At 63.8% G+C, this 90558-nt stretch carries 77 protein-coding genes and 1 tRNA gene; 49 read left to right on the forward strand and 29 right to left on the reverse strand.

Features of this window, described 5'->3' with window-relative positions; translation table 11 throughout:
- Positions 1–310: 310 nt before the first annotated feature.
- Positions 311–520, reverse strand: coding sequence for a cold-shock protein (locus DZC52_RS12960; RefSeq protein WP_116651579.1), 210 nt, complete (start codon positions 518–520; stop codon positions 311–313).
- 437 nt (positions 521–957) lie between these two features.
- Between DZC52_RS12960 and DZC52_RS12965 the strand changes: the two genes are divergently transcribed.
- The 6 genes from DZC52_RS12965 to mddA all read left to right on the forward strand — a co-directional run bounded on the left by DZC52_RS12965 (position 958) and on the right by mddA (position 6147).
- Positions 958–1221: an RNA recognition motif domain-containing protein gene (locus DZC52_RS12965; protein WP_116651580.1), complete on the forward strand. Its 264-nt coding sequence runs from the start codon at positions 958–960 to the stop codon at positions 1219–1221.
- 57 nt (positions 1222–1278) lie between these two features.
- Positions 1279–1824, forward strand: a complete 546-nt coding sequence (locus tag DZC52_RS12970; RefSeq protein ID WP_116651581.1) for an ECF-type sigma factor — start codon at positions 1279–1281, stop codon at positions 1822–1824.
- A complete protein-coding gene (locus DZC52_RS12975; protein ID WP_116651582.1) occupies positions 1821–4277 on the forward strand; it encodes a serine/threonine-protein kinase in 2457 nt (818 codons plus the stop codon). Before DZC52_RS12970 ends, DZC52_RS12975 begins: the two co-directional genes overlap by 4 nt.
- 71 nt (positions 4278–4348) lie before the next feature.
- Positions 4349–4813, forward strand: coding sequence for a cupin domain-containing protein (locus DZC52_RS12980; RefSeq protein ID WP_245960826.1), 465 nt, complete (start codon positions 4349–4351; stop codon positions 4811–4813).
- Positions 4810–5262, forward strand: a complete 453-nt coding sequence (locus DZC52_RS12985; RefSeq protein WP_220338381.1) for a GFA family protein — start codon at positions 4810–4812, stop codon at positions 5260–5262. The genes DZC52_RS12980 and DZC52_RS12985 overlap by 4 nt, the downstream gene beginning before the upstream one ends.
- A gap of 69 nt (positions 5263–5331) precedes the next feature.
- Complete coding sequence (mddA, locus tag DZC52_RS12990) at positions 5332–6147, forward strand: methanethiol S-methyltransferase (protein WP_116651585.1); 816 nt, start codon at positions 5332–5334, stop codon at positions 6145–6147.
- Here mddA and cysK read toward each other — a convergent pair.
- A complete protein-coding gene (cysK, locus tag DZC52_RS12995; RefSeq protein WP_116651645.1) occupies positions 6144–7100 on the reverse strand; it encodes a cysteine synthase A in 957 nt (318 codons plus the stop codon). The genes mddA and cysK overlap by 4 nt on opposite strands.
- Positions 7101–7238: 138 nt before the next feature.
- Between cysK and DZC52_RS13000 the strand changes: the two genes are divergently transcribed.
- The 6 genes from DZC52_RS13000 to DZC52_RS13025 all read left to right on the forward strand — a co-directional run bounded on the left by DZC52_RS13000 (position 7239) and on the right by DZC52_RS13025 (position 13142).
- On the forward strand, positions 7239–7841 hold the full coding sequence (locus DZC52_RS13000; protein WP_116651586.1) for an ABC transporter ATP-binding protein: 603 nt from the start codon (positions 7239–7241) through the stop codon (positions 7839–7841).
- Positions 7842–7846: 5 nt separating this feature from the next.
- The gene (locus tag DZC52_RS13005; RefSeq protein ID WP_116651646.1) at positions 7847–8638 is read left to right on the forward strand and encodes an ABC transporter permease; all 792 of its coding nucleotides are present in this window, start codon (positions 7847–7849) and stop codon (positions 8636–8638) included.
- Positions 8639–8757: 119 nt separating this feature from the next.
- Complete coding sequence (locus DZC52_RS13010; protein ID WP_181918951.1) at positions 8758–10566, forward strand: sensor domain-containing diguanylate cyclase; 1809 nt, start codon at positions 8758–8760, stop codon at positions 10564–10566.
- Complete coding sequence (locus DZC52_RS13015) at positions 10563–12077, forward strand: flavin monoamine oxidase family protein (protein WP_116651588.1); 1515 nt, start codon at positions 10563–10565, stop codon at positions 12075–12077. Before DZC52_RS13010 ends, DZC52_RS13015 begins: the two co-directional genes overlap by 4 nt.
- Before the next feature lie 46 nt (positions 12078–12123).
- Positions 12124–12327, forward strand: coding sequence for a hypothetical protein (locus DZC52_RS13020; RefSeq protein WP_116651589.1), 204 nt, complete (start codon positions 12124–12126; stop codon positions 12325–12327).
- A 2-nt stretch (positions 12328–12329) separates the two neighbouring features.
- Entirely contained in the window at positions 12330–13142 is an 813-nt protein-coding gene (locus tag DZC52_RS13025; protein WP_220338383.1) for an SAM-dependent methyltransferase, read from the forward strand.
- A gap of 9 nt (positions 13143–13151) precedes the next feature.
- On the opposite strand, the gene DZC52_RS13030 is transcribed toward DZC52_RS13025, so the two are convergent.
- A complete protein-coding gene (locus DZC52_RS13030) occupies positions 13152–14720 on the reverse strand; it encodes a phospholipase D family protein (protein WP_220338384.1) in 1569 nt (522 codons plus the stop codon).
- A gap of 36 nt (positions 14721–14756) precedes the next feature.
- A complete protein-coding gene (locus tag DZC52_RS13035; protein ID WP_116651591.1) occupies positions 14757–15275 on the reverse strand; it encodes a winged helix-turn-helix transcriptional regulator in 519 nt (172 codons plus the stop codon).
- A gap of 294 nt (positions 15276–15569) precedes the next feature.
- On the opposite strand from DZC52_RS13035, the gene DZC52_RS13040 reads away from it, so the two are divergent.
- Positions 15570–15863: a sll1863 family stress response protein gene (locus DZC52_RS13040; protein ID WP_116651592.1), complete on the forward strand. Its 294-nt coding sequence runs from the start codon at positions 15570–15572 to the stop codon at positions 15861–15863.
- Between the two features lie 19 nt (positions 15864–15882).
- Complete coding sequence (locus tag DZC52_RS13045; RefSeq protein WP_116651593.1) at positions 15883–17250, forward strand: M24 family metallopeptidase; 1368 nt, start codon at positions 15883–15885, stop codon at positions 17248–17250.
- Here the strand turns inward: DZC52_RS13045 and DZC52_RS13050 are convergent.
- Positions 17247–18392: an esterase/lipase family protein gene (locus tag DZC52_RS13050; RefSeq protein ID WP_220338385.1), complete on the reverse strand. Its 1146-nt coding sequence runs from the start codon at positions 18390–18392 to the stop codon at positions 17247–17249. The genes DZC52_RS13045 and DZC52_RS13050 overlap by 4 nt on opposite strands.
- 120 nt (positions 18393–18512) lie before the next feature.
- Here DZC52_RS13050 and DZC52_RS13055 point away from each other — a divergent pair.
- Positions 18513–18588, forward strand: a tRNA-Ala gene (locus DZC52_RS13055).
- 21 nt (positions 18589–18609) lie between these two features.
- Here the strand turns inward: DZC52_RS13055 and DZC52_RS13060 are convergent.
- The 5 genes from DZC52_RS13060 to DZC52_RS13080 all read right to left on the reverse strand — a co-directional run bounded on the left by DZC52_RS13060 (position 18610) and on the right by DZC52_RS13080 (position 24447).
- Positions 18610–19947, reverse strand: coding sequence for an EAL domain-containing protein (locus DZC52_RS13060; protein WP_116651595.1), 1338 nt, complete (start codon positions 19945–19947; stop codon positions 18610–18612).
- Positions 19931–21040 carry a PilT/PilU family type 4a pilus ATPase gene (locus DZC52_RS13065; protein WP_116651596.1) on the reverse strand — a complete coding sequence of 370 codons (1110 nt, stop codon included), beginning with the start codon at positions 21038–21040 and terminating at the stop codon, positions 19931–19933. The genes DZC52_RS13060 and DZC52_RS13065 overlap by 17 nt, the downstream gene beginning before the upstream one ends.
- Before the next feature lie 75 nt (positions 21041–21115).
- Positions 21116–21868 (reverse strand): LytR/AlgR family response regulator transcription factor, encoded by a 753-nt coding sequence (locus tag DZC52_RS13070; protein WP_116651597.1) that lies wholly within the window; start codon positions 21866–21868, stop codon positions 21116–21118.
- Positions 21865–23028 carry a sensor histidine kinase gene (locus tag DZC52_RS13075; RefSeq protein WP_116651598.1) on the reverse strand — a complete coding sequence of 388 codons (1164 nt, stop codon included), beginning with the start codon at positions 23026–23028 and terminating at the stop codon, positions 21865–21867. Before DZC52_RS13075 ends, DZC52_RS13070 begins: the two co-directional genes overlap by 4 nt.
- 36 nt (positions 23029–23064) lie before the next feature.
- On the reverse strand, positions 23065–24447 hold the full coding sequence (locus DZC52_RS13080; RefSeq protein WP_116651599.1) for a serine hydrolase: 1383 nt from the start codon (positions 24445–24447) through the stop codon (positions 23065–23067).
- A gap of 159 nt (positions 24448–24606) precedes the next feature.
- Here DZC52_RS13080 and DZC52_RS13085 point away from each other — a divergent pair, with 159 nt between their 5' ends.
- The 4 genes from DZC52_RS13085 to DZC52_RS13100 all read left to right on the forward strand — a co-directional run bounded on the left by DZC52_RS13085 (position 24607) and on the right by DZC52_RS13100 (position 30555).
- On the forward strand, positions 24607–25374 hold the full coding sequence (locus tag DZC52_RS13085; protein WP_116651600.1) for an SDR family oxidoreductase: 768 nt from the start codon (positions 24607–24609) through the stop codon (positions 25372–25374).
- Between the two features lie 365 nt (positions 25375–25739).
- Positions 25740–27353, forward strand: a complete 1614-nt coding sequence (locus DZC52_RS13090) for an FAD-binding oxidoreductase (protein WP_116651601.1) — start codon at positions 25740–25742, stop codon at positions 27351–27353.
- A complete protein-coding gene (locus tag DZC52_RS13095) occupies positions 27350–28987 on the forward strand; it encodes a glycerol-3-phosphate dehydrogenase/oxidase (RefSeq protein WP_220338386.1) in 1638 nt (545 codons plus the stop codon). The genes DZC52_RS13090 and DZC52_RS13095 overlap by 4 nt, the downstream gene beginning before the upstream one ends.
- Complete coding sequence (locus DZC52_RS13100) at positions 28984–30555, forward strand: FGGY-family carbohydrate kinase (protein ID WP_116651602.1); 1572 nt, start codon at positions 28984–28986, stop codon at positions 30553–30555. The genes DZC52_RS13095 and DZC52_RS13100 overlap by 4 nt, the downstream gene beginning before the upstream one ends.
- Here DZC52_RS13100 and DZC52_RS13105 read toward each other — a convergent pair.
- Positions 30536–32023 (reverse strand): tRNA sulfurtransferase, encoded by a 1488-nt coding sequence (locus DZC52_RS13105; RefSeq protein ID WP_116651603.1) that lies wholly within the window; start codon positions 32021–32023, stop codon positions 30536–30538. The genes DZC52_RS13100 and DZC52_RS13105 overlap by 20 nt on opposite strands.
- Before the next feature lie 173 nt (positions 32024–32196).
- Between DZC52_RS13105 and DZC52_RS13110 the strand changes: the two genes are divergently transcribed.
- Positions 32197–32622 (forward strand): DUF2784 domain-containing protein, encoded by a 426-nt coding sequence (locus tag DZC52_RS13110; protein WP_116651649.1) that lies wholly within the window; start codon positions 32197–32199, stop codon positions 32620–32622.
- 145 nt (positions 32623–32767) lie between these two features.
- Here the strand turns inward: DZC52_RS13110 and DZC52_RS13115 are convergent, their stop codons facing one another.
- Entirely contained in the window at positions 32768–35248 is a 2481-nt protein-coding gene (locus tag DZC52_RS13115) for a DUF305 domain-containing protein (RefSeq protein ID WP_116651604.1), read from the reverse strand.
- 109 nt (positions 35249–35357) lie between these two features.
- The gene (locus DZC52_RS13120) at positions 35358–35993 is read right to left on the reverse strand and encodes an outer membrane beta-barrel protein (protein ID WP_116651605.1); all 636 of its coding nucleotides are present in this window, start codon (positions 35991–35993) and stop codon (positions 35358–35360) included.
- Positions 35994–36235: 242 nt separating this feature from the next.
- Between DZC52_RS13120 and DZC52_RS13125 the strand changes: the two genes are divergently transcribed.
- On the forward strand, positions 36236–36463 hold the full coding sequence (locus tag DZC52_RS13125; protein ID WP_116651606.1) for an AbrB/MazE/SpoVT family DNA-binding domain-containing protein: 228 nt from the start codon (positions 36236–36238) through the stop codon (positions 36461–36463).
- 3 nt (positions 36464–36466) lie between these two features.
- Positions 36467–36886, forward strand: coding sequence for a type II toxin-antitoxin system death-on-curing family toxin (locus DZC52_RS13130; RefSeq protein ID WP_116651607.1), 420 nt, complete (start codon positions 36467–36469; stop codon positions 36884–36886).
- Positions 36887–37028: 142 nt separating this feature from the next.
- Here DZC52_RS13130 and DZC52_RS13135 read toward each other — a convergent pair whose 3' ends face one another.
- The 6 genes from DZC52_RS13135 to DZC52_RS13160 form a co-directional block, all read right to left on the reverse strand.
- Positions 37029–39110, reverse strand: coding sequence for a S9 family peptidase (locus DZC52_RS13135; protein ID WP_116651608.1), 2082 nt, complete (start codon positions 39108–39110; stop codon positions 37029–37031).
- 74 nt (positions 39111–39184) lie between these two features.
- Complete coding sequence (locus tag DZC52_RS13140; RefSeq protein ID WP_147307707.1) at positions 39185–41353, reverse strand: putative bifunctional diguanylate cyclase/phosphodiesterase; 2169 nt, start codon at positions 41351–41353, stop codon at positions 39185–39187.
- A complete protein-coding gene (locus DZC52_RS13145) occupies positions 41350–42267 on the reverse strand; it encodes a phosphate/phosphite/phosphonate ABC transporter substrate-binding protein (protein ID WP_116651610.1) in 918 nt (305 codons plus the stop codon). The genes DZC52_RS13140 and DZC52_RS13145 overlap by 4 nt, the downstream gene beginning before the upstream one ends.
- 125 nt (positions 42268–42392) lie before the next feature.
- A complete protein-coding gene (locus tag DZC52_RS13150; protein WP_116651611.1) occupies positions 42393–43091 on the reverse strand; it encodes an SDR family oxidoreductase in 699 nt (232 codons plus the stop codon).
- 57 nt (positions 43092–43148) lie between these two features.
- Complete coding sequence (locus DZC52_RS13155) at positions 43149–43646, reverse strand: hypothetical protein (protein ID WP_116651612.1); 498 nt, start codon at positions 43644–43646, stop codon at positions 43149–43151.
- Entirely contained in the window at positions 43643–44215 is a 573-nt protein-coding gene (locus tag DZC52_RS13160) for an RNA polymerase sigma factor (protein ID WP_116651613.1), read from the reverse strand. The genes DZC52_RS13155 and DZC52_RS13160 overlap by 4 nt, the downstream gene beginning before the upstream one ends.
- 567 nt (positions 44216–44782) lie before the next feature.
- On the opposite strand from DZC52_RS13160, the gene DZC52_RS13165 reads away from it, so the two are divergent.
- The 4 genes from DZC52_RS13165 (at position 44783) to DZC52_RS13180 (ending at position 48637) form a co-directional block, all read left to right on the forward strand.
- Positions 44783–46945, forward strand: a complete 2163-nt coding sequence (locus tag DZC52_RS13165; RefSeq protein ID WP_116651614.1) for a S46 family peptidase — start codon at positions 44783–44785, stop codon at positions 46943–46945.
- Between the two features lie 195 nt (positions 46946–47140).
- On the forward strand, positions 47141–47662 hold the full coding sequence (locus DZC52_RS13170) for a helix-turn-helix domain-containing protein (RefSeq protein ID WP_245960828.1): 522 nt from the start codon (positions 47141–47143) through the stop codon (positions 47660–47662).
- 2 nt (positions 47663–47664) lie between these two features.
- Positions 47665–48231, forward strand: coding sequence for a PIN domain-containing protein (locus DZC52_RS13175; RefSeq protein ID WP_181918952.1), 567 nt, complete (start codon positions 47665–47667; stop codon positions 48229–48231).
- Positions 48232–48250: 19 nt separating this feature from the next.
- Positions 48251–48637: a nucleotide pyrophosphohydrolase gene (locus DZC52_RS13180; RefSeq protein ID WP_116651616.1), complete on the forward strand. Its 387-nt coding sequence runs from the start codon at positions 48251–48253 to the stop codon at positions 48635–48637.
- An 84-nt stretch (positions 48638–48721) separates the two neighbouring features.
- On the opposite strand, the gene DZC52_RS13185 is transcribed toward DZC52_RS13180, so the two are convergent.
- From DZC52_RS13185 to DZC52_RS13195, 3 genes are read right to left on the reverse strand one after another with little or no spacing between them, the layout of a single operon-like run.
- Complete coding sequence (locus DZC52_RS13185) at positions 48722–49648, reverse strand: alpha/beta hydrolase (protein WP_116651651.1); 927 nt, start codon at positions 49646–49648, stop codon at positions 48722–48724.
- A 27-nt stretch (positions 49649–49675) separates the two neighbouring features.
- Complete coding sequence (locus tag DZC52_RS13190) at positions 49676–50080, reverse strand: hypothetical protein (RefSeq protein WP_116651617.1); 405 nt, start codon at positions 50078–50080, stop codon at positions 49676–49678.
- Positions 50064–50768 carry a nucleotidyltransferase domain-containing protein gene (locus DZC52_RS13195; protein ID WP_245960829.1) on the reverse strand — a complete coding sequence of 235 codons (705 nt, stop codon included), beginning with the start codon at positions 50766–50768 and terminating at the stop codon, positions 50064–50066. Before DZC52_RS13195 ends, DZC52_RS13190 begins: the two co-directional genes overlap by 17 nt.
- Before the next feature lie 78 nt (positions 50769–50846).
- Here DZC52_RS13195 and DZC52_RS13200 point away from each other — a divergent pair, with 78 nt between their 5' ends.
- Together DZC52_RS13200 and DZC52_RS13205 are read left to right on the forward strand one after the other, a co-directional pair.
- Positions 50847–51239, forward strand: coding sequence for an HIT family protein (locus tag DZC52_RS13200; protein ID WP_116651619.1), 393 nt, complete (start codon positions 50847–50849; stop codon positions 51237–51239).
- The gene (locus DZC52_RS13205) at positions 51236–52318 is read left to right on the forward strand and encodes an HNH endonuclease (RefSeq protein WP_116651620.1); all 1083 of its coding nucleotides are present in this window, start codon (positions 51236–51238) and stop codon (positions 52316–52318) included. Before DZC52_RS13200 ends, DZC52_RS13205 begins: the two co-directional genes overlap by 4 nt.
- Before the next feature lie 80 nt (positions 52319–52398).
- Here DZC52_RS13205 and DZC52_RS13210 read toward each other — a convergent pair whose 3' ends face one another.
- The gene (locus DZC52_RS13210; RefSeq protein ID WP_116651621.1) at positions 52399–53415 is read right to left on the reverse strand and encodes a hypothetical protein; all 1017 of its coding nucleotides are present in this window, start codon (positions 53413–53415) and stop codon (positions 52399–52401) included.
- Between the two features lie 802 nt (positions 53416–54217).
- Between DZC52_RS13210 and DZC52_RS13215 the strand changes: the two genes are divergently transcribed.
- The 10 genes from DZC52_RS13215 to DZC52_RS13260 all read left to right on the forward strand — a co-directional run bounded on the left by DZC52_RS13215 (position 54218) and on the right by DZC52_RS13260 (position 74778).
- A complete protein-coding gene (locus tag DZC52_RS13215) occupies positions 54218–55087 on the forward strand; it encodes an HNH endonuclease (RefSeq protein WP_116651622.1) in 870 nt (289 codons plus the stop codon).
- A 5-nt stretch (positions 55088–55092) separates the two neighbouring features.
- Positions 55093–58146 (forward strand): BPTD_3080 family restriction endonuclease, encoded by a 3054-nt coding sequence (locus DZC52_RS13220; RefSeq protein ID WP_116651623.1) that lies wholly within the window; start codon positions 55093–55095, stop codon positions 58144–58146.
- A 172-nt stretch (positions 58147–58318) separates the two neighbouring features.
- Positions 58319–59116, forward strand: coding sequence for an NYN domain-containing protein (locus DZC52_RS13225; protein ID WP_116651624.1), 798 nt, complete (start codon positions 58319–58321; stop codon positions 59114–59116).
- A gap of 27 nt (positions 59117–59143) precedes the next feature.
- The gene (locus DZC52_RS13230; RefSeq protein ID WP_116651625.1) at positions 59144–62014 is read left to right on the forward strand and encodes a site-specific DNA-methyltransferase; all 2871 of its coding nucleotides are present in this window, start codon (positions 59144–59146) and stop codon (positions 62012–62014) included.
- Positions 62015–62035: 21 nt separating this feature from the next.
- A complete protein-coding gene (locus DZC52_RS13235; protein WP_116651626.1) occupies positions 62036–63034 on the forward strand; it encodes an AAA family ATPase in 999 nt (332 codons plus the stop codon).
- Positions 63035–63061: 27 nt separating this feature from the next.
- The gene (locus tag DZC52_RS13240; RefSeq protein WP_116651627.1) at positions 63062–65569 is read left to right on the forward strand and encodes a S8 family peptidase; all 2508 of its coding nucleotides are present in this window, start codon (positions 63062–63064) and stop codon (positions 65567–65569) included.
- Positions 65569–67644, forward strand: coding sequence for a 3'-5' exonuclease (locus tag DZC52_RS13245; RefSeq protein ID WP_116651628.1), 2076 nt, complete (start codon positions 65569–65571; stop codon positions 67642–67644). Before DZC52_RS13240 ends, DZC52_RS13245 begins: the two co-directional genes overlap by 1 nt.
- A gap of 77 nt (positions 67645–67721) precedes the next feature.
- Complete coding sequence (locus tag DZC52_RS13250; RefSeq protein WP_116651629.1) at positions 67722–68939, forward strand: hypothetical protein; 1218 nt, start codon at positions 67722–67724, stop codon at positions 68937–68939.
- Between the two features lie 2 nt (positions 68940–68941).
- Positions 68942–70963, forward strand: a complete 2022-nt coding sequence (locus DZC52_RS13255; protein WP_116651630.1) for a phospholipase D family protein — start codon at positions 68942–68944, stop codon at positions 70961–70963.
- Positions 70960–74778, forward strand: a complete 3819-nt coding sequence (locus DZC52_RS13260; protein ID WP_116651631.1) for a DEAD/DEAH box helicase family protein — start codon at positions 70960–70962, stop codon at positions 74776–74778. Before DZC52_RS13255 ends, DZC52_RS13260 begins: the two co-directional genes overlap by 4 nt.
- 258 nt (positions 74779–75036) lie before the next feature.
- Here the strand turns inward: DZC52_RS13260 and DZC52_RS13265 are convergent, their stop codons facing one another.
- From DZC52_RS13265 to DZC52_RS13275, 3 genes are read right to left on the reverse strand one after another with little or no spacing between them, the layout of a single operon-like run.
- The gene (locus DZC52_RS13265) at positions 75037–75747 is read right to left on the reverse strand and encodes a hypothetical protein (RefSeq protein ID WP_116651632.1); all 711 of its coding nucleotides are present in this window, start codon (positions 75745–75747) and stop codon (positions 75037–75039) included.
- 60 nt (positions 75748–75807) lie between these two features.
- Entirely contained in the window at positions 75808–77295 is a 1488-nt protein-coding gene (locus DZC52_RS13270) for a DUF2779 domain-containing protein (protein ID WP_116651633.1), read from the reverse strand.
- Positions 77292–78287 (reverse strand): helix-turn-helix transcriptional regulator, encoded by a 996-nt coding sequence (locus DZC52_RS13275; protein ID WP_116651634.1) that lies wholly within the window; start codon positions 78285–78287, stop codon positions 77292–77294. The genes DZC52_RS13270 and DZC52_RS13275 overlap by 4 nt, the downstream gene beginning before the upstream one ends.
- A gap of 155 nt (positions 78288–78442) precedes the next feature.
- Between DZC52_RS13275 and DZC52_RS13280 the strand changes: the two genes are divergently transcribed.
- Entirely contained in the window at positions 78443–80521 is a 2079-nt protein-coding gene (locus DZC52_RS13280) for an AAA family ATPase (protein ID WP_116651635.1), read from the forward strand.
- 108 nt (positions 80522–80629) lie between these two features.
- Here the strand turns inward: DZC52_RS13280 and DZC52_RS13285 are convergent, their stop codons facing one another.
- Positions 80630–81175, reverse strand: a complete 546-nt coding sequence (locus DZC52_RS13285) for a hypothetical protein (protein ID WP_116651636.1) — start codon at positions 81173–81175, stop codon at positions 80630–80632.
- Between the two features lie 512 nt (positions 81176–81687).
- Between DZC52_RS13285 and DZC52_RS13290 the strand changes: the two genes are divergently transcribed.
- From DZC52_RS13290 to DZC52_RS13300, 3 genes are all read left to right on the forward strand, one after another.
- Complete coding sequence (locus DZC52_RS13290; protein ID WP_181918953.1) at positions 81688–82398, forward strand: nuclease-related domain-containing protein; 711 nt, start codon at positions 81688–81690, stop codon at positions 82396–82398.
- A gap of 175 nt (positions 82399–82573) precedes the next feature.
- On the forward strand, positions 82574–83602 hold the full coding sequence (locus DZC52_RS13295) for a type IV toxin-antitoxin system AbiEi family antitoxin (RefSeq protein ID WP_181918954.1): 1029 nt from the start codon (positions 82574–82576) through the stop codon (positions 83600–83602).
- Positions 83580–84425 carry a nucleotidyl transferase AbiEii/AbiGii toxin family protein gene (locus DZC52_RS13300; RefSeq protein ID WP_116651638.1) on the forward strand — a complete coding sequence of 282 codons (846 nt, stop codon included), beginning with the start codon at positions 83580–83582 and terminating at the stop codon, positions 84423–84425. Before DZC52_RS13295 ends, DZC52_RS13300 begins: the two co-directional genes overlap by 23 nt.
- 72 nt (positions 84426–84497) lie before the next feature.
- Here DZC52_RS13300 and DZC52_RS15645 read toward each other — a convergent pair whose 3' ends face one another.
- A complete protein-coding gene (locus DZC52_RS15645) occupies positions 84498–84662 on the reverse strand; it encodes a DUF2269 family protein (RefSeq protein ID WP_220338387.1) in 165 nt (54 codons plus the stop codon).
- Between the two features lie 117 nt (positions 84663–84779).
- On the opposite strand from DZC52_RS15645, the gene DZC52_RS13310 reads away from it, so the two are divergent.
- Both DZC52_RS13310 and DZC52_RS13315 read left to right on the forward strand, forming a co-directional pair.
- The gene (locus DZC52_RS13310) at positions 84780–85112 is read left to right on the forward strand and encodes a helix-turn-helix transcriptional regulator (RefSeq protein WP_116651639.1); all 333 of its coding nucleotides are present in this window, start codon (positions 84780–84782) and stop codon (positions 85110–85112) included.
- Complete coding sequence (locus tag DZC52_RS13315; RefSeq protein WP_181918955.1) at positions 85102–86436, forward strand: type II toxin-antitoxin system HipA family toxin; 1335 nt, start codon at positions 85102–85104, stop codon at positions 86434–86436. The genes DZC52_RS13310 and DZC52_RS13315 overlap by 11 nt, the downstream gene beginning before the upstream one ends.
- A gap of 117 nt (positions 86437–86553) precedes the next feature.
- Here the strand turns inward: DZC52_RS13315 and DZC52_RS13320 are convergent, their stop codons facing one another.
- Positions 86554–87699: a UPF0149 family protein gene (locus tag DZC52_RS13320; RefSeq protein ID WP_181918956.1), complete on the reverse strand. Its 1146-nt coding sequence runs from the start codon at positions 87697–87699 to the stop codon at positions 86554–86556.
- Between the two features lie 299 nt (positions 87700–87998).
- On the opposite strand from DZC52_RS13320, the gene DZC52_RS13325 reads away from it, so the two are divergent.
- The 5 genes from DZC52_RS13325 to DZC52_RS13345 all read left to right on the forward strand — a co-directional run bounded on the left by DZC52_RS13325 (position 87999) and on the right by DZC52_RS13345 (position 90466).
- A complete protein-coding gene (locus tag DZC52_RS13325; protein ID WP_147307708.1) occupies positions 87999–88748 on the forward strand; it encodes a DUF2189 domain-containing protein in 750 nt (249 codons plus the stop codon).
- Positions 88739–89248 (forward strand): RNA polymerase sigma factor, encoded by a 510-nt coding sequence (locus DZC52_RS13330; protein ID WP_220338388.1) that lies wholly within the window; start codon positions 88739–88741, stop codon positions 89246–89248. Before DZC52_RS13325 ends, DZC52_RS13330 begins: the two co-directional genes overlap by 10 nt.
- Complete coding sequence (locus DZC52_RS13335; RefSeq protein ID WP_116651642.1) at positions 89238–89816, forward strand: hypothetical protein; 579 nt, start codon at positions 89238–89240, stop codon at positions 89814–89816. Before DZC52_RS13330 ends, DZC52_RS13335 begins: the two co-directional genes overlap by 11 nt.
- An 87-nt stretch (positions 89817–89903) precedes the next feature.
- Positions 89904–90170 (forward strand): YlcI/YnfO family protein, encoded by a 267-nt coding sequence (locus tag DZC52_RS13340; RefSeq protein WP_116651643.1) that lies wholly within the window; start codon positions 89904–89906, stop codon positions 90168–90170.
- Positions 90167–90466 (forward strand): type II toxin-antitoxin system RelE/ParE family toxin, encoded by a 300-nt coding sequence (locus DZC52_RS13345; RefSeq protein WP_116651644.1) that lies wholly within the window; start codon positions 90167–90169, stop codon positions 90464–90466. Before DZC52_RS13340 ends, DZC52_RS13345 begins: the two co-directional genes overlap by 4 nt.
- The last annotated feature ends 92 nt before the right edge of the window (positions 90467–90558 follow it).

The following is a 90558-nucleotide window of genomic DNA, read 5'->3' on the forward strand; positions in this document are numbered from 1 at the left end:
GTGAGTCGCCGCAAGACCCCGCGAAGCGGGCCCGGGCGAAACAGATTTTGACTTGTCGAGACCCGCACACCGACCGGTGCCGCCAAGCTCACCCAAGCCTTTGACGTGTCGAGACCCCCACAACGCCCCGTGCCGCCAGCCCGACCCAGGCCTCCAACGCAAAACGCGCCGAAACCAACAAACCAACTAACGAACTAACGAACTAACGAACAAACCAAGAAGCGAACAAACGCCGCCCGGCACGGCCGGCGCCAAAGAAAAACCCCGCCAGTGGCGGGGTTTCTCGGCAAAGCTGCTTGAATCGAAACCCTTACAGGGTGACGACGTTCGCGGCCTGCGGGCCCTTCGGGCCGTCGGTGACGTCGAAGCTCACCTTGGCGCCTTCGGTCAGGGTCTTGAAACCCGAGCCGGTCAGGGCGCTGAAATGCACGAAGACGTCGGAGCCACCGCCGTCCTGGGAAATGAAGCCGAAGCCCTTCGCGTCGTTGAACCACTTCACGGTTCCGGTATTGCTGGACATGATGTCTTTTACCTTTTCAAATATTTCGATGTAAGGGGTACGGCCGTATGGCCGGTCCCGGTTGTGCTGTATCGGGAATCGGTCGACCACACGCGCATTCGCGCGCCGTGGAACGGCCGTTCCTTAGAACCAGATGGTGGAAAATGAGGGGGTAGACGGGAAGGAATACTTTCAGATTCGACCACTGCTGTGTTCCGCAGCACCTCGCACTATACGCGCAGTTTCGACAAATAGCTACAACTATTTCGAGAATCTTCTGCGGGCCTTGCAACCGGAGGCAGACGCACCCACCATAGGGGAACCGGATGGATGGACATCCGGACACCCAATTACCCTCGCAGACTGCACCGCTCCTTCCATCACAACCGCTGCGGCTCCCGGCCGCCCGGCGTTCGCATGCTGCGTCGATCAATACCGGCCCGGAGGCCGCCCCCGAAATGAAAACCCTCTTTGTCAGAAACATCCATCCTGAAACCCGCGAAAAGGACCTGCGCGAGTTGTTCTCCCACCACGGCACCGTCCGCGGCCTGAAGCTGCCGATGGACATCTTCACTCGCCGCTGCAAGGGTGTGGCCACGATCGACATGGAAGGCCACGAAGCTCGCGCTGCCCAGGCCGGCCTGGACGGATCGATGTTCAACGGCCAGGCCATCCAGGTGCGCGAGGAGCGCCCGCGCGGCAAGCGCGGCGGACGCCGCTAGAGACTCGAACGTCGGGGTGATACGCTGGAAGGCGGGCTCCAACCCGCGCCAGCGATCATGCCCGGCGAGCTCACGCAACTGCTGCACGCCGCCAGCGAAGGCGACCAGCCGGCTCTGAATCGGCTCGTCGCCCTGTTGTACGTCGACCTCAAGCAGCTCGCGCATCGCTGCCGCCGCGGCTCCGAGGCGGTGGACACGACCGCCCTGGTCCACGAGTGCTACCTGCGCTTTCTCAACAGCGGCGATCTCGCCGTCAACGATCGCGCGCATTTCCTTAATCTCTCGGCGCGCATCATGCGCCAGCTCTTGTGCGACTTTGCCCGCGAGCGGCTGGCCGGGAAGCGGGGCGGCGGTGCCGCCCACTTCGAGCTGCGCGACGACGACGCCGTCGAGCGGGCCGAGGCCGAACGCTTTCTGGCGGTCGACCAGGCCCTCGAACAACTGGCCGAAACCGAACCCACCCGAGCGCACGTAGTGGAGTGCCGCTTCTTCGCCGGCCTGACCGAAGAGGAAACGGCCGAGGCGACCGGGCGCTCCCTGCGATCCGTCCAGCGCGACTGGCAGCAGGCGCGCGACTGGCTCGGAAGGCGCCTGCAGTCATGAGCGGCGATGATCCGCTCCGGCCCGGTGGTGCGCTCGAGGGACGGCTCTTCCAGCGTTTCCTCACGCATCTCAGCCAGGTGCGCGAGCCGGAGCCCGGTGAGCGCATCGGCGCCTGGAAGATCCTGCGCGAACTCGGACGCGGCGGCAGCGGCGTGGTCTATCTGGCCGAGCGCGCCGACGGCGCCTACGACCAGCAAGTCGCGCTCAAATGGCTGCGCAGCGACCGGCCCGTACCCGGTGGCCGCGAAGTGCTGGCCCGCGAGCGCGAAATGCTCGCCAGCCTCGACCACCCCAACATCGCCCGCCTGATCGACGGCGGCGAAACCGACGACGGTATGCGCTGGTTCGCCATGGACTTCGCCCCGGGCGAGACCATCGACCGGGCCGTCGAGCCATTTGACCGGCGCGAACGCGTCGAACTGGTCGGCATGCTCTGCCGCGCCGTTCACCACGCCCATCGCCGCGGACTGATCCACGGCGACATCAAGCCCTCCAACGTCCTGGTCGACGAACAGCGACGGCCGCGCCTGGTCGATTTCGGCATCTCGCGCCTGCGCCGGGCCGGTCCCGGCAGCAGCTACGGCATGACGCCCGACTACGCCAGCCCGGAGCAGCGCGCGGGCGCCGATCTCACCACCGCATCGGACATCTGGCAACTCGGGCACCTGCTCGAAGACCTGCTTGAAGACTCCCCGGGGGCCGACGCCCTGCCGGCCGACCTTTCGGCGATCGTGCAGCGGGCCACGCAGGCGGCGCCGGAGGATCGCTACGCCTCGGCCTCGGCCATGGCCGCCGATATCGAGGCCTGGCTGGGAGCCCGTCCCGTGGCTGCGCGCAACGGCGGTCCGGTTTATCGCCTCTCGCGGTTCGTGCGGCGCAACCGGGCGCTGTCGGCCGTCTCCGTCCTGGCGCTGCTGGTGATCGTCGTCGGCGGCGCCTGGCTGACCTGGCAGCTCGCGCTCGAGCGCGACCGCGCGCGGATGCAGGCCGAGCGCGCCGAAGCGGCCCTGGCCGAGACCGAGTCGGCGCTGGCGCGCGCCGAAGCGCTGCGCGACTTTCTCATCGGACTGTTCCGCGCCGCCGAGCCCGACCGTCCGCGCAATCAACTGCCCTCGACCGAAAATCTGTTGGCGCTCGGCGCTCGCCGGGCGTTGCGCGAGGACAGCGCGCCGCCGGGCGAACGCGTTTCCATGTTGCTGACGCTGGCGCATGTCTACCTGACGCGCACGTTGCGTGAAGAAGCCGAGCCGCTGCTTGCCGAAGCCGTGCGCCTGGGCCGGGAGAGCGTTGATGAGCGTCCGGAAGACCTGGCGCGGGCGCTGCACCTGCAGGGGTATGCGGCCCTGTCGGCCCAGCGCTACGACCGCGCCGAACAGCGCCTGGCCGAGGCCGAGTCGGTGGCCGCCGGCCACCCGCGAGCGCGCGAGACGTGGATCGCCGCGCGTGCCCACCGAGGCTGGCTGCGCCTGATCACCGGGCGAAGTCGCGAAGCCCTGGAACTGGTCGAGCCCGTCTACGAAACCGTGGAATCCGGTTCTCCGGCCGAATCGCGCGGACGCCTGCAGCTGACCAACACGCTGGCCTTCGCCCTTTCGTCGACCGGTAGCGGGGCACGTGCGTTCGAAGTGCGTCAGCGGGCCGCCGAACTCAGCCGGCGACTCGATGGGCCGCAGAGCCGTGGCTATGCCATCCAGCTCGGGAACCTGGGTGGTCAGGCCTTGAGTCGTGGCCGGCTGAACGATGCCGAAGACGCGCTCGAGCGCGCCATCGCGCTGTATGACCGGATCTATCAGCGGCCGGTTGCCTTGCGGGCGACGGCCAGGGCGAATCTGGCAAACCTGCATCTCCACCGCGGGGAATACGACAAAGCGCTGGCGTCCATTCGCGATTCGGCCAGAGAATGGGCCGATGTGGAAGACCGGCGGTTGGAAGACTACGAGTTCTATCATCACCACCGCGGTCGATTGCTGTCCCGCATGAACCGCTGGGAAGCCGCGGAATCGGCATTGGCCCGAGCGCGCGAGCTGTTTGCCGGCAGGGACCGGCCAAAGCCTCTGGGCCGGATGATGACAGCCGTCTATCACGAACGCGCGAAATGCCGGCTCGGGCGAACCGACACCGCCCTGGACACCCTCGATGCGCTCGCTGCTCGATTGATCGAAAGCGGGCGGGATACGCCGGAGCGGCGGGGAGAACTGGCGGAATCGAAGGCGACTTGCCTGCATTTTGCGGGCCGGCACGAGCAGGCACTTGCCGAGATTCGAAAGAGCCTCGAGGCCTTCGATCCGCCGGGCTACGCCATGGTGCGCGCCCAGCGCCAGCTTCTGCGCGCCGATGTCTTGTCGTCCCTCGAAAGGGCGGCGCCGTCGCGGGCGGCTGCTGCGGAGGCTTCCCGGCTACTGCGCGAGGCCGGCCTGGGGTCCCACCCCGTGCTGTCCCGGGCCCCGGAGTGAGAAAGCTGGCGGGCGCACCGTCCGCCTTCCGTGTCCCTTGATATCGACAACCCGGAATGACGGAGAAAGCCATGTCCAGATCAAGTCTAAGGATTGCCGCAACGGTCGCTGCGCTCGCGTTTGTCGTGTCTGCATGGGCCGACGATCACGCCAAAGTCATCGGCGCCAACAGCGAAGCCATCCAGTGGGGGCCGTGCCCGGCCTTCTTTCCCGATACCTGCCGCATCGGCGTGCTGCACGGCAATCCGGCCGAACCGCGCGCCGACATCTTCTTCAAGGTGCCGGCGAACACGGACCTGGTGGCCCACACCCACACCTCGGCCGAGCGCATGGTGCTGGTCTCCGGCCGCATGCGGGTCGACTACGAAGGCCAGGACCCGGCCGTGATCGAGACCGGATCCTACGCCTACGGCCCGCCCGGCCGGGCGCACTCGGCGCGCTGCCTCGACGCCGGCGAATGCGTGCTGTTCATCGCGTTCAACGAGCCGATCGACGCCATGCCCGTCGAGGAGCAGTCCATGGACGCGCCGGAGTGAATGCCAAGGCACAGGCTCGAGCGGGCGTGCATTCCGGCCGCTGCTTCTGCGGCGCGGTCGAGATCGAGGTGCGCGGCGAGCCCGCGGCCATGGGCTATTGCCACTGCGAGTCCTGCCGACACTGGTCGGCCGGGCCGGTCAACGCCTTCACCCTGTGGCCGCCTGATGCGGTCACCGTCACGCGCGGCGGGGACCGCCTGGGCGCCTACAGCAAGACTCCGAAAAGCGTGCGCAAGTGGTGCACCGAATGCGGCGGTCACGTGCTGACCGACCATCCCGAACTGGGCCTGGTCGACGTCTATGCGGCGATCATTCCCGACTTTCCCTTCCGGCCGGGTGTGCACGTGCACTACGGCGAGAGCGTCCTGAAGATCCACGACGGCATCGAAAAGCAGCGCGACGTGCCGGCCGAAATGGGCGGCTCGGGCCAGCTCGTGCCGGAAGGCTGAATTGGCTGGCGGGGTATGGCCGGGCCCGCCGTATCCCCGGGTAGGCTTACACACCGAAGGAGGGCCGCCATGCAGAAAGGCCTGATCCTGCTGTTCGGAATCGTCACCTACCTGTTTTTCTTCGTGGCGTTCCTCTATTTCATCGCTTTCGTCGGCAACCTGCAGACCACCGCGCTGGCCGATGCCTGGCCGGCGCTGGTCGAGCTCGTGCCGTACTCGGTCAGCTTCGGGCGCGAGACAGGACCGCCGGCGCTGGCGGTGGCCATCAACCTGGGCCTGATCGCCCTGTTCGGCGCGCAGCACAGCATCATGGCGCGCTCGGGCTTCAAGTCGTGGCTGGCGAGCCACTTGCCCCGCTCGGCCGAACGCAGCGTCTACGTGCTCTTGTCGACGGCCCTGCTGGTGCTGCTGATGTGGCAGTGGCGGCCGATGGGGCCCGTGCTGTGGTCGGTGGATGCCGCCGTGGGGCAGGTCGTGCTCTGGAGTCTCGTCGCGATCGGGTTCGCGATGGTCTTCGTCTCCACCTTCCTGATCGACCACTTCGACCTGTTCGGGCTCAAGCAGGTCTGGTCGCAGTTTCGTGGTCGCGAAGTGCAGCCGCCCCGATTCGTCACACCGCTGTTCTACCGGGTCGTGCGCCACCCGCTCTACCTCGGCTTCCTGATCGCCTTCTGGGCGGCGCCGACGATGACGCTCGGCCACCTGCTGTTCGCCGCAGGCATGTCCGCCTACATCCTCGTCGGGGTCAAGCTCGAGGAGCGCGACCTGGTCCGATATCTCGGTTCGGACTACGAGCGCTATCGCGAGCAGGTGCCGCAGCTCGTCCCGGTACCCGGCCGCGCCTGGCGCGACCGGGCCGGGAGGCAATCGGCGATGGCCGACTAGCCCTGCTCGGCCAGCCAGTCGTCATCCGAGCCTTCGTGGATGTCCTCGAACAGGTAGGTCGACAGGTAGCGTTCGCCGGTGTCGGGCAGCATCGCGAGGATGCCTGATCCCTCGGGCGCCTTCTCTGCGACCTTCAGCGCGGCGGCCACGGTGCCGCCGCCGGAGATGCCGGTGAAGATGCCTTCCCTGCGCGCCAGTTCCAGCGCGGTATCGCGGGCTTCCTCGTCGGTAACCGGCACGATCTCGTCGGCGATGTCGACCTTGAGCACCTTGGGAATGAAGTCCGGCGTCCAGCCCTGGATCTTGTGTGCCTCCCAGGGCTTGCCCGCCATCAGCTGCGCCTTGTCCGGCTCGGTGGCGATGACCTTGATGCCGGGCCGGGCCAGCTTGAGCATCTCGCCGGCCCCGGTCATGGTGCCGCCCGTGCCCCAGCCGGTCACGAAGTAGTCCAGCCGCCGCCCGGCGAAGTCGCGCAGGATTTCCGGCCCCGTGGTGTTGCGGTGGTAGGCCGGATTGGCCTCGTTCTCGAACTGCCGCGCCAGGAACCAGCCGTGCTTGTCGGCGAGTTCGGCCGCCTTCTTGACCATGCCGGTGCCCTTCTCTTCCTTGGGCGTGAGAATCAGCTTGGCGCCGAGCGCGCGCATCAGCTTGCGCCGCTCGATCGAGAAGGTCTCGACCATCACCGCCACGAAGGGATAACCCTTGGCTGCGCAGACCATCGCCAGCGCGATGCCGGTGTTGCCCGAGGTCGCCTCGACCACCGTCTGGCCGGGCTTGAGATCCCCGCGCCGCTCGGCGTCCTCGATGATGCCGATCGCCAGTCGGTCCTTCACCGACGAGAGCGGGTTGAAGAACTCCGCCTTGACGTAGAAATCGACGTGCGACGGGGCCAGGCGGTTGATGCGCACCACCGGCGTGCGGCCGATGGTCTGGAGAATGTTGTCGTGAATCATGTCCATCCCTCCCGGATTCGGGTGTGGGTGCTATGACAGCGAAAAGGCGCTCGGGTTGACCGGCGCCGCCCGAACTGAACAACGCGTCTGTGAGCCCTTAGCGTACACTTCCCGAGGGTTTCGAGGAGTGAATAGCGGGTGCAGGAGCCGGCGCTGCAACTCGAAGGCGTCTCGATCGGCGCCCTGAGCGACATCGACCTGGCGATCGCGCCCGGGGAGGTCGTCTGCCTGTCCGGGCCGTCGGGTTCGGGCAAGTCGCGCCTGCTCCGGGCGGTGGCCGATCTCGAAGCCCACGGCGGGCGGATCCGGCTCGGCGATCGTGACCAGGCGGCCATGCACGCGCATGCCTGGCGCCGCGCGGTGATGCTGGTGCCGGCCGAGAGCCAGTGGTGGCACGAGCGGGTCGGCGAACACTTTGCCCGTGACATGCCGGAGACGCTGGCCGAGCTGGGCTTCGAGGCCGAGGTGGTCGAGTGGTCGATATCCCGCCTTTCCTCCGGCGAGAAACAGCGGCTGGCCCTGGTCCGCGCCCTGTCCTACGACCCCGAGGCCCTCCTGCTCGACGAGCCCACCGCCAATCTCGATGCGCAAAGTACCGCCCGCGTCGAGACGTGGTTGACCCGGCTCATTCGCGAGCGACGCCTGCCGGTGCTCTGGGTCGCCCACGACCCCAGCCAGATTGAACGTGTGGGCAGCAGGCACTTGAGGATTGCCGGTGATCGCTTGGAGTCGGCGTTGTGACCGGGGTGATCGATCTTGCATGGTGGCAGCTCGCCATCGCGGCGGCGCTGGTGCTGTCCCTGGCCGGGTGCATGCAGCTTGCCCGGGTGGGGCTGGGCGGATCGCTGCTGGTGGCCGCCGCGCGCACGGTGGTTCAGCTTTCGCTCATCGGCCTGGTGCTCGAGGCGCTCTTCGCCGTCGGCGCGCTGGGCTGGATTGTGCTGATGGCGTTCGCCATGCTGCTGCTGGCCGGCCGGGAGGTCATGGCGCGACAGAAGTATCGACTCGTCGGCGGCTGGGCGTTCGGCATCGGCACCGTGTCCATGTTCGTATCGGCCTTCAGCGTGACCGTGCTCACCCTGGTGGCGGTGATCGGGCCCGATCCCTGGTATTCGCCGCAGTACGCCATCCCGCTGCTCGGCATGTTGCTGGGCAACACCATGACGGGCGTCGCCCTGAGCCTCGATCGGCTGACGGAATCGGCCTGGCGCGAGCGGGCCGTCATCGAGCACCGGCTGATGCTGGGTCAGACCTGGCACGAGGCGATCGGCGAGATGCGCCGCAGCGCCATGCGCTCGGGCATGATCCCCATCATCAACGCCATGGCCGCTGCCGGCATCGTCAGCCTGCCGGGCATGATGACCGGCCAGATCCTGGCCGGCAGCCCGCCGGCGGTGGCCGTCGAATACCAGATCCTGATCATGTTCACCATCAGCGCCGGCACCGGTTTCGGCACGATGGTCGCGGTTTCGATGGGCAGCCGCCGCCTGTTCGATGCGCGCGAGCGGCTCCGAATCGACCGCCTGGATTCCCGATAGGTGAACGCGCGCCAAGTGGACTTGCCCGTGCTTGGCGTTTACTCTTTGCGCCAAAGGGTTCGAGGGAAACTTCTGCAGATGCTCAAAGGCGCCCGCCGCCAATGCTGGGAGGGTCGATCGTGAGCGGCCGCGCCGGGTATCGAAGGCTCGCGTGGCTTGCGGTCGCGTTCGCATTGCTTGCGGCCAGCCTGCCGCTGCAGGCCCAGTATCGAGCCGAGTTGGTCCAGCTGCCTGCCCAGGGCACCGTCGGCAACATCAAGCAGTCGGCGGCAGTGCAGTTCGATCCCGATAAGCGACTCGGGCCGGAAGCCCTGATCCGAAGCGATGCCGGATTCGAGCCGTACTCGGTTGATTTCGAACAGACGGCGCCGCCCCTGTGGCTCAAGATCAGGTTGTCGGCGCCGCGGAACTCGGATGGGCGCTATGTGCTTCGGGTTGCGCGGCGCTTGTTCGTCGACTTCGATGTCTACATTCCCGAGCGAGGAGGAGCCCTGCGCCGGGAAAGCGCGGCCTTCAGCAAAGTGGTTACTGCCGAAACGGTCGGTAGGCAGTACGCCGTCGATTTTGCAGTGCCCCCGGGCCAGACCCAGACCCTCCTTGTTTACGTCAACACGTTCCAGGCTTCTCTGCAACCGCTGGAGCTATGGATCCAGGACCGGGAGTCCTTCACGGATTCCAAGCTGAACGGCTTCGTGGTGTTCGGAATGTTGTGCGGGGTGCTGCTGGCGCTGATCTTCTACAACCTCGTGCTGTACATGAACCTCCGCCAGAGAGGTCACCTGTACTACGTCATGGCCATGCTCAGCATGGTGCTTCTGCTCGGCATCGACTCGGGCTTGCTGCAGACCTATCTGTTGCCGGATGCCCTTCAGCCTCACGTCGCCCGTCTCGTCATGCTGTTCTCCGACGCGATGCTGATCACGATCGGCTTGTTCTTCCTGGCATTCACCAATGCGCCGCGATACATCCCGAAGACAACCTGGCTGGTCCGGGCAACACTGGTGATACTGGGTGTCTTCGCTGTTGCCTTTGTCGTGGTTCCGATCGATCAATTACTGTTCGTCGCGACCCTGATCCAGCCCACGCAGCTTATCTACCAGGTGCTGCTGCTGGTGGCAGCGTTCATGGTCGGCCGCAAGGGCGCCACCGAAGGCTACATCTTCCTGGCCGCGTGGAGCCTGTTTCTGCTCAGCGGTTTCTTGCGTGTCTTCATGTCGCTCGGATTGCTTCCGCGCACGGACGTGCTCGAGTACATGATGTATTTCGGCGCCGTTGCCGAGGCGACCATTCTTGCCCTGGGGCTGACCTGGCGCGTGCGACAGCTCTACGCGCGTCACGCCCGGGCCCTGGAAGAACAACACAAGGCCGCTCGACTGGCCAACCTGGATCCCCTGACCGACGCCTACAACCGTCGTTTTCTGCAGACCTACCTCGAAAGCGTAATGCCCGGGCCGAATTCGGATTCCTTCGATCGGGCGGTGCTGATTCTCGACCTCGACAACTTCAAGGAAACCAACGACGAGTACGGTCATGCGGCCGGCGATATGGTGTTGCGGGAGTTGGTGCGCCGCTGCCAGCGCGTGCTTCGCGAGGGCGATGTCATCTGCCGCCTGGGTGGCGACGAGTTCGTGGTCGTGCTTTCCGACCAGACCGACCGCACCGGCCTTCAGGTGGCACGCCGCGTCATTGACGAGGTGGCCTCCGAGCCCTTCGTGTTCGACGGCGCGAAGATGCCGGTCACGACCAGCATCGGCGTGGTGTCGAGCATTTCACCGAAGTGTGCGGTCAGCGATATCCTGCGCATGGCCGACCAGGCGCTCTACCAGGCCAAGCAGGCGGGTCGAAACCGCGCCGTGCTGTTCGATCCCGACAAGGCCACGCCCTTCCGGCACGGTCCCTCCCGCGTTCCCAACAGGCACGAAGCATGAAGAACGAAAACATCACCATCGTCGGCGCCGGCGTCTCCGGCCTGTACTCCGCCTGGCGCCTGCTCGAGGCCGGCCATGACCCGGCCGGGCTGACCGTCCTGGAAGCCACCGACCGAATCGGCGGGCGGCTGTGGTCGCTGAAGATGCACCCCGACAGCAGTCTGCCCGCGGAGCTGGGCGGCATGTTCTTCAACGATCAGCAGCCGCTGGTCTACGGCCTGTGCAGCCGGGCCTTCGACTTGCCGAAGGAAACCGTCGAGCCGCAGCCGGATTTCGCCTGGTTGCGCGCCACGCGCTTCAAGGTTTCCCAGTTCGCCGACCCGAAGATCCAGCCCTACAACCTGGCGCCCGATGAACAGGGACTGAGCTATTACCAGCTGCTCGACCTGGCCTGCACGCGAATCGCCCCGGGCATCAAGGCGCTCTGGCCGCGCAACCCGAAGGGCTCGCGCGAGGAAACCCTCGACTATCTCAAGAAGCACGAGTTCGACGGCCGCCCGCTGTGGCGCTGGGGGTTCTGGAACCTGCTTGCGCGTGTGATCAGCAACGAGGCCTGGTTGGCGCTTCGCGGCATGATCAGCAGCTACGAGATGCTGTCGAACTGGAACGCCTTCGACGCGATGGTCTCGATCGTCGTCGAGCAAAGCGGCAAGTGGTACCGGCTGACCCACGGTTACCAGCACATGCCCGAGGCCCTGGCCGAAGCCGTCGAGAAAGCTGGCGCGTCGATCCTCAGAAACCACGTCGTTCGCCGGGTCGAATCGTCGGGAAATCGGCTGCGTCTTTCGGTCCGCGCCGAGGGTGTCGAGCGAGAATTCGAATCCGATCGCATCGTGCTCGCGATTCCCAAGGCGCCGATCACCCGTTTGATCGAAGCCAGCCCTGCACTGCAAGAAGGGGAACTGGCCGCGAGGATCGACTCGGTCGAGGGCGTGCCCGCCTGCAAGATCTTCCTGACCTTCGACAAGCCCTGGTGGCGCGACGTGCCCGATGGGCCCGGCAAGATCGCGGACGGCACCTACGGCGTCTCGCACACCGACCTGCCCATGCGCCAGTGCTACTACCTGGGCGTGGACAAGGGCTCGGGCGAGGCGCTGATGCTGGCCAGCTACGCCGACACCGATGCGGTGAGCTTCTGGCGGGCGCTGACCCCCGACAGCGGACGCGGCCTGGCGCTCGAGAGCGATCTCAGCGACGTCGCGCTCACCGAGATCCGCCGCGAACTGTCCGAAATGCACGGCGTCGACGTACCGCAGCCCACCGCCGCCTGCTTCATCGACTGGAGCGTATGGCCGTACGGCGGCGGCTGGCACAGCTGGATGCCCGGCTGGAAGAGCTGGGAGGTCACCGACGCCATGTGCGCCCCCGTGAACGGCCTGGCGCTGCATGTCTGCGGCGAGAGCTACAGCACGGCCCAGGGCTGGAGCGAGGGCGCGCTGCAGTCGGCCGAAGACATGCTCCAGCGCTGCTTCGGGCTGGACGCACCCGATTGGCTGGATCCGTCGAGCTGATTCGCTCGACGGTCAATTCTGGAAAACCACGAAAGGGAAGACAAAAATGTCCGACAACACGCACAAACTGCTATCGAGCCTGGCCGAAGATCCCGAGACGCTGGAGCGATTCAAGAAGGATCCCGAAGGCGTCATGAAGGAGTACGGCGTGCCGGAAGACCACCAGAAGCTGATTCTCTCCGGCGACAAGGAGAAGCTCGCCGACGAAGCGGGGATCGATCACAACAAGCTCCAGTTCATCATTATTTGATGGTGCCCGGCCGCCTGAGCGTTGTCGGTACCGGCATTCGCCCGGGCGGCCATCTCACCCGCGAAGCGCAGCACCTGCTGCGCGGCGCCGACCGCGTCTTCACCGTGGTCGACGGCCTCACCCTCGATCGCCTGCGTGAGCTCAACGCGCGGGTCGAATCGCTCCAGGACGCCTACGCGGTCGGCCGGCGGCGCGACGACAGCTATGCCGAGATGGTGCGGCGCATCCTTGCACCGCTCGACGAAGGCGCCCATGTCTGCGCCGCCTTCTACGGCCACCCCGGCGTTTTCGTCTGGCCGGCGCACGAAGCCATCCGGCAAGCACGCGCGGCCGGGCATCGCGCCGTCATGTATCCCGGCATCTCCGCCGAGGACTGCCTGTTCGCCGACCTGGGGCTCGACCCGGCCCTGCACGGCTGCCAGAGTTTCGAGGCCACCGATTTTCTGCTCCACGCCCGCCGCTTCGACCCCACCGCCGCGCTGATCCTCTGGCAGCCGGTCACGCTCGGCGATCTCCGCCGCGATGCATTCGAGCACGATCCGGAGTGGGTGAAGGTGCTCGCCGAGGTGCTCGCGGCCGACTACCCGGCCGACCACCCGGTGACCGTCTACGAAGCCGCGGTCTTTCCGCTCGACGAGCCCCGCAGGGAACAGGTGCCGCTGAATCGACTGCACGAGGCGCGCTTCAGCCAGGTGTCCACCCTCTACCTGCCGCCCGCCGCGCCCCCGGCCCTGAGTGCGGAAAGACTCGAGCGCCTGGGCATCAGCGAATCCGAGCTGACCTTCGGCGCCTACCAGCTGCACCGGCGAGGCTGAGCCGGGTCCCTACAAGAGCCAGACGATCGGCAGTCTTGCCAGGATCGCCACGCCCATGCGTTTCCACACGCTGGTGTGCGGTTCGTGTTCGTGGCGCAGCGTGCCCGACTCGGTGCGTTCGATCCAGTACAGTCCGCCGTGGTCGTCGAGGTGCACCGAGTAGGCGCGCTCGGGCACGTCCACTGCGAAGGTCTCTTCCAGCTCGGCGGCCAGTTCCGGGCTGTCGATCAACAGGCCCATCTCGGTGTTGAGCCGCGCCGAGCGCGGGTCGAAGTTGAACGAACCCACGAACACGCGCTCGCCGTCGACCGCGAAGGTCTTGGCGTGCAGGCTCGAACCGGAACTGCCCAACGGGCCGGTCCCGCGCATCCGTTCCTGGCCCGACAGGTGCTGCATCTCGAAGAGCTTCACGCCGGCCTTCAGCAGGCGTTTGCGGTAGCGGCTGTAGCCCGAATGCACGGCGGCGACGTCGGTGGCTTCCAGCGAGTTGGTCAGCACCACCACTTCCACGCCGCTACGGGCCAGCTCGGTGAACAGCTTCGCACCGGTGCGGGTCGGTACGAAATAGGGCGAGACCACGTACATGCGCTCTTGCGGCAGGCCGATGGTTTCCTGCAGCTGGTCGCTGAGCAGGCCCTTGGGACCGGGCTTGTCGAGAATCTTGCTCGGGTCGTCGCTGAGCAGCTCGGCCCGGCCCCAGAGCATTTCCAGTCGGCCGTCGAGGAAGCGCTCGATGAAGCGTGAGTGCTCGAAGTTGTCCAGGTAGGCGCTCGCCGCCTCGTCGTGCTCGATGCGCGCGGCCTCGCGGCGCAGCCGGGCGATGGGATCGCCCCCGCCCGGCTCGACCAGGGTCTCGACCGGCCAGGCCGATTCGCTGTTCCAGTAGCGGTCGAAGTCGTCGGACACTTCGTCCACGACCTGGCCGACGGCGAGCACGTCGACGTCGGCGAACAACAGTCCGGTGCCGGCGGCGAAATACTCGTCGGCAACGTTGCGCCCGCCCACGATGGTGGCGCGGTTGTCGGCGGTGAAGGCCTTGTTGTGCATGCGCCGGTTGATGCGGCGAAAGTCGGTGAAGTAATTCACCCAGCGCGGCCAGCGCAGGGCGAAGGGATTGAACAGTCGGATCTCGATGCGCTCGTGCCGGGCCAGGGCGAGCAGCGTCTGGTCCAGGCCCTCGACCCCGTTGTCGTCGAGCAGCAGGCGCACGCGCACGCCGCGGTCGGCCGCCTGGAGCAGGGCGTGCAGCATCAGCGTGCCGGTCAGGTCGTCGCCCCAGATGTAGTACTGCACATCCAGCGTGCGCTCGGCGGCGTGGGCCAACAGGTAACGGGCGGCGAAGGCATCCAGCGGGCCATAAAGGGGATGGATGCCGCTTTCGCCGGGGTGTTCGCTGTTCTGCTCGGCCAGCGACCGCCCCAGGCGCGTGTTGCGCGCGGCCTCGGCGGGCAGTGCCTCCGATCGCCCGGGGTTCGGACGCTCAGGCAGCCGGGGCCAGAACACCAGCGCCGCTCCCAACACGATCAGCAACAACAGCACCCGGCGCCATGGGAAGCGCTTTGGTGACGGCGCGGCCACGCTCAGGCCACCGCGCGGACGAACTGACGGCCTGGATCACGACGCCGCATGGGCCGCCTCGTGCCCGGCCTGTTCCATCGCCGCGACCAGGCGAGCCTTGAGCGCCGGGTCTGCGTCCGGGCCGGGCAGCATGGCGAGCTCGCCGGCGTCGAGCTCGCGCCCGTCGGCGCTCAGCACCTTGATGCGCTGGATCTCCTCGCCGGTGGCCCTTTCGACGTAGCGCACCGAATGCGAACAATCGCTCAGGTGCTGCTCGGACCACTGCGACAGGGCGATCAGCACCGGGAAAAGCGCGCGGCCCGATCGCGTCAGCCGGTACTCGACCACGCGCCGGTCGGTTTCCGAGGCCTTGCGCTGGAGCAGCCCGGCCTCGACCAGCTTGCGCAGGCGGTTGGTCAGGATGTTGCGCGCGATGCCCAGACGCTTCTCGAACTCGTTGAACTTGCCGCTGCCCAGGAAGGCCTCGCGGATGATCATCAGGCTCCAGCCGTCGCCCAGCAGCGCGGTCACGCGGGCGATGGGGCAGTTGCCGTGACAGGGGTTGGCTTTGCTCATGGGGTCAGTCTGCGGGATTGGGTTGCAAAATGCAACTAATCGGCGTAGCCTGTAATCGGGTTTCGTTTTGCAACTGAATTTCCCGAGGCACCCAGGAAGAGAGAAACGCCATGCTGATTCCCGAAAACCAATCCCGAATGACCGCCCGCCGACTCGTCGCCCTGATCGCCGTCTGGGGCCTGCTGGGCCTGTTCGCCTGGCTGGCCTGACGCCGATGCCGCCAGGCTGGTTCGGCGCGGGCAACTGGCGTAGACTTTTTCCACGCCTGTTGGACGCAACGCAAGGGAGCCCGTCATGAGCAGCGAAGAGCGGAAGGATTTCATCGAGCGCCTGAAATCGCGCCTGGACGAACTCGACGACAAGATCGACGAGTACGACAAGCGCGCCGAGGAAGCCGGGTCGAAGGCCCGCGAGGAGTACCACGAGAGGCTGGCCGAAATGCGCAGCCGCCGCAAGGACCTCGCCAACAAACTGGACGAGCTGCGGTCGGCCGGCGAGCTGCAGTGGTCAAAGCTCAAGCGCGAAGCCGAGTACACCTGGGACGCGCTCCAGAACTCGTTCAACTACTTCAAGTCGCACTTCAAGTAAGCCCCGACCGGGAGAAACGATGATCAGGACCACCCTCCTGCTGGCCCTGGCGCCGGCTCTGTTGCTTGCGCATCCGCAAGCCGCCGCCCAGACTTCTTCCCACGACCAGGGCCGCGTACTCGAATCGGCCGATCTCGCCGTGCTCTCGACCCGCGAGCGCATCGAGCCGGAGAACGCCATGCTCGCCGCCCGGCTCGAGAACCTGCTGCCGGGCCTGATGGAAGAGACGGGCATCGACATGTGGCTGGTCCTCAACCGCGAGTACGGCGAGGATCCGGTCTACTTCACCCTGGTGCCCCAACCCGGCTTCGCCGCCCGCCGGACCACGATGCTGGTGTTTTCCCGCAATGAAGACGGCCGGGTCGAGCGACTCACCGTCAACCGCTATCCCCTGGGCGAACCCTACGAGTCGGCCTGGGAGGGCGGCTCGCTCGAGGAACAGTGGGCGGCGCTCGGCGAGCTCATCGTCGATCGGGATCCCGCGCGCATCGGCATCAACGTTTCCGAGCACTGGCCCGAGGCCGACGGCCTCACGCACGGGCTTTACCAGAAGTTGCTGGCCGCGCTGCCGCCGGAATTCCACGATCGACTGCTGCCGGCCGAGGACCTCGTCATCCGCTGGCTGGAGACGCGCAGCCAGAGCGAGCTCAACGTCTATCCGCACATCGTCTCGCTGGCGCGCGGCGTCATCGCCGAAGCGTTCTCCGCCCGCGTCATCACGCCCGGCGTGACCACCACCGACGATGTCGCCTGGTTCATTCGCCTGCGTTTCGAATCGCTGGGCCTCGAACCCTGGTTCATGCCCTACGTCAACATCCAGCGCCCCGGAATGGAATGCGGCGAGGAGGCGCCCTTCTGCGGCGCTTCGGGCACCGTCCAGCCCGGCGACGTGCTGCATACCGACGTCGGCATCTGCTATCTGAAGCTCTGCACCGACACCCAGGAGATGGGCTACGTGCCGAAACCGGGCGAGACCGAAGTACCGCAAGGGCTCCGGGACGCCCTGGCCCAGGGCAATGACTGGCAGGACGGACTGACTGCCGCGTTCGAAACCGGCCGGACCGGCAACGAAATTCTGGCCGCCGCCCAGCAGGCCATGGCCGATGCGCCCTGGACCTTCAACATCTATACCCATCCCATCGGCTTTTTCGGCCATGCGCCCGGGCCGACCATCGGCATGTGGGACCTGCCCGCCGAAGTCGCGCACACCGGTGACTGGCCCCTGCACGCCGATACCGCCTATGCCATCGAGGGAAGCATCAAGACGCCGGTCCCCGAATGGGGCGACCAGCTGGTGAACATCAAGCTGGAACAGACCGCCGTGTTCGACGGCGAGCGCGTGATCTACCTGGCCGGCCGACAGACCGGCTGGCACGTGATTCGCTAGGCCAGCCAGCGGCGCAGTTGACGGTAGACGGCCGGGTGCTTGAGCAAACCGAGGTGGCCCACGCCCGGCACGAGCAGGCGGTTGTCTTCCGGAATCGGTAGCGCCCGTTCGGGGTCGTTGTGGCGACCCAGCGCGCTGTCGATCGGCACCAGGCCATCCCCGGCCGCGCCGTCGAGCAGGCCGCCGACCCGGGTTCGCGCCGTGGCGGCGACGGCAAACAACTCCACATCGGCGAGCGGCGCCGGCAGCGCGCCGTGGCGCAGGTCGGTAATCCCCGCGCTCCGGATTCCGCCCAGGCGCATGAAGGGCGCAAGGTAGGGGCTGAAGCCCAGCATCGTCTCGAAGCGATGGCCGAGGCGCTCCATCGGTGCGCCGTGGTGCGGCGTGCCCAGCAAGGCCATGCGCGACACCGAGTCCACCCAGGCCTGCGATTCGGCAGCCCCTGCAGCGAGCGCGCTGCGGGCCACCAGCCCGCCCATGCTGTGGCCCAGGAAAACGATTTCCTCGACCGGAACCGGCCATTGCTCGACCAGGATCTCGAGCTGGTCGGCCAGCTCGCGACCGTTGTCGGCGATGGACCGCCCGGTGTTGTAGTGGAGATGGAGCGTCGAGAAGCCGAGCGACTTGCCGAGGCGCTCGGGCATGCCGCCCGCCTCGCCCCAGTGCAAATCGTTCATGCACAGGCCGTGGACGGCAATCAGCAGGCGGCCCGAAGGCCTTGCGAACGCCTCTTCCAGTCGATCACGTTCGAGCGTCAGAATCCGGCCTCCTTCCCGAAAGCGCATGGGAATGGCCAGCGGATTGCCGCTGGCGGCAAGATGATCGCCCAGGATGCCGTTGAGCGCGGCCAGCCACTGCTCTCGGGCGGCCCAGGCGTCGCCTTCCGGCGTCGGGGTGATCACCCGGGATGCCAGGGCGTCGACGCCTGCGCCGACGAGTGCGTTGATGCCGCGAATCGAGCCGTAGACCAGGCCGGGGATTCCCCGCGTGCGTCCCTCGACGGCCTTGCCCACGGGGGCGGCGCCGGACAAGATCGTCAGGTGCAACTGCTCGACCAGGCGGCTCGTGCCGCTCACGCCGTCGCCGGCAAGTCGGGCCAGGCCGTGCAGGTCGGCCGGTGTCAGCAATCGGTTCGGGGCCAAGGGCGGGCAACCGGAAGGGGCTCACTGCTTCGACTGCCGCCGGGGCAATTGGTTGCCTCCGATCGCGCTTGGTGACTTTTGCGGGCGAATTTGGGTAAAATACGCGGCCAGCCTGATCGTGGGGCCGTAGCTCAGTTGGGAGAGCGCAGCATTCGCATTGCTGAGGTCAGGGGTTCGACTCCCCTCGGCTCCACCACTTTACCTTCCTGCTTCCTGATCACCCCGTCGCCTCCGGCGCCGTCTGCGGGTGCTCGATGTAGTCGCCCTGGATAAAGTCCACGCCGGCCTGCCAGAACTCGATGACCTGTTCCTCGCGCTCGACCTCGGGCATGATCACCGCGCGATCCGTGTGGTGGGCGCGGCTGATGAATGCCATGAATTCCCCGGCCAGGCCGGCGCGTTCGTGCAGGCCGTCGGCAAATCCCGGCGCCAGGCGCAGGAAATCCACGGGCGCCTCGTCGACCAGGCGATGACCGAGCTGCTTCTCTCCGATGCCGCTCAGGCCGATGCGGATGCCCAGGGCGGCCAGCCGCTCCATGGCGCGGCGCGTCTCGCCCGAGCGGTTCTCCAGGTCGAAGACTTCGAACTCCACGATCAGGCGCGGCCCCACCTCGGGATGGCGCTGACGGATGCGCACCAGCCATTCGAGCATGCGCTCGTCGAAGGCCTCGGGCGAGACGTTGACGAACAGGCGTACGGCCGAGGGGTTGCCGTGGGCGGTGGCCAGGTAGTGCACGCTGCGCCGCAGCGTCCAGCGCTGCAGGGCGCCGATCAGCTCGTGCCGGCGGGCGACGTCGAGGAAGTGCCGGGCGGGCACCAGTTTGCCCGAATCGGTCATCAGCCGCGCCCAGGCCTGGTAGTAACGGCCGCCCTCGGGCGAGGCCGCCAGCAGCGGCTGGAATACCATCCGCAGCCGGTTGGAATGCAGCGAGCGGCGGATCTGCCGGGCCAGCTGCTCGTCGCTGCCGAGTTCCTCGCGCGGCGCGCGTACGGGCCGGAACACGCGGTACTGGTTCTCGCCCTGCTCGGCCAGTTGTTCGGCCAGGTGCATGGCATCCAGCAGCGCCTCCTCGGCGCCCCGCACGCGGCGGTCGAACCAGCACAGGCCGATACTGAAAGTGGCCGTCAGCCAGCGCGAGCCGATCGGGTACTCGGACTCGGTGAGCTTCTCGATCATGTCGGCCGCCCACGACTCGATGTCGCGGTCGCCGCCGCCCGGCCAGAGCACCCCGACCAGGCTGCTGTCGGCCAGCCTGAGGAAGATGTCGTGGTCGGCCAGTGTGTCCAGTGTGCGCCGCTCGACGAGGCCGTTGACCGTTTCCAGCCCGCCGAAGCCGAAGTGGTCCCGGCATTCCCGCCAGTTGTTGAAATAGATGCAGGCCACCCCGTGCGGATGCTGCCTGGGATCGTTGATGAACTGCCGGTAGCGAAATTCCGCATAGCGCAGGAACTTGCGGCGCGCCCGGCGGGTGCCGGCGTGCGCGTCGATCAGTCGAGCGCTGCCGACGCGCTCGTGTCCGCGCCGGCCGTCGCCTGGCTCAGTCGAATCGGTCAATGCTCAGACCTTCGGGCGCGTCGTCGGCGCTGCGGCTTCGAGAGGTGCGAATCGCCAGGCCGAGGTCGTTGCGCGAATCGGCGTGTTCGAGCGCCTGCTCCTCGGTGATCCTGCCTTCCTTGTAGAGCTTGAGCAGGGCCTGGTCGAAGGTCTGCATACCGGCCTGCCCGCCTTCCTTCATCGCCTCCTTGATGCTGTCGATGTCGTTCTTCAGGATCAGGTCGGCGACGTAGGGGGTGCGGATCAGGACCTCCACCGCGGGCACGCGCTTGCCGTCGGTCGAGGGCACCAGGCGTTGGCTGATGATCGCGCGCAGGTGTTCGGACAGGTCGATGAAAAGCTGGTGGTGGGCCGACTCCGGGAAGAAATTGATGATGCGGTCCAGGGTCTGGTTGGCGTTGTTGGCGTGCAGCGTGGACAGGCACAGATGCCCGGTTTCGGCATAGCTGATGGCGTGCTTCATCGTCTCCCGGTCGCGGATCTCGCCGATCAGGATCACGTCGGGCGCCTCGCGCATGGCGTTCTTCAGCGCGTTGGCGTAGCTGAGCGTGTCCAGGCCCAATTCGCGCTGGTCGACGATCGACTTCTTATGTTGGTGCAGGAACTCGATCGGCTCCTCGATGGTGAGGATGTGGCCGGTCTTGTTCTCGTTGCGGTGGTCGATCATCGAGGCCAGTGTGGTCGACTTGCCCGAGCCGGTCGCGCCGACGACCAGGATCAGGCCGCGCGGCTCCATGATCAGGTCCTTGAGAATCGGCGGCAGGTTCAGCGACTCGATCGAGGGAATCTCGCTCTTGATGTAGCGGATGACCATGGCCACCGAGCCGCGCTGGCGGAACATGTTGACGCGAAAACGGCCCAGGGATTCCAGCGCGATGGCCAGGTTGAGTTCCATCTCGGCCTCGAAGCTGGCGATCTGCTTGTCGTTGAGTAGCGAGTAGGCCAGCTTGCGCACGTCCTGCGAGGACAGCTTGTCCTTGCCCAGGCGCCGGGTCTCGCCCTGGATCTTGATGCCGGCCGGCGCGCCCGCGCTGAAGAACAGGTCCGAAGCGTTGTGCTTGACCATCGTGTGCAGGTACGCCTCGATTTCCATGACCACCCTTTTCCGCGCGAGATGAAGGGGAAGCATAGGAAACCCCTTCGCAGGATGCAATCGAAGCGCCGGCGGCTACATGCCCCGGAACAGGCTGCGGCCGCTTTCACTTACTGGCAAGGTCTCTTCGTGCCCACGAAGTCGTGCGTGCCAGCGACCCAGTTCGTCGCGCTCGATCCTGTGCACGGCGTCGACGGCTACGAGCACCGAGCGATGGATGCGCCAGAAACGCTCGGGGTCGAGCCGCTCGCCCAGCTCCTTGAGCGGCGTGCGAACGATCGCCTCGTCCTCGGCGGTGACCACGCGCACGTACTTGTCGCTGGCGCGCAGGAACAGCACTTCCTCGACCGGAATCAGCCGGACCGAGTCGCCGCAGGTCGCGGTGATCCAGTTCAGGGGCGCATCGCGCTGCGGACCGAGCTGCTTTTCCAGTCGCTCGAGCAGTTCGTCGATGCGCGGCGGCGACTCGGCCAGGCGCGCCCGGAGCCGTTCGATCGCCGCGTCCAGTCGCTCGTTGGTGACTGGCTTGAGCAGGTAGTCGAGCGCACCGGCCTCGAAAGCCTTCACGGCATATTCCTCGTAGGCCGTGATCAGGACGACGTGGGCCCGTCCGCTGGCCGCCCGGGCCACGTCGATACCGCTGGCGCCGGGCATTCGGATATCCAGGAAGAGCACGTCCGGACGGGCCTCCTCGAGCGCGGCCAGTGCGGCATCCCCGTCTTCGCATTCGGCCACCAGCTCGGCCGCCGGCCAGCGACCCCGGAGAAGGCGAATCAGTTCGGCGCGCTGTGCGCGCTCGTCCTCGGCGACCAGGATGCGGGTGCTCACGATGCGGGCTCCAGGGGAATGATCATGGTTGCGCGGACCCCGCCCGCCGGACTGCTTTCGAGCCGCAGCCGGGCGCCCTCCCCGTAGCGCAGCTTCAACTGCCGCCGGATGTTGTCCAGCCCGACGCCGCTGCCGCTGTCGGGGGAGAAACCGACACCACTGTCCTCGACGCTGATCCGCAGGTGCTCGTTCTCGCGCCGGGCGGCAATGTCGATGCGCCCGCCGCCGGGCTTGGGTTCCAGTCCGTGGCGGATGGCGTTCTCGACCAGCGACAGCAGGATGAAGGGGGGAAAGCCCAACGCGCCCGCCCCGCTTTCGGCATGCACCTCGTAGTCCAGGCGTTCGCCCATGCGCTGCTTCATCACGGCCAGGTAGCGCCGGCAGATCTCGAGCTGTTCTTCCACGGTTGACAGCGACCCGGTCTCGTCGCGACGCAGCCGCGGGATGGTCGTGCGCAGGTAGTCGCAGAGCGCATCCAGGGTGGCCTCGGCGTGGTTCGGGTCGCCGCGCAGGCTCGAGCGGACGGTGGCCAGGGTGTTGAACAGGAAATGCGGCTCGATCTGCGCCTGCAGCATCGCCAGCTGCTGGTCGGCGGCCAGTTTCTCCGACTGCAGGCGCCGGACTTCTCGCTCGGCCTGGTAGTCGGCCAGGCGTCGTTCTTCGCCCAGGTAGGCACGCAAGGCCAGCCCGCCCCCGACGAAGGCGTAGATGACCAGCAGCACCAGCAGGTTGATCGCCAGCGCCCCGGCGCCCAGTTCGCGCTCGAAGCTCGTCCCGCTCAGCTCCGCCAGCAAAGCCGAGGACTGCATGTCGGCCAGGAAGGCCAGCGCCAGGCCCAGGCCAAGCGCGACCACCACCAGCGCTCGCTCGCGGCGCGCCGGCATTCGGCGGTGGCGGACGAGCGCCGCCAGCACGGGACCGGCGTTGACCATGACACCGGCGCCGAAGACGAAGGCGGCGAACACCAGGGCGGCGTCACCGGCGCTGCCGCCCCCGGCGTAGTGCATGACGCCCGACAGGCCGCCCCAGGCGACGATGAGCAGGCCGAACAGCAGCGCCCGCCGCCGCACCCAGGGCCAGGAAAACACCGGGTAAGTGCGATAGGACAGCCACCGGCGCGGGCCGCCGACCGCCACGGCGGCCGGCAGCGGTCGGTTCAATGAGGGGCGCGACTCTGGCATCGCCGTCAGTATGGCTTACAGGGGTTCGCCGCGCAGCGTCATGCCGGCCTGCTTCAGGACCAGGCCGGTGACCCGGCCGTCGGCGCCGCGCTGGAACTCGATGACCAGATCCAGCGGCGGGTGGATGAAGCGATCCACGCCGTCGGGGTCGACGCCGACTTCGGGCTGGGTCTGCCCGCCGGCGCTGCCCTGCACCACGACTTCGCCGTCCTGCGCGGTCACCTCGAGCGTGAAGTCGCCCATGAAACGAGCCTCGCCCTGGTAGATGGCGTAGCGGCCGACGTAGTCCTCGGCGTCGGCCCCCTCGGGCAGCGCCACGGCCTTGCGCGGCGACTGCAGCGGATAGCTTTCCTCGACCAGGTGGAAGGCCAGATCCGAGAGGCTGCCGCGATCGATCATCGAGGTGTCCATCAGGACCAGGCTGGCCTGGTCGGTTTCCGGATCGACCACGGCAAAGCTCGAGAACCCGCCCGTGCCGCCGTCGTGCGCCAGCACGAATCGATCGTTCAGCGGCAGGTGCAGCCAGCCGTAACCCAACTTCTGTCCGCCGGCCTCGACCAGCACCTCGCGCGAGCGCACGAGCGCGTCGGCCAGCGGGCCTTGCGGCTCGCCGCGCAAGGCGTCTAGCCAGCGACTCATGTCGGCCGCGGTCGAGCGGACCGCACCCACGCCGCCCAGGTCGGGGTGGAAGTCCCAGTTGGACACCGGCTTGCCGCGTCCGCTGTGCCCCTGCAGGGTCGGGCCCGACATCGAGGTGTCGTCCATGCCCAGCGGTTCAAGCACCTCGCGTTCGAGCAGTTCGGGCAAGGGCGTGCCCGTGCGCTCGACCAGGGCCAGGGAAAGCAGCATGGCGCCGAAGTTCGAATACGCGAACTGCTCGCCGGGCGCGCTCGCCAACTCGGTCTCGGCCAGGTCCGCCAGCAGGTCCTCGGGCGCGTAGCCGGCATAGGGGTTGGCGGGGTCGTCCACTTCGAAGCCGGCCGGCAGGCGCGGCAGGCCGGCGGTGTGCGTCAGCAGGTGCCGGACCCGGATCGGTCCGTCCTCGTGTTCGGGCACCTCGGCGCCCTCGGGCAGCAGTGCCTTGACCGGCTCGTCCAACGACAGCTCGCCGTGTTCGACCAGACGGGCCACGAGCAGGCCCTGCAGCGCCTTGGACAAGGACCCGATCTCGAAGCGCGACTGTGCGTCGACTTCACGCGCGCTCTGCGGATCGGCGCAGTAGAAGGCGGTTTCCTCCGACTCACCCAGGTGCACGGCGGCCGCGCAGACGCCGGAGCGGTCGCCGGCCAGGCGTTCTTCCAGCGTTTCCTGCAGGTTGGCCGCGGTGGCCGTCCCGGCCAGCAGCGCCGAGGCGGCGAACAGGAGTGATCGCAGGTTGTTGTAGAAAATGGCATCCATCGAGACTTTCTCCGTGTTGCTTTGGATTCATGTCACAGCTTGCCGACACGCCGCGGCGTTCGTGCGCCTCTGTGACGAACGCCGGTCCTGCGGCGACGAATGCGCGCCCGGGGCGATGAACCGGGCAGGCCCGTGGGCCCGTGCGCCATAATGCGAGGCATGAGCGACAGAACGAACGACCAGACAGCCAAGAATATCCTGATCACCGGCGCCAGTTCCGGCCTGGGCCGCGGCATGGCGCGCGAGTTCGCCGCGATGGGCTGCAATCTCGCCCTGTGTGCCCGCCGCACCGAACGCCTCGAGGAGCTGCGCGAAGAACTCACCGGCAAACACGGCATCCGCGTCGAACTGCGGGCACTCGACGTCAACGACCACGATCGCGTTTTCGAGGTCTTCAGGGACTTCGCCCGCAGCCTGGGCCGCCTCGACCGCATCGTCGTCAACGCCGGCGTCGGTGACGGCCGCCGCATCGGCACCGGCCGCTTCGAGCACAACCGCAAGGTGATGGAAACCAACCTGGTCGCCGCCCTGGCCCAGTGCGAAGCCGCCGTCGAGATCTTCCGCGAGCAGAATCACGGCCACCTCGTCCTGGTCTCGTCGATGAGTGCGGTGCGCGGCCTGCCCGGCCACATGACCACCTACGCCGCCAGCAAGGCGGGCCTGGCCCACCTGGCCGAAGGCATCCGCGCCGAGTTGATCAAGACCCCGATCGAGGTCACCACGCTCCTGCCCGGCTTCATCCGCACCGAGCTCAACGAGAAGGCCGACAAGATGCCCTTCGAGGTCGACGAGACCACCGGCAGCCGCGCCATGGTCCGCGCCATCGAACGCGCCCCGGCCACCGCCTGCGTGCCGGGCTGGCCCTGGCGGCCCATCGGGTGGGTGATGAAGAGGCTTCCGCTGAAGGTGATTGCGAAGAACGCTTAGGCGGCGGCTTCGCCGCGCGGCTTGGTTTGTTGGTTCTTTGGTGTTTTGGTTTTTTGGTGCGGCGCGTTGGGTGTTGGGGGATCGGTTGACGCTGGTTCTACCGGTCGTTGAGCGAACCTCGACAAGTCAAAGAACCGTAGGATGCGTGAAACGCATCAGGACAATCGGGCGGCTGCCCGCAGGCATTCGCTTCTACCGCGGGGTGATGAAGCGTTACGGCATGCGGTCTTTACGCATCCTACGAAGCCGGCCACCCCACCAAAACACCAAAACACCAAAGCACCAAAGAACAAAGCCCCGAAGGAGCGAAGCGACGCCGGGCCCCGTCTGCTAACGTAAAACCCTGCGAACCCGGGGAGAAAACCATGCGCCGCTGGAACGGCTGGGGTGACGAGTCTGCGGCGATGGCCCTGCCGGGCTCGGCGGCTGCCCTGCTGGCCGAGCTGCTCGGTCCGTCGGCGCCCCTGCCCGATGCCGGGCTGGCCGAGGTGATCGCGCGCGTTCCGGAATCACGCCTGGGCGGTGGCGACCACCACTTGCTGGAGACCGATCCGGAGCTCCGCGTTCGTCACGCGCGCGGCCAGAGCCTGCCCGACTGGCTGGCCATGCGCTCGGGCGAGTTCGGCGTCTTCCCCGACGCGGTCGCCCGGCCCGAGAGTGGCGAGCAGGTGCGCGAGTTGCTGCGCCTGGCGGCCGAGCGCGACTTCATCGTGATTCCCTACGGCGGCGGCACCTCGGTGGCCGGGCATATCACGCCCGCGGCGGGCGCTCGCCCGGTCGTCACCCTGGCCCTGACGAAGATGAACCGCCTGCTCGATCTCGACGAGACCAGCGGCATCGCCACCTTCGGTGCCGGCGCCCGCGGGCCGGAGGTCGAGGCACAGCTGCGCGCCCGCGGCTACACCCTGGGACATTTCCCGCAGTCCTGGGAGCTGTCGACGCTCGGCGGCTGGGTGGCCAGCCGGTCCAGCGGACAGCAGTCGCTGCGCTACGGGCGCATCGAGCAGCTCTTTGCCGGCGGACGGGTGGAGACACCGGCCGGGCCGCTCGACCTGCCGACCTTTCCGGCCTCGGCCGCAGGGCCCGACCTGCGCGAGTTGGTGCTCGGCTCGGAAGGGCGGCTGGGCGTGATCACCGAAGTGCGCGTGCGGGTCAGCCCGCTGCCCGAGGACGAGCGCTTCGAGACCCTGTTCCTGCCCGACTGGCAACGCGCCTTCGGCTGCGCCCGCGAACTCGCCCGGCAACGCATCGGCCTGTCGATGTTGCGCGTGGCCAACCCGGCCGAGACCTTCACCGGCCTGCGCCTGGCCGTGGACGAGAGCCAGCTCGGCTGGTTCGAGCGCCTACTGCGCCTGCGCGGCGTCGGCGAGGGCAAGTGCATGCTCACTCTCGGCTACACCGGTTCGACGGTGGCGGTCGCCGAAACCCGCCGGCAGGCCCGACGCATCCTGAAACGGCACGGCGCTGTCGGCCTGATGGCGGGCAAGCTGGGCGCGAAGTGGGCGCACGGCCGCTTCCGCTATCCCTACCTGCGCGAGGCCCTGTGGCAACTCGGCTACGCGGTCGACACCTTCGAGACGGCGCTGGACTGGTCGCGGGTCGACGGCTACATCCATGATGTCGAAGCCCGCGTGGCCGCGGCGCTCGCCGACCACGGCGAGCGCGTTCACGTGTTCACGCATCTCTCTCACGTCTACCGGCAGGGCTCGAGCGCCTACACCAGCTATCTCTATCGCGTCGGTGACGACTACGACACGACGCTGGCGCGCTGGCGCACCGTCAAGGCCGTCGCCAGCCAGGCCATCGTCGACTGGGGCGGCACGATCAGCCACCAGCACGGCGTGGGCCGCGACCATGCGCCCTACCTGGCCGCCGAGAAGGGCGAGCTGGGCCTGGATGCGCTGGCCTCCCTGTTTCACCGCTTCGACCCGGACGGGCGCATGAATCCCGGCGTGTTGCTGCCGGAGGATCGCTCGTGAAGCACCTCGACGGCTGGCAGCCCGGGCAGCGCGCGGCGGGGCTCGATCGCCTGGCCGGTGACGGGGAACCCTGGGACCTGGTCGTCGTCGGCGGCGGCATCACCGGCGCCGGGGTGCTGCGCGAAGCCGCCCGCCGCGGCTGGCGCGTGCTGCTGGTCGAGCAGCGCGACTTCGCCTGGGGCACCTCCAGCCGCTCGGCGCGGATGATCCACGGCGGCCTGCGCTATCTCACCCAGGGCGACCTGCGCCTGACTCGCGAAGCGGTGGCCGAGCGCGAGCGATTGTTGCGCGAGGCGCCCGGCCTGGTCGACGAGCTGCCCTTCCTGTATCCGGTTCGCAAGGGTGAATTCCCGGGCCGCCGCGTCTTTTCCTCGCTGCTGTGGTTCTACGATCGCTTCGCCGGCCGCTCCCGGCATCGATTCCACTCGGCCGAAGAGACCGCCTGGCTTCTGCCCGGTCTCGATGAAGCGGGTCTGCAAGGCGCGGTCGGCTACGTCGACGCGGTCACCGACGATGCTCGCCTGGTCATGCGCCTGCTGGCCGCGGCGCGCCGCGACGGCGGGGAAGCGTTCAACTACCTGCGCGCCGAAGGCCTGCAGCGCGGTGAGGACGGCGTCGAAGGCGTCGAGCTGGTCGACGAAGTCGACGGCCGCCGGCTGACGCTCGAGGCCCGCTGTGTGGTCAACGCCACCGGCGCCTGGGCGGACCGCCTGCGCGATTCGGTCGGCGGCGCGCCGCGCCTGCGTCCGCTCAAGGGCTCGCACCTGGTGGTGCCGGCCTGGCGATTGCCGGTCTTCCAGGCCCTGGCCTGTCGCCATCCACGCGACGGGCGCTTCGTCTACCTGTATCCCTGGGCCGGCCGCACCGTCGTCGGCACCACCGATTTCGACTACGAAGGCGATCTCGACGAGGAGCCCGGCATCTCCCGCGCCGAGGTCGCCTACCTGCTCGAAGCCGTGCACGCGCAGTTCCCGGCCGCCGGCATCGACGAAGGCGACATCGTCTCCACCTGGTCGGGCATCCGCCCGATCGTGGCGAAAGCCGGAGACGACCCGGCGCGCATCGCGCCCTCGAAGGCCAGCCGCGACCATGTCGTCTTCGTCGAGGACGGCCTGGTGACTGTCACCGGCGGCAAGCTCACCACCTTCCGGCTGATGGCCAACGACGTGCTGCGGCGCGCCGCGCGGCGCGTCGGCCGGGCGTTCGCGGCCGATCACGAAACCCCCGTCTTCTCGCCCGCCCCCGCCCATCTGCCGGGCCTGCGCTTCGACAACGAATTGCCGCGCCGCCTCGGCGGGACCTACGGCACGGCCGCGGTGCGGCTGCTGGCCGAAGCCGGCGCGGAAGAACGCGAGCCCGTGCCGGGCACCGACACGCTCTGGGCCGAGTTGGCCTGGTCGGCGCGGCGCGAGGCGGTGGTGCACCTCGACGACCTGCTGCTGCGCCGCAGCCGCGTGGGCCTGCTGCTCGACGACGGCGGCGCGTCCCTGGCCGAGCGCGTCGAGGCCCTGTGTCGACGCGACCTTGGCTGGGACGCGTTACGGTGGGAAGAAGAATGGCAACGCTACCGCGCGATCCACGCGGCACGCTACGCCGTGCCGCATCGGGATCGTCCGGGGGAGAAGCAACGATGAGCGCAAGCGACAACACCGAACCGCTGATCCTGGCCATCGACAACGGCACGCAGAGCATCCGCGCCCTGCTGTTCGACGCCCGCGGCGAACTCGTCGGGCGCCACAAGATCGAGATCGAGCCCTGGTTTTCCGACGCGCCGGGCTGGGCCGAACAGGAGCCCGAACTGTTCTGGGCCGAGATCGGCCGGGCTTCTCGCGCGCTCTGGGACGAAGGCCACGACCCGTCCCGCGTGGCCGCGGTGGCGGTGACCACCCAGCGCGGAACGCAGATCTGCCTGGACGCCGACGGCCGCCCGCTGCGCCCGGCGATTCTCTGGACCGACCGTCGCCGCGTCGACATCGACGAGCTGCCGAAGATGCCGCTGCACTGGCGATTGCTGATCGGGCTGACCGCCCGCGGCAAGGCCCTGGCGAACATGCGCGAGAACGCCGAGTGCAACTGGCTGGCGGTCAACGAGCCCGAGACCTGGCGCAAGACCGCCGCTTTCGTCGGGCTGTCGGGTTTCCTCAACCACCGGCTGACCGGGCGGCTGGCCGATTCGGTCGGCAGCCAGGTCGGCTACATTCCCTTCGACTATCGTGGTCGTCGCTGGGCCGGACCGAAGAGCTGGCGCTGGCCGGCCCTGTCGATCCGGCGCGAACAGCTGCCCGAACTGGTCCAGCCGGGCGAACAGCTCGGCGAGCTGACTGCATCGGCCGCCGAGCACCTGGGCCTGGGCGCCGGCGTGCCGGTCATGGCCGCCGGTGCCGACAAGGCCTGCGACCTGGTCGGCGCTGGCGTCACCGACCGCCACGCCGCCTGCATCAGCTTCGGCACCCGCTCGACGGTGAGCGTCCACAGCGCGCGCTATTTCGAGGCCAAACCGCCGATGCCCGCCTTCCCGGCCGCCCGCCACGGCTACTTCATGGTCGAGTCGGCCGTGCCGCGCGGGTTCTGGATGGTGAGCTGGTTCAAGGAGCAGTTCGGGCTCGCCGAGCGCCAGCGCGCCGAGGCCGCCGGCGTCACCGCCGAATCCCTGCTCGACGAGCTGGTGGCCGACGTGCCGCCGGGCTCGCTCGGCCTGATGCTGCAGCCCTACTGGGGCAACGACATCGACTCCGGGCCGGAGGCCAAGGGCTCGATCATCGGTTTCGGCGACGTGCACACCCGCGCCCATCTCTACCGCGCCCTGCTCGAGGGCGTGGCCTACGAGCTGCGTCACGGCGCCGAGCGCATCGAGCGTCGCTCGAGCCGGCGATTGCAGGTGCTGCGCGCCTGCGGCGGCGGGGCGCGTTCGGACACGGTGATGCAGATCACCGCCGACATCTTCGACTGCCCGGTCGAGCGCCCGCATACCGTCGAGACCTCCGGCCTGGGCGCGGCGGTGCTGGCCGCCTACGGCCTGGGCTGGTACCCGAGCGTGCGTGTGGCCATCAACGAGATGACGCGCGTCGGCCACCGCATCGAGCCGGACGCAGACAACCACGCCGTCTACGAAAAACTCTATCGCCGGGTCTACCAGCGCCTGTACAAGCGCCTGGCGCCGCTCTACCGCGACATCCGCGAGATCACGGGCTACCCGGACTAGCCCCACTTGGGGCCAACTTCTGCATTCCGCGGATGCCGCCGCGGAAGCTCCAGGCCCGGAAACCCTCCCGCTGCATCGCTTCGGCCAGCCAGGCGCTCTTGAGCCCGAATTCGCAGACCAGCAGGTACTCGCGGTCCTTCGGCAGCGAACCGGCGAAACGGCAGGCGCGATCGAAATCGAGCTGGACGGAATCCGGCCAGGCCCAGCGCCCGTGCGCCTGCTCGTCGCGCAGGTCGATGACCGCCACGCCGTCGGGAACGTGATCCAGCGAGGCCTCGTCGCGGCGCGGGGTCGCGAATTGCTCGCGCTGGATCACTTCGGCCTCGTCGACCAGGCGGTCGATCAGGTCCGAGTCGATGCGTTCCTCGAGCCGGTCCAGGGCCGCGGCGCGCGCGCCGGTGACCGGCCGGCCGCCGTCGAGGGCGCAGAACTCCGCGTTGCCCGAGCTGGCCTCGAAGGTGCCGATCTCGCGGGCGCGTTCGAGAATGGCTTCCTTGTTGAGCCCCACCAGCGGGCGCAGGATGGGCAGCTCGGTGCGAGCACCGATTGCGCCCAGGTTGGCCAGGGTCTGGGACGACACCTGCCCCAGCGCCTCGCCGGTGACCAGGGCCCCGGCCTTGCTGCGGCGGGCCAGGCGGTCGGCGGCGCGCAGCATCAGGCGCTTGATCATCACCTGCCAGTAGTCGCCGCGGGTGTTGGCGCGAAGTTCGGCCACCACGGGCCGGAAGTCGACCACGAACAGCCGCGCCCGCGATCCCGCCAGCCAGCGCCGCTCCAGTTCGGTGAGCACGCGCTGCACGCCGGCAACCTGCTCCGGGCCGGCCAGGTCGAACAGCACGAAGTCCATGTCCAGGCCCCTCAGCAGGAGCTGCCAGGCCGCGACCGCCGAGTCGAATCCGCCCGAGATCAGGGTCAGTGCACGGCCCTCGGTGCCCAGCGGCAGCCCGCCGGGGCCGGGCAAGGGGTTGCCGAACAGCACCGCGTCGTCGCGCCGGATTTCCACGTGCACGGCGACTTCCGGGTCGTCGAGGTCGACGCGGCCGCCGGCTTCGACCAGCGCCGCGCCGAGGCGCCGCGCGACCCCGGCGCTGAGTTCGCGAGCGAGGCCGTTGCCGACCCGTCTGGGCCGCACGGCGAAGCGCCGGTTCTTCACCTCGCCGGCGAACAGCGCGGTGCCGGCCTCGACGATGTCGTCGAGCGATTCCCATTCCAGCGCGTGCGCCGCGCGCACGGACTGCACGCCGAATACCCGGGCGAGCACCGGCGCCGTCGAGGCCGGCACGCCGTGAATGTCGATGCGGTCGCGGCTGTCGGCAATGCGCGATTCGAAGCCCTCGCGCTCGAGCGCGGCCTTGAGGTTGCTGCGCAGCCGGCGCTGGAAGCGCCGCCGCGTGTGCGAGGACTTGGTCGAGATCTCGCCGGACAGGGTCAGCGACAACAGCGGCTGCAGTTCGGGCCGGGTGGACATGATCGGGGTGGAAAGTGAATCTGACTTATCAGGTGGGGCGGCGTGAACGAAACGTCAAGGTGACCCGCAACGCGGGTCATCCCGGAAACGACGAAGTCGTTATCCGGGACCTTCCATCCGCAGGCACCTTCAGAGAGCAGGCCCCGGATCAAGTTCGCGGCTACCATGCCCCCATGACCCGCGAGTTTTTCCAGAGTCTTCCCTTTCCGGGCTTGCTGGCCGACGCGATCCTGGTTGTCCACGCCCTGTTCGTGCTCTTCGTGGTCGGCGGACAGGTGCTGGTGATGATCGGCTGGGCGCGGGGCTGGGACTGGGTGCGCAACCCCTGGTTCCGCTTCACGCACCTGGCGCTGATCGCCTTCATCGTCATCCAGACCTGGCTGGGCGAGCTCTGCCCGCTGACCGTCTGGGAGGGCTGGCTGCGCGAGGCCGCCGGCCAGGCGGCCTACGGCCAGAGCTTCATCCAGTACTGGCTGGGCAACCTGCTGTTCCTGGACCTGCCCTGGTGGGTGTTCCAGGTCGTCTACACCGCCTTCGGCGTGGTGGTCGTGGTCAGCTGGGTGCACTTTCCCCCGCGGCGGCGCGATCGGCGCCGCTAGAGGCGAGGCCCCGGATCAAGTCCGGGGCGACGGGAGGGGGTTCCGGGCGACGGAAGGGGGGTCCGAGACGAAGCGGGTGGCGGTCAGGGACTTCCATAACCCGTCGTCCCGGCCCCCGAGCCGGGACCTTCCAGGATTCTGCCGCCTAAAGCGATGCCGCGATCCCGCGCAGGGTGTCGGCCAGGGCTTCCAGGCGCTTGCGGGTCGCGCCCTCGGCGCGCGCGGCCTGTCCCGAGACGACACCGACGGCGGCATCGAGATCCTCGAGCAGTTCGGCGCCCGCCCCGCCGGATTCGCTGCGAGCGAGCACCTCGTCGAGCATCGCGCGCTGCTCGACGGTCAGCGTGTCGCTGCGCTCGAGCTGGTCGAGGTAGGCGCGCGCCACCACCGGCGAGTCGGGCCAGCTCAGGCGGGTCTGCGTCTGCGGGTTGAACAACTCGCCGTCGATGGCGGCCTTCGCCGCGGCGATCTCGTTTTCGCTGAGGTGCTCGCTGGGCAGCAGCTCGAACACGTCGATGCCGCGGGCGATCTCGGTGCCGTAGATGCGTCCGTCGTACCAGTAGGTCGACCAGTAGCCGCCCATCGTCAGTTCATCGCCGTTGACCGGGCCGCGGTCGAAGAACGCGATCTCGAAGGGATCGGACGAGTCGGTGAAATCGACCACCGACAACCCGCCCTGGTACCAGGCCTGGGCGAAGATGTCGCGGCCCGGTACGGGAATGATCGAGCCATTGTGGGCGACGCAGTTCTCTTCGGCGCTCTGCGGGGCGGGCATGTTGAAGTAGCCGCCGGCGACGAGCTCGCCGTCGACGATGTCGTAGATGGCGTCGGCACCCCAGTCGAGCGGGTCGGATGCCCGGCAGCGCGGCCGGCTGCCGCCGCCCCACTCGTCGGTGAACAGCACCTTGGTGCCGTCGTTGTTGAAGGTGGCCGAGTGCCAGTAGGCGAAGCCGGGGTCGACCACTTCGTCGATGCGCTTCGGCGCCATCGGATCGGAGATGTCGAAGATGATGCCGTTGCCCGAGCAGGCGCCGGCGGCCAGCTGCTTCTCCGGGTACACGGTGATGTCGTGGCAGTGGTCGGTCTGGTTGGTTTCCTGGGTGTCGTCGCCATGATCGCCGCCGGCCCACAGGCCGGCCAGTTCGCCCGTCTCCGTGTCGGCGAAGACCGCCGGGCTGTCGACGATGCGCGCATCGGCTGGACGGTCGACCGGGATCTCGACGATGTCGATGCGGAACAGCGCGGTGCGCTCGTCGCCGTAGCGGCGGGTGTCGACGCAGCCTGCCATTTCCTCTTCCTCGCGCACCGGGGCGGTGCCGGAGTTGTAGACGATCAGCGAGCTGCCCGGCGAACCGTCGCCCGAGACGATGGTGTGGGTATGCGAGCCGCGGCAGGTCTGCACCGCGCCGACCTGCACCGGGCGGGTCAGGTCGGAGATGTCGAAGATGCGCAGGCCGCGGAAGCGTTCCTCGCTGACCTTGCCGGCCACGCCCATCAGGCCGCAGTCGACGCGGGCGCGCATGTCCTGCACCGACATGATCAGCAGGTCGCCGGCGATCGAGACGTCGCCCTGGCCGCCGGGGCAAACGACCGAACTCATGAGCCGTGGTGCGCCCTCGCCGCTGATGTCGTAGACGTTGAAGCCGTGGTAGTTGCCGGCCACCATCACCTCGTCGGTGAATGCCATATCCGTGTTCGAGAAGCTCAGCAGCGACGGACGCGGCTTGCCGTCGTTCGGGCGGATGGCGTCGCCTTCGCTTTCATCGCCGGCTTCGGCGGCCTCGTCCTCTTTTTCTTCTTCCTGGTCTTCGTCGTCCGCCTCGTCTTCGTCGTCACGCGGGATCGGCCGGCCCGCCGGGTGTTCGGGGTCGAAGAAACCGTCGGGCTTGGGCAGGGCGGCGACCCGTTCCAGATTGGAGATTGCCTCGCCGGCATCGCGGAAGCCGGCGGCCAGGCCCACGCGCGGATCCGGCGAGAAACCGGCCAGCATGGCGGTCATGCGCTCGATTTCCGATTCCTGGTCGTTGACGATATCGGTGGCGAACTCGTAGAGCACCGGGTCCTGGGCCGAGCCGCGGGTTTCGAGCAGTTCGTCGACCATGGTGATGGCGCCCTGGTGGTGCTCGATCATCAGCTGCAGGTAGAGGCGGTCGAAGTCCGGCCCGCTGGCCGCTTCCAGCTCGGCCATCTCCTCCGGGCTGGCCATGCCGGCCATGTCGTGGTGCGTGTGCATGGCGTGGTGCGCGGACGGATCGGGCACGTCCTCGCCGCGTTCGCGCAGCCAGTCCTGCATGAAGGCGATCTCGTCGGTCTGCGAAGCGGTGATTCGTTCGGCCAGCTCCGTCATTTCGTTGCGACCGGTGCGTTCGGCCACCAGTTCGGACATCACCAGGGCCTGGTGATGATGCGGAATCATGTCCGCCATGAAGGTCACGTCGGCTTGCGAGTAGCCGATGCCGGCCAGGTCGGTGGCCTCCTCGGCGCTGATTGTGCGGCTGGCCTCGCCGGGCTTGCCGGGCTGGATGATCGGCGCCTGTGCCATGGCGGCCGGCATCAGGCCCACTGCGGCCACAAGGGCGAATACAAGGGCGCAAAGGCGCTGGTCAGGCTTCGAAACTGCGGGCATCGAGTGCTTCCTGGAACGGGACGAGCCGCAGAATCTAGCAGATTCATGGCGACGGGGTGTCGGCGGGCTCGACACGCACTCGCTGCCGCGCCGCGGCCTGCGGGCTGGATCAGAACATCAGGCGCAGGCCCGCCCGGGCGATGTTGGTGTCGAATTCATCGGTTTCGAGCTGCAGCGTCGCCGCGAACAGGCTGGAGAAGTGGTACGAGCCTTCCACGCTGAGCAGGTAGTCGCCGCTTCTGAAGCGCTCCTTGTCCCGATAGCTCAACATGGCGCGGCCTTCGAATCTGCCCCACAAGCGTGAGCGCACGCCAACGGACGCGCGGTAGTCCTGTTCATCGCGAAAACGCGCGCTTCGATCGTCGACACCCAGCTCGATGTTGAGATCCGTGCGTCGGCCGATCGGCAGGCGATAGCCCAGGTTGACGTTGACGAACTCGAGGCGGGTTGAGTTGACACGGCGGCGGACAAACTCCGAATCGGGATCGTCGGGGGTGGTCGGCACGAGAGCGAAAAGGTCGCGGCTGTATCGTTGCGCCCTGCCATCGACGTAGAACGAGTCGCCCAGTTGTACCGAGAAACCGGCCCAGTAGCCTTCGCGGTCCCAGTTGTCGAAGCTCTCGAAATCGTGAAAGCCGGCCCCGCCCTCGATATAGCTATAGGTGGGCGACTGGGCAAAGGCCAGTGCCGAAGCGGCCAGCAGCAAGAAGGTCAAGGCGCCTCGACCCAGGATGGAGGTGTTCATGTGTTTCTCCCGCTTGTTTGATCAGGGCGAACGCAAGCCGCCCGCGAAGGGCAGATCGACGAACAACATGGAAACGGCGGAGAGAAACTCCCCCTTCAGCGTCCCCGGGCGCCAACCCGCTGAGGCATAGATTACCGCACTCGGGGCGTCGTCCGGGGATCAAATGTCGGGCCGGCGTGCGCCCATTGCGCGCCGTAATACAATTGTTATACTGGGTTGCCGATCAACCCGGAGCCCCGACCATGACCCGCAAGCTCAAAGTTTCCGCCATCGGCAATTCCACCGGTGTGATCCTGCCCAAGGACGTGCTCGAGCGCCTGCGGGTGGGCCGCGGCGACGAATTGATGGTGCGCGAAACGCCCGACGGCATCGTGCTCAGCCCCTACGATCCCGAACTGGCCCGCCAGATGGATGCGGCCGAGAAGATCATGCGAAAGCGGCGCAACCTGCTCAAGAAACTCGCGGAGTAGGCGATGACTGATCCGATCTGGCTCTCAAGCGATCTGATCGAAGCGGTCCATGAACGTCAGCTCATCGAGCATGGCGGCGGAACCGGTGTCCGGGATCGCGGGATGCTGGAGTCCGCGCTTGCGCGTCCGCAGCAGTTGTACGCCTACGGTGAGGATGTCGATGTCGTTGCACTTGCAGCGAGCTACGCATTTGGCCTGAGCAGAAACCATCCTTTCGTCGACGGCAACAAGCGAACCGCCGCGGTCGCCTGCGAATTGTTCCTGGAACTCAACGGTCACCAGCTACTGGCGGAAGACAGCGAGCTGTATCCGGTGTTCATGGCGCTGGCGGCCGGTGAGATGGAAGAGGAAGGGCTCCTCGAATGGCTCCGTCACCACGCCCGCCCGAACCAGGTCAGCGAAGCGCCGGGCCGCTATGCCTGAACCACCGTCCCGGCCCCCGAGCCGGGACCTCCCCGGAGCGCCCGCAGCGCCGAGAACGAGCGGGCTGCCCTGAAAGCTCCCGGATCGCCGCACCGCGGCGTCCGGGAAGACGCTCATCTTGTCGAACGAACGAACGAACCAGTCATTCGTCCTTCAGGTACTCCGCCAGCCACTCGTGCACTTCGTTCCAGAAGTGCCGGGCCTCCTTGCCCTTCATGATCCAGTGGTTGGCGTCGTGGAAGACCAGCAGGCGCGAGGGCACCTGCATGCGCTGCAGGTAGGTCCAGGCGGCGAGCGTCTGGTTGAGCGGCACGCGGTAGTCCTGCTCGCCGATGGTCAGCATGGTCGGCGTGGAGAACTCGGGCGCGTAGGTCGAGGGGCTCTGTTCGTCCCAGACCTCGCTGTCGCCCCAGGGCGGGCCGTCGTTCATGCGCTCGCGGTGGTAGATCACGTCGCTGGTGGCCCACTGGCCTTCCAGATCCACCAGGCCGGCGTGGCCGACCAGCGCGTCGAAGCGATTCGTCGTGGCCAGCAGCCAGTTGACCAGGTGGCCGCCGTAGCTTGCGCCCGTGGCGGCCTGGCGTTCGGGGTCGATGAAGTCGAAGCGCTCGGTGGCGATGTCGGCGGCTTCCACCAGCTCTTCTCCCGGCGTGGCCAGCGGGTCGCCCTCGATGTTGCGCGAGAACTCCGCGCCGTAGCCGACCGAACCGGTGTAGTCGGTCAGCAGCACCACGTAGCCCTCGCTGGCCAGCAGGTGCGGGCTCCAGCGCACGTGGTCGGCGTCCAGCGAGGAGCTGAACGGACCGCCGTGGATGAACAGCACCAGCGGATACTGCTTGCTCTCGTCGAAGTCCGGCGGCAGCGCCAGCCAGTTGTGGATGCGCCGGCCCTTCGAGGAGGTGAACCAGAATTCGCGGAAGGCCGGGCGGTCCAGTCCTTCGAGCCGTTCGGCGTTGAAATCGGTCAGCGCGGCGTGGCGGCCGGTCTCGGCATTCACGCGCACGACTTCCACCGGCACCGCCGAGCTTTCCCAGTTGGCGACGATGAAGTTCCCGGCAGCCTGGACGCCCCCGTAGACGCCCCGGCTTTCGGCATCGAGCACGGTGATTTCGCTGCCGTCGGCGGCCATGGCGAACAGGCGCACCCGCCCCTGGTCGGCCGCGTCGAAGTATATCGTCTCGCCGTCGGCGGCGATGTCGAAGCCGCCCACCGAGCGGTCGAAGCCGGCGGTGAGTACGTCCAGTTCGCCGTCGATGCCCGAGCCGTTCCATTCGCCGCGCGCGATCTCGTTGTGGTTGTAGACCCAGTCGTTGATCGGCTCGTAGTGGCAGTAGAGATAGTCACCGGCCGGGGAGAACTGCGCCCCGCCGCAGTTGAAGTCGCTGCCGTCGGTGATGCGATGCGGCTCGCCGCCTTCCAGCGGCACGCGGTAGAGATGGCGCTCGACGATCGAGTGCGCGGCCTCGTGCAGGTTCTCGGTGGCGGTGACCACCAGGGCGTCGCCTGACGGCGTCCAGGCGGCGTTCAGGCCGCCCTCGTAGCCGGGGCCGGAGACCAGCTCGGTGCCGAACAGCAGGTCGCGCGGCTCGGCCCCGGCCTCGGGGGCCTGCACGAACAGCCGGGTCTGCTTGTCGTCGCGCCAGTGATCCCAGTCGCGCACGGGGAAATACTCGTAGCGCGAGACGTTGATGCCGTCGTCCTTCTCGGCCTTCTTGCGCTCGGCGTTGGCCTCGTCGCCTTCCAGCCCGGGCCAGACGCGGCTCTCGTAGGCGATCATCGAGCCGTCCGGGCTCCATTTCGGATTGGACGCGCCCGTGGACAGCTCGGTGACCTGCTGCGCCTCGCCGGGGCCGGTCATGTCCATCACGTAGATCTGGGCTTCGGCGTCTTCCTCTTCGCTGCGCTTGGCCGAAAACGCGATCGCGCCGCCGTCGGGCCGCCAGTCCACGCCGGACTCGACCGAGGGCGTGGCGGTGAGCCGGCGCGGCGGTTCGGAGCCGTCGATGGTGACCAGCCACAGGTCGGAGACGTCTTCGTCCTCCTCGTAGGACGGTTCGGTCACCGACACCACGGCTCGCTCGCCGTCGGGGGCGACCACCGGCGCGCCGAGGCGCTTCATCAGCCAGACTTCCTCGTGGATGACGGGGCGAAGCTCGGTCTCCTGCGCGGCTAGGGGTCCGGCCAGCAACAGGGCAAGAGCGCAAACGAAAAGCTGCTTGAACATCGGTTTCTCCGGGATTTTCCTTCGCCCAATGATAAATGCCCGCCGGTTAAGCGCGGCGAGGCGGCGCGCGGGCCTCAGTCGGATGCCGGGTCGAACAGCCCGGGCTCGGGCCGGAAGGCGGCGATCTCGGCGGCCGGCATCGGTCGGGCCAGCAGGAAGCCCTGCACCAGGTCGCAGCCGTTGTCGCGCAGGAGTTCGAGCTGCTCGCGCGATTCCACGCCCTCGGCGATCACCCGCATGCCCACCGAATGCGCCATGGCGATGATGGCCGAGCTCAGCGCCAGGTCGTCCGGGTCGGACAGGATGTCGGCAACGAAGCTGCGGTCGATCTTCACGCCCGAAACGCGCAGCTGGCGCAGGTGGTTCAGGCCCGAGAAGCCGGTACCGAAGTCGTCGAGCCAGACATTGATGTCGCGCTGGCGCAGCGCCAGCAGGGTCTCGGCCGCCAGGTCCCGGTCGTGCAGCAGGCTCGACTCGGTCAGTTCGAGGCTCAGGCAGGCGGCGGGCAGTCCGCTTTCGGCCAGGGATTGCTCCACCAGGTGCACCAGGTCGCGCCGCAGCAACTGCCGGCCGGAAATGTTGACGCCCACGCGCAGGCCCGGGCAGCTTTCCTGCCAGGCCGCGGCGTCGTGACACGCCCGCGCCAGCACGAAGCGCCCCAGTTCGTCGATCAGGGTGCTCGACTCGGCCACGGCGATGAAACGGTCCGGCTCGACCTGGCCGAGCTCGGGGTGGTGCCAGCGCAGCAGGGCCTCGGCGCCGACGACCCGGCCGCTGTCCAGCGCCACGATGGGCTGGTAGTTCAGGTCCACTTCGCCGCGCTCGAGCGATTCGCGCAGCAATTGTTCGAGCCGGAGGTTCTCCTCGGCGGCCGCCCGCAGGTGGTCGCGGTAGAAGAACAGGCCGTTCTTGCCCTCGAGCTTGGCCTGGTACATGGCCAGGTCCCCGCACTTGAGCAGTTGGCGGGCCGAGCGGGCGTCGTCGGGGAAGCTCGACACCCCGATGCTCGCGCTCAGGAAGAGCTGGCGGTCGCCCACCTGGAACGCCTCGCCCAGGCTCGAGAGGATGCTGCGCGCCAGGGTGGTGCAGCGTTCCTTGATGTCACCGCCGGTGAGCAGGGCCACGAACTCGTCGCCGCCCAGGCGGGCGATGACGGGCCGCTCGGCTTCCGAATGGCCGGCGAAGGCCGCCACCCGGTCCTGCAGGCGCCGGGCGAACTCGGTCAGCACGAGATCGCCGGCATCGTGGCCGAGCGTGTCGTTGATGCGCTTGAAGTCGTCGAGGTCGATGAACAACAGGCCCAGGCCGGTCAGTTCGTGATCCTGGTCGCCGACGGCCTGGTCGAGCAGTTCGCGGAACATCAGGCGGTTGGGCAGGCCGGTCAGCGCGTCCTGGTAGGCCAGGCGCCGGATCTCGCGGTCGTGGTCGCGCAGGGACAGCGCCATACGGTTGAACGACTGGACCAGCTTGCCCAGCTCGTCGCCGCGCGGGTTGGGCCCTTCGACCGGCTCGAACTGCCCGTGCTCGATGCGGTCGGCCGCCGCAGCCAGCGCCCGGATGGGCCTCAGCAGGCCGCGGGCGATCAGCCAGGCCGCGCCGGCCGCGCCCAGCACCAGGATGCTGAAGGCGACGAACAGCCAGTGCATCTGCGACTCGAAACGTCCGCGCAGGCGCTGGGTCAGCTCGGCCTGTTCGCGCGTCACCGCCGCGTCCGCCGCACCCCGCGACAGGCCCAGGCGCACGCCGCCCAGCGGCACGCTGCCGAGCATTAGGGTTCGACTGAGATCCAGGCGGTGCTCGCTCCACAGCGCCAGCGGCCGGTCTTCCGGCCGGCCGACGGCGGCGATGACGGTATCGGCCAGCGGATCGTCCATGCGCTCGCCGAAGCGCTCCAGCACCCGCTTTCCGTCGTGGATCAGCCGGCCCTCCAGGTCGAAGACCTGCACGTATTCCACGTCGTCGCGGGCCAGTACCGGCGCCAGCGCCGAGCGCAGCCCCGAGAAATCGTAGAAATACATCAGGTTGGGCAGTTCCTCGGCCAGGTGCTCGAGGGTGACCTCGCCGCGCAGCTGCAGGTCGGACAGCGCATTGTCGAGAATCGCCCGGCTGCTCTGTTCGACCAGCGCCTCGTTGTTGCGCGTGCCGGTCACCCACAGCAGGGCCAGGGCACCGAGCAGGGCCACGGCGGCCAGCAGCACCGAAATGCCCAGCTTGGTGCCCAGCCCCGGGGACGGGCGTTTCACTGCAGCTCCCGGCGCACGCGCTCGACCAGCGGGCCCAACGCCTCGAGCTGGCGCGCGACCTCGGGCGTGAAGGGGGTGAAGCGGTCGGTGCGGAAGAAGCTGTTCAGGGCCGCGTCGGCGTCCGGGTCCGAGCCGGCGGCCAGCAGCAGTTCGAGCAGGCGTTCGCGAATCGGCTCGGCCAGGTCGGTGCGCACCAACTCGAGCGCGCGCGGGTAATCCGGACTGCGACCGATGACATGCAGGTCGGCGCTGTAGTTGGCCACCGGACGGATGAGATAGTCGTAGTCCTGGTTGCTGATCGTGGCCACGTCGACCAGGCGTTGGTGCACCCAGGCCACCGAGTTGGCCTCTTCGCCGGTGAAGGCATAGCCCACGCGGTCGGAGGGCGCGGCATCCAGCGGCGAGAGCAACCCGGCCAGCGACAGGCCGCGCTCGAGCAGCACGCCGGCCGGCACCAGGTAGGCGCTGGTGGAATTGGGATGCTGGAAGGCGATGGTATGGCCCGGCAGGTCGTCGAGCGAGTCGATGCCGCTGTCGCGCCGGGCCACGAACACCGAGTAATAACGCTGCTCGCCACCGCGCCAGCTCAGCGCCAGCGGCTCGGCGCCGCCGCGCTCCATCAGGCCCATCGCCGCGCCCGCCGTTTCGGTGACCCAGTCGACCTGGCCCTGGCGAAGGTAGCTGGCCATGGCCGCCGTGTCGGGCGCCATCAGCACCCGCCCCTCGCTAATGCCCAGGTCGCCCATGTTCGCGACCACGTAGTCGAGCAGCGGCTTGAGCCGGTCGTAATGGGCGGCCGGGTTGTCGCTGACGCGCCCGAGCACCAGCACGTCGCCCTGCGCGCGCACCATTCCTGAGCCGGACAACAGCACGACGATCAGGAAGGCGCGGGCGAGCAGACCGGCAATCGACATTTTCCAGGGACCCCTTGGGCATCGGAACGGGCCCCGCGGGCGCGGCGCGCCGGGCGGGAAACGTCCCCTTCCCGGCGATTATAGCTTCACGGTCCGGCCAATTCGACGCCCCGGAAAAGCCCCTTCTAGCGGTCCTGCGGCGGTGTGGGCAGCACCATCAGTTCGTGCACGTCCACGTGCGGCGGCTGGCTCAGCGCGAACATCACCGTGCGGGCGACGTCCGCGGCCTCGAGTGCGTCGGGCACCGGCTTGTCGAAGAACGGCGTGTCGACCATGCCCGGCTCGATCAGGGTCACGCGCACGCCCGTGCCTTCCAGCTCGGCGCGCAGGCCGTAGCCGATGGCCGAAACGGCCCACTTGGTCGCCGAGTACATCGAACCGGCCAGGGTGCGCCGGCCGGCCACCGAGCCGGTCAGCAGCACGTGGCCCTTGCGCTTTTTCACCTCGTCGAGCGAGGCGCGCAGCGTGTAGGCCGCGCCCAGGATGTTGACGTCAACCATCTCCTTCCAGTCGTCGACCGAGCCGCCGGCGAAACCGGCGGGCCGCCCGCCGACCCCGGCATTGGCGAAGACCGCGTCGATGCGGCCGTAGTGATCGATCACCGCCTGCACCATGCGCTTCTGATCCTCGAAATCGGTGACGTCGCAGGCCACGGAGAAAGCGCGATCGCTGCCCAGCTCGTCGACCAGGGCCTCGAGCTTGTCCTTCGAACGCGCGGCCAGGGCCAGGCGGTAGCCTTCCTTCGCGGCCTGCCGCGCGGTTTCGGCGCCGATGCCGCTGGAGGCGCCGGTGATCAGCAGGACTCTGTCGTGTTGTTCGCTCATGGTGGTTCCGTGGTTATGAATTGCGTGCACCCTAGCACCCGCATCGGAAAATCCGGCTCAACGAAACCGACCAGCCGCCCGCTCGAGCTCATCCCGCCTCGACAGCAGAGCGCGACGCTGCCGATGCGCGCGCAGCAGCAGGGCGACGGCGATGGCCAGCATCACCAGCCCCAAGCCGCCGGCCAGCCAGGCGGCGTTCGATTCGGTCATCACGGCCGCCGTCAGCGTGGCCGCGGCGAACAGCCCGCTGAAGGTGGTGGCCAGCGTGCCCGCGACCACGCGGTGGGCATGCATCAGCGGCCGGCGGAACAGGGCCCAGGCCGAATAGCCCACCCAGCAGGCCGCGATGGCGACCAGCACGCCGAAGGCGGTCTGGGTGCGAAGCAGCAGGGCCGGCTCGGTGATCAGCAGCGCTGCCACCAGCACACCCATGCCGGCGGCGAAGACCATCAGCAGCACGTGGGCGTAGCGCCCGGTGGGCGACAGGCTTCGCTCGGTCAGTTCCATGAGCTGGCGGTGGAGGTCGTTGGGGCGATAGTCGGTTGACGTGCTCATGGCGAATCTCCAGTGCCCCGCGGGGCGTCGTTGGTTTCGAGAACGGCCCGTAGCCGGGTGCGGGCGCGGTGCAGGCGCGACTTGACAGTGCCGAGTGGCACGGCCGTTATTTCGGCCATTTCGGCCAGGCTCAGTTGTTCCAGGTAGAACAGCACCACGGCTTCGCGCTCGGGCGGGGCCAGTGCCGCCAGCCCGTGCTCGATCTGGTCGCGGCGCAGGTGTTCGGCCTGCAGGTCGGCGTCGTCGACCAGTACCTCGATGGGCGCGTGCGCCGGCTCGGCGTAGCGCAGCCGCAGCCGGTCGATCAGCACGCGGTGGGCGATGCCGAACAGCCAGGAGCGCAACCGGGCGGGATCGCGCAGGCCCGGCATTCCCCGAAGAATGCGCAACCAGGTGTCCTGCACCAGGTCATCGGCCTCCGATTCGCTGTTGGCCACGCGCCGCACGTAGCCGCGCAGGCGATCGGCATAGCGCTCGATCAACTCGTCGAAGGCCGAGCGCTCGCCGAGCTGGCAGCGGATGGCCAGCAGTTCGTCACGTCGTGCCTGTTCGTTCCGGTTGTCGTTCAAGGGCTTTTTCCCGGGTGTCCTGACCAAGGTAGTCGCAAGAGCACCCAAAAGGTTCGCGCAGCCGAAAAACCGATGCCGAGCCCCACCCCACGGCAAAAGCCTGAACCAGATTCCAGGCCCGCACCCCGATCCCGGATTCTTTCCGGAACCCCGAACCGACGCACAGCGTCGTCCCGGAACCCGATCCGGGACCTCCCCGCCGAAGACGCCGACCGATGGAAGGCCCCGGCTCAAGGCCGGGGCGACGATGTGGTTATCTTTTCCTGAACACTGAACACTGAACACTGAACACTGAACCCTGAAACCTGAAACCCAACCCAACGCGGCGCAGCCGCCCCGCACCACCCAAACGCCCCACCTGCCTCCGGAACCCCGAACCGACGCACAGCGTCGTCCCGGACCCCGATCCGGGACCTCCCCACCGAAGACGCCGACCGATGGAAGGCCCCGGCTCAAGGCCGGGGCGACGATGCAGTTGTCTTTTCCTGAAACCTGAACACTGAACCCTGCAACCTGTCTTCCTTTAACATTGCCCGTTTCGAAAGCCCCAAGCACCGGAGCAACTCCATGAAACACACACCAATCGCCCTGGCCGCCGCCCTGATCCTGGCCGGCAGCGCCGCGGCCAAGGAAGGCATGTGGACCCCCGACCAGCTGTCGCTGATCGCCGAGGACCTCAAGGAGACCGGCCTGGAACTCGACCCCGATAGCCTCGACGAGCTCACCGACTTTCCCATGGGCGCGGTCATTTCCCTGGGCGGCTGCACGGCCAGCTTCGTCTCGCCCCAGGGCCTGGTGGTGACCAATCACCACTGCGCCCGCGGCTCCATCCAGTACAACGCCACCGCCGAGCAGAACTACCTCGAAGAAGGCTTCCTGGCCGAGGACATGGCCGCCGAGCTGCCGGCCGCGCCGGGCACGCGCGTTTACGTCACGGTCGGCGTCGAAGACGTCACCGACCGCGTGCGCCAGGGCATCAATGCCGACATGTCCGGCAACAATGTGCACGACACCATCGAGTCGCGCCGCAAGGAAATCGTGGCCGAATGCGAAGCCCAGGCCGGCCACCGCTGCCAGGTCTCGAGCTTCTTCGGCGGGGCGCAGTACAAGCTGATCGACCGCCTGGAAATCCAGGACGTGCGCCTGGTCTACGGCCCGGCCGACAGCATCGGCAAGTACGGCGGTGACGTCGACAACTGGATGTGGCCGCGCCACACCGGCGACTTCGCCTTCTACCGAGCCTACGTCGGCCCCGACGGCCAGCCGGCCGAGCACTCCGAAGACAACGTGCCCTACCAACCCGAGCACTACCTGAAGGTCTCGGCCGCCGGCCTGGACGAAGGTGATTTCGTGATGGCCGCCGGCTACCCCGGCTCGACCCAGCGCTACGCGCGCCTGCCCGAGGTGAAACACACCTTCGAGTGGCGCTACCCCACCTACATCGACACCCTCAACGGCTGGATCGACACCATCGAGGAAGCCGCACCAGTTGGATCGGACGCGCGCATCAAGTATGAGAGCCTGCTCGCCGGCCTGAACAACTACGTCAAGAACCTGGGCGGCCAGATCGAGGGCGCGCGCCGCGTCGGCCTGGTCGAGCGTCGCCGCGCGCGCGAAGAAGCGCTCAACGCCTGGATCGAATCCGAAGCGCCCGACCGGGGCTACGCTGAAACCCTCGAGCAGCTCGACGAACTCAGCGCCGAGATGGCGCAGGCCTCGAAAGAGAACCGCCTGTACAACGACGCCACCAGATCGAGCCTGCTGTCGGCCGCCGAGGATCTCTACCGCCTGAGCAAGGAACGCCAGAAGCCCGACGCCGAGCGCGAGCCCGGCTACATGGAACGCGACATGGCCTTCTTCGAGCAGCGCATGCAGCGCCTGGAGCGCCGCTACGATCCGGCCGTCGACCGGGCCGTATGGCTGTTCTTCCTCGAGCAGTACGTCGAGGCCGACGACAGCGTGCGCGTCGAAGCCCTGGACGAGGCCCTGAACCTGCCCGAGACCTGGGACGAACAGCAGGTGGCCGACACCCTCGACCGCTTCTACGCAGAGACCGGGCTCGACAGCGTCGAGCGCCGCCTGGAGCTGATGGAAGCCGACCCGGAAGCCTTCGAGAACAGCGACGACCCCTTCATCCAACTGGCCGTCGCTCTCTATGACACCGAACGCGAACTCGAGCGCGAAGGCGAGGCGCGCGCCGGCCGCATGCAGGTGCTGCGCCCGGACTACATGGACGCCATCATCGCCTGGCAGAGGGACCAGGGCTACGCCGCCTACCCCGACGCCAACTCCACGCTGCGCATCACCTACGGCACCGTGATGGGCGGCTCGCCCAAGGACGGCCTGATCTATGCGCCCTTCACCACCCTGGAAGGCATCCTGGAAAAGAACACCGGCGAGGCCCCCTTCAACGCCCCCGAGCACCAGCTCGAGCTGATCCGCGAAAGCATCCACGGCCGCTGGGAAAAGGAAAGCCTGGACTCGGTGCCGGTCAACTTCCTCTCCGACCTGGACGTCACCGGCGGCAACTCCGGCTCGGCCACCATGAACGCCCGCGGCGAACTGGTCGGCCTGCTGTTCGACGGCACCATCGAGAGCGTCAACTCCGACTGGGACTTCGACCCCCGCACCACCCGCTCCATCCACGTCGACAGCCGCTACATGCTGTGGGTGATGGACAAGGTCGACGGCGCCGACCACCTGATCGAGGAAATGGAGCTGGTCGAGTAAGGCTGACCATCCTTCCAACCCATGCGGGCGGGCCTCCCGCCCGCGTGGCCGATCAGGTCCAGTCTCCAACGGCCAATTCGGCGATTGATTTCCCGAGGGCCGACGAAGCATCCGCAGGATGCGTTGAGGCCGAAGGCCGTAGCCCATCTGTCCCTTCCAGGCCTCGCTGAATCGGCGATGACGCCGCAATAGCCCTTGCTGATTTCGGATATTTCGAATAAATTGGCGGTCAGAGAGGGTGAGAACCATCTGGGGAAGGATGAAATGAGCAACGCTGAGTACACCGATGATCTTCCGAGTCCGGAAGCGGTCAGCCTGGCACGAGAAAGCGCGGCGGCCCTGAGTCGTCTGCTGCGCGAACGCCCGGAAAGCGATCGCGCGCGGGTGCAGCTGGACGGGGAAGAGCTGATTCTGCCTCGCAGCGCGCTCTCTCTTCTGCGGAATCTACTGTCTGAAATGGCGCAAGGCCACGCCGTAACCACCATTCCCGTGCATGCTGAACTAACCACACAGCAAGCAGCCGATATGCTGAATGTGTCCCGACCCTTCCTGGTGAAGCTCCTGGAGGCGGATGAGATTCCGCACACCAGGGTGGGGACACACCGGCGAGTGCGGTTGAAAGACCTGCTTGAATACAAGAAGCAGCGTGACCGGAAAGCTGACGCTGCTCTCCAGGAACTCGCCGATCAAGCCCAGGATCTGGACATGGGATACTGAGAATGCGTTTTGTCGTCGTCTACGACGCATGCGTTCTCTACCCCGCTCCTTTGCGCGACTTCCTGATCCGGTTGGCTGGAACGGGGCTCTTTGCCGCCCGATGGACCCGGCACATTCACGACGAATGGACACGAAACCTCCTGGCCGATCGCCCCGACCTCACCGAGGAACAGCTTCAGCGCACCCGCGAACTCATGGATGCTGCGGTGCCGGACTGCCTCGTTGAGAACTATCAGCGCCTTGTCCCGGCGCTGGAGTTGCCAGATCCCGATGACCGGCATGTACTTGCTGCCGCCATCGTTGCCCACGCTCAAATCATAGTCACCTTCAATCTGAAAGACTTTCCGGGCCATGCACTCGATCCATTCGGCGTCGAAGCCATGCACCCCGATCGATTTGTGGAGTGCCAGATGGACTTGAGTGAAGCGTCGGTCGTTCAGGCCGCAAAGGCCCAGCGCAATAGCCTTAGAAATCCCGCGAAGGACGCCAGCGAATTTCTTGACACACTAGCGGCACAGGGATTGCCGGCTACGGCCGACCGACTGCGAGATTTCGAAGAATTGATCTGATGCCCAAAGTAATTGGAGAATGACCCCTTCCGCACGGCGAAGCTCAACCACCGAATGGCCCGAACTGGCCGAATTCAAACAACAATTCCGCCAGTTCACCGCCGAGCGCGACTGGGCCCAATTCCACTCGCCTAAGAACTTGGCAATGGCGCTGGCGGGTGAAGCCGGCGAACTGCTCGAACTCTTCCAGTGGCTCACCCAGGAAGAAAGCGGCAACCTGCCCGACGACGCCAAACAGGCCGTCGCCCACGAAATCGCCGACATCCAGATCTACCTGGCCGCCATCTCCGATCGCTTAGGCATCGACATCGGCCCGGCGGTGGCCGAGAAGATGAAGCTCAACGCCGAGAAGTATCCGGCAGATCTGGCGCGGGGAAGTGCGCTGAAATACAGCAAGCTGAAATAACCCAACAACGACCAACCCCCCGTAGGAGCGGTCTCCGGACCGCGATCTCCCAGCCCAGAATCCGTCGTGATCTGGAGATCGCTCCTACTGTCCCCCGTTCCCATCAACCGAACGCCCCGCCATGTCATGCAAAAACCCAATGGCGCTCCGCATCGCTCCACCGCGAAACAGAAACGACGTAACGTGCCCACGCAGGCGCATCCGGTAGAGCTCAGCGTGCACTCCGTGTTCGAGCAGCGCCTCGTACAGCACCCGGGCATGCTCGAATGGCACCGTCTGATCCAGCGTGCCGTGGAAAAGGAAAAACGGCGGCGCATCGTCATGCACATGCGTAATCGGCGAGGCCGCCCGATAGGCGGCCGGCGCCTCGTCCTGCCTCGCCCCCATCAGCTGCCGCAACAGCTTCCCGCCGGAAAACAGGATGAAATCCGACGGAATACCCCCGACCACCACCGCAAAATAGCCGTCGTCGTCCGGCCCGTACTCGGCATTCAGCGGCGAGTCCGTGCCGGCCACCAGCCCGGCCAGCGCCACCAGGTGCGCCCCGGACGAAAACCCAAGCCCCGCAATCCGGTCGGGATCGATCCGCAGCCGCGAGGCTTCCTCGCGCATCCACCGATGCGCGATCTGAACGTCATGGAGCTGGGCTGGAAAGCGATACTCGGGCGCAAAGCGATAGTCGATATTGACCGCCACGAAACCGCTGTCGGCCAGCCGGCGCGAGATGTCGGCCATGTCGCCCCGACTGCGCCGCTCCCAGCCACCACCGTGCACCACCAACACAGCCGGCCAGGCCGCCGGACTGCCTTCGGGACTATTGCCGTCCGGAATATAGACATCGGCATACAGCGCTTGCGGCCAGTCCGGCGGTGAAGAGCGCTGATCGGCCAGCACCACATGGCCGTTGTCCGGAAACGAGATGTCCCGCCCGGGGTCGTTGAGATGACGCGCGCAGCCGCCGACCACCAGGCAGGGCAGCAGCACGATCGTGAAAGCAATCGAGTTGGTCATGCGCGACATCATGGCCCCGCCCTGGATCTAGATCGCATCGTCTGCCACCTTCTCGGTGGCTTCGATCAGATCCGAAACCAGGCGGTCGGTGATCTGAAGGTCGCCTTCGTACTCGCCCCGGTTGCGGACATCGTGACACTTGGCGAGCACGCGCCACACCTCAGGGCCCAGGCCGAGTGTTTGAGGCAGCACCTGGAACACGATGTAGCGATGCCTGGGGCGGTATCCCTTGGCGCGGAGTGCCGCCAGGCAAAGCGCATGGGCCGCGTTGTAGGCTAGGTCGAACCGGCCCTCCAGAGATAAACGCCTGAGCCGGCAATCGGCCAGCCGTGTCAGGCCGGAGTGCCTCAGACCTTCGCATTCCGCCTTGTCCGGCGGTTCGGCCGCAAGCGGTTGCCCGGGCCCGGTCAAACGCTCAAGCTTGGAACTCATTCGGGTTTCCCAGGATCCAGAGTTTCGGTTGCTCGAGTATTCGCGTGATGAAGGCGTTCGTCTCCTGTCGGCGCTGATTCAATTCGGCATGGGTATAGACGGTCGGGTTAACCATTCTTCCCAGTTGCACCGTGGCCTCTTCGAGCGCCTCGTAGAGCTGGGCATACGACAAGTCTTCGCTGACGACCAATAAATCGATGTCGCTGTCAGCCGTATCGCTTCCCTTGGCCACTGATCCGTATACGAAGGCGAGGGAGACCCTGTTGGAGAGCGGCGCCAGCGCTGCACGCAGCACGTCGCCCAGTCCGACCGTTTTCAGAACCAGCCCGCGCAGCTCCTCGAAAACGGGACACTCGGGGTTCGCCTGGTAGTGCTTCTGCCGCCCGATCTTCTCGACGGTGACAATACCTGCCTCCGCCAGCCGCCGGAGCTCGCGGAACACGGCACCCGTGCCCGACTCGGCCATGCCGACAAGCTCGTTGGAATAGAAGCTGCGCCCCGGATTGCCGAACAGGATGCCGAGCACGCGCTGCTGAACGCGATTGAACAGGGCATCGGCAATACCGCTGCCCGAGACTGCATACTCAGCTTCACCCGAATCCTTGATAACACCCATATTGGGAATGATCGCACCCAATACGGGATTTTTCAAACCCCGGGTGACGGCGCAATCAAGGGACTGGGCCAAGGAGGCTCGGCACGGGAACTCAACCGGAAAGAGAGCCGCTGGCTTGTTGCCAGCCCTTCAAGATTGGATACTGACCGCATGGCTGAAGAAGACTGCCCCTTCTGCGATCCGGACCCTGAACAGGTTCTCTACGACAACGAACACCTGCTCGCCCTGTGGGACCGCTACCCGGTCAGCCCGGGCCACGCCCTGCTCGTCCCGCGTCGCCACGTCGCCGGTTGGTTCGAGGCCTCGCCGGCCGAGCAGCTGGCGCTGGTCGCGGCACTGCCCGTGGTGCGAGAGAAGATCGAGCGCATGCACCAGCCCAGTGGTTGGAACATCGGCATCAACGTCGGTCGGTCGGCTGGGCAAACGGTGTTCCACCTGCATGTCCATCTGATTCCGCGCTACGACGGCGACCAGGAAGACCCGCGTGGCGGCGTGCGCCATGTTGTTCCGGAAAAGGCGCGTTATTGGGAAGACCCTGAATGAAGCCCGAAGAAGGCATCCGGTTCCTGCGCCAGTTCCAGGAGCTACTGGCCGAAGGCGGCTTCGTCGCCACCTACAAGTTCGCCCTGATGCAGGCCCTGGCGGACTTGTCGGTCGAGCACCAGGCGGCGCAGGATGGGTCGCTCAGGCTCCATGTCGACCAGCTGGCCGAGAAGTTCGTGGAGTACTACTGGAACCAGGCCAGGCCATTCCACGACAGAGTCCTTCGGCAGAACACCAAGGGCCAGGCAGAAGTATTGCTTCGCATCCAGGACTATCGCAGCCTTTCGGACGGCAAGCTCGGGCAACTCCAAGCCGACCGGGCCGCCTGGCAAAAATTGATCCGTCGCGTCGCGGCGATCATCGTGAAAATGCCGCTCTGGAGACTCCAGATCGTCGGCAACCGCAAGAACGAATTCCTCTACCGCGAAGCCGAATACCGGGATCGGTCCCTTCGCCTGCTCCCGGGCGTCCCGGATGCCTTCCGGGCGTTTCACCCCATGCTCACCAGCATGATCCGCGGTGGCTGGATCAGCCAGATCCACCGAATCGGAGCCAACAAGCCGGTCCTGGGCGCGCAGGCAGAGCTGGAAGACTTCCTCTTCGGAACCGATCGCCGCTCCCTGGAGCGCTTCACCGCTGTAATCCGCGCGCACCAATCACGCGAGTGCTTCTATTGCGGCAAGCGCGTCACCGGCCAAGGCGACCTGGACCACTTCATCCCCTGGTCGCGCTACCCGCTCGACCTCGGCCACAACTTCGTCTATGCCCACAAGGGCTGCAACAACGCCAAGCGCGATCATTTGGCCGCAGTCACGCACCTGGAGCGCTGGCGAATCCAGAACCTGGACGAGGGGCACAGCCTGGCGAAGGCCTTCGAGCGCGAGGGACTATCCAGTGACCTCGAGCGCTCCGTCCTCATCGCCCGCTGGGCCTACGAGCAAGGCTGCGCCAGCGGCGCCAGGCTGTGGGTGCGGGACAGTGAGTTCGAGGACTGCGACTACCGCTGGCAAAGCGCCCTGGCCGCCCCGAGCGCCCTGAGACTCGCCGCCGAAGACGCTTCACCTCGTTACGAGGGCTAGAGCATGCTTGTAATGAATATTGCCTGAGAACGCAGCGACCGCACTTCAGCTATTGATGGTCGAAGAAGTGTCAGCGCGAATTAGCTCGGCTCACCGCTTTCCATGATCTCCAGTCGAAGCCCGAACAGATCCGCGACATCCTCGAGCATCAACTCCTGTCCGATGGTCCGCGTCCCGTTATCGAGCGCGAACTCGTCCAGCCGGTAGAACGCACTCGGAAGATCAGCCTGCGAGACGGAATCGCGGTAATGAACCGCCAGGGCTGCCATCCCGGTCACAGGTAGGTTCCTGGCGGATGGTTCGTCAGTTTCGGAATCAGGTCCGTCTACCCGGGAGAGACGCTGCAGCAGCAGCCCCAGGCAACCCTCGGCCGCCGACCCTGCCCTGTCCGCTTCCGTATCGCTCGCGCCCGAGTTCTCGGAGGCCTGGGCCAGCAGGCTCTCCATCGCTGCCATCGCGGATTCGGGCGTGAGGCCCGCCAGAAGTCCGTGATTGCTGGCGATCCACTGTTGGGCAGCTTCTTCCAGACGCCTGGTGCGTGTCGCTCGCCGTTTCTGCTGACGCTGGAAGCGCCAATACGCAATCAACCCCGCACTCGACTCGGACAGCCAGATCGCCAGATTCAGCGTACCGACGATCAGGTAGCCGAGCATGGCGATCGTCAACCGAACGAGCATGACGAGCATCTGGAACAGCGCGACCACGCCATTGATCGCGGCCGCCTTCTGGCCGCGCATCTGAACCCCGGCGATCTTTGCCGAGGAGCGGCCGGGGTTCGTGAAGTTGATGGTGCCAAGTCCCATCTTGCCCGACAAGGAAACACCCGACTTCGACAGATTCAACTTTGCCGGGCCCTTCCCGTACCGACCGCGCAGCACGAAGCGCGAATTCTGAAACGCGACCTGGGTGTTGCGAGCCGGCGTCATCGAAATCCGGGTGCCCCGCTGAGTGTTCGCCGTCAGGCTCAGGCCGCCGGCACGGATCTGTTCCCGCAGCGCAATGCCGCCCGTGCGGCTTGCGCGAAGGTGTTCGCCCCGGTGCTCGATGCGAACCTGGCGTCCTTCGCTGTCCTTGTTGCCGATTCCCAGAAAGCCCATTCCCAACAACCGCGATCCATTTCCGCGACCCTCTTAAAACCCTAACACCCGATGGGCCAGCGGACAGGTCTGCGCCAGCGGTGCGAGGCTGTGGATACGGGACAGCGAGTCTGAGGACGGCGATTAACGCTGGTAGCCAGCACTGGGCGCCCCGGGTGGTCTGAGCCTTGCCGCTGATGAAGGACCTCCCGAATATCGCCGACAGGCGACGATCCCGAACCAACAGCAAGTCATTGACATCGAGTGAATGCTTCCATCCAGTTCAACGTCGTCCACAACGTCTGGCCCTCTGCCGCCAGCATATGTTCGAACCGGTCCAGCGCGGCAGGCTGCCAGATTGGAAGCGCCGTTGTTCACGACTACGACAGGCCCCGAAGCTTTCGCCGGCGATTGCCTTGCGCCAGGCAAAATGTTCACGTAGATTAAGGCGCAATAGACCCGCCAAGCCTCTGTGGACTTCGGTCCGCACGCTTAAATCGCGCGGGTTTTTTATTGCCGGTAGCAAGCCGCCGGGTTCTCCTGGAGCTTCCCAAGTACTTCAGGTCTCATTCGGCTGAATTCAGCTCCTGCCTGGACAGTGACTACTGCCTGGACGCCGCGCTATGCGTGCTCACCGCAGTCGATTTTCTCAGCGGAACCTGCCCATCACCAACTACCGCAGATCGTGCTGCCCGAGAGGAGTGGGCCTGGTTCAAGGTTGATTGTTCCGCGCCACACGGGCGATGATGGGACTCACCAGAGTTTCTCAAAATTTGAGAATCCAATCGGTAGTGTGGTGGGTCTGGAAGTTTGGCAAGGGGTAATGAAAGGCGTATTCACCACAAGAGTCGTCCCGGAATATGACGACCTGCCGGAACGGCACTATCACTTCCCGCGCACCTACCTACGCCAGGTGGAGCGCTGTATCGGCGACTGGGTGGTCTACTACGAGCCACGACGATCCAGCGGCCATCAGCCCGGCGGCCGTCAGGTCTACTTCGCCACGGCTATGGTTACCGGCGTCCGGCAGGACCCACACCGGCCCAATCACTACTACGCCGACGTTCAGGGCTACTTCGAGTTCCCCGATCCCGTCCCGTTCCGTGACGGGCCGCACTACTATGAATCATTGCTCCGCCGCCCCGACGGTGCCACCAATAAGGGGGCTTTCGGCCGGGCTGTGCGAGGACTACCGGACGACGAATTCTGGGCCATTCTCCAAGCGGGCATCGCCTCGGACGTGTTCGATGAGGAGGCCGACAACCTCGTTGCCCAGCCCCCGCCCGAGCGAACCACCGTCGAAACCTTCCTCAACCGAAAGGTCCGCGATCCGTCATTTCGCCGTCTGGTCCGCCAGGCCTACGACCTGCGCTGCGCCGTATCCGGCCTTCGCCTGGTCAACGGCGGCGGGCGCCCCGAAGTCCAGGCGGCCCACATCATGCCGGTCGAGCACGACGGCCCGGACACCGTTCGAAACGGCGTCGCCCTGTCTGGTACAGTTCACTGGATGTTCGACCGGGGGCTCATCAGTTTTGGCGACGATGGCAGTATTCTCACCTCCCCGCACGGTCTGCCGGACGATATGGACCGGCTGATTCGGCCCGAGCGGCGGCTGCTAACTCCCGATCACCCGGCTTTCCGCCCGCATCCGGGCTATTTGGCGTGGCACCGCGACCATGTCTACAAGCGATAGAGGCCATGAGCGAAGAATTCTTCAAGAAACCCATCCTGAACTCGCCGTATGACTATCCCGGTCGCCATTGGGAGCTTGACGACAGCGGCCAGCCAACTCACAACATAAAGGAGTCACGGCGCCGCGCCGATTTCGTCACCCCCATCCCTCGCGCAAAGCGCCAGTCCGGCGGTCAGCAGGACCTGGATATCGAGTCCATATCGGACGATCAGGACCTCTACGCTAATGCCACGATCATCAATGCCTTGCGCGATGAAGTGGATCGCTGGCGACAGCTTCCCAATCCCTCCGATTGGAAAGTAACTCCTGAAACACAGCGTCTGCTGCAGCACTGGCGCCACCACAAGTTCAGCGGCATCCGCCCCTTTTTCTGCCAGGTTGAGGCGGCCGAAACCGCGATCTGGCTAAGCGAGGTTGCCCCCAAGATGGGCAAATCCGGCGCGCGGTTCCTCGACCACCTGAAAGACGCCAACAATGCTGCCAATCCCGACCTCAGCCGCCTGGCGCTCAAATTGGCCACGGGCGCCGGCAAGACCACGGTCATGGCCATGCTCATTGCCTGGCAGTGCATCAACAGCGTCCGCCACCCCACCAGCACGCGCTTTACCCGCGGGTTTTTGATTGTGACGCCGGGCATCACCATCCGGGACCGCCTGCAGGTCCTCCAGCCCAACGACCCCTACAGCTACTACCGCAGCCGCGAACTCGTGCCCAACGACATGCTGGATGAGCTCAACAAGGCGCGAATCGTAATTACCAATTACCACGCCTTCAAGCTGCGAGAGCGCATGGACTTGTCCAAGGGCGGCCGGCAGCTGCTCCAAGGGCGTGGAGGGGATCCACTGCAGACGCAGGAGTCCGAGGGCCAGATGCTGCAGCGGGTCATGCCCGAACTGATGGGCATGAAAAACATCATGGCCATGAACGACGAGGCGCACCACTGCTATCGGGAAAAGCCGGGCGACGGCGACGAAGACAGGCTCAAGGGCGACGAGCGCAAGGAGGCTGAGAAGAACCTCGAAGCAGCCCGGCTGTGGATCAACGGGCTCGAAGCGGTCAATCGGAAGTTGGGGATCAGCCGTGTGATGGATCTGTCCGCAACGCCGTTCTTCCTCAAGGGCTCCGGGTATGTCGAGGGCACGCTTTTCCCTTGGACGATGAGCGACTTCTCGCTCATGGACGCCATCGAGTGCGGCATTGTCAAACTGCCGCGTGTCCCGGTTGCCGACAACATTCCCACCGATGACATGCCCAAGTTCCGCAACCTGTGGGAACACATTGGCACCAAGATGCCCAAGAAGGGCCGCGGCAAGGCGAAAACGCTGGACCCACAGAGCCTTCCCGACCTACTCAAGTCGGCCCTGGATGCGCTCTACGGCCACTACGCTAGCACCTATCAGCTTTGGCAACGCGAAGGCGTCAACGTCCCGCCGTGCTTCATCATCGTATGCAACAACACCGCCACGTCAAAGCTCGTATACGACTACATCGCCGGTTACGAAAAAGAAAATGAAGATGGCACGATAACCATCCAAGAGGGCCATCTTGAACTGTTTCGCAACTACGACGAATACGGCGAACCCCTGGCGCGTCCTCGCACCCTGCTGATCGACAGCGAACAGCTCGAATCGGGAGATGCACTGGATCTGAAGTTTCGCAAGATGGCGGCAGACGAAATCGAGCGGTTCAAGGAAGAAATCAGAGAGCGCACCAAGGATCAGCGAGCGGCGGACAACCTCACTGACGCCGATCTGCTGCGAGAGGTTATGAACACCGTCGGTAAGGAAGGCCGCCTGGGTGAATCCATCCGATGCGTGGTGTCAGTATCAATGCTCACCGAGGGTTGGGACGCCAATACGGTCACCCACGTGCTAGGCGTACGCGCCTTTGGCACCCAGCTGCTGTGCGAACAGGTTATCGGCCGCGCACTGCGGCGTCAGTCCTATGATCTCAACGAGGACGACCGCTTCAATGTCGAATACGCGGATGTGCTGGGTATACCCTTTGATTTCACAGCCAAGCCGGTGGTCGCGCCGCCTCAGCCGCCCCGTGAAACCATCCAGGTTCGCGCCGTGCGCCCCGAACGCGATCACCTCGAAATCCGCTTCCCGCGTGTCGAGGGCTATCGCACTGAATTGCCAGGAGAGCGCCTCGTGGCTGAATTCACCGAAGACTCGAAGATGGTGATTACGCCTGCTGACGTCGGCCCGACCAAAACCCGTAATGAGGGCATCATCGGAGAGGGCATCGACCTGGATCTCAAGCACCTCAAGGACATGCGCAAATCCACGCTGGTCTATCATCTGACCGAGCGTTTGCTCATGACCAAGTGGCGCGATCCGGGCGATGAGCCGGAGCTGCACCTATTCGGCCAGCTCAAGCGAATCACCCGCCAATGGCTGGACCAGTGCCTGGAATGCAAGGGCGGCACCTATCCGGCCCAGCTTATGTATCAGGATCTAGCCGAGCGCGCCTGCGTGCGCATCACCAACGCCATCACGCGCCATGAACTCAAAAAGGACGGTAGCCTGGTACGCGTCGTGCTCGATCCCTACAACCCGGAAGAAACCACCAGCCACGTTAATTTCAACACATCCAGCACTGAGCGCTGGGCAACAAGCCCTGAACGCTGCCACGTCAACTTCGCCATCCTCGATTCCGGCTGGGAAGGCGAATTCTGCCGCGTGCTTGAATCCCATCCGCGCGTGCTCCGGTACGTCAAGAATCACAACCTCGGTCTGGAAGTGCCGTATCGCTGCGGCTCGGAAAGCCGCACCTATATCCCCGATTTCATCGTCGACATCGACGACGGCCGAGGCGAGGACGATCCGCTCCATCTGATTGTGGAAATCAAGGGCTTCCGTGGTGAGGACGTCAAAGACAAGCACACAACCATGGAGAATTACTGGATTCCCGGGGTGAACAACCTGGGCCGCTTCGGTCGCTGGGATTTCGTCGAACTCAGCGACGTCTGGGAGATGGAATCCGATCTTGCCGACAAGCTGGAGCAGGAAGTGGACGAAATAATTCAGGCCAAATCGCGGGAGATTCCGGCGTGATCGCCACAGATCGGCGCCGGAATCCTAGCGCCCGTCTGCGGTCAACCACGGTTGACGCCGTACACGTTTTGTGTAAAATTCGTTCCACATCCGCCCCTTGGCAGTACGCCCGCTCACCCATCCAGAGCGTGTGCCGAACCCTCGGGGCTTTTCTTTTTCTGGGGGGCGCCCCATGCGGATGAGGCGCATCGCAATCCTGATCGACGGCGGCTATTTCCTCAAGCGGCTGCCCAAGCTCGTTGCGCCCCAGTTCTGCTCCACGCCCCAGCAGATCGCCGATTCGGCCCGCTACCTCTGCAAGCGGCACGTTCAGCGCCTGGTCGGCCTTGACGCGGATGCTGACGAAGACGGCCGCTGGCTCGACCACGTCTACCGGCTGTTCTACTACGACGCCACGCCATTTGACGGCAAGAGCCACCACCCACTGAAGAACCAGCCGATCGATTTCGGGAAGTCGGAGGTCGCTAAGTCCCGCCGCGAGCTCTTTACGCAGCTCCGCCGGAAGCGCAAATTTGCCCTCCGGCTCGGCCACGTCAACAAGGAATCCAATTGGCAGATTGACCCCCGGCTAACCAAAGATCTGATCAAGATCCGTAAGTGGGCAGATCACATCCAGGCCATTCTGGATCATCCCGAGGCACCCCCTGAGCTGCCCGAGAACGAGAGCCGAGAGTTCCAGAATCTAATAGAGCGCTGGCAGGCCCTAGAAGAGCGCAACGTCCGAATCGGTCTTCGGCAGAAAGGCGTTGACATGCGCATCGGCCTGGATATCGCCTCGATCACCCTTAAGCAACAGGCCGATACCATGATCCTGGTCACCGGCGATAGCGACTTTGTGCCGGCTGCCAAACTGGCGCGACGCGAGGGGATTGAGTTTCTGCTGGACCCGCTATGGCAGAAAGTCAGCGACCAGCTCTACGAGCACGTAGACGGAATCATCTCCATTTACTCGCAACCCGAATCCACTTAACTAGCTTTAGTCAGGCAAACATTTCATATGGCAGGAAAGAAGAAGTCCAAAGTGAAAAAGTCCGTCGAGGCTATCAAACACGACGAGGCCAATCGCGTCAATATCCCGACGGCCGAGTACCAGTCCGTCATGGCCGACGAGGACAAAACGCCGATCCAAGTCGCCTACGATCGCCGCAACCGGGATCTGGACCCGCAACTAGTCTGGCGCGGCAAGGACCAGCAGAACTGGACAGACCTGGTAGTCAATGCCCCGCCGCTCTACATCCAGGAGAAGATCCACCCCAAAGTCCTGATCGATGACCTGGTGCAGCGCAGCCAGGAGAACGAAGCGGAGGATGCAGACCAGACGGATTTGTTTGCAGACTTCAACGGCCTGCCCGACGAAGACGCCCGCACCGAGTTCTACCAGCACGCAAGCCGCTGGCAGAACCGAATGATTCTGGGTGATTCGTTGCAGGTCATGGCCTCACTGGCCGAACGTGAGGGTCTCAGAGGAAAAGTCCAGTGCATCTACATTGATCCGCCCTACGGGATCAAGTTCAACTCCAACTTCCAGTGGTCAACTACTAGCCGGGCTGTCCAAGACGGAAAGCCTGATCAAATAACCCGTGAGCCGGAACAGGTCAAAGCCTTTCGCGATACTTGGCGTGATGGAATCCATTCGTATCTGACTTACCTTCGTGACCGTTTGACCGTTGCACGAGATTTGCTAACGGAATCAGGCTCCATCTTTGTGCAGATTGGCGATGAGAATGTGCATCGAGTTAGGGCTTTAATGGATGAAATTCTTGGGGATGAGAATTTTGTCGCAAACATCTATTTTCGAAAGACCGGCGGTCACAGCGACGACAATATTGGTTCCGCGCTCGACATTATTCTCTGGTATTCAAAGAAGTCGAAAGCCTTTAAATTTAGGAAGTTGTTCTCTTTGGAGGAGTTGCCGCCAATAGACGAAAAATATTATGTGAACGTCTTGACGCCTGACGGAAATCGGCGCCGAATGACACTGGACGAGCGCCTTCGGAAAAAGGCCCTCCCGGATGGGTCTGAGGTATTCAGATATGGACCAATAACCGGTCAGGGAGCATCTCAAAATGACGAAGACATGCAGTTTCGAGGGCGGATTTTTCCTAAGAAAAAGAATCGACATTGGTCCACAAGCAATCACGGAATGTATCGAGTTGCAAAAACTGGACGGCTCTTAACGATTGGTAATGATCTAGCGTTCGACCTACGCTGGAAAGAGGTTCCTAAGAACCTCGGAAACGTTTGGCAAGATACACAGTCCGGTGGCTTTGGTTCTGAGAAGGTGTACGTAGTAGAAACTACGCCAACTGTTATAGAGCGCTGCGTTTTGATGACAACAGATCCCGGCGACCTGGTGCTAGATCCAACGTGCGGATCAGGAACGACAGCGCATGTTGCTGAACAGTGGGGCCGGCGTTGGGTCGCCATTGATACTTCCCGTGTGGCACTGGCGTTGGCCCGCGCCCGCATCATGGGTTCTCGTTACCCGTTCTACTTGCTGGCCGACTCGCCGGAAGGCCAGAGCAAGGAGTCCGAACTTAGTCGAACCGCACCGTCTACCCAGCCCACGGGCGGCCGGATTAGTCACGGTTTTGTCTATCAGCGCGTACCGCACATCACGCTCAAGGCTATCGCCGACAACACAGAAATCGATGTCATCTGGGAGCGATTTGAGGAAGACCTAGGGCCCCTTCGCGAAAGTCTGACGGAGGCTATACCCGCTCGCTGGCTGGATTCCTACCGCAACGAACAGCAACACACCGCCGACATGCCACAGGAAATCCAGGAGTGGGAGGTGCCGCGAGAGTATCCCGACGACTGGCCCGCGGCGACCAAGGAATTGCACGAACGGTTCTGGGAGTTGCTTACCGAACGCCAGAGGGAGATCGACGCTTCAATCGCCGCGCGCGCCGATCAGAAATATCTTTACGACAAGCCCTACGAAGACAAGAGCAAGGTCCGAGTCGCCGGTCCCTTCACCGTCGAAAGCCTCTCGCCGCACCGGGTGCTGGGCGTCGACGAGGACGACGAGCTGATCGACCCGCTAGAAGACGACAAGGGTAAGTACGGCGAGGAACGCGATTTCGTCCAGATGATCCTGGAAAACCTTAAGACCACCGGCGTCCAGCAGGCGCACAAGGAAGACCGGATCAGTTTCACCGCCCTTAAACCCTGGCCCGGTGACCTCATCTGCGCCGAAGGCCACTATATGGAAGGCGGCGAAGGCGGCGAAGGCGGCGAAGGCGGCAGCGAAAAGCGAGCCGCCATCTTCATCGGCCCGGAATTCGGCACCGTCTCCCGCCCCGACCTGGTCGCCGCCGCCCGCGAAGCCGCTGACGCCGGCTTCGATGTCTTGATCGCCTGCGCCTTCAACTACGAAGCCCACGCCTCCGAATTCCACAAACTCGGCCGAATCCCGGTCCTCAAGGCCCGCATGAATGCGGACCTGCACATGGCCGAGGACCTCAAAAACACCGGCAAGGGCAACCTATTCGTCATCTTCGGCGAACCTGATATCGATATCCTCGACGCCGAAGACGACCAGATCCAGGTCAAAGTCAATGGCGTCGATGTGTTCCACCCCAGCACCGGCGAAGTCCGCTCCGACGGCCCCGAAGGCATCGCCTGCTGGTTCGTCGACACCGACTACAACGAAGAAAGCTTCTTTGTCCGCCACGCTTACTTCCTCGGCGCCAACGACCCCTACAACGCCCTGAAAACCACCCTCAAGGCGGAAATCGACCAGGAAGCCTGGGAAACCCTACACAGCGACACCTCTCGCCCGTTCCCCAAGCCAGAATCCGGCCGCATCGCAGTCAAGGTCATTAACCACCTTGGTGATGAAGTGATGAAGGTGTTCAGGGTATGATGGTCTCGCTAGGAGGACGCAATGGCCAGCGCTAATCAATTGAAAGCATTGCTTAAATCGCACGTAGAAGGCGACGAAGAGCGATTTTATTCCATCGCTATGCAGCTGGCAGCCCACGAAGCAAAAATTGGGCATGGCAAGCTGGCTGAGGAGTTGCGCCGGCTAGTGGATCAAGCCAAGGCGAGTCGTGGGCTTCCCAAAAAGGGGCACGAGAAGACGATACCGATTGGACGGCCACGCGGTGAATTGGCCGGCCTACTTAACGCATCATTTCCCAAAAACCGTCTGGGCGACATGGTGCTCGACCAGCACCTCCATTTTCAACTCAAGCGGGTAATTCGCGAACAACGTCAGGCTCAGCGGTTGCTTGCCCATGGCCTGTCGCCCAGACGGAAGCTGTTGCTGGTCGGCTGCCCTGGTACCGGCAAGACATTGACCGCTTCGGTGCTCGCCGGTGAGCTTGGTTTACCGCTGTTTCAAGTCCGGCTGGATGGGCTGATTACTAAATTTATGGGCGAGACGGCCGCTAAATTGCGCCAAGTGTTTGAGGCAACCGACCGGACCCGAGGCGTGTACTTCTTTGATGAGGTAGATGCAATCGGCTCGCAGCGCGGTCTTGCAAACGACGTCGGGGAGATCAGACGGATTCTCAATAGTTTTCTGCAGATGATCGAGCAGGACAATTCACACAGTCTGATTGTGGCAGCAACCAATCACCCAGAAATTTTGGATCATGCGCTTTTCCGCCGTTTTGACGACGTTCTCCAATACGAGTTGCCGGATGAGGTACGAATCGCTTCGGTACTCAAGTCCCGGCTCGGAGAAGTGGCTATGAAAGGCGTATCTTGGCAGCGACTCGCCACTGGCGCTGTTGGCTTGAGCTATGCTGAAGTAGTTCGTGCTTGTGACGAAACCTTGAAGGAAGCCCTGATTGAGGGACGTCATAAGGTTGCTGAGACAGACATTAAGCAGACGCTGGAGGAGAGACAGCAGATCTCGGAACGTCTAAAGTCGCGATGATGAAAGCGTCGGGGGCTCGCACGACATATGGCTACAAACGAAGAAAAACCAAAGCGTCACTTCATCCTTGAGGGAACTGCTGAAACAGAGCAGTTTCGTTCACCGCAGCAAGTCCGCGGAGCGCCCGATGTGCCAGCTCGTGATCGGGGTCAGCATGGTAGCGCACTTCTTGGCCAGATTGATGAGCTGCGCCCCCAGGCGGCGGCCGCTCGGGAAGCCCAAGAGGCCGCTGGAGTCGATGAGGGATTTGGGCTTCAAGTTGAATTTGAAAGTTTCCCTGATATTGAGCTTGCATTTGAATCATTGGCGCGAGAGCGCTCTGGGATTGAGCTGCTAAACGTCCGCCACGAAGATCAGGCCACGCTTGCAACTGTGTATGTTCCTGATGGGAAGCTTGGCCACTTTGAGAAGCTTATTTCCGAATATCTCGAAGAAAAGCAAGATAGACGCGGACGGCCTCGGGACCATAGAAAACTTATCGATACAATTCGACACATTCGCGCCGCGACTCTGAGTGCGCTTTGGACCGATGATCCTGCTGAGTTGCCTGTGGATGATGAAGAAAGCTTTTGGTGGGAGGTTTGGCTTCCAACCAGAGGCGATCGGGAATCTACCACAGCGCGATTCAAGGAGCTGGCTGAAGGTTTGGGCTTTGAGGTCGCAGCTGGTGAAGTCCAGTTTCCAGAGCGCACTGTGATTCTTGTCTACGGCTCCGCCGGTCAGGTGAAGGAGTCAATGCTTGCCTTGAACAGCATTGCGGAGCTGAGGCGAGCGAAGGAGACTGCGGATTTTTTTGACGCGCTAGCCCCTGAGGAGCAACCGGCTTGGCTCGATGAGCTCCTACAGCGGACAAGTGTTCCGGATGAAGGCTCAGACGTGCCGCACGTTTGCATTTTGGACACAGGCGTGAACCACGGTCATCCACTGGTTGCCACTGCCCTTACGGCTACCGACATGCACACTGTAGAACCGAGCTGGGGCAGTGGAGATGATAACGGGCATGGCACCGAAATGGCGGGACTCGCCATGCTGGGGAACCTAACAGAAGTGCTGGATTCGGATGGTCCAGTTCAGGTGAAGCATCGTCTTGAGTCCGTGAAATTGCTGGATCAAGATGGTGCCAATGGCGGTGAAGCAAGACACCATGGCTATCTGACCACGGAAGCCGTCGCCCGTCCAGAAATCACCGCGGCCGCGCGCAACCGCCTGTTCAGTATGGCTGTGACCGCACGGGACAACCGGGACCGTGGACGCCCGTCCGCATGGTCGGCGACTATCGATCGACTCGCCGCAGATGCCGATAGCTACGGCGAGACACCTAGGCTATTCATAGTGTCGGCCGGGAACGTCAGCGACCCCAACGCATGGTCGCAGTATCCACGAAGCAACGCGACGGATGGGGTTCACGATCCAGGCCAGAGCTGGAATGCTCTCACTGTTGGAGCGGCTACGAACCTAGTACAAATTACGGAACCCGATTCTGGTCATTATCAGCCGATTGCGCCAGAAGGTGGATTGAGCCCGTTCAGTACGACATCTCTGACCTGGCAGCGGCATTGGCCGCTCAAGCCGGATGTCGTTTTCGAGGGTGGCAATGCAGCCCAGGATAAATATGGGGCAGCATGGATGCCGAGTTTGAGCTTGCTCACTGCCAACTGGAAGCCCCACGAACGGCTATTTACCACCTCAAACGCAACTAGCGCAGCATCGGCGCTTGCGGCACGAATGGCGGCACAGCTGATGACCGAATATCCAGATCTTTGGCCAGAGACAATTCGAGCGCTCATCGTACATTCAGCTGAGTGGACCAGTGCGATGCGTGGCACCTTCTTGCCTCGTGGTGGGAAACCCAGTAAAGCAGATATTGGTCGCCTTGTGCGTCACTGTGGGTTCGGTGTGCCCGATCTCGATCGCGCGATGTGGAGTGTAGAGAACTCTCTTGCCATCATATGCGAGAGTGAATTGTATCCCTTCCAGCGTGAGGCAGGTAGATCACCGAAGCTGAGGGACATGCATCTTCACCACCTACCTTGGCCGTTGGATGAGCTTGAGGCTTTGGGAGAGGCGCCTGTGGAAATGCGAGTGACGCTCTCTTACTTTATCGAGCCTAATCCGTCTGAGCGTGGATTTTCTACCCGTTACCGCTATGAGTCGCACGGGCTAAGGTTTGACGTCAAACGGCCCGCTGAATCAGAGGCGGATTTTAGGGCAAGAATTAACGCTGCGGCGCGCGACGAAGAAGAACGAACACAAACTGGTGGCAACGATGCAGGCTGGGTCATCGGGAAGCAAAATCGCCACAAAGGCTCCCTCCATTCAGATATCTGGCAAGGGAGTGCTGCTGATCTTGCTAGTAGAGGTGTAATTGCAGTGTATCCCTCATTAGGGTGGTGGAAGTCCAGGCCCCCTCTGGAGCGCTATGACAGCCCAGCGCGATATGCGGTAGTGGTATCAATTCGTGCGCCGGAAGTTGATGTGGAGCTCTACTCAGCCGTTGCGAATGAGATTGCAGCTTCAATTCAGACTGAAGTTTAATGAACTTTCGCATTGCGGATACCTTTACGGACAGCCTAGCTCGCCTGACTGGTGATGAGCAGAAGGCGGTGAAGACAACCGCCTTTGATCTTCAACTAAACCCGGCGAATCCGGGAATGAAGTTTCACAAGGTTGATCGGGCCCGCGATTCCAATTTCTGGTCGGTACGAGTGAGCCGGGACATCCGCGTAATTGTCCACCGCACAAAGACCAGTTTGCTGCTGTGCTTCGTAGGACATCACGACGATGCCTATCGCTGGGCCGAGCGTCGGAAGCTCGAACGGCACCCGAAGACCGGTGCGGCGCAGCTAGTAGAGGTGCGGGAAACGGTCCGGGAGGTTACTGTCCCCCGATACGTGGAGGCTGAAGAGCCGGCATCCCCAGCGCAGCCACCCCTGGCCACGCTCGATGTGGACGACCTGTTGAACTATGGAGTGCCAGAAGAGTGGACGGACGACCTGCTGGCCGCCGATGAAGATGGGCTTCTCGAACTCGCAGAGCATCTGCCTGCAGAGGCCGCCGAGGCGGTGCTGGCCCTTGCTGCCGGGGAGCGACCGCCAATCCCGGAGCCCGTAAAGCCGGATATCGATCCATTCGAACACCCCGATGCCCAACGGCGATTCCGCCTGGTGGCGGACTCCGAAGAGCTGCAGCAGGCGCTCGAGTATCCCTGGGAGAAGTGGTCGGTCTACCTTCATCCAGCACAGCGCGAGCTGGTGGAGCGCGATTTCAACGGTCCTGCTCGCGTCGCCGGTTCGGCTGGGACCGGCAAAACCGTAGTGGCCCTGCACCGAGCAGTGTATCTGGCCCGCCAGCATTCGGATTCCCGTGTGCTGCTCGCCACATTCTCTGACGCGTTGGCCAACATGCTCGACACAAAGCTCAAGCGCCTGGCCGGGCAGCAACCTCGTGTGCTTGAACGCATCGAAGTGCACTCCCTGGATGCGATGGCGGAGCGGTTGTACCGCATCAACTTCGCGGCGCCTTCGATCGCCGCTCCCGAGGACATCGAGAATGCGCTGGACTCAGCCATCGCGACGCAAGGCGATTTGCCATTTTCGCGCCAGTTCGTTCTAGCGGAATGGTACGAGGTTGTCGATTCCTGGCAAATCCAGACATGGGAAGCCTACCGGGATTTCTCCCGTCGCGGCCGCAAGACCCGACTGGCAGAAAGTCACCGGGAATCGCTCTGGGCATTTTTCCAAGAGATGGTCGGGTTTCTTGAGTGGGAAAGCATGACTACCCGATCCACGATGTACGCCGAGCTTGCAGAACACTATCGGACCAAGGGCAACCCGCCATTCGACTACTTTGTGATCGATGAGGCGCAGGACCTTAGTGTGCCGCAACTCCGATTTCTCGCGGCGATGGCTGGGGAGCGCCCGAACGGTCTCTTTTTCGCAGGTGACCAGGGCCAGCGAATCTTCCAGGCGCCTTTCTCCTGGAAATCGCTGGGCGTTGACGTTCGAGGTCGAGCAAGAGTCTTGCACGTCAACTACCGCACATCGCATCAGATCAGAAATCAGGCGGACCGATTGCTTGATCCAGAGGTGAGCGACCTAGACGGCAACGTTGAAAGTCGAAAGGGCACCGTTTCCGTATTCAGCGGCCCGCCAGCCACCGTTCGGATATTCGATTCTGCCGAAGACGAGTCCGCTGCCGTCGGAGAACAGGTTAGTCGCTGGGCAAAGTCCGAAATTGAGCCACAGGAGATGGCGATCTTTGTGCGCTCGGAAGAGCAAATCGGACGAGCAAAGCGATCCGCAGAATGTGCCGGACTTGCCACCAGCGTCCTGGATGAGCACTTAAAGACCCAAGCAGGCCACCTCAATCTAGCGACAATGCACCTGGCCAAGGGCCTGGAATTCAAGGCAGTCGCGGTGATGGGCTGCGACGACGAAGTCGTACCGCTACAGAGCCGGTTGGAATCAGCCTCCGATCAATCGGCCTTGGAGACGATCTACAACACTGAGCGCCACTTGCTGTATGTGGCCTGCACTAGGGCTCGCGAGCGTCTGTGGATCTCTGGAGTCGATCCTGCCTCTGAGTTCATCGAGGATCTAGAAGGATGTTAGGTTCGGCTTCCACGACCTGTCTGACCGCGGCTCGAGTTGAGCGCCGGGCCTCCGGTAGGGGTCCAGAGTCCTAAGCCATGGCATTTCTCTCCTTGCTCGATGACCGCGCCCGCCCGAAGGGCTCTCGCGATCCACTCGGATTCGAAATGGTTTGGACCCACTTTGGCCGCCGAGTTGTGGGCAACCTGACAACGATTACGTCGTCACTCTCCAATTTTGCTGTTGCGTTGCTGGGGTTCCACTGGGCGAATGAGATACACGCAGATGCATCCGCCGATGAGCGGCGCGCGAAGGTTCTGGAGAGCTTTCTTCGCTACGAGCAATTGGCGGGGTATTTGCGCTACCTAGGCGGTGATCGGGACATCATGGGTATCACGCGCGTGTCGCGTCGAATGACTTCCGGCGACGAACCTATCCGTTTCGGAATGAGCGCCGATGACCAGATACTTAGTGATCAGACTAGCTATGGCCTGTGGGGCCTTTATGCGAGCCCCATGCAGAACTCTGGGTTGATTTCGGGTGATGATCGTCAGCCGACGCAAGTTGGCTTTGCAGTTTCCCGGCGTCTAGAAAGGGGTCTGGAAAAAGCGTCACTGACGGACCTGTTTATGTCCGAAAGGAAAGTGTCCGCCAAGAGCCTGGAACACCATTCCAAGTCGTTCGTCGCGGCCATCGCCGATTCCGATACCCGTGAGCAGCTTCTCGAGATCCTGATGCAGGGAGGGGAAGGCAACGCAGTACAACAGGAAATCTGGCAGATCACGCGTGAACTGGCCGGTCGGGATGCACTACCCGAACGTTATCCCGACTTTGTTGCCGCCCTCAAAGCGTCCACATCGAATCCCCAAATCGAATCGCGCCTGACCGCATTAGATTCCGTCGAGCGCCTGCTGGTAGCCGTGAACAATTTGTTCGACTATTGCCGGCGTAAGGACGGTGAGCGCCTGGAGTTGGTGCTGGCGCAATTAGAGGGCCGGTACGACTTCTCTTACATCCCCAATGACATAGATTTTGAGCCCGCCGGGTCGCGGGGTGCCTTGCTGGAGAGAATCCGTTCTGCGCTGCGCGCTGGCGAAACTGAAAAAGCAGTACTCGAGATCCTTGAGCTCAATCGGCAGGTGATGGAAGATCGCGACGGGGCTCCGTGGGTGGAGGTGGAAAACAATGGGCGGCTTCGCGTCCGAGTGCCAAAGGAAACCGCCGTCCTGCGTCCTTCGGAAGAGTTGAAATACGCCTGGGACTACGATTATTTCATGGGCTCTTATCTGGCTATCGCACGGGATGCGCTGTTGTAACCATGGATAGCGAGGTTATTTCAGAAAAGCTCAAAGAACTGCTGGCCGGTAAACAGGTCCGGGCGGCAGTATTCACGACGTACAGCTTCGACCCGGAATTCTTCGAGCTGGAAGTTATCCCGCTGCTGCTGCCGGGCAATATTGCGTATTCAAGCGATCCGCGAGTTAAGACATTCCAGGTGCGTGAAGCGCTTCGCGACTCTGGCGTGGTGCTGGACGTGTTCTACGACCTCAATTTGTACCGCGAGCAGGGCCAGAGTTCGCCGAAGATGGAGTATGGCTGTCATGGTGTTTATCGCGAGAATAGCGCATTTCATGCCAAGGCTTTGTACATACTTGCTTACGATGAAGAATGGGATGTCGAGTGCCTACTCGTTGGAGCGGGTTCGAACAACCTGACCTTTTCAGGCTGGTGGGATAATATCGAGTGCCAACATTGGCAGGAGGTCTATTCCGGATATGTGCCCCTCCTGTTTGTCAATAAGTTAAAAGAAGACATCGCTTATCTCCGGGCTGTGCCTGGTGCCGGCTATGAGCGTACTGCGCTGGACCAGATCGATGGCTTCCTTGCTGGTTGTGCGTCCGCCAATGGCGAGCCGCCGGTTCCTTATTACAACCTAGCTTCTATTGAAAAGCGGGCCAGTTTTAAGCAGTTTCTTACCAAGCAGGCAAAAGAACTATGGTCCTACAGCAACTGGACGCTAGAAATAATCTCCCCCTATTTCGCCAGGCAGCCCGACAGCGATGTGCATGACTTCTTTTTTAGCCTGGGCGTTCAGGAGATCCATGTGCTGTTGCCTCAGAACCAGGATGGTGAGGCACTGGTCGATCAGGAGTATTTCGACCATATAAATGCGGCGAAAGGCATCGAGTGGGCAGAGTGGGCCGCAGATGCTGGGCGCGCCCTGGGAGTGGACGGAAAGCACTACCGACGACTGCACGCCAAGGTCTACCACTTTTACAACGGAATGCAGTCGTGGGTGTTCGTGGGTTCGGTGAACTTCTCAAAGCAGGCCATGACGGGCAATGTCGAGGCCGGGTTCCTGGCGAAGCTTCCGGCGCCTCAGAAACTGCTCACGCCGGTAGAGGATCCGAACCAGGTTGAGCGATTTTCCCCGCCAGATGAGCCGGAGCCCGGCGTTCTTGAAGGCGGCGAGCGGGATCGGTGCCCGCCAATTTACCTTAGCTATGACTGGAAGGAAGAGATCTTGCGGGGCGACGTGGATAGCAAGCGTGCGCTTACGATCCAGGTTCTAAACACAGAGGGCGCCGCCGTGGTGGATGCTTGGCGCATCAGCCAGGCAGGTGATTGCTTCGACGGTGATGTCGGTCCGTTGCAGCAATTACTAAAAAATGGATCACTGGTGAGGGTCGCCGCACGCGATGATAGCGGTACGGAGTATCCAGAGCAGACCGTGCTGTTGCAGCAGACCGGATGGTCGCATAAACCGCTGTCGGTGCCGGACCTGTCGGCCGAGCAGATCCTGGCAATCTACGCAGATCTCGCGCCAGAGAGGCGACAACTATTGTTGATGAACGCTCAGATCCGAAAGCTGGTAATGGCTGGGGAAGCGGGGGAGATGACGCTGGACGAGAGCTCGGAGAAACCGGACCAGTTTTTTGCCGAATTTGCCGAATTGTTTCAAGCATTTAAGCAGCTTAAGGTTAGGCTGCTAGAAGCTCGCGAGACAGGAAAGGACGCGCAGGTGGACTACTACCTGACGGGCACGGGCGTAGACAGCCTGCCAACTCTTGTCAGGCACGCAACCGATCAAGAGAGTTCGCTCAGTGCCGCGACGGCCTATCTGGTGTTGCTGAGCACCCGGGATATCTACCGGATGAAAGAATTCCGAGAATGTTCCCAAGTGAAGAAGCACTCGAAGCAATTGGCCGGTCATCTGCGGGATTTAAAGGCGTCCGGTCGCATCCGGCTGGAGGATAACTCGCCGGAAAAACGCGACCGGTTCTTTGCCTGGTTTGAAGAACAGTTTTCACGCGACTACCGGACCAAGGTGCCGAGATGAGTTTGCAGGGCATCGACGTCAGAACCGCCCGGCGGATCCTGGATTTTTCCGGAGGAGACGAGGACCTGAGGACGTTAGGCGAGTTGCAACTCAGAGGCGCCGTGGCGCTCCATAACATGATTACCGATCCTGAAGTCGGAATGGGCTACCTGGCCGACGAGGTCGGCATGGGCAAAACTTATATTGCGTTGGGTGTGGTTGCCCTACTGCGCTACTTCAACCCGTCGCTTCGCGTTCTGTTCATCTGCCCCAGTAAAAACGTGCAGGAGAAGTGGTACGCGCGGGAGTATCAGAGCTTCACCCGGCACAACGTAAAAGTGAACCAATATCGGATCCGAACGCCGGAGGGAAGGCCCGCCGCACCCCGCGTCAGTTGTCGCAATGTCCCGGAATTGATCCGAGCCGCCTCCTCAGGATATTACGCTGATTTCTTTGTCGGAATGGGGGCGTTCAGCATCGGGCTGAGCGAGGAAGAGGAACAGTGGCAACGCAAGCTTGATGAGTTACAGTTCTTGCTCCCCGCACACCAGCGCGCAAAGACGATTACAGACAAGCAAGGCGTAAAAGATCAATATGCGAAGGCGCTTAACTATGTGCTGCCGATGTTCGATCTTGTAGTTATCGATGAGGCACATAACTTTAAGCACGACTTCCACAGCAGCGACCGCAACTACGTGCTCTCGGGTGTTCTGGGATTTCGACATCAGAAGAACTTTGTTCCCCGGGTGAACAACGCATTGCTTCTGTCGGCCACTCCATATGATCGTGATCTCAACCAGTTGCGCAATCAGTTGAAACTAGTTGGAAAGGGAGAGCTGTTGCCCGAGGGTCTGGCGGCTGAGCGGGATGACGAAGCCCGGCCGTTTCTTCGTCGCTTTCTGGTGCGGCGCCTAAATGAGCTGAATATCGCCGGTACGCCCCACACGCGCAACATGTACCGCCGAGAATGGCGTTGTGGAGACCGCGCGGAAGTCGAACTGGAGACCGATGAGCAGAAACTAATCACCGCCCTGGTCCAGAAGAAAGTGGGTGAAATGCTGCGCGGTCGCGAAGGCAACCCTAGCTTCCAAACAGGATTGCTGGCGTCATTCGAGAGCTTCGGAGAGTCGACGAAATCCCCACCAGTGGAGTTTGACGGGGATTTGACCGAACGCGAGCAAGGTGACGCCGAGGACAGAAATGTGATCGGCGCCATCCGGGACAGCTATGTGGAAGCTGAGCTTGGAAGGACCTTGCCGCATCCGAAGATGGACTTTGTGGCTGACCGTCTGGCGACGGAAGTCTTCGAGCGCGGCCGCAAGCAGATCGTTTTTGTGCGACGGGTCAAAAGCGTCAAGGAAATCAAAGAAAAGCTGGATGATCACTATAACGACTGGTTGTTCCGTTACATCCGGGGCCAGCTTGGAGAATTTCCGGAGGCCATGGAAGTTTTTCGTGCTCTTGAAGACGCGTACCGGCGACTGAGCCGTCACCGAGACGGAGATATCGCGGGCGGTGAGTACCGCACCGGCGAATCCGAAGATGCCGAGGACCGACAGCCGCCGAGTAATGACACCTTCTTCTCATGGTTCTTTCGGGGTGAGGCCGATGCAGAGCAATCCAAGTTGTTGGATACAGGGGGTGGAGCGTTTACCACGCCTGACCTGATTCGGAGCGGCCTGGCGGCCAGGAACCAAGTAGTCTCGCCATTGCTGGAGATAAACTGGGCGCGGGAAATTTGCCGATATCGGAGCGAAGATCTGCTGCACTTATGCAAAGACGCCGGTGCCGAGATTGCCCAACACGCACGAGGTTTCAGCACAGGAGAGACTCAGAACGACTTATTCGGCGAATTTCAAGCGGCCCAACTTGGATTTATAGACTGGTATGGCCATGTTCGGGATATACCAGCTCTGTGCGCTATGGCCCGCTGGCTCCACCCCGCGTCTGGCTCGTCGAAGCGAGAGGCTTTCCGCCCCGGGCAGGTGCCGGGCAATCTCGAAGTACACACTTTTTTCGATGCCCTAGAACAGGCGGGCCTGTCGGACGCGCTAATTCCGCGTAAGCGCGAGTTAATCGAGGCGTTGTTCTCTGACGGCGGCTTCGACCCGGAAAATCTCCGCGTGCTGGAGATACACCGCGCACTGCTGGGGCTATGTTTGAGGACCGGGCACGGCATTGTCGATCTCTACCTCGCCCGCTTGCGACAAGGGGCCGAGAACCTGACGAAAACGACGCGGGGAGCGTGGATGGACGACGTGGCCGCACGGTTGCGCGAACAGTCCACACGCGACGGTTTCAGCACATATCGCGAGTTGCACGATCTTTCCGACCAGCTTGAACTCGTAATTAAATCCAACCTGCCTGATGTGTACGAGAAGACTCGCGAAGAATACCGGCTCTATTTCAGTCGCATGCTGAATCCTGTAGCGCCAATCATGGGCGCCAGCGGCGCAACCGTCGGAAGCCGCTCAGCCCAGGCCCGGAAGTTTAGGATGCCAGGCTACCCGCTGGCGCTGGTTTCCACAGACGTTTTTCAGGAAGGCGAAGACTTGCATACATTTTGCGACAGCGTCGTGCATTACGGCCTGAGTGGCTCTCCCGTTCATATTGAGCAGAAAACGGGACGGGTGGACCGAATCGCATCGCAGGCGCAGCGCAGGCTGCTTTCATTGAAGGCCAGCGACGATGTGCAGGATGACAAGCTAATACAGGTGACATTCCCTTACGTTAAGGAGAGCATCGAGACGCTCCAGGTCAGACAGCTCTGCGGGAACCTGAATAAATTCCTGGAAAGTCTTCATGAAATAGGCAGGCGGGATACTCCGATGGACGACCACATTGATATGGATCGCGTGCTGCAGGATCGCTCGGCGATTCCCGAACAAATCCGAGAACGGCTTAAGTCCCCCTACGTGCCAGATGTTCCGGAGCACGCGCCAGAACTCAACCGGGAATCAAATCTGGATGCTGAGGCCACCCGCGTTGACCGGATGAGCGGACATGTTCGCTCACTGCTGCGGGACTATTTCGACGGCACGGTGCCGGAGGCGGGTCGCTGGAATAATGTTCGGACGCGCGGCGAAGTCGAGCTCAGCGAAGTTCGGATGACCTCGGCCCGCGCAAGCGGCGAGTTGCTGTTGAAAGCACACAGGCCGGCCGAAGAGATCTCTTTGGGCAATATGACCAGGAAAGCGCTGGCTGAACTCATGGAAAAAGAGTCGTGGCGCTCCCTTTCAAGAACCTATGCAGTCCCAGTGGCAAACCGCAGCTTTCGGCTTTACCACGACAGCGAACTGCTGATCGGCGAGGAGCTCAACACGTGGCCTGGCGAGATCGACAGATTCTTTGAGCGCTTTTCGCTGGACCACGACCCCTTTGAGTATGCTAAACCCACTTCGAAGCCGATCGTAGATTGCTGGAAGCGGGCTCGTAGTTCGGGATCAACGAAGTATGGTCAACTGGAAGCTATGGTTGCGGGCTCCGTTGAGCGCGACCATTTGAAACTAGTATTGTCTTTTGGCGCTGAGGGGAACAACAGGCGACACAAGATTCGAATCTATGAATACCTCGATCGCTGCATATTTTTGTCGACTGCGGCCGACAAAAAGGTCGTCAAGGGGCTGACCGTAGATCAGATAGCTAGCTTGACCTGGGAGCGCAATGCAAATACAGATGTGGTGGAGTTCATGTTGAGCCCAGAGATGGACATTGTTGGCCGGGCGATTCAGCCAATCGAAGGTTTAACACTTAGAAAATTTCTGTATTGTGCCTACACACTTGCTACCGCTACTGACAGGTTGGAGTACCTGATTCAGGAGCCCGATTTGCACTAATGCATCGATTCCAATAGGGACTGCAAAAGAAAGCGACTGCGTACGAACTCCTTACCATCTCTCCAAGCTATTTCCTCCATGGAAGTCCAGTGTCATAGTGTTAATGAGGATGTTGCAAGAGTCCCAAAGCAGCCACGCTCCTGGTTGGTTTAAATCTTAGGGCCCACGTACGCCGACATGCTTTGACGAACGTCAGGCGCGGGTATTGCGGAAGGTCTCTCGAAACCACCCAATCTTCTTTTTCATGAGGGGCTTGATTCACTCGGGTGCGACGAGGCCTGCCTTAGTCTCCCATCTTTGAAGCGACTCGCAAAAGCGAACGGAGACGTGATCTCCGTACCGTTTCACAGTTTGCCTAAATTGCTGAAAAGAGATCCATTCATCAAAATCGTCGTTCTCTTTCTCCAGCGGGTGAATGCAAACAAGATTAATTACAGGATCAGCCGGAAGTATATTCACTTGTCTCAGTTCATTCGTAAAGCCTCGCAGGTTGCTCTGACGCGCGTACACGTCGAGCCCTTCTACGTTGGCGATTACACCAACCCTCTCTAGGTCTTTTAAGAGATGGAGATACTTCCTTTTCGAAGAGCTCGCCGAAATGACCCGGATCAGTCCCTTCAGTAAGGCATTAAAACCTGCATTCTTTGCCTGTTTCAAATAGTCATTCTGCGACAGGCGGGTTGATCCCCCATCGGTCTTGAGCTCTACAAGCCAGACTTTGTTCAAGTCGCTCGAGAAGGCCAAGTAGTCCGCCCGAAATGACTGGTTATTCCCTTTTTCACTGTCAAGGGTCTTTTTGTGGAGTGGGAACTCGGGGATCAGTGTTTCATGGATGTTTAAGCCAGTTCGCACCTCCAGAACCTCGCGTAGGTAGAGTGAAAAGAATATATCTGCTCGGCGTTCCAGCTGGTAAGTCGGAAGGTTCCGCCATTTATCTAACTTCGCGAATAGCTGATCGATTTTTTCCATGCGGTTTTCCTATGGGTAGTTTGCTGTGTACGTACGCAGTATTGGTATACGCATTTTTAACTAGTTCGGGCGATTAGGCGCTCGCTCCCTTAGTTCATTTAGAACGTCAACCATGGCCTGGGTATCTTGCGCGCAGTAGCTTCTAAGCTGCTCGAAGGTCTGCTGCGCATCGGCGCTCGTGGGTTCATTCAGTGCAGCCTCATATGCGGTAGCCGCGGCCATGCCGTCGGAGATGGCCAGGTCGGACCACTTTCTGTCGGGGAGCAGGGCCGGAAGCACGGCCTTGATTGAGAAAGACCCGTTGAAGTCCGGATGGTAGTAGTTTTCGCGAACGACCGGCAGCAAGTCCCACAGGCGTGCCTTGACCGTCTCGATTTCGGTTGCAAGTTCGGGAACCGCAACTGCGAGTTCATTGAGCATTCGGCGCTCGTAGCCGGAGTAGACGACGATGCTGCCGGTATCTCCCACAGCGTGGACCAGGGCGTGTGCAAGCGCGGGCCGCGGATCGGAATCTTCGGTGTGGAGGTGCTCCATGTGCTGCAGCTCACCCTTCGGCGTTTCGTAGTGCAGCGAGAACTGAAAAGGGATCGCCTGGAAAGGGCGTGTGCCCGGATAGCGTGGCAGCGCCGGCTGGAAGGCCTCGAAATCGAGGTAGTAGAGCGGCCACTCGACTTGGGCGAGCGTCTCGCCCAGCTTTCCAGACTGCCAGGGTTGCCCGGTGATGACGGCCTGTCGGATGCGTTCCTGCATCTGGTTGAGATTAAAATCGGCCGGGATGTTTTCGATGCGCTCGATGCCCAGTGCTTGCAGCTCGGCTCGGCGGGTGGGGTGCAGGCGGTGGAGCTGGTCGAGGCCGTTTTCCGGAAACTCTATGCCGTCGCTACAGTGGGCGTAGTAAGGGCACTCGTAGGGCGTGAAGCAGTGATCGCCAATCGGAATTTCGGGCGGATTGGGTCGGGTCAGCATGTCGTGGAACGCTCGCACCTGCTCCCCAATCCGCTTGGAGGCCGCCAGGCAGTGTTCTCTGGACTCGAAGAAGGCGAATAGCTGGTCCAGATCATATTCGCCGCCGGGGTAGACGTAGTTGCGATCGAGAACCAGGATGCCGGCCTGTCGGATATCCAGGCCGGCGCCTGTGGCGACCCAGTGCTGGATGGCGATGTCTTCCTGAAAGACTTCCTTCTCTCCCCGGGTGGCAGCCTTAACTTCGATCAGATCCCAGCCCGCGCCGTTGCGCGCGAGGATGTCGACCCGGATGAACACGCCCTGGTGCTCGATGGCAGCCTCGTAGATCGCCGGTACGGCCGGGTCGGCCATCAGTTTGTTGGTGGCGGCGATGGCCTGCTCACGTTCCCAGGGCTTGAATCCGACCAGGACGCCGCCGGGCCAGCGCTGTTGGGCCAGCTCGCCTACGGCCGTGCCCCGGTCGAAGATGGTCTGAAGCGTTGCGTCAGGCGGCGTCGCCAGATCGCGTCGGTAGACGTCATTCCACAGTCGCAGGGGGCACTGCTGGCCGGCGATGAAGCGGGATTTACTCAGGCGGGTCATGGCGTTTCGTACATGTTCAGCAGTGCTTGGGCATCTCGGCGCATGTCTTCCCGCACGTGCTCGGGCGCGACGACCTCCACGCCGCTCCCGAAGCCCATCAGCCACCAGCGCAGTTGTTCCGAGTCGTTGACGGTCGCACGAATCTCGATGCGGCCATCGTCCAGGGTCTTGTGGGTTTGCTCCGGAGACAGGGGTGTTTCCAGCAAGGCTTTGCCGGCGTAAGCGTCGAATCGGGCGACGAGCGAGATTTTCTCTCCGCTGGAATAGTCAAATCCGCCTTCGCGGATGTACTCGTCGAGGTCGAAGTCTTCTGGTTCATTTGCCGCGTCCTCGAGCAGGTGCGCCGCGCTCATGCGGTGCAGCACCAGCTGCCGGATATCTGTGAAGTCCCAGACGGTGGCGAGCAAGTAGTGAACCGAGTCGCGCACGACCAGGGCGAGCGGGTGCAGGGTCATGCGACGTGGCGCTTCGCGGCTGCGGTTGGTGTAGTCGACTTCAACCTGGCGTCTCTCCAGCAGGCCCTGGTAGACGGCGTCGAGGACGTCCGGCGAGATCTCGGGTGCCTGCAGCTGCATGGACCGCGGCAGGATGCGCACGCGTTTCGTCCAGCGACGGAAACTTCCTGCGTCGGTGGATTCGAGGAACCCGCGCGCGGCGTCGAAGTGGGGCTGGATCTCGTGGGCCAGGCTGCGCGGCAACAGGGGTTGCAGGTGCTGCTCGATGAGCTGCCAGCTCAGCGCTGAAACCGGGTCGTGTCCTGGCAGGGTCACCGTTTCGGCATGTGGTGCCCAGTGCCAGCGCGGCGAGTCGCCCTCGTCGCAGATCAAGGGAAAGGGTGCGGACAGCTTGACCAGGTCGCGCTGAATGGTGCGCAGGTTCACCTCGAAGTCGCGCGCTGCCAGTGCGGCTCGCAGCGACTCGGTGGTGATGCCGGGCGGGCGGCGGGGCACCAGGCTCAGCATGGTGATCTGGCGAAGTGTCGTGTCCGGCATGCTTGCGCTCCCTCTTTCGTCCCCGGCCCCAGTCTAGCCCAGGGCGTTTTTTGCTTGTGCGGCATCGATATCGATTCTCCGGCAGCCCGGCGACAGATTCTGTCGCCATCGCGGGCTATCGTGCCGTTCCGCTAGTTTCGAAGCCGGGGGATGGAATGCACAAGTACGAACGGAAGCTGATGTGGACGATGGTCCGTAACCTGCTGCGCCATCTGCCGGCGCGGCATCCGGCCGTCGATGATCTGTTTCGTCAAAGCGATGAGTTGTTCGTGCTCGGTCGCTATTCGGACACCTGGCTGAAGGCCCGGAGCATGTGCGACGAGCATCCGGAGTGGGTGCCGGATGAACTTCTGCCCGAGACGCATAAGGCCCTGCGCTGGCACGATCTGGCCGAGCTGGAGTGTCGTGCCCTGGGACATATCAGGCCTTCGGCTGTGCGGCGGCGCGTGGATCTGATCGGCCGTCTGTTCGGCATTGATGCGCTGGGCCTGACGCTGCTTGAGTTGCTCTACCTCAAAGAGGTGTCGTCGCTGGCCGGCGACCTGTTTCGATTGTGCGAGCGCGTGTCCACGCGGCCGGCGCTGGCCCTGTCTGTCCTGACGGGCCATTCTGTGATGGCCATCGAGCGTCGACTGGCGCCCACCAGCCCACTGGTGCAGTACGGGTTGTTCGACAGCCCGAGGTTCGCGCGGATCGATCCCCTTCCGGATCTCAGTTCGGCCACCACCGCACTGCTCTCGCAGCCGCTGCGCACGTCCGCCGACGTGCGTCGCGCCCTGCTTGGCCGGCCCATGACATCTGAACTGGATTGGGAAGATTTCAGGCATTTGGGCGACGACGCCGAGTTTATTGTCGATCTTTTGGCCGGCTCGCTTCGGCAGGGCCAGCGGGGCGTCAGCGTTTTGCTTTACGGGCCGCCCGGAACCGGGAAGACCGAGTTTGCCCGTACGCTGGCAGCCAGGCTGAACACCGATCTGTACGCCCTTGGAGAGGAAGACGGCCACGGCGGCTCGCCCGACACCCGGGAGCGGCTGGGCAGCATCCAGATGGCCCAAAGCCTGCTGCGCGACCATGGAGAAGCCTTGTTGCTGATTGACGAGGCCGAGGATGTGCTGGATAGCCCCGGTGCTTCATTCGGCCTGTTCGGGTTCGGGCCGGTGCGCCGGCAACCCCAGACGGCGCGCGTGTTTCTTCATCGCTTGCTGGAGAAAGCGCCGGCACCGATGCTGTGGGTCTGCAACCACATTGGTGGCATCGATTCGGCAGTCCTGCGTCGCTTCAGCTATGTGATGGAAGTCCAGCCGCCTTCGAGGCGTTCCAGGCAGCGCGTCTGGATGCGCAGCCTGGCTCAGCACGGCTACAGAAATTGCGAGCCGCTTGCAGCGCGTTGTGCCGAGCTACCGGTTTCGCCAGGGATTTCCGCGCAGGCCGTCCGTTCGGCGCGCCTTGCTGGCCGTGGCGCGGAGGCGGTCGAACAGGTTGCCCGCCGACTCGGCCAGGGGGTTTCAGGCAAGCCCCTGCCCAGGCGCGATGCGCACTCGACCTCGTTCAGCCTGGACCTGATCTGCGCCGATCAGGACATTGCCGATCTGACCGAACGCCTGGCCCGTCTACGCGAGCCCCGCTTTTCGATCTGCGTTGACGGGCCGCCCGGGACCGGCAAGTCCGCTTGGGTGCGGCATCTGGCCGAGCGGCTGGATATGGAGGTTCGCCTCGAGCGTGCATCGGATCTGCTGGATATGTTTGTCGGTGGTACCGAAGCCAATATCGCTCGGGCGTTCGCTCGCGCCCAGGCAGCCGGGGAGCTTCTGGTCTTTGATGAGGCCGATTCCTTTCTGCAAGACCGGCGCGGTGCTCAGCGAAGCTGGGAGGTGACCGCGGTTAATGAAATGCTGACCTGGATGGAATCGCATCCACTGCCCTTCGCCTGCACGACCAACCTGCTCGATGCGGTGGATCCCGCAGCCATGCGCCGGTTTACTTTCAAGCTGCGCTTCGAGTACCTGGATGAAGCGCGGGTTCAGGCTGCGTTTCGATGTTTCTTCGATGCTGATTGGCCAGGCTCGGTCCCGCCGCCGGATCGCCTGGCCCCGGGCGATTTCGCTGTGGTGCAGAAGCGGGCCAGAATCGAAGGAATCGATGATCGCGTTCGGTTGGCCGAGATGCTGGCCGATGAATGCCGCCACAAGCCGGGCCGGTCGCGAGGCATGGGTTTTCTACAACCGACCGGTTGATGAAAAGCTGGTTTGGGAGCGCTGTATATAGATGCTGGCGGCACGCTATCGGCGGCCGCCAGGCTAGCCCCCAGCGGGGCGATCGTCGCCCCTACTGGCCCAATAGGTTTACATGTCCCTCAGCAGAATCTTGGCGGTGATGACGGCAGGATTGTTCTCGTAGCCCATATCGCTGAATCGCATCACCTGCTCCCGGATGTCCTCCGGCGACAGGAAGTACCAGCCCTGGGAATCCATGAGCGCCTTGACCTGGGTGGATTCCCGGCGATGCACCTTGCCGGCCGCCAGCCCGAGCCGCAGATTCGTCTTCTGCGAGATCATTCCCAGCGACAGCAGCTCCAGGCGCAGTCGCTCCAAGACGACTTGCCGATAGTTCACGCAGGTAAACAGCTTGTATCGGCCTTCGGGTTTCTCGTGGGTTTCGCTCAGCTGATCCAGGCTGACTCCTGGTGAGTCGAGAAAGGATTTGGCCTCCAGAACCAAGAGCTCCTCGGCCTCGCGCTTGTAGGCCAGGATGTCGATCTCCGGTCGCGGCATCGAGTGGCGACCGACTTTTCGCTTTTCTTCCTTGGTTAAGTCGACCTTGAAGGATCGCCGCACCCAATAGCCAGCGGCTTCCAGAAGATCTGAGACGATGGTTTCGAAGTGGTCCATAGGCTTTCTTCTTTTAGCGGTTGGAGAATCGGAGTTTGTCACCGCGGATTTCCTGGTGCCGAGGCTTGTGCAAGGGCTGTTGTGGTGGGAGCTGGACGAGGTAGCGCTGTTGGCTGCCCGAACCGGCTGCCTGGCCAATTATGACCACCGGTTCGCCAGTTGCCTTCAGTGTGGCCCGACTTGACTGTTGCATGGAATCTCTCCTTCGTCGATCTCTCGAACGGAAGAGCGTAGGGGGTGGTTGCGACAGATGCTGTCGTCAGATGGCGTGGTTTAATACGTGGATTCAGGGGCAACCCGACCATGGAGTGCCTTGGCCTGCGCCCCAGTCCGCTGCTTGCAGTTTTGTCTAGCCGCCCAACCGATAGAGTGCCAGTCTCTCGGTTTCTCCGAAGCTGTAGTCGATGCGAGGCCGTGCTATGCCCCTCGGGCCGCAGATGTACTTGACGAACCTCCCGAATCGACGTTTAATTCACTGGGCGTATTTGGGGTTAGCAATTCAAGGGGGCTTTGTGCTCGATACGGTCGATCTCTTAGGGATTTTGTGGTCTTCGCTGGGCTGGATTCTGCCCTTCATGCTTGTCGTTACGGGTCTTCAGATCGCGTTCAAGGCGCGTACGCAGGGCTGGATCGGCGAGCGCATCGTAGCCGGCGGGTTGAAGAAGCACGTGCATGCGTCGCTTCATGACGTGATCCTGCCAGATGGCCGCGGCGGCCTGACGCAGATTGATCATCTTCTGCTCAATGACCAGGGCGTCTGGGTCATCGAGACGAAGGCCTTTACCGGCCGGATCTTTGGGCGCGAGCGCGACCGGCAGTGGACGCAGCGGCTTGGTCGAAAATCATTCAGGATCGGCAATCCGCTTCGGCAGAACTATGGCCATCTCAAGGCGGTGGAGGCGATTGTCGGCCAAGACATGCCCGTTCTGGGGCGGGTGGTCATGGCCGGCTCGGCTAGCTTTCCGAAGGGAATGCCATCGGGAGTATCCACCGGCCGCGCGTTTCGGCGCGAGCTGGCCGGTTCACGGACCGGTCAACAATTGCCTGGTGACTGGGTGCGCGCCTGGCGTGAACTCGAATCGCAGGTGCAAAGCGAACCCGAGGCCCGAAAGGCCCATCGCCGCCAACTGGAAGAGAAGCATGGGCGTGATCTTCGGCCAGTTGTCGGGGCAGCCATGTTGGGTACCGGGCTGTTGCTGGCCGCCTGGATGGTCGTTACCTGACTGGCGTCACGGCGCTCCCGGTATCAAAGTGCTCCTCGTAGATGCGGCAGTGCCGCCTCATCTCGCGCTTCGCCGTGTGCTCTACGCGGTACCTTGGAATCGCCCTCAGGAAGAGCTTTCCCAGCCATTTGTTCACCATTGCAACCTGTCCACGAAACGTGGACAATGGCAAATAATGGACAAGCAGACAGAAAGCAGAAGACGTCTGGTCAAAGAAGCGACTGCAGCGCTTCAGGTGCCAGGGCTTGCGCTTGAGCTACAGCCGAGTTCCAGCGTCGAGCGGCAACGAGGAGCCGATGACGTGGTTTATGTGCGACACGGGGACCGGCGCATCGAGTATCGCGCCGAGGTCAAGCGCAACCTTCGGCCGGCAACGCTCGGGGCCGTGCTTCAGCAGCTCCGGGCATTGGATGCACGTCCCTTGCTCGTTTCCGATCACATCAACCCGCCAATGGCAGCACGCCTGCAGGAAGCCGGTGTAGAGTTCATCGATACGGCCGGTAATGCCTGGCTGAGCGATCCACCGCTATGCGTCTGGGTTACTGGCCGGCGCCCTCCGGAAACTACTGAGGACAGAATTGGACGAACGGGGCGGGCTTTTCGTGCCAGTGGCTTGCGGGTGTTGTTTGCGTTGTTGTGCAAGCCTGGGATGGTTGACAGTCCCTACAGGGAAATTGCCCGATTGGCTGGCGTAGCTCACGGGACTGTTGGTTGGGTGATGGCGGAGCTGCCGAAGCTCGGGTATGTAGCGACCTATCGCAAGGAGCGAGTTCTGGTAAAGCCTGAGCGCTTGCTCAGAGAGTGGGCGGAAGCCTATGCACGGACCCTGCGCCCTAAGCAGGTGCTTGGCCGCTACTTCACTAATGACATCGGCTGGTGGAAAGACGAGGTTACGACTGAGTTCGGATTCAACCTTGGCGGAGAAGCCGCTGGCGCGCGAGTGACCAGGTACCTCAAACCTGCAACTATCACCCTCTATGGTGATGATATCAGCGCGGAACTACTGGCTCGCTTTCGGCTGCGCAAGGATCCGCAAGGCAATGTGGAACTCATGAAGCGATTCTGGGAGTTTGATAAGAGCAAGCCGCTTGTTCCCCTGCCACTGGTCTACGCTGATTTGTTGGCAACCGGCGAAACGCGATGCATTGAAACCGGAGAAATGATCTACAAGAAGATTGTCGATGGATTTGAGCGCGCGGACTGAGCTGGACTATCTCGCCCGAATTGTCGAGGTCGTTAATGAAGCGGTGCCTGGAGCGGAGTGGATTCTGGTCGGGGCGCTGGCCCGGGATTTGCTACTCCACTACGCGCATGGCATCGCAATCTCTCGCGCCACAACCGACGTGGATTTGGCGATTGCCGTTCGCAGCTGGGAGCACTTTTCGACTACTCGACAGGCCCTGCTGGATTCCGGCCGCTTCGAATCGGTGCGTGGAGTTGAGCACCAGGTTACCTTTGACCGTGACATAAAGATTGACTTAGTGCCCTTCGGCGGTATTGAACGATCGGATGGCACGATAGCCTGGCCTCCAGGCGGCCATCCGTCAATGACCGTGACTGGATTCTCCGAGGCGCTGCGAACAGCGAATCAGGTTGCCCTGCCGCATGGGCAGCGAGTAGCAGTTGTTTGCTTGCCCATGCTCTTGCTCTTGAAGCTAATGGCCTGGCAAGACCGTAGGCATCGCCGTCCAGGCGTCGACGCCGAAGACATCATGCTGATCCTCCGAAACTATACGGATTGCGGGAATCTTGAAAGGATGGCGGCACAGCATGCGGACCTGATGGAACGCGCTGACTTTGACTATGAGCTCGCTGGAAGCATCCTTGCTGGCCGTGATCTGGCCGGTTTGTTGGCCGAAGCGGAAGAAGATTCACCGAGTGCTCTTGAGCTGGCCAGGGAAATAGTCCGCCTCCAAATACAGTCTGAAGGCCCGGGACCATTGGTCGGGGATGTTCGCGCAACAGACATGGATAACTTTCGAAAGCTACTGGAGGCCTTCTCCAACGGGCTCTCGTTGGATGAATAGTGGATCACGCGATAAGTTGGGTAACGCTCAGCCGCAAAACAATCGTTGTGGACAAGCGCGGCGGGCTCTGCTTCAAGCCAGCACCGGCTTGAAGACCATCAGGTAGAAGATGCCAAGTATCGCGAGGAACGCCGGCCAACCCAGGCCGAACCAGTAGCGCATCAGGCGATAAAGTTCCTCGCTGACCGGCTGGAGGGTGACGCGGTGTCCGTTTAACCGAACGCGAGGCGCTTCCAAGCACACTTAAACGAACGCTGACTTGATGTTTGGCCCGCCCTATGCCTATTATGTTCATTATCCTGAACATTTAACCGCTTGCAGTCAATCAAACTGGGCAATAGGTATGCATTAGCCATGAAGCGCAAGCGAACTTACGCGCGCCAGACGCGCGAGGCACTCTCGATCCTGGGGAAGCTGATCCGCATTGGGCGGATGGAGCGCGGCATGACGGCACAGGAACTGGCCGACCGAGCCGGAATCAGCCGAACCACCCTCCATAACATCGAGAAGGGCGCACCAGGCGTCGAGATCGGTACCGTGTTCGAGGCCGCTTCGGTGGCGGGTGTGCGCCTGTTTGACGATGATGAGGCAGCGCTTCGCACCGAAAACGCTCGCCTCGACGAAAAACTGACGCTGCTCCCGAAGAGTGTCCGTGCCTCCCGCACGGAAGTCGATGATGACTTCTGATCGCAAGACACCAGACAGCGTCTATGTGTGGACCTGGCTGCCGGGTGAGACCGAGCCGGTCGTGGCCGGACGCATCACGATGGATGGCGGCCGCTACATCTTCAACTACGGTGCCAGCTATCTCGGGCGCAACAACGCCATCCCGATCTATGAACCCGAGTTGCCACTGAGGCGTGGCCGAATCGACCCGCTTCCGAACATGGAGATGGCAGGCTGCCTGCGTGATGGCTCGCCGGACGCCTGGGGCCGCCGCATCATCATCAATCGGCTCGTCGGGCCGAAGGCCGCCGATCGGGGCGCGGACGACCTGAACGAGCTTACCTACTTGATCGAGTCTGGCTCGGACAGGATCGGCGCACTCGATTTCCAGCGCTCGGCTACTGAGTACGTGCCGCGGGCTTCGGCTCAGGCGAGCTACCAGGAGCTGCTCGAGGCAGCCGACCGCGTCGAAAAAGGCCTCCCTCTCGCACCGCCGCTCGACCAGGCGATCAATCGCGGCACATCGATCGGGGGCGCGCGACCGAAGGCCCTGATCGATGATGGCGAGCGCAAGCTGATCGCCAAATTCTCATCGAGCAAGGACGTCTATAGCGTCGTGAAGGCCGAGTTCATGGCCATGCGGCTTGCGGCCTCGTGCGGGCTCGACGTCGCGCCTGCCGCGATCTTCGAGACAGCCGGCAAGGATATCCTGCTCCTCGAGCGCTTCGACAGGATCAGGGCGGACAGCAAGTGGCAGCGCCGTGCCATGGTCTCGGCGCTCACCATTCTCGAACTCGGTGAGATGGAAGCGCGCTACGCGTCCTTTGAGGACCTTGCCGAGCGCATTCGCCACACTTTCACCGATCCGAAGGACACGCTCCGCGAGCTCTACGGGCGGATCTGCTTCAACGTGCTGTGCGGGAACACGGACGATCACGCGCGCAACCATGCCGCCTTCTGGGACGGCAGGATGCTGACGCTCACACCCGCCTACGATATCTGTCCGCAGGGCCGCGCCGGCAACGAGGCGACGCAGGCGATGCTCATCAAGGGCGAGAGCCGCATGAGTACGCTCGCCACGTGCCTGTCGGCGTGCACGGACTTTCACTTGAGCGAAGACGAGGCCACAGCGGTTATTGAAGGGCAAATCGATGCCATCGCGCACAACTGGGCATCACTCTGCGATGAGGCAGCGCTGAGCCCGGTCGACGCCAGACTCCTTGCCGGGCGACAGTTCCTCAACCCCTACTGCGTACAAGGCCTGGGCGGGAAGCACAACGCACTCACAGAACATTTCGAGGATGCAAGAGCGCGCATAGTCGATCTGAGCGCGCAGGATAGATAACTTTCTTGCGCGGCCAAACCGTGTCGAGCGACAGCCATCTTCATGCACCTGTGGGGTGGGGTTCTCAGTTGCTGATGGCGTTTCCTTACTCGGTCTTGTCGGGCTCCCAGGGCCTCGTCAATGCAGGCGCCCAGCGCCGGGCCGGCCGCAGCATTTCTTGTACTTCTTGCCGCTGCCGCAGGGACAGGGCTGGTTGCGGCCGATCTTCTCGGAGCGAACCGGTTGCTGTGGAGAGGGTTCAGGCGGCAGTTGGCGGTATGCCAGACCGAGGGCGGCATATTCCAGCACGGCCTGTTCGATGAGTGCGTGAAACTTGCTGGCCAATTCCTCCAGGGTGGGGCTGCTGCTCGTCGAGTCCCGGGCAATCTCCTCGACCACCCGCTCGGCCATGGCGCGGTCGGTGAAGAACGCAAACACGGTCAGCCCCATGCCCTGCGCGCGATCGTCGTCGTCGCCTGCTTCCAGCACCGCATCCCAGCTCTGCTCCAGCCAGTTGTGGCCTTCGATGAGGCCGCGGCACCAGCGCGAGAAGTTGTTGTCCCCTTCCAGGATGCGCAATGGCTCCGGGTCGGGCGCGCAGTCTTCCGGGACGGCTGGCTGATCCCGATCCATGCGGTCGGCAATCCAGTTCATCAGCGCCATGCGCGCTTCGCTGACTGCCTGCAATTCGTCGTGATCGGCGAACCGCGCTTCGCCCTGAACGATCTCGATCCACTCCGAGGGCATGACCAGGTCGGGGCAGGCCTGGACCGCCAGCAGGAAGCCGGCCGTCTCCGGCCAGGACATGGCTGCCGCCTCGGCATGGCGCTCGCCGAAATCGATCAGCACCTGCCGGTGTTCGTCGCTGAACACTGGCACACCGCCAGCGGGCCTTCCGGGCGCATCGTCGCCGGCCTCGCCAATCGCGATCTCGGCCGGATCGATCTGCTCCAGCGCACGGGCGAAGGCGGCCGCGTCGTAGTGCTGTTCCCCCGACGCCACCGCAGCCAATGAATCGGCCATGACGTCGCTCATGGCATCGATGGCCGTGACCCGGTCGACGCCGGCGTCTAGCAGACGCTTTAGCGTGGCGCGAGTAACCGGCGGGTCGTTCATGGCGACCTGGTTTTCCACCGCGAGAATGGGCACCGCTTCGAGCACGCAGTCCTCGATGTCCCGGCCGGTCAGCTCTGCGACCCAGCACTCGATGGCGTAGAGGCGCTCGCCCTCGTCGATCGACAACCACTCTTCGGGATCAACTTGCTGGGCAGGGTTGTAGTCCATGGCGTTTCCGGGTTGGCCTTTGTGCTTTGACATCTTGCACGATTGTCCATGATCGTGAGATCTCGGCCAAGATCTGGCGCCATGCCGGGCTCAGCGTGGCTGATTGGTATCCCTGGCGCCTGTGCCATGAGTCATCCAAGATGTCGGCTAGAACTACGCCAACCATCGATGTTGACTGCGAATCCGGTCCGGCTCCTTCCCTTGAACCGGGTCCCGACTCTCATTGCATGAATTGCCTGTCAGGTTTGCCGGGCCCCGGGCGTCTACAGGGATCAAGCCAACAGATCACCGGAACCCCCATGAGTACAACCCATGCTATCGACCCCGCTACTGCTTCCGAAACCGGTTCACCGGGCATGCGGTGGTTCATCCACTGGCTCGTGGGCGGTTGGCGGTTGTTTCTCCGCGCTCCTGTGAGGTTGTTCGCCATGATGGTGCTGCTCTTCGCGGTCGAGATCCTGGTTCAGGTCGGCGTCCCGTCGGTGGGCATACCCGTTTCGAAATGGGTGCTGGGCCTGCTCGGTGGTGTCTGTTGGCTGGCACTGGACCGGCTCGACATCGACGGGCGCTTGCGCCTGTTCGACGCGGCACGTCGGGTCGGTCGCCGGTGGCCTGCGCTGGCCGGGCTGGCCCTGATTTCGCTGTTCGTTTACCTGCTGCAGGTCGCTGTCGGCTGGCTGGTTCTGGGCCCCGGCGCGATCGATCTGCTGGTTTTCGCGAGCCCGGACGCGGGTGTGGCGGCGAGCTCCTGGGAGCTGGGGCTGATATTCTCTGCCGGAGTTCCCTTCTCGACGCTGCTGATGTTCGCGCCCCCGATGCTGCTGATCGAAGGAATGTCTGAAGGACGGTCCGTCGTCGCCAGCGTGCGATTGGTGCTGCGCCATGCCGTGCCGATGGGGCTGCTGGCCCTGCTGACCATGATTCTTGTCTTCCTGGCGCCGGCGACTTTCCTGTTGCCCGTTCTGCTCACCGGGCCCTGGTTGCTCTGCGTCGGGCTGGTGGCTTTCCGGGACATTGCGCGTCAATCCCGGGAGGCGCTGTGGCGCTGAGCGAATCCGACGCCCGGCTGAAGGAACTGCTGCGCGAGTTCGGCCCTATGCTCTCGCGCGTGGCCATGAGCTATGAAGCGGATGCGGCGCTTCGCGAGGACCTGCTGCAGGAGATCGTGTTCTCGATCTGGAAGGCGCTGCCGTCCTTTCGCGGACAGGCCAGCCTGAAGACTTTCGTCGCGCGGGTGGCGCACAATCGCGCGGTGGATCATGTGATGCATCGCCAGCGCATTCTCGATCGACATACTTCCGGTGAAGACCCCGCAGAGATTTCCGGGGCCGGAGATCGATCGCTGCACCAGCAGTTCGACCTGGCCGGCGCCATTCGACGATTGCCCCTGACCTATCGCCAGTGCGTCGAGCTGATGCTGGAAGGCTTCAGCCATGCCGAAATCGGCGAGACCCTGGCGCTGGAGGAAAACGCCGTTGCACAACGCCTGCGCCGCGGCCGCCAGCGATTGAAAGCCATGCTTGCAAAGGATGATGCCCATGAACACTGATCCCGAACTGGCGCAATGGCAGCGCCAATGGCAGGCGTCGTCATCCGCCGCGCCGGATGTAGAAGCCCTGATCGCCACGGCCCGACGACGCAACCGCCGCGAGAAGGTGGTCACTGCGCTCGAGGTGCTGCTCGGCTTCGTTGCCGTCGCGGGCTGTCTGGCTACAGCATTGGCGCCCGACCTGCATGCCCTCGAGCGCGCGGGCCTTCTCGGCGCGGCCGGCCTGGCCGGCGGTTTCGTCGTGTGGGTTTACCGCCAGAGGCGGCGCAACTGGTTGCACGGGCCCATGGACGCGGCCCGGCTGATCGAGCTGGAACGTCAGCGGCTGCGGACCCGCATCCGCTACTGGCGGGTCAACCTGTGGGGTGTGGCGGCGCTTCTACTCTTCACGCTCGCCGCCGCGCTGTTCCATGGGATCAACGGAACCGAGGATGCCACCCGGTGGGCGGTTTCGGCCGGCGCCCTTCTGGCCATCATGATCGCCACGGGCCTGCTGTCCGCGATGGTCCGCAAGCGCGCAGAACGCCAGCTCGAGCGCCTGGATAACCTGGATTCGTCGGCGACCTGAGGCCCGCGACACGGCAAGGCGGCGTTGCGCGACGTTCCAGGCTTCGGGTAGAGTGTATAGCAAATGCGATACAACTAGGTCCCGACCATGAAATCAGCAACAATTCCGCCGCTTCGCGTCACGCCTGAACTTCGTCAGGATGTGGAAAGTGTGCTCCGGGAAGGGGAATCGCTCAGCGGCTTTCTCGAGGAGTCTCTGCGGCGCCAGATCGAGCACCGCAAGTTCCAGCAGTCCTTCCTCGAACGCGGCCTTGCGTCTCGTGACTCCGCGCGGGCCTCTGGTGAGTATGCTTCGAAGGATGAGGTGATGGACTCGCTTCATTCCATGCTCGAGGCGGCGCAAGGCAAGAAGTGAGTTTTCGTGTTCGTTTCACGATCGAGGCCAAGGTCGATCTCGAGCGACTTTATCGTTTCCTGATCGAGCAAGACGTTCAGGCAGCAGAAAGAGCGCTGCAATCCCTGGAGCATGGCTTCACCTTTCTTGAGGAATCTCCGTTCTCCTGCAGCCGAGTGGAGGGTGCTGATCCATTCCTGCGCGAATTGCTCATCTCCTTCGGCCATTCCGGCTATGTCGCCTTGTTCGAGATCGAAGATGACGAGACCGTAACGGTCCTTGCCATTCGGCATCAGCGCGAAGAAGACTATCAATAGATTTGAAGTGACTAGGGACCCTCTGAAAAAGTCTGCGCGGGCGCGACGCGGTCTTTGCGGGAGGCTCCGTTTCGGCTTCGGTGAGCGTGGTT

It is taken from the genome of Wenzhouxiangella sediminis (assembly GCF_003410055.1).
GTDB classification, from domain to species: Bacteria; Pseudomonadota; Gammaproteobacteria; order Xanthomonadales; family Wenzhouxiangellaceae; genus Wenzhouxiangella; species Wenzhouxiangella sediminis.

Coding starts and splice junctions, on each gene's coding strand:
- DZC52_RS13015 (WP_116651588.1), top strand. CDS start 10,563: ATGAAGAACGAAAACATCACCATCGTCGGCGCCGGCGTCTCCGGCCTG.
- DZC52_RS13020 (WP_116651589.1), top strand. CDS start 12,124: ATGTCCGACAACACGCACAAACTGCTATCGAGCCTGGCCGAAGATCCC.
- DZC52_RS13280 (WP_116651635.1), top strand. CDS start 78,443: ATGCACAAGTACGAACGGAAGCTGATGTGGACGATGGTCCGTAACCTG.
- DZC52_RS13130 (WP_116651607.1), top strand. CDS start 36,467: ATGACTGATCCGATCTGGCTCTCAAGCGATCTGATCGAAGCGGTCCAT.
- DZC52_RS13340 (WP_116651643.1), top strand. CDS start 89,904: ATGAAATCAGCAACAATTCCGCCGCTTCGCGTCACGCCTGAACTTCGT.
- DZC52_RS13190 (WP_116651617.1), bottom strand. CDS start 50,080: ATGAGTTCCAAGCTTGAGCGTTTGACCGGGCCCGGGCAACCGCTTGCG.
- DZC52_RS13105 (WP_116651603.1), bottom strand. CDS start 32,023: ATGTCCACCCGGCCCGAACTGCAGCCGCTGTTGTCGCTGACCCTGTCC.
- DZC52_RS13250 (WP_116651629.1), top strand. CDS start 67,722: ATGGCATTTCTCTCCTTGCTCGATGACCGCGCCCGCCCGAAGGGCTCT.
- DZC52_RS13200 (WP_116651619.1), top strand. CDS start 50,847: ATGGCTGAAGAAGACTGCCCCTTCTGCGATCCGGACCCTGAACAGGTT.
- cysK (WP_116651645.1), bottom strand. CDS start 7,100: ATGATTCACGACAACATTCTCCAGACCATCGGCCGCACGCCGGTGGTG.
- DZC52_RS13335 (WP_116651642.1), top strand. CDS start 89,238: ATGAACACTGATCCCGAACTGGCGCAATGGCAGCGCCAATGGCAGGCG.
- DZC52_RS13245 (WP_116651628.1), top strand. CDS start 65,569: ATGAACTTTCGCATTGCGGATACCTTTACGGACAGCCTAGCTCGCCTG.
- DZC52_RS13315 (WP_181918955.1), top strand. CDS start 85,102: ATGACTTCTGATCGCAAGACACCAGACAGCGTCTATGTGTGGACCTGG.
- DZC52_RS13085 (WP_116651600.1), top strand. CDS start 24,607: ATGAGCGACAGAACGAACGACCAGACAGCCAAGAATATCCTGATCACC.
- DZC52_RS12965 (WP_116651580.1), top strand. CDS start 958: ATGAAAACCCTCTTTGTCAGAAACATCCATCCTGAAACCCGCGAAAAG.
- DZC52_RS13185 (WP_116651651.1), bottom strand. CDS start 49,648: ATGACCAACTCGATTGCTTTCACGATCGTGCTGCTGCCCTGCCTGGTG.
- DZC52_RS12960 (WP_116651579.1), bottom strand. CDS start 520: ATGTCCAGCAATACCGGAACCGTGAAGTGGTTCAACGACGCGAAGGGC.
- DZC52_RS13320 (WP_181918956.1), bottom strand. CDS start 87,699: ATGGACTACAACCCTGCCCAGCAAGTTGATCCCGAAGAGTGGTTGTCG.
- DZC52_RS13090 (WP_116651601.1), top strand. CDS start 25,740: ATGCGCCGCTGGAACGGCTGGGGTGACGAGTCTGCGGCGATGGCCCTG.
- DZC52_RS13230 (WP_116651625.1), top strand. CDS start 59,144: ATGGCAGGAAAGAAGAAGTCCAAAGTGAAAAAGTCCGTCGAGGCTATC.
- DZC52_RS13295 (WP_181918954.1), top strand. CDS start 82,574: ATGGACAAGCAGACAGAAAGCAGAAGACGTCTGGTCAAAGAAGCGACT.
- DZC52_RS12970 (WP_116651581.1), top strand. CDS start 1,279: ATGCCCGGCGAGCTCACGCAACTGCTGCACGCCGCCAGCGAAGGCGAC.
- DZC52_RS13300 (WP_116651638.1), top strand. CDS start 83,580: ATGGATTTGAGCGCGCGGACTGAGCTGGACTATCTCGCCCGAATTGTC.
- DZC52_RS13115 (WP_116651604.1), bottom strand. CDS start 35,248: ATGCCCGCAGTTTCGAAGCCTGACCAGCGCCTTTGCGCCCTTGTATTC.
- DZC52_RS13210 (WP_116651621.1), bottom strand. CDS start 53,415: ATGGGCTTTCTGGGAATCGGCAACAAGGACAGCGAAGGACGCCAGGTT.
- DZC52_RS13175 (WP_181918952.1), top strand. CDS start 47,665: ATGCGTTTTGTCGTCGTCTACGACGCATGCGTTCTCTACCCCGCTCCT.
- DZC52_RS13220 (WP_116651623.1), top strand. CDS start 55,093: ATGAGCGAAGAATTCTTCAAGAAACCCATCCTGAACTCGCCGTATGAC.
- DZC52_RS13240 (WP_116651627.1), top strand. CDS start 63,062: ATGGCTACAAACGAAGAAAAACCAAAGCGTCACTTCATCCTTGAGGGA.
- DZC52_RS13270 (WP_116651633.1), bottom strand. CDS start 77,295: ATGACCCGCCTGAGTAAATCCCGCTTCATCGCCGGCCAGCAGTGCCCC.
- DZC52_RS13275 (WP_116651634.1), bottom strand. CDS start 78,287: ATGCCGGACACGACACTTCGCCAGATCACCATGCTGAGCCTGGTGCCC.
- DZC52_RS13235 (WP_116651626.1), top strand. CDS start 62,036: ATGGCCAGCGCTAATCAATTGAAAGCATTGCTTAAATCGCACGTAGAA.
- mddA (WP_116651585.1), top strand. CDS start 5,332: ATGCAGAAAGGCCTGATCCTGCTGTTCGGAATCGTCACCTACCTGTTT.
- DZC52_RS13150 (WP_116651611.1), bottom strand. CDS start 43,091: ATGAGCGAACAACACGACAGAGTCCTGCTGATCACCGGCGCCTCCAGC.
- DZC52_RS13135 (WP_116651608.1), bottom strand. CDS start 39,110: ATGTTCAAGCAGCTTTTCGTTTGCGCTCTTGCCCTGTTGCTGGCCGGA.
- DZC52_RS13215 (WP_116651622.1), top strand. CDS start 54,218: ATGAAAGGCGTATTCACCACAAGAGTCGTCCCGGAATATGACGACCTG.
- DZC52_RS13310 (WP_116651639.1), top strand. CDS start 84,780: ATGAAGCGCAAGCGAACTTACGCGCGCCAGACGCGCGAGGCACTCTCG.
- DZC52_RS13325 (WP_147307708.1), top strand. CDS start 87,999: ATGAGTACAACCCATGCTATCGACCCCGCTACTGCTTCCGAAACCGGT.
- DZC52_RS13035 (WP_116651591.1), bottom strand. CDS start 15,275: ATGAGCAAAGCCAACCCCTGTCACGGCAACTGCCCCATCGCCCGCGTG.
- DZC52_RS13065 (WP_116651596.1), bottom strand. CDS start 21,040: ATGGAAATCGAGGCGTACCTGCACACGATGGTCAAGCACAACGCTTCG.
- DZC52_RS13180 (WP_116651616.1), top strand. CDS start 48,251: ATGACCCCTTCCGCACGGCGAAGCTCAACCACCGAATGGCCCGAACTG.
- DZC52_RS13100 (WP_116651602.1), top strand. CDS start 28,984: ATGAGCGCAAGCGACAACACCGAACCGCTGATCCTGGCCATCGACAAC.
- DZC52_RS13155 (WP_116651612.1), bottom strand. CDS start 43,646: ATGAGCACGTCAACCGACTATCGCCCCAACGACCTCCACCGCCAGCTC.
- DZC52_RS13045 (WP_116651593.1), top strand. CDS start 15,883: ATGATCAGGACCACCCTCCTGCTGGCCCTGGCGCCGGCTCTGTTGCTT.
- DZC52_RS13080 (WP_116651599.1), bottom strand. CDS start 24,447: ATGGATGCCATTTTCTACAACAACCTGCGATCACTCCTGTTCGCCGCC.
- DZC52_RS13205 (WP_116651620.1), top strand. CDS start 51,236: ATGAAGCCCGAAGAAGGCATCCGGTTCCTGCGCCAGTTCCAGGAGCTA.
- DZC52_RS13285 (WP_116651636.1), bottom strand. CDS start 81,175: ATGGACCACTTCGAAACCATCGTCTCAGATCTTCTGGAAGCCGCTGGC.
- DZC52_RS13255 (WP_116651630.1), top strand. CDS start 68,942: ATGGATAGCGAGGTTATTTCAGAAAAGCTCAAAGAACTGCTGGCCGGT.
- DZC52_RS13265 (WP_116651632.1), bottom strand. CDS start 75,747: ATGGAAAAAATCGATCAGCTATTCGCGAAGTTAGATAAATGGCGGAAC.
- DZC52_RS13125 (WP_116651606.1), top strand. CDS start 36,236: ATGACCCGCAAGCTCAAAGTTTCCGCCATCGGCAATTCCACCGGTGTG.
- DZC52_RS13225 (WP_116651624.1), top strand. CDS start 58,319: ATGCGGATGAGGCGCATCGCAATCCTGATCGACGGCGGCTATTTCCTC.
- DZC52_RS13145 (WP_116651610.1), bottom strand. CDS start 42,267: ATGTCGATTGCCGGTCTGCTCGCCCGCGCCTTCCTGATCGTCGTGCTG.
- DZC52_RS12980 (WP_245960826.1), top strand. CDS start 4,349: ATGTCCAGATCAAGTCTAAGGATTGCCGCAACGGTCGCTGCGCTCGCG.
- DZC52_RS13165 (WP_116651614.1), top strand. CDS start 44,783: ATGAAACACACACCAATCGCCCTGGCCGCCGCCCTGATCCTGGCCGGC.
- DZC52_RS13120 (WP_116651605.1), bottom strand. CDS start 35,993: ATGAACACCTCCATCCTGGGTCGAGGCGCCTTGACCTTCTTGCTGCTG.
- DZC52_RS13260 (WP_116651631.1), top strand. CDS start 70,960: ATGAGTTTGCAGGGCATCGACGTCAGAACCGCCCGGCGGATCCTGGAT.
- DZC52_RS12975 (WP_116651582.1), top strand. CDS start 1,821: ATGAGCGGCGATGATCCGCTCCGGCCCGGTGGTGCGCTCGAGGGACGG.
- DZC52_RS13040 (WP_116651592.1), top strand. CDS start 15,570: ATGAGCAGCGAAGAGCGGAAGGATTTCATCGAGCGCCTGAAATCGCGC.
- DZC52_RS13110 (WP_116651649.1), top strand. CDS start 32,197: ATGACCCGCGAGTTTTTCCAGAGTCTTCCCTTTCCGGGCTTGCTGGCC.